Annotated in this window: 108 protein-coding genes (1 of these 108 running past the window's edge); 54 read left to right on the top strand and 54 right to left on the bottom strand. The window is 58.3% G+C overall.

The window, feature by feature from the left end; all coding sequences use genetic code 11:
• Nucleotides 1–688: 688 nt before the first annotated feature.
• The 7 genes from COL8621_RS00005 to COL8621_RS19060 all read left to right on the top strand — a co-directional run bounded on the left by COL8621_RS00005 (nt 689) and on the right by COL8621_RS19060 (nt 8,720).
• Nucleotides 689–1,156 carry a MarR family winged helix-turn-helix transcriptional regulator gene (locus COL8621_RS00005; protein WP_093965013.1) on the top strand — a complete coding sequence of 156 codons (468 nt, stop codon included), beginning with the start codon at nt 689–691 and terminating at the stop codon, nt 1,154–1,156.
• 28 nt (nt 1,157–1,184) lie between these two features.
• Nucleotides 1,185–2,996, top strand: a complete 1,812-nt coding sequence (locus tag COL8621_RS00010) for a feruloyl-CoA synthase (RefSeq protein ID WP_093965016.1) — start codon at nt 1,185–1,187, stop codon at nt 2,994–2,996.
• A 12-nt stretch (nt 2,997–3,008) separates the two neighbouring features.
• Complete coding sequence (locus COL8621_RS00015; RefSeq protein WP_093965018.1) at nt 3,009–3,881, top strand: amidohydrolase family protein; 873 nt, start codon at nt 3,009–3,011, stop codon at nt 3,879–3,881.
• A gap of 10 nt (nt 3,882–3,891) precedes the next feature.
• Nucleotides 3,892–5,493, top strand: coding sequence for an acyl-CoA dehydrogenase family protein (locus COL8621_RS00020; protein WP_093965021.1), 1,602 nt, complete (start codon nt 3,892–3,894; stop codon nt 5,491–5,493).
• An 81-nt stretch (nt 5,494–5,574) separates the two neighbouring features.
• Complete coding sequence (locus tag COL8621_RS00025) at nt 5,575–6,705, top strand: capsular polysaccharide export protein, LipB/KpsS family (RefSeq protein WP_093966826.1); 1,131 nt, start codon at nt 5,575–5,577, stop codon at nt 6,703–6,705.
• 70 nt (nt 6,706–6,775) lie between these two features.
• A complete protein-coding gene (locus tag COL8621_RS00030; protein ID WP_093965023.1) occupies nt 6,776–7,798 on the top strand; it encodes an aspartate-semialdehyde dehydrogenase in 1,023 nt (340 codons plus the stop codon).
• Nucleotides 7,799–8,558: 760 nt separating this feature from the next.
• A complete protein-coding gene (locus COL8621_RS19060; RefSeq protein ID WP_176438406.1) occupies nt 8,559–8,720 on the top strand; it encodes a hypothetical protein in 162 nt (53 codons plus the stop codon).
• A gap of 243 nt (nt 8,721–8,963) precedes the next feature.
• Here the strand turns inward: COL8621_RS19060 and COL8621_RS00035 are convergent, their stop codons facing one another.
• A complete protein-coding gene (locus tag COL8621_RS00035; protein WP_093965026.1) occupies nt 8,964–9,635 on the bottom strand; it encodes a carbonic anhydrase in 672 nt (223 codons plus the stop codon).
• A 131-nt stretch (nt 9,636–9,766) separates the two neighbouring features.
• Here COL8621_RS00035 and COL8621_RS00040 point away from each other — a divergent pair, with 131 nt between their 5' ends.
• The 3 genes from COL8621_RS00040 to COL8621_RS00050 all read left to right on the top strand — a co-directional run bounded on the left by COL8621_RS00040 (nt 9,767) and on the right by COL8621_RS00050 (nt 12,423).
• Nucleotides 9,767–10,147, top strand: a complete 381-nt coding sequence (locus COL8621_RS00040; RefSeq protein WP_093965028.1) for a hypothetical protein — start codon at nt 9,767–9,769, stop codon at nt 10,145–10,147.
• A 63-nt stretch (nt 10,148–10,210) separates the two neighbouring features.
• Complete coding sequence (locus COL8621_RS00045) at nt 10,211–11,596, top strand: leucyl aminopeptidase family protein (protein WP_093965031.1); 1,386 nt, start codon at nt 10,211–10,213, stop codon at nt 11,594–11,596.
• On the top strand, nt 11,596–12,423 hold the full coding sequence (locus COL8621_RS00050) for a C40 family peptidase (RefSeq protein ID WP_093965033.1): 828 nt from the start codon (nt 11,596–11,598) through the stop codon (nt 12,421–12,423). The genes COL8621_RS00045 and COL8621_RS00050 overlap by 1 nt, the downstream gene beginning before the upstream one ends.
• Here the strand turns inward: COL8621_RS00050 and COL8621_RS00055 are convergent.
• The gene (locus COL8621_RS00055; RefSeq protein ID WP_093965035.1) at nt 12,420–12,764 is read right to left on the bottom strand and encodes a DUF2794 domain-containing protein; all 345 of its coding nucleotides are present in this window, start codon (nt 12,762–12,764) and stop codon (nt 12,420–12,422) included. The two genes, COL8621_RS00050 and COL8621_RS00055, sit on opposite strands and share 4 nt — an antisense overlap.
• Before the next feature lie 370 nt (nt 12,765–13,134).
• Here COL8621_RS00055 and COL8621_RS00060 point away from each other — a divergent pair, with 370 nt between their 5' ends.
• Nucleotides 13,135–13,578: a c-type cytochrome gene (locus COL8621_RS00060; protein ID WP_176438408.1), complete on the top strand. Its 444-nt coding sequence runs from the start codon at nt 13,135–13,137 to the stop codon at nt 13,576–13,578.
• A gap of 37 nt (nt 13,579–13,615) precedes the next feature.
• On the opposite strand, the gene COL8621_RS00065 is transcribed toward COL8621_RS00060, so the two are convergent.
• Complete coding sequence (locus tag COL8621_RS00065) at nt 13,616–14,233, bottom strand: TetR/AcrR family transcriptional regulator (protein ID WP_093965040.1); 618 nt, start codon at nt 14,231–14,233, stop codon at nt 13,616–13,618.
• Nucleotides 14,234–14,678: 445 nt separating this feature from the next.
• Here COL8621_RS00065 and mbfA point away from each other — a divergent pair, with 445 nt between their 5' ends.
• The 8 genes from mbfA to COL8621_RS00105 are packed head-to-tail and all read left to right on the top strand — an operon-like array spanning nt 14,679 to nt 21,172.
• Complete coding sequence (mbfA, locus tag COL8621_RS00070; RefSeq protein WP_093965043.1) at nt 14,679–15,656, top strand: iron exporter MbfA; 978 nt, start codon at nt 14,679–14,681, stop codon at nt 15,654–15,656.
• 45 nt (nt 15,657–15,701) lie between these two features.
• On the top strand, nt 15,702–16,631 hold the full coding sequence (locus COL8621_RS00075) for an AEC family transporter (RefSeq protein ID WP_093965045.1): 930 nt from the start codon (nt 15,702–15,704) through the stop codon (nt 16,629–16,631).
• A gap of 56 nt (nt 16,632–16,687) precedes the next feature.
• A complete protein-coding gene (gene fghA, locus COL8621_RS00080) occupies nt 16,688–17,521 on the top strand; it encodes an S-formylglutathione hydrolase (protein ID WP_093965048.1) in 834 nt (277 codons plus the stop codon).
• Between the two features lie 42 nt (nt 17,522–17,563).
• On the top strand, nt 17,564–18,241 hold the full coding sequence (locus COL8621_RS00085) for a class I SAM-dependent methyltransferase (RefSeq protein ID WP_093965050.1): 678 nt from the start codon (nt 17,564–17,566) through the stop codon (nt 18,239–18,241).
• Nucleotides 18,242–18,256: 15 nt separating this feature from the next.
• A complete protein-coding gene (locus COL8621_RS00090; protein ID WP_093965052.1) occupies nt 18,257–18,712 on the top strand; it encodes a YaiI/YqxD family protein in 456 nt (151 codons plus the stop codon).
• Nucleotides 18,709–19,332 carry an HAD family hydrolase gene (locus COL8621_RS00095; RefSeq protein WP_093965054.1) on the top strand — a complete coding sequence of 208 codons (624 nt, stop codon included), beginning with the start codon at nt 18,709–18,711 and terminating at the stop codon, nt 19,330–19,332. The genes COL8621_RS00090 and COL8621_RS00095 overlap by 4 nt, the downstream gene beginning before the upstream one ends.
• Complete coding sequence (locus COL8621_RS00100; protein WP_235823647.1) at nt 19,329–20,249, top strand: ornithine cyclodeaminase family protein; 921 nt, start codon at nt 19,329–19,331, stop codon at nt 20,247–20,249. Before COL8621_RS00095 ends, COL8621_RS00100 begins: the two co-directional genes overlap by 4 nt.
• A complete protein-coding gene (locus COL8621_RS00105) occupies nt 20,246–21,172 on the top strand; it encodes an alpha/beta fold hydrolase (RefSeq protein WP_093966828.1) in 927 nt (308 codons plus the stop codon). Before COL8621_RS00100 ends, COL8621_RS00105 begins: the two co-directional genes overlap by 4 nt.
• Here COL8621_RS00105 and COL8621_RS00110 read toward each other — a convergent pair.
• Nucleotides 21,169–22,413, bottom strand: coding sequence for an MFS transporter (locus COL8621_RS00110; RefSeq protein WP_093965056.1), 1,245 nt, complete (start codon nt 22,411–22,413; stop codon nt 21,169–21,171). The genes COL8621_RS00105 and COL8621_RS00110 overlap by 4 nt on opposite strands.
• A gap of 116 nt (nt 22,414–22,529) precedes the next feature.
• Between COL8621_RS00110 and zapE the strand changes: the two genes are divergently transcribed.
• Nucleotides 22,530–23,603 (top strand): cell division protein ZapE, encoded by a 1,074-nt coding sequence (gene zapE / locus COL8621_RS00115; RefSeq protein WP_093966829.1) that lies wholly within the window; start codon nt 22,530–22,532, stop codon nt 23,601–23,603.
• A 615-nt stretch (nt 23,604–24,218) separates the two neighbouring features.
• Here the strand turns inward: zapE and COL8621_RS00120 are convergent.
• Nucleotides 24,219–24,821: a response regulator transcription factor gene (locus COL8621_RS00120; RefSeq protein WP_093965058.1), complete on the bottom strand. Its 603-nt coding sequence runs from the start codon at nt 24,819–24,821 to the stop codon at nt 24,219–24,221.
• Between the two features lie 382 nt (nt 24,822–25,203).
• Here COL8621_RS00120 and COL8621_RS00125 point away from each other — a divergent pair, with 382 nt between their 5' ends.
• Together COL8621_RS00125 and COL8621_RS00130 are read left to right on the top strand one after the other, a co-directional pair.
• Nucleotides 25,204–25,665, top strand: coding sequence for a putative pterin-binding protein (locus tag COL8621_RS00125; RefSeq protein WP_235823648.1), 462 nt, complete (start codon nt 25,204–25,206; stop codon nt 25,663–25,665).
• A gap of 104 nt (nt 25,666–25,769) precedes the next feature.
• On the top strand, nt 25,770–28,304 hold the full coding sequence (locus COL8621_RS00130) for a hybrid sensor histidine kinase/response regulator (RefSeq protein WP_093965062.1): 2,535 nt from the start codon (nt 25,770–25,772) through the stop codon (nt 28,302–28,304).
• A gap of 5 nt (nt 28,305–28,309) precedes the next feature.
• On the opposite strand, the gene hypE is transcribed toward COL8621_RS00130, so the two are convergent.
• The 20 genes from hypE to COL8621_RS00230 all read right to left on the bottom strand — a co-directional run bounded on the left by hypE (nt 28,310) and on the right by COL8621_RS00230 (nt 47,663).
• Nucleotides 28,310–29,353, bottom strand: coding sequence for a hydrogenase expression/formation protein HypE (gene hypE, locus COL8621_RS00135; RefSeq protein ID WP_093965065.1), 1,044 nt, complete (start codon nt 29,351–29,353; stop codon nt 28,310–28,312).
• Nucleotides 29,350–30,495 (bottom strand): hydrogenase formation protein HypD, encoded by a 1,146-nt coding sequence (gene hypD, locus COL8621_RS00140; RefSeq protein WP_093965068.1) that lies wholly within the window; start codon nt 30,493–30,495, stop codon nt 29,350–29,352. Before hypD ends, hypE begins: the two co-directional genes overlap by 4 nt.
• Nucleotides 30,492–30,782 carry a HypC/HybG/HupF family hydrogenase formation chaperone gene (locus tag COL8621_RS00145; RefSeq protein WP_093965070.1) on the bottom strand — a complete coding sequence of 97 codons (291 nt, stop codon included), beginning with the start codon at nt 30,780–30,782 and terminating at the stop codon, nt 30,492–30,494. Before COL8621_RS00145 ends, hypD begins: the two co-directional genes overlap by 4 nt.
• A 2-nt stretch (nt 30,783–30,784) precedes the next feature.
• A complete protein-coding gene (locus COL8621_RS00150) occupies nt 30,785–32,269 on the bottom strand; it encodes a sigma-54-dependent transcriptional regulator (RefSeq protein ID WP_093965073.1) in 1,485 nt (494 codons plus the stop codon).
• A gap of 2 nt (nt 32,270–32,271) precedes the next feature.
• Nucleotides 32,272–33,087, bottom strand: a complete 816-nt coding sequence (gene hypB, locus COL8621_RS00155; RefSeq protein ID WP_093965076.1) for a hydrogenase nickel incorporation protein HypB — start codon at nt 33,085–33,087, stop codon at nt 32,272–32,274.
• The gene (hypA, locus tag COL8621_RS00160; RefSeq protein WP_093965078.1) at nt 33,087–33,428 is read right to left on the bottom strand and encodes a hydrogenase maturation nickel metallochaperone HypA; all 342 of its coding nucleotides are present in this window, start codon (nt 33,426–33,428) and stop codon (nt 33,087–33,089) included. Before hypA ends, hypB begins: the two co-directional genes overlap by 1 nt.
• Entirely contained in the window at nt 33,421–34,326 is a 906-nt protein-coding gene (locus COL8621_RS00165; RefSeq protein ID WP_235823649.1) for a hydrogenase expression/formation protein HupK, read from the bottom strand. Before COL8621_RS00165 ends, hypA begins: the two co-directional genes overlap by 8 nt.
• A 3-nt stretch (nt 34,327–34,329) precedes the next feature.
• The gene (locus COL8621_RS00170) at nt 34,330–35,136 is read right to left on the bottom strand and encodes a [NiFe]-hydrogenase assembly chaperone HybE (RefSeq protein WP_093965081.1); all 807 of its coding nucleotides are present in this window, start codon (nt 35,134–35,136) and stop codon (nt 34,330–34,332) included.
• On the bottom strand, nt 35,133–35,972 hold the full coding sequence (locus COL8621_RS00175) for a hydrogenase expression/formation protein (protein WP_093965084.1): 840 nt from the start codon (nt 35,970–35,972) through the stop codon (nt 35,133–35,135). Before COL8621_RS00175 ends, COL8621_RS00170 begins: the two co-directional genes overlap by 4 nt.
• Nucleotides 35,973–35,983: 11 nt before the next feature.
• Nucleotides 35,984–36,361 (bottom strand): thioredoxin domain-containing protein, encoded by a 378-nt coding sequence (locus COL8621_RS00180; RefSeq protein ID WP_093965085.1) that lies wholly within the window; start codon nt 36,359–36,361, stop codon nt 35,984–35,986.
• Between the two features lie 12 nt (nt 36,362–36,373).
• Nucleotides 36,374–36,694: a HypC/HybG/HupF family hydrogenase formation chaperone gene (locus COL8621_RS00185; RefSeq protein WP_093965086.1), complete on the bottom strand. Its 321-nt coding sequence runs from the start codon at nt 36,692–36,694 to the stop codon at nt 36,374–36,376.
• 4 nt (nt 36,695–36,698) lie between these two features.
• On the bottom strand, nt 36,699–37,307 hold the full coding sequence (locus COL8621_RS00190) for a HyaD/HybD family hydrogenase maturation endopeptidase (protein ID WP_093965089.1): 609 nt from the start codon (nt 37,305–37,307) through the stop codon (nt 36,699–36,701).
• Nucleotides 37,308–37,588: 281 nt separating this feature from the next.
• Complete coding sequence (gene cybH, locus COL8621_RS00195; RefSeq protein WP_093965091.1) at nt 37,589–38,335, bottom strand: Ni/Fe-hydrogenase, b-type cytochrome subunit; 747 nt, start codon at nt 38,333–38,335, stop codon at nt 37,589–37,591.
• A 12-nt stretch (nt 38,336–38,347) separates the two neighbouring features.
• Nucleotides 38,348–38,554 (bottom strand): hypothetical protein, encoded by a 207-nt coding sequence (locus COL8621_RS00200; protein WP_093965094.1) that lies wholly within the window; start codon nt 38,552–38,554, stop codon nt 38,348–38,350.
• 13 nt (nt 38,555–38,567) lie between these two features.
• Nucleotides 38,568–40,358, bottom strand: a complete 1,791-nt coding sequence (locus COL8621_RS00205; RefSeq protein WP_093965096.1) for a nickel-dependent hydrogenase large subunit — start codon at nt 40,356–40,358, stop codon at nt 38,568–38,570.
• Nucleotides 40,359–40,361: 3 nt separating this feature from the next.
• A complete protein-coding gene (locus tag COL8621_RS00210) occupies nt 40,362–41,450 on the bottom strand; it encodes a hydrogenase small subunit (protein WP_093965099.1) in 1,089 nt (362 codons plus the stop codon).
• Between the two features lie 207 nt (nt 41,451–41,657).
• Nucleotides 41,658–43,907, bottom strand: a complete 2,250-nt coding sequence (gene hypF, locus COL8621_RS00215) for a carbamoyltransferase HypF (RefSeq protein ID WP_093965102.1) — start codon at nt 43,905–43,907, stop codon at nt 41,658–41,660.
• A complete protein-coding gene (locus COL8621_RS00220; RefSeq protein WP_093965105.1) occupies nt 43,907–45,340 on the bottom strand; it encodes a nickel-dependent hydrogenase large subunit in 1,434 nt (477 codons plus the stop codon). The genes hypF and COL8621_RS00220 overlap by 1 nt, the downstream gene beginning before the upstream one ends.
• Complete coding sequence (locus tag COL8621_RS00225) at nt 45,337–46,332, bottom strand: NADH-quinone oxidoreductase subunit B family protein (protein WP_093965107.1); 996 nt, start codon at nt 46,330–46,332, stop codon at nt 45,337–45,339. Before COL8621_RS00225 ends, COL8621_RS00220 begins: the two co-directional genes overlap by 4 nt.
• A complete protein-coding gene (locus tag COL8621_RS00230; RefSeq protein WP_235823651.1) occupies nt 46,329–47,663 on the bottom strand; it encodes a sensor histidine kinase in 1,335 nt (444 codons plus the stop codon). The genes COL8621_RS00225 and COL8621_RS00230 overlap by 4 nt, the downstream gene beginning before the upstream one ends.
• A gap of 215 nt (nt 47,664–47,878) precedes the next feature.
• Here COL8621_RS00230 and COL8621_RS00235 point away from each other — a divergent pair, with 215 nt between their 5' ends.
• The 14 genes from COL8621_RS00235 to COL8621_RS00300 all read left to right on the top strand — a co-directional run bounded on the left by COL8621_RS00235 (nt 47,879) and on the right by COL8621_RS00300 (nt 69,064).
• Nucleotides 47,879–48,463, top strand: coding sequence for an ANTAR domain-containing response regulator (locus COL8621_RS00235; protein WP_093966831.1), 585 nt, complete (start codon nt 47,879–47,881; stop codon nt 48,461–48,463).
• On the top strand, nt 48,460–49,638 hold the full coding sequence (locus tag COL8621_RS00240; protein ID WP_093965112.1) for an ABC transporter substrate-binding protein: 1,179 nt from the start codon (nt 48,460–48,462) through the stop codon (nt 49,636–49,638). Before COL8621_RS00235 ends, COL8621_RS00240 begins: the two co-directional genes overlap by 4 nt.
• Before the next feature lie 259 nt (nt 49,639–49,897).
• Nucleotides 49,898–51,265, top strand: coding sequence for a CmpA/NrtA family ABC transporter substrate-binding protein (locus COL8621_RS00245; protein ID WP_093965115.1), 1,368 nt, complete (start codon nt 49,898–49,900; stop codon nt 51,263–51,265).
• A gap of 78 nt (nt 51,266–51,343) precedes the next feature.
• On the top strand, nt 51,344–52,426 hold the full coding sequence (locus tag COL8621_RS00250) for an ABC transporter permease (protein WP_093965118.1): 1,083 nt from the start codon (nt 51,344–51,346) through the stop codon (nt 52,424–52,426).
• A gap of 5 nt (nt 52,427–52,431) precedes the next feature.
• Nucleotides 52,432–54,123 carry an ABC transporter ATP-binding protein gene (locus COL8621_RS00255; protein WP_093966832.1) on the top strand — a complete coding sequence of 564 codons (1,692 nt, stop codon included), beginning with the start codon at nt 52,432–52,434 and terminating at the stop codon, nt 54,121–54,123.
• A 5-nt stretch (nt 54,124–54,128) separates the two neighbouring features.
• The gene (locus tag COL8621_RS00260) at nt 54,129–54,581 is read left to right on the top strand and encodes a globin family protein (protein WP_093965120.1); all 453 of its coding nucleotides are present in this window, start codon (nt 54,129–54,131) and stop codon (nt 54,579–54,581) included.
• 5 nt (nt 54,582–54,586) lie between these two features.
• Complete coding sequence (gene nirB / locus COL8621_RS00265) at nt 54,587–57,028, top strand: nitrite reductase large subunit NirB (protein ID WP_093966833.1); 2,442 nt, start codon at nt 54,587–54,589, stop codon at nt 57,026–57,028.
• The gene (gene nirD, locus COL8621_RS00270; protein ID WP_093965123.1) at nt 57,025–57,357 is read left to right on the top strand and encodes a nitrite reductase small subunit NirD; all 333 of its coding nucleotides are present in this window, start codon (nt 57,025–57,027) and stop codon (nt 57,355–57,357) included. The genes nirB and nirD overlap by 4 nt, the downstream gene beginning before the upstream one ends.
• Nucleotides 57,357–60,035: a nitrate reductase gene (locus COL8621_RS00275; protein ID WP_093965126.1), complete on the top strand. Its 2,679-nt coding sequence runs from the start codon at nt 57,357–57,359 to the stop codon at nt 60,033–60,035. Before nirD ends, COL8621_RS00275 begins: the two co-directional genes overlap by 1 nt.
• Nucleotides 60,032–61,012: a glycosyl transferase family protein gene (locus COL8621_RS00280; protein ID WP_093965128.1), complete on the top strand. Its 981-nt coding sequence runs from the start codon at nt 60,032–60,034 to the stop codon at nt 61,010–61,012. The genes COL8621_RS00275 and COL8621_RS00280 overlap by 4 nt, the downstream gene beginning before the upstream one ends.
• Nucleotides 61,013–61,027: 15 nt before the next feature.
• Complete coding sequence (gene cysG, locus COL8621_RS00285; protein ID WP_093965130.1) at nt 61,028–62,437, top strand: siroheme synthase CysG; 1,410 nt, start codon at nt 61,028–61,030, stop codon at nt 62,435–62,437.
• A gap of 196 nt (nt 62,438–62,633) precedes the next feature.
• Nucleotides 62,634–64,412, top strand: a complete 1,779-nt coding sequence (locus COL8621_RS00290; RefSeq protein WP_235823652.1) for an autotransporter assembly complex protein TamA — start codon at nt 62,634–62,636, stop codon at nt 64,410–64,412.
• Nucleotides 64,412–68,671 (top strand): translocation/assembly module TamB domain-containing protein, encoded by a 4,260-nt coding sequence (locus COL8621_RS00295; RefSeq protein WP_093965134.1) that lies wholly within the window; start codon nt 64,412–64,414, stop codon nt 68,669–68,671. The genes COL8621_RS00290 and COL8621_RS00295 overlap by 1 nt, the downstream gene beginning before the upstream one ends.
• A gap of 177 nt (nt 68,672–68,848) precedes the next feature.
• Nucleotides 68,849–69,064 (top strand): hypothetical protein, encoded by a 216-nt coding sequence (locus COL8621_RS00300; RefSeq protein WP_093965137.1) that lies wholly within the window; start codon nt 68,849–68,851, stop codon nt 69,062–69,064.
• Between the two features lie 36 nt (nt 69,065–69,100).
• Here the strand turns inward: COL8621_RS00300 and COL8621_RS00305 are convergent, their stop codons facing one another.
• The 4 genes from COL8621_RS00305 to COL8621_RS00320 form a co-directional block, all read right to left on the bottom strand.
• A complete protein-coding gene (locus COL8621_RS00305; protein WP_093966834.1) occupies nt 69,101–70,339 on the bottom strand; it encodes a bifunctional folylpolyglutamate synthase/dihydrofolate synthase in 1,239 nt (412 codons plus the stop codon).
• 32 nt (nt 70,340–70,371) lie between these two features.
• Nucleotides 70,372–71,319, bottom strand: coding sequence for an acetyl-CoA carboxylase, carboxyltransferase subunit beta (gene accD, locus COL8621_RS00310; protein WP_093965139.1), 948 nt, complete (start codon nt 71,317–71,319; stop codon nt 70,372–70,374).
• A gap of 65 nt (nt 71,320–71,384) precedes the next feature.
• Nucleotides 71,385–72,266 carry a CPBP family intramembrane glutamic endopeptidase gene (locus COL8621_RS00315; protein ID WP_093965142.1) on the bottom strand — a complete coding sequence of 294 codons (882 nt, stop codon included), beginning with the start codon at nt 72,264–72,266 and terminating at the stop codon, nt 71,385–71,387.
• A gap of 66 nt (nt 72,267–72,332) precedes the next feature.
• A complete protein-coding gene (locus COL8621_RS00320; protein ID WP_235823653.1) occupies nt 72,333–73,217 on the bottom strand; it encodes a CPBP family intramembrane glutamic endopeptidase in 885 nt (294 codons plus the stop codon).
• Nucleotides 73,218–73,331: 114 nt separating this feature from the next.
• Between COL8621_RS00320 and ilvD the strand changes: the two genes are divergently transcribed.
• The 6 genes from ilvD (at nt 73,332) to COL8621_RS00350 (ending at nt 80,171) form a co-directional block, all read left to right on the top strand.
• Nucleotides 73,332–75,065 carry a dihydroxy-acid dehydratase gene (gene ilvD / locus COL8621_RS00325; RefSeq protein WP_093966836.1) on the top strand — a complete coding sequence of 578 codons (1,734 nt, stop codon included), beginning with the start codon at nt 73,332–73,334 and terminating at the stop codon, nt 75,063–75,065.
• Nucleotides 75,046–75,705, top strand: coding sequence for a hypothetical protein (locus tag COL8621_RS00330; protein ID WP_093965144.1), 660 nt, complete (start codon nt 75,046–75,048; stop codon nt 75,703–75,705). The genes ilvD and COL8621_RS00330 overlap by 20 nt, the downstream gene beginning before the upstream one ends.
• A 99-nt stretch (nt 75,706–75,804) precedes the next feature.
• Nucleotides 75,805–76,578: a DUF6478 family protein gene (locus tag COL8621_RS00335; RefSeq protein ID WP_176438409.1), complete on the top strand. Its 774-nt coding sequence runs from the start codon at nt 75,805–75,807 to the stop codon at nt 76,576–76,578.
• 12 nt (nt 76,579–76,590) lie between these two features.
• The gene (locus tag COL8621_RS00340) at nt 76,591–76,965 is read left to right on the top strand and encodes a hypothetical protein (protein ID WP_093965146.1); all 375 of its coding nucleotides are present in this window, start codon (nt 76,591–76,593) and stop codon (nt 76,963–76,965) included.
• Between the two features lie 97 nt (nt 76,966–77,062).
• Nucleotides 77,063–79,087 carry an NADPH-dependent 2,4-dienoyl-CoA reductase gene (locus tag COL8621_RS00345; protein ID WP_093965148.1) on the top strand — a complete coding sequence of 675 codons (2,025 nt, stop codon included), beginning with the start codon at nt 77,063–77,065 and terminating at the stop codon, nt 79,085–79,087.
• A gap of 178 nt (nt 79,088–79,265) precedes the next feature.
• A complete protein-coding gene (locus COL8621_RS00350) occupies nt 79,266–80,171 on the top strand; it encodes a LysR family transcriptional regulator (RefSeq protein ID WP_093965151.1) in 906 nt (301 codons plus the stop codon).
• A 39-nt stretch (nt 80,172–80,210) separates the two neighbouring features.
• Here the strand turns inward: COL8621_RS00350 and COL8621_RS00355 are convergent, their stop codons facing one another.
• From COL8621_RS00355 to COL8621_RS00370, 4 genes are read right to left on the bottom strand one after another with little or no spacing between them, the layout of a single operon-like run.
• On the bottom strand, nt 80,211–81,167 hold the full coding sequence (locus COL8621_RS00355) for an OmpA family protein (protein ID WP_235823655.1): 957 nt from the start codon (nt 81,165–81,167) through the stop codon (nt 80,211–80,213).
• Nucleotides 81,164–81,736, bottom strand: a complete 573-nt coding sequence (locus COL8621_RS00360) for a peroxidase-related enzyme (protein ID WP_093965153.1) — start codon at nt 81,734–81,736, stop codon at nt 81,164–81,166. The genes COL8621_RS00355 and COL8621_RS00360 overlap by 4 nt, the downstream gene beginning before the upstream one ends.
• On the bottom strand, nt 81,736–82,473 hold the full coding sequence (locus COL8621_RS00365; protein ID WP_235823659.1) for a GNAT family N-acetyltransferase: 738 nt from the start codon (nt 82,471–82,473) through the stop codon (nt 81,736–81,738). Before COL8621_RS00365 ends, COL8621_RS00360 begins: the two co-directional genes overlap by 1 nt.
• Nucleotides 82,470–83,201 carry a competence/damage-inducible protein A gene (locus COL8621_RS00370; RefSeq protein WP_093965156.1) on the bottom strand — a complete coding sequence of 244 codons (732 nt, stop codon included), beginning with the start codon at nt 83,199–83,201 and terminating at the stop codon, nt 82,470–82,472. Before COL8621_RS00370 ends, COL8621_RS00365 begins: the two co-directional genes overlap by 4 nt.
• A 46-nt stretch (nt 83,202–83,247) precedes the next feature.
• On the opposite strand from COL8621_RS00370, the gene sfsA reads away from it, so the two are divergent.
• Together sfsA and map are read left to right on the top strand one after the other, a co-directional pair.
• Nucleotides 83,248–83,952 (top strand): DNA/RNA nuclease SfsA, encoded by a 705-nt coding sequence (gene sfsA, locus COL8621_RS00375; RefSeq protein ID WP_093965159.1) that lies wholly within the window; start codon nt 83,248–83,250, stop codon nt 83,950–83,952.
• A gap of 87 nt (nt 83,953–84,039) precedes the next feature.
• A complete protein-coding gene (gene map, locus COL8621_RS00380) occupies nt 84,040–84,828 on the top strand; it encodes a type I methionyl aminopeptidase (RefSeq protein ID WP_093966840.1) in 789 nt (262 codons plus the stop codon).
• A gap of 4 nt (nt 84,829–84,832) precedes the next feature.
• Here map and COL8621_RS00385 read toward each other — a convergent pair whose 3' ends face one another.
• The 4 genes from COL8621_RS00385 to COL8621_RS00400 form a co-directional block, all read right to left on the bottom strand.
• Nucleotides 84,833–87,112 (bottom strand): DUF1963 domain-containing protein, encoded by a 2,280-nt coding sequence (locus COL8621_RS00385; RefSeq protein WP_093965162.1) that lies wholly within the window; start codon nt 87,110–87,112, stop codon nt 84,833–84,835.
• Nucleotides 87,113–87,280: 168 nt separating this feature from the next.
• Nucleotides 87,281–87,925 carry an HAD family hydrolase gene (locus COL8621_RS00390; RefSeq protein ID WP_093965164.1) on the bottom strand — a complete coding sequence of 215 codons (645 nt, stop codon included), beginning with the start codon at nt 87,923–87,925 and terminating at the stop codon, nt 87,281–87,283.
• Nucleotides 87,922–88,488 carry a 16S rRNA (guanine(966)-N(2))-methyltransferase RsmD gene (rsmD, locus tag COL8621_RS00395; RefSeq protein ID WP_093965166.1) on the bottom strand — a complete coding sequence of 189 codons (567 nt, stop codon included), beginning with the start codon at nt 88,486–88,488 and terminating at the stop codon, nt 87,922–87,924. The genes COL8621_RS00390 and rsmD overlap by 4 nt, the downstream gene beginning before the upstream one ends.
• Nucleotides 88,485–89,690 (bottom strand): NAD(P)/FAD-dependent oxidoreductase, encoded by a 1,206-nt coding sequence (locus COL8621_RS00400; protein ID WP_093965169.1) that lies wholly within the window; start codon nt 89,688–89,690, stop codon nt 88,485–88,487. Before COL8621_RS00400 ends, rsmD begins: the two co-directional genes overlap by 4 nt.
• Nucleotides 89,691–89,777: 87 nt before the next feature.
• Here COL8621_RS00400 and COL8621_RS00405 point away from each other — a divergent pair, with 87 nt between their 5' ends.
• Together COL8621_RS00405 and COL8621_RS00410 are read left to right on the top strand one after the other, a co-directional pair.
• Nucleotides 89,778–90,266 carry a peroxiredoxin gene (locus COL8621_RS00405; protein ID WP_093965171.1) on the top strand — a complete coding sequence of 163 codons (489 nt, stop codon included), beginning with the start codon at nt 89,778–89,780 and terminating at the stop codon, nt 90,264–90,266.
• Nucleotides 90,267–90,482: 216 nt separating this feature from the next.
• Complete coding sequence (locus COL8621_RS00410; RefSeq protein WP_235823661.1) at nt 90,483–91,352, top strand: delta-class carbonic anhydrase; 870 nt, start codon at nt 90,483–90,485, stop codon at nt 91,350–91,352.
• Nucleotides 91,353–91,412: 60 nt separating this feature from the next.
• Here COL8621_RS00410 and COL8621_RS00415 read toward each other — a convergent pair whose 3' ends face one another.
• From COL8621_RS00415 to COL8621_RS00445, 7 genes are all read right to left on the bottom strand, one after another.
• Complete coding sequence (locus COL8621_RS00415; protein ID WP_093965173.1) at nt 91,413–92,267, bottom strand: mechanosensitive ion channel family protein; 855 nt, start codon at nt 92,265–92,267, stop codon at nt 91,413–91,415.
• On the bottom strand, nt 92,267–92,563 hold the full coding sequence (locus COL8621_RS00420) for a 4a-hydroxytetrahydrobiopterin dehydratase (RefSeq protein ID WP_093965176.1): 297 nt from the start codon (nt 92,561–92,563) through the stop codon (nt 92,267–92,269). Before COL8621_RS00420 ends, COL8621_RS00415 begins: the two co-directional genes overlap by 1 nt.
• Nucleotides 92,560–93,744: a GNAT family N-acetyltransferase gene (locus tag COL8621_RS00425; RefSeq protein ID WP_093966842.1), complete on the bottom strand. Its 1,185-nt coding sequence runs from the start codon at nt 93,742–93,744 to the stop codon at nt 92,560–92,562. The genes COL8621_RS00420 and COL8621_RS00425 overlap by 4 nt, the downstream gene beginning before the upstream one ends.
• 50 nt (nt 93,745–93,794) lie before the next feature.
• Nucleotides 93,795–94,559, bottom strand: a complete 765-nt coding sequence (locus COL8621_RS00430) for a glycerophosphodiester phosphodiesterase family protein (protein ID WP_093965178.1) — start codon at nt 94,557–94,559, stop codon at nt 93,795–93,797.
• Nucleotides 94,556–95,020, bottom strand: a complete 465-nt coding sequence (locus COL8621_RS00435; RefSeq protein WP_093965181.1) for a RidA family protein — start codon at nt 95,018–95,020, stop codon at nt 94,556–94,558. The genes COL8621_RS00430 and COL8621_RS00435 overlap by 4 nt, the downstream gene beginning before the upstream one ends.
• 65 nt (nt 95,021–95,085) lie before the next feature.
• Nucleotides 95,086–96,393 carry an HlyD family type I secretion periplasmic adaptor subunit gene (locus COL8621_RS00440; RefSeq protein ID WP_093965182.1) on the bottom strand — a complete coding sequence of 436 codons (1,308 nt, stop codon included), beginning with the start codon at nt 96,391–96,393 and terminating at the stop codon, nt 95,086–95,088.
• Nucleotides 96,390–98,126 carry a type I secretion system permease/ATPase gene (locus tag COL8621_RS00445; protein WP_093965185.1) on the bottom strand — a complete coding sequence of 579 codons (1,737 nt, stop codon included), beginning with the start codon at nt 98,124–98,126 and terminating at the stop codon, nt 96,390–96,392. Before COL8621_RS00445 ends, COL8621_RS00440 begins: the two co-directional genes overlap by 4 nt.
• Nucleotides 98,127–98,388: 262 nt before the next feature.
• Between COL8621_RS00445 and COL8621_RS00450 the strand changes: the two genes are divergently transcribed.
• Together COL8621_RS00450 and COL8621_RS00455 are read left to right on the top strand one after the other, a co-directional pair.
• Nucleotides 98,389–99,045, top strand: coding sequence for an MlaA family lipoprotein (locus COL8621_RS00450; RefSeq protein WP_235823663.1), 657 nt, complete (start codon nt 98,389–98,391; stop codon nt 99,043–99,045).
• A 1-nt stretch (nt 99,046) separates the two neighbouring features.
• Nucleotides 99,047–99,640 (top strand): MlaC/ttg2D family ABC transporter substrate-binding protein, encoded by a 594-nt coding sequence (locus tag COL8621_RS00455; RefSeq protein WP_235823665.1) that lies wholly within the window; start codon nt 99,047–99,049, stop codon nt 99,638–99,640.
• A 44-nt stretch (nt 99,641–99,684) separates the two neighbouring features.
• Here COL8621_RS00455 and COL8621_RS00460 read toward each other — a convergent pair whose 3' ends face one another.
• Nucleotides 99,685–101,634 carry a transglycosylase domain-containing protein gene (locus tag COL8621_RS00460; RefSeq protein WP_235823780.1) on the bottom strand — a complete coding sequence of 650 codons (1,950 nt, stop codon included), beginning with the start codon at nt 101,632–101,634 and terminating at the stop codon, nt 99,685–99,687.
• Here COL8621_RS00460 and COL8621_RS19260 point away from each other — a divergent pair.
• The 3 genes from COL8621_RS19260 to COL8621_RS00470 all read left to right on the top strand — a co-directional run bounded on the left by COL8621_RS19260 (nt 101,627) and on the right by COL8621_RS00470 (nt 103,832).
• The gene (locus COL8621_RS19260; protein WP_235823667.1) at nt 101,627–101,878 is read left to right on the top strand and encodes a hypothetical protein; all 252 of its coding nucleotides are present in this window, start codon (nt 101,627–101,629) and stop codon (nt 101,876–101,878) included. The two genes, COL8621_RS00460 and COL8621_RS19260, sit on opposite strands and share 8 nt — an antisense overlap.
• A 243-nt stretch (nt 101,879–102,121) precedes the next feature.
• A complete protein-coding gene (locus COL8621_RS00465; protein WP_093965194.1) occupies nt 102,122–102,460 on the top strand; it encodes a P-II family nitrogen regulator in 339 nt (112 codons plus the stop codon).
• 37 nt (nt 102,461–102,497) lie between these two features.
• Nucleotides 102,498–103,832, top strand: coding sequence for an ammonium transporter AmtB (locus COL8621_RS00470; RefSeq protein ID WP_093965197.1), 1,335 nt, complete (start codon nt 102,498–102,500; stop codon nt 103,830–103,832).
• An 86-nt stretch (nt 103,833–103,918) separates the two neighbouring features.
• Here COL8621_RS00470 and COL8621_RS00475 read toward each other — a convergent pair whose 3' ends face one another.
• The 6 genes from COL8621_RS00475 to dapA all read right to left on the bottom strand — a co-directional run bounded on the left by COL8621_RS00475 (nt 103,919) and on the right by dapA (nt 108,378).
• Nucleotides 103,919–105,103, bottom strand: coding sequence for an amino acid aminotransferase (locus COL8621_RS00475; protein WP_093965199.1), 1,185 nt, complete (start codon nt 105,101–105,103; stop codon nt 103,919–103,921).
• 5 nt (nt 105,104–105,108) lie between these two features.
• Nucleotides 105,109–105,960, bottom strand: a complete 852-nt coding sequence (sseA, locus tag COL8621_RS00480) for a 3-mercaptopyruvate sulfurtransferase (RefSeq protein ID WP_093965202.1) — start codon at nt 105,958–105,960, stop codon at nt 105,109–105,111.
• A gap of 98 nt (nt 105,961–106,058) precedes the next feature.
• A complete protein-coding gene (locus COL8621_RS00485) occupies nt 106,059–106,352 on the bottom strand; it encodes a hypothetical protein (RefSeq protein ID WP_093965205.1) in 294 nt (97 codons plus the stop codon).
• A gap of 128 nt (nt 106,353–106,480) precedes the next feature.
• Nucleotides 106,481–106,957, bottom strand: coding sequence for an SsrA-binding protein SmpB (gene smpB, locus COL8621_RS00490; protein ID WP_093965207.1), 477 nt, complete (start codon nt 106,955–106,957; stop codon nt 106,481–106,483).
• Between the two features lie 44 nt (nt 106,958–107,001).
• Nucleotides 107,002–107,496 carry an SAM-dependent methyltransferase gene (locus COL8621_RS00495; protein ID WP_093965210.1) on the bottom strand — a complete coding sequence of 165 codons (495 nt, stop codon included), beginning with the start codon at nt 107,494–107,496 and terminating at the stop codon, nt 107,002–107,004.
• 6 nt (nt 107,497–107,502) lie between these two features.
• The gene (gene dapA / locus COL8621_RS00500) at nt 107,503–108,378 is read right to left on the bottom strand and encodes a 4-hydroxy-tetrahydrodipicolinate synthase (RefSeq protein ID WP_093965212.1); all 876 of its coding nucleotides are present in this window, start codon (nt 108,376–108,378) and stop codon (nt 107,503–107,505) included.
• 158 nt (nt 108,379–108,536) lie between these two features.
• Here dapA and COL8621_RS00505 point away from each other — a divergent pair, with 158 nt between their 5' ends.
• Nucleotides 108,537–110,468 carry a lytic transglycosylase domain-containing protein gene (locus tag COL8621_RS00505; protein ID WP_093965214.1) on the top strand — a complete coding sequence of 644 codons (1,932 nt, stop codon included), beginning with the start codon at nt 108,537–108,539 and terminating at the stop codon, nt 110,466–110,468.
• Nucleotides 110,469–110,471: 3 nt separating this feature from the next.
• Here the strand turns inward: COL8621_RS00505 and COL8621_RS00510 are convergent, their stop codons facing one another.
• Together COL8621_RS00510 and mnmC2 are read right to left on the bottom strand one after the other, a co-directional pair.
• The gene (locus tag COL8621_RS00510; RefSeq protein ID WP_093965217.1) at nt 110,472–111,338 is read right to left on the bottom strand and encodes a DMT family transporter; all 867 of its coding nucleotides are present in this window, start codon (nt 111,336–111,338) and stop codon (nt 110,472–110,474) included.
• Entirely contained in the window at nt 111,335–112,009 is a 675-nt protein-coding gene (gene mnmC2 / locus COL8621_RS00515; protein WP_093965220.1) for a tRNA (5-methylaminomethyl-2-thiouridine)(34)-methyltransferase MnmC2, read from the bottom strand. The genes COL8621_RS00510 and mnmC2 overlap by 4 nt, the downstream gene beginning before the upstream one ends.
• Nucleotides 112,010–112,063: 54 nt before the next feature.
• Here mnmC2 and COL8621_RS00520 point away from each other — a divergent pair, with 54 nt between their 5' ends.
• Complete coding sequence (locus COL8621_RS00520; RefSeq protein ID WP_093965222.1) at nt 112,064–113,107, top strand: NAD(P)/FAD-dependent oxidoreductase; 1,044 nt, start codon at nt 112,064–112,066, stop codon at nt 113,105–113,107.
• Nucleotides 113,108–113,124: 17 nt separating this feature from the next.
• Here COL8621_RS00520 and COL8621_RS00525 read toward each other — a convergent pair whose 3' ends face one another.
• The gene (locus COL8621_RS00525; protein ID WP_093965225.1) at nt 113,125–113,928 is read right to left on the bottom strand and encodes an HTD2 family dehydratase; all 804 of its coding nucleotides are present in this window, start codon (nt 113,926–113,928) and stop codon (nt 113,125–113,127) included.
• Nucleotides 113,929–113,965: 37 nt separating this feature from the next.
• Between COL8621_RS00525 and COL8621_RS00530 the strand changes: the two genes are divergently transcribed.
• On the top strand, nt 113,966–114,149 hold the 5' portion of the coding sequence (locus tag COL8621_RS00530) for a VOC family protein (RefSeq protein ID WP_093965227.1). The gene runs 215 nt beyond the window's last position; the window shows 184 of its 399 coding nt (coding positions 1–184); the start codon lies at nt 113,966–113,968; the stop codon falls past the right edge of the window.

Raw genomic sequence — 114,149 nt, forward strand, 5'->3', positions numbered from 1 at the left:
TCCATACGTTACTACTTTGAGCAAATTCCCAAAACACTTTGACTGAAGTAAGGCGTCGACGGGACTTTTTGAGGTTAAAACATAGATATCTTCCCGATGAGCGGAAAATTCGCCCCGGACAAAGACTCTTTAGCGAATAGACGCTCTATTTCAACTTTTTCAGCGCAAAACACGCGCCCGTCCACAATCATATCGAAGCATTACCGCAAAAATAGCACCCAATATCAATCGAGTAAACCCAGAGTTGTGGCTGGCGCGTAAAAAAGAAACCACAACCAACGCCTTAACCCCAACAGCACAAACAGCGCACCAAAAAGGCTAACCCACTGTTCCAGAGTCGCTTCTAAAAAAACCGCGCACTCCACGCCCACAGCAAAAAACGCAAAACCCTAAGAATCACGACCCACCAAAACCCAAAAACAACCAACAAACAAAATCACCCAATGGTTGAAAGAAAAAAGGCCGACGCGCGCCAGTCTTTCAGCGTCGCCTTTCTCTCAGGTCGACAGTCACGCCTTCAAAGCAAACAACGATCCGCGCTCCGCATTTTGTCATCCTATGGGAGGGCGAAGCCGGGCGCATGTGGGCGGTGAATTTCCAAATTGACAATAGGTTCGCTTATTTAATAGTTCTGTAACATAACAGTTCGCAGAAGGTGTGAATTCGAGAGGCTAGCAGGAGGACTTTGATGGCAATTTCAGCGTCAAAACCAGCGACCGCACCGCAGATCGACGACACGACCCTTCGTGGCTTCATCGGTTACACGATGAAGCGCGCGTATATGGTTGTGCGCAATGATATGCACCGGGTTCTGGCCGAACATGACTTACGGGTCACAACCTTTTCCGCGCTTTGCATCATCGCCGAGAATAGCGACCTGACGCAGACCCAGCTTGCCGGTGCCCTGAAAATAGAACGTTCCAGCGTTGTGGTTGTCGTGGATGAGCTGGAAGGGCGGGAGTTGATTTCGCGCAATCGCGTGGAAGGTGACCGGCGGACTTATGCGCTGCGGATTACGCTGAAGGGTCGCCGCCTTTTTGAGCGCATCGTCGAAGAGGCAAAACAGCACGAAAATGCTCTGCTGTCGGATCTATCTGACGCAGAACGTGAAACGCTTTTTGGTTTGCTCAAGCGGGTTGAAAACAGCGCGTCATAGGTGGCGAATTTTGGGGGGAGACCAAAGAATGAACCAGATAGATGCCAGCGGCATAGAGCTGCTGCCACATGACGTGCATCAGGAAAGCCGCCCGGATGGGTCAATTCTGCTTCGGTCTACGCATTCTCTTGGGGCGGTCGCGCCGAACACTGGCGCATGGTTGCACCGGTGGGCGAAAGAGGCGCCGGGGCGCGTTGCCATCGCAGAACGTGCGGGTGCGGGCTGGCGGGAACATACCTATAACGAATTGCTAAACATGGTGCGCAACGTTGCTGGCGCGCTTTTGGCGCGGGGCTTGGGCGCGGATAGCCCAATCGTGGTCATGTCCGGCAACGGGGTTGATCATGCGATCCTATCGCTTGCCGCGCAATATGTTGGTGTACCCATCGTCCCCCTTGCAGAGCAGTATTCGCTGATTCCCGAAGCCCACGGGCGGCTGATCTATGTGCTTGAAAAGGTGAAGCCCGCGATGGCGTTTGTTTCGGACGCGGCGCAGTATGCCTCTGCGCTGTCACTGCCACAGCTTGAAGGGGTGGAACTGGTCGCGGTCAAAACAGATGGCGCGCCTGTGCCAGTGACCGCATTTGCCGATTTGCTGGGCCACGGACAGGGGGGTGTCGACGACGCCCACGCCAAAGTCGGGCCAGATACGCTGGCTAAGATTTTGTTCACTTCGGGGTCGTCCTCGGACCCAAAGGGGGTTCTGACGACGCACCGCATGATGTGTGCCAACCAAACGCAGATCTCTGACGCGCTGCGGTTCTTGAAGGCGCGGCCACCCCGTATTCTGGACTGGCTGCCATGGAACCATGTGTTCGGCGGAAGCCACAACTTCAACATGATGCTCGCCAATGGCGGCAGCCTTTATATCGACAACGGAAAGCCCACCAAAGCTGGCTTCGAAGACACCCTTCGCAACATCAAAGAGCATCCGGGAACCTTGGCGTTCAACGTGCCCGTGGGCTATGCGATGCTTGTCAACGCGATGGAGCGTGACCCGGCCCTGCGACGCGCCTATTTCAAAGAACTTGACCTTATCTTTTACGCGGGCGCGTCCCTGCCGCAGGATGTGTGGGAAAGTCTGGAACGTTTCGCGATGGAAGAACGGGGCAGCCTGCCTCTGATGGCGTCCAGCTGGGGCATGACCGAAACCGCGCCCGCCACGATTATGGTCCATGAACCTATCGGGCGGTCAGGTGTGATCGGTGTTCCGTTGCCGGGGGCAGAGGTCAAGCTGTTGCCCGATGATGAAATGCGCTGTGAATTGCGGGTCAAAGGGCCGAACATCATGCGCGGCTATTTCAACGATCCGGCGAAAACCGCCGAAGCGTTTGATGACGAGGGGTTCCTGGTAACCGGCGATGCCGTGCGCTTTGTCGACGATGCGGATCCATCGCGCGGGTTGGTGTTTGACGGGCGTGTCTCTGAAGATTTCAAGTTGTTGACCGGAACATGGGTGCAGGCAGGCGTCTTGCGTCTGGATGCGCTTAAGGCGCTTGCCGGTTTGGTGCAGGACGTTGTGATCTGCGGCCATGATCGTGATCAGATTGGCCTGTTCATCTTTCCGCTTCCGGGGGCGGTGTCTGACACCTCTGCCGGGGCGGTCATTGATCCGGCGCTTAGCGCCCAGATCGAAGAGCGCCTGCGCGACATGGCCAAAACCGCAACCGGGTCTGCCAAGCGCATTAACCGCGCAATTATCCTGTCAGAGCCGCCGCAGTTGAAGGACCACGAGATCACCGACAAGGGCAGCCTGAACATCCGCAAAATCCTGACACGCCGCGCCGATCTGTTGGAACGGCTTTATGACAACGAAGACCCGGCCCTGATCCGGGTTTGATGGAGGTACGACATGGTAGATTTTTCCAAAGTACGCGCGATTGATTTCCACACCCACGCAGAAGAGCCGTGTGGCTGCCATGCCGATGATGGCTATGACGATCTGCAAAGCACGATGGCCAAGTATTTCGGCGCGCCGTGGTCCCATCCGCCAACGATTCCGGAAACCGCTGCGCATTACCGGGAAAAGAACATCGCCGCCGTGATCTTTCCCGTCGATGCCGAGCGTGAAACCGGTTATCGCCGCTATAAGAACGAAGAAGTCGCCGAACTGTGTGCCGAAAACTCTGACATTCTGATCCCCTTTGCCTCCATCGATCCGCATAAGGGTAAGATGGGCGCACGCGAGGCACGGAACCTTGTCGAAAACTACGGCGTTCAGGGGTTCAAATTTCACCCAACGATGCAAGGTTTTTACCCTAATGACCGGGCCGCTTATACTTTGTACGAGGCGATAGCCGAAACGGGCAAACCGGCGCTGTTTCACACAGGGCAAACTGGCGTGGGCAGCGGCATGCCGGGCGGCAATGGGATGCGGCTTAAATATTCCAACCCGATGTATATCGACGATGTGGCGGTGGATTTCCCGGATATGCCGATCATCCTCGCCCACCCATCCTTCCCGTGGCAGGAAGAGGCGCTTTCCGTCGCGCAGCACAAGCCCAACGTTTACATCGACCTGTCGGGCTGGTCGCCGAAGTACTTCCCACCAATTCTGGTGAAATACGCAAACACCCTGCTGAAGAAAAAGATGCTGTTCGGGTCCGATTGGCCGATGATCGCACCGGAAAAATGGCTGGACGCGTTCGATCAAGCCGATTTCCGCGACGAGGTGCGCCCGCTGATCCTCAAGGAAAACGCGATGCGGTTGTTGCAGTCTATCTAAGGGGGCCGCGATGACGCAGTTCAACGCACCGGTGAAAGATATCCTATTTTCACTGGAACATGTCGCGTGCGCTGGTGACCTTCCCGATTGGGACGGGGAACTGGCGGGCGAGATCGTGCAGCATTTTACCAGTTTCGCAGAAGCTGAAATCGCGCCCACAGACGCCGCAGGCGACGCACAGGGATGCCGCATTGAAAATGGGCGGGTCCGCATGCCCGATGGCTTTGGCGCGGCCTATCGCCAGTTGGCTGATCAAGGCTGGCAGGGTCTATGCGCGCCTGAGGAACACGGCGGCCAAGGCATGAACAGCGCCGTCGGCGCCGCAGTAAGCGAGGTGTTTTCGGGCGCGAACCATTCGCTGCAGATGGTCACCGGCCTTGTGCCCGGCGCGGTCCGCACGTTGTTGGATTTCGGCGATGCGGCGCAGCAGGCGCATTATATCCCACTGCTGACAAGTGGCGCGTGGCTGTCCACCATGTGCCTAACGGAATCGGGTGCCGGGTCTGACCTGTCGGCGATCCGCACTAGGGCGGTGGATGGCCCTGACGGCTGGCGCGTCGAGGGGGAAAAGATATTTATCTCTGGCGGGGATCAGGATCTGAGCGACGGTATCCTGCACCTTGTTCTTGCACGGACGGGCGATGCCGGTTCCGGCGTCAGGGGGTTAAGCCTGTTCCTGTGCCCGTCCCAGTCCGAGGGCGGGGATCGCAACGCCATTACCGTTGAACGTATCGAAGAAAAGATGGGGCTCCATGCGTCGCCCACCTGTCAAGTCGTGTTCAGCAACGCCAAGGCAGAGCTGTTGGGCGAACTGGGCTGCGGGCTGAAGGCGATGTTCACAATGATGAACCATGCCCGGCTTGATGTGGCTTTGCAGGGGGTCGCGCACGCGGCGCGCGCGACCGAAATTTCGCGCAGCTACGCGGCTGAGCGGGTACAGGGCCGGGGCGCCGATGGGGCGTCGGTAACGATCGACAAACACCCCGCCGTTGCGAGGATGATTGACGAGCAGGACGCCTTGACGCTGGGCGCGCGTGCGCTGTGCCATATTGCCCTCGTGGCGCTTGAAAAAGGTGACGATGTTGCGCTGGTCGATTTCCTGACGCCTATCTGCAAAGCCTTTGCCACGGATGCGGGCATTCGCGCGGCGGATTCCGCAATTCAGGTGTTGGGCGGTTATGGCTATCTGACCGAATACTGTGCGGACCAAAACTATCGCGATGCGCGGATCACAGCGATCTATGAAGGCACAAACGAAATTCACGCTATCACGCTGGCATCGCGGCTGTTGCGGCACAATGGCGGCGCTGCGGCTGACGCGTTTGAACGTTTCGTGGAAACCGAAGCCGCGCAGGGCGACGCTGCTTTGACTGCATGTTTGCCAAATTGGAAACGCGCGCGGGAAGTGGTTGTGGCGTCAGAGGCTCCGGCGGCGTTAGCTGATGACTTTATGAAGCTTACCAGCCAGGTCGCCTATCTGACCGCGTGGTCGCGCATCGGGCGGGCGGCTGAAAAGTCGGATGACCCGCAGCGCCTGAAACAGTTGCATAAGCATGTGAGCCGCCAAAGTTCTGCGATGGTGCACTACCACTTTGAACTGATCGCTGGCTGATCTGTTGGTGATGTGCTTTGAAACCCGTGCGCGCCGCCGTTAGGGTGGCGCGGGTTGGACACATCGATTTCGGATTTTGCCATGATTGCCTACGTCGCCGGATGGACGCGAAAGAAAGACAGCGTGTTCAAAGCGCTGGCCGCTGCGGTGGGTGGGGCCGTGCGCCTGCCGTTTATCGGTCTGTCGTTCCGCCCTTTTCCGGAAAGCAAAGAGCGGGCCGAAGCCGCGCTTGCCGTGGCCAAACGCAAACCGAAAAGTGCGCTTGGCGGCGCTGCGAAATACCGGTTGATCTGGGCGCAGTATAACTGGGCGCGACGCTATTTCACCAAGCACCCCAAGCGGGTCGCAGTGTGTTGGAACGGTATAACCGGATCGCGCCGGGCGTTCATGGATGGCGCGAAAGACGCGGGCGCGAAAAGGCTGTTTGTTGAACTGGCCCCTTTTCCGGGGCGCGTGACCATCGACCCCGCCGGCGTCAACGCCTTGAACAGCGTGCCGCGCGCCCCTGAATTCTTTTTGAAATGGTCCGCGGGCAATCCAGATCGGACAGGCGAAGGTTGGCGGGCGCTTGGGGCAAACCTGACTGCACGTGCCTCGCGCCGTGCAGATGTGGGGCAGGGCGATGGCGCAACCTTGTCGGATGCTGGTCAATTCCTGTTCTGCCCGCTTCAGGTGCCCAACGACAGTCAGATCACCCTTTTCGCCGATTGGGTCGAAACTGTTGACGGTATGTTGGCCGCGCTGGCCGATGCCGCCGACGCCCTGCCTGAGGGTTGGCATATTCGCGTGAAAGAACACCCCTCGGCCAAAAGTTCGCTGGCAGAGCCGTTGGCTGCGGCAGTCGAACGCGCGAAGGGCCGCATTGTGATCGATAACCAAACCGACACGTTCGCGCAGGTCGCCGCGTCGGGTGGGGTGATCACCATCAACTCTTCTGTCGGGTTGCAGGCGTTCTTTTACGACAAGCCGGTCATTACTTTGGGCAAGGCGTTTTTCGCCATTCCCGGTCTGGTGACAACCGCCGCCGGGCTTTCAGAGCTTCGCGATGTTTTGTCAGGCGCGAACACGCTTGGCTTTGATGCGCCGTTGCGGGCGGCCTTCATGAACTACCTTGATCAGGAATATTACCAGATTGCGGAACCCGGGCCCGATGGCAGCGTCACGCTTGACCCAAAAGCCATAAAGCACAAGTTGATTGCCGCAGAAGGGTGAGACCCCTTTCGCCCGTTTCCCCTTTAGGTTAAAGCTCCGCGCCGAGTCATAAGACCTTAGGAGAGCCAACATGGGCTACAAAATCGCCGTTGTCGGCGCCACGGGTAACGTGGGCCGCGAAATGCTGAACATTCTGGCTGAGCGCCAGTTCCCAGTTGATGAGATCGTTGCACTTGCATCGCGTCGCTCGCTGGGCACCGAAATCAGCTTTGGCGATACCACCCTTAAGACCCAGGATCTGGAGCAGTTCGACTTCGCCGGTTGGGATATGGCGCTGTTTGCCATCGGTTCCGATGCCACGAAGACCTATGCACCCAAAGCTGCCGCTGCGGGCTGTGTGGTGATCGATAACTCTTCGCTCTACCGCTATGATCCGCTGGTGCCGTTGATCGTGCCAGAGGTGAACCCTGACGCGATCATGGATTATTCCAAGAAAAACATCATCGCGAACCCCAACTGCTCGACCGCGCAGATGGTTGTTGCGCTGAAGCCGTTGCATGACCGCGCAAAGATCAAGCGGGTTGTTGTCAGCACCTATCAGTCCGTGTCCGGTTCGGGCAAAGACGCGATTGACGAACTGTGGAACCAGACCAAGGGCATGTATGTACCGGGCCAAGAGGTTGAGCCGTCTGTTTACCCCAAGCAGATCGCGTTTAACGTGATTCCACACATCGACGTTTTCTTGGACGATGGTTCGACCAAAGAAGAATGGAAGATGGTCGCGGAAACCAAAAAGATCGTCGACCCGTCGATCAAAGTCACGGCGACCTGTGTGCGCGTGCCGGTTTTTGTCGGCCACTCGGAAGCGATCAACATCGAGTTCGAAGAGTTCCTGGACGAAGACGAAGCTCGTGACATCCTGCGCGAGGCACCGGGCATCATGGTTGTCGATAAGCGCGAAGACGGTGGTTACATCACCCCGATTGAATCGGTCGGTGAGTTCGCGACTTACATCAGCCGCATCCGTCAGGATTCGACAATCGACAACGGCATCAATCTGTGGTGCGTGTCCGACAACCTGCGCAAAGGCGCCGCGTTGAACGCCGTGCAAATCGCAGAGCTGCTGGGCCAGCGTGTGCTGAAAAAAGGCTAATCGCCTGAAACGCTCCTGCCCCATGCATTGGGGCAGGGGCATTGCCTGAATGTTGACTGCTCATTCAGGGATTCGCGGGCCGCGATGTTAATTCGGCCGCCGCATCGCAGTTTTTCGGGGTGGGGAAATGAACGCCTACCGCGCCGCATCTTCAAGAAAATTTCTTTAATTTGAAATAGATGGTCCTTAACCGACCAATTTTTCAGCGTTTGCAGGGGCGGCGGCGATAAAATCTGTGAAAACTGTTGCAACTATAACGTGTGCGGTGCGATAGTTAGCAGACGCTTCTTTGGTAACGATTAGAATCTGTTGAACTTTTGTTGGGTTGGCGATGCAACTTTCAAGCATGCCGCCTGAACGCAGGAAAACCAGATGCCGACTAAGAACTCTAGCCCGCTCACACGTTCTGAATTGTCCGATATATTTGCGAGTGATCTTGGCTATGCCGTGGATAGCGCCAAGCAGAACTCCCGGCAACGCGGCCCTTTTGCCTTGGCGCGCGCGCTTTTTTTCGGTTCTTGCTCCGCGCATGCGGCAGGTGGCGGGGCTAAGCGCGGGCGCGTTTCAAACAAGCACGGTTAAGATTCGGTCAACTTGTCGGTGCTACTGAAGAGGCCTGAATACCGGTTTCAAAGCAGCCATAGTTCTTATTTTCAGTGAATATTGATAAATACTATCGTTAAAAGTGTGTGATTAGTAATAATTCCTCTTCCAGTTGATAAAAAAGTATGTAGGCTGGTTACAAATAGGAGGACTAGCCATGACACTCACAGGATCTCAGCTAATCGAAAAAGCCCGCTCTCGCCGCCGCATGGCGCTTGCGACAAGGGCGAACATGAACGTTGTTGAACGTATCGAAGTTCACCTTGGCGAAAGCAATGGCGGCCCATTCTTCATCACTCGCGACAACGTCCGCTGCTAAACCCAAACAGGCAGCAGTGATCCGATGGCGGCGAAAGTGTGCCGTAAAGGCACACGTCACCGCGCCCGGGTCGGCCGACAAAGTTGTCTAGCCGCGTGTTCAACCGGTCGGTCTAACTTTGATATGTGCGGAGCAAACGCGCAGGCGCTTCATGATCGCAAGCTGGTTCAATTGCAGTGTGCATACTTGAACCAGCTGCAAGCGGCCCAAGCCGCGCAAGCGCGCGACTGGGCAAGTCTTTCATCAAACTGGGACGAATTTGTCTTCTTTGGGATCGAAGAATTCCAAGTCCCCGGCGCCAATATCAAGCCACGCGCCATGCAGTGACAGCGTCTCGTCTGCGACTGCCTTTTGGACGAACGGGAACGACATCAGGTTCGTCATCGACACCAACACCGCTTCTTTTTCCAGCGACTGAAGGCGTTCTTGTTCGTCTTCGATTCCCGATAGCTTCTCATAGCTAGGGCGCAGGATATCCATCCAGCGACCGACGAAGCTGGTCTTTTCTTCCAATTCTGGCGCGGTTCCGGCGCACATATCGTGGCAACCTTTAACGCCGCCGCAACTGGAATGACCAAGCACCACCAGATTCGCGACCTTAAGCGACGTCACCGCATATTCCACTGCTGCGGATGTACCGTGGTGGTCACTGTCGGGCGCGTAAGGGGGCACCAGATTCGCGATGTTCCGGTGAATAAAGAATTCGCCCTGATCTGCTCCGAAGATGGATGTGACATGCACGCGGCTGTCACAGCATGAAATCACCATCGCCCGGGGGCGCTGCCCTTCGTCGGCAAGGCGGCGATACCACACTTTGTTTTCAGAATAGGTTGTCGCCTTCCACCCCTGGTAACGCTGGACCAGAAAGGCGGGAAGCGGGCGAAGGAAATCATTGGAAGGTGTATCTTTGCTCATGAATCAAATCTCTAGAACGCATTTGCAAGAAATTCGAGAGATTTCTTCCTGCTATCGCAACCATTTCTTGAGGCTACCGCGCGACCTTGTCCCCGCTGTGGTGGCAAAAGTAGCGGTGCGGAGGGTGCCTGATGACTGTGATAACGAAACTTTGGCAGGACGAGGCGTTGCGGATGGACCCGGAACGCTTGGCGGCAATATATGTTGATATGGGCGAAGCGCGGGCGCAGGTCGCCGTTTCCCGTGCGATGGAAGATTTGGCGATAACCCTGGAACGCATAAAGGGGCTCGCACGCGTAGGCCGATTGGCCGATCTGGCAGAAAAGGCCCTGCGCGTCCGCGATATCGCCGAACCACTGGGCCTTTCTAGCCTGTCGAAAGCGGCCGCCAATCTGGCAGAAGTCGGCGGCACCAAGAATCCGGTCGCTTTGGCGGCAACGTTGGCGCGATTGGAACGGGTTGCCAACCGTTCCCTTAAGATGGTGTGGGACCTGCAGGATCTTTCGGGCTGAACCTTCTTGCAGGCAGGGGCAATACGTCTAGTCTTGCGCTGTTGATCCCTGCCGGAGAGTTTGATGCGACTGACCTTTGCCCCAAAAGATGCGACGACCATACCGGTTCATGTGGTCGAGGAATCGGCCTGTGCCGCGTGGCTTGAAACTTGCACGCCGGAACATGCGGCTTGGCTTGCAGCCACCGGATTTGGCGGTCGCTTGGGCGAGGTCCAGTTGTTGCCGGGCGCGAAGGGTGCCTTGGCTGGTGCCGTTGTGGGTTACGGAAACGCGTCAGCACGCGCGCGTGGCCGTTTTCATCTGGCAAAGGCGGCTGAAAGTTTGCCTGCGGGTAACTACCACCTTGAAACCTCGCTAGAGGGCGATGCCTTGGCTGAGGAACTGCTTGGCTGGCTGCTGTCGGGTTATCGGTTTGACCGATACAAGGCCCAAAAGGCGCAGGGCGCGCTGCTTAAGGCGCCGGAAGGTGTCGATGCTGCCCGGCTGGAAGCAATCGCCAATGGCGAGGCGTTGACCCGCGATCTGATCAACACGCCGGCCGCAGACATGGGGCCAGAGGCGCTGGAAGATGCGATGTTCCGTCTGGCCGCGGAACACGGGGCCACCATCGACGCGGTGCGTGGCGATGATTTGTTGTCGCAAAACTTCCCCATGATCCACGCGGTTGGCCGCGCGGCGGCGCAGGCGCCACGGTTGCTGGACATGCGCTGGGGCAGCGCCGGGCCGCGCCTCACGCTGGTGGGTAAGGGGGTTTGCTTTGACACGGGCGGGCTGAACCTGAAACCGGGCGCATCGATGGGCTTGATGAAAAAAGATATGGGCGGCGCGGCAACCGTGCTGGGCCTTGCGCATATGATCATGGCTTTGGGCGTTCCGTTGCAGTTGCGCGTGCTTGTGCCAGCTGTCGAAAACTCAGTTTCGGGCGGGGCGTTCCGGCCGCAGGATATCCTGACCTCCCGCAAGGGGCTTACGGTTGAGATTAACAACACGGATGCCGAAGGGCGTTTGGTGCTGGCCGATGCGCTGACCTTAGCGGATGAAGAGGAAAGTGACTGCATCATCTCGATGGCGACGCTGACGGGCGCTGCGCGGGTGGCGGTCGGGCCGGACATCGCGCCGTTTTATACCGGGTCCGAAACGGCGGCTGGCGCACTTGCCGCTGCAGCCGTCAAAGTGGGCGACCCGGTGTGGCGCATGCCGTTTCACGAACCCTATGAAAAGATGATCGAACCCGGAATCGCCGATCTGGATAACGCCCCGGCGGGCGGCTTTGCGGGGTCGATCACGGCTGCGCTGTTCCTGCGCCGTTTCGTGGATTCAGCACCGACCTATCTGCATTTCGACATCTATGGCTGGCAACCCACCGCAGCCCCGGCCCGGCCGAAAGGCGGCGCAGGACAGGGCGCGCGCGCGTTGCTAGACGCTTTGCCAGCAATGTTGGGCCTGTGATGGACAAGCGCCTGACGCCTGCTAACGCACGGGTTGCGGCGTTGTCCTTGCAGGGCAAGGTCGATGCCGAAACCTTCACCGCGGGCGAAAGGCGGCAAATCGGCATGTCCATCGCCAACCTGTGGGCCACGCCCGAAAGGCAAAAGCGCGAGCGTCAGCTTTTATACGGCGAGCATGTCACCGTGTTCGAAGAATTGAACGGCGTCGCCTTTGTTCAGGCCGCACGGGACGGTTATGTTGGCTATGTTGATGCGATTACCCTGACTGATGCCGCCGACATGACCCACCGAGTCGCGGTACCTGCGACGCATCTGTATCGCCGTCCTGACATGAAGCAGATCGAACATTCTTGGCTGTCATTCGGCGCGCGTGTTCGGATCGTTTCGGCGGACGGGGCGTTTTTCGAAACGGATCAGGGGTTGTTTATTCCCAAACCGCATGTGCGCCCGATCAATGCGCCATTTGCAGATACCGTCACCGTTGCGCAGATGCATTTTGGCGTGCCCTACCTTTGGGGCGGCAACAGCGCCCAAGGGATTGATTGTTCGGGATTGGTGCAGGCGTCTCTGCTTGCCGGGAACATCCCTTGCCCAGGTGACAGTGACCTGCAAGAGAAGGCGTTGGGCAGCCCGCTTGAACCGGGCACACCGGCAGAACGCGGGGATCTTTTCTTTTGGAAAGGTCATGTTGCGCTGGCGGTGGATGGTGACACGCTGATTCACGCCAATGCGTATCATATGGCTGTGGCCTATGAACCGATTGCAGGGGCTGTGGCGCGGATCGAAGAACAGGGCGGCGGCCCCGTCACGGCGCACAAACGGCTTTAATCAACCGACCGGATAAGCTTTTTCTCAAGAACGCGCAGCACGGTCTTCAGGTCGTGCCCGCGTTTCAGAATTTGGCCATCCATACCGATAACCGCGTACAGCCCCTGTTTCTGACGCAGCTTGGGCCGCTTTTCGATGCGATAAAGTGGGTTTTCAGCCGTGCGCCGAAATACGGAAAAGACGGCAACCTCGCGCAATGCGGAAATGCCATAGTCGCGCCATTCGCCCGCGGCGACCATCCGGCCATAGAGCGATAGGATTACGCCCAACTCCTTTCGGTCAAAGCTGACCTGCTCTGGAATACGGGGGGCGGGAAAGGGCGTCGGTGATTGGATCGTCATTCTGAAAAACTGGACCTGATCGCGCAGCAAATCAAGCTTTGCCCTGATTTTGCCCGTAAAAGACCCGCTCTTTCCCCCGAATCGAACCTTTGATTGCCTGTATTGAGTGCAAAAAAGGTTTCATAGCAAAGATCGCTAACCCCGGTGTCGCAGATTATCAGCCCCCACCCAGCCTGCGACGCCGGGGCCTCCCCCCCACCTCAAATTTCTAAACAGGTTCATTCCTCCGGTTCATCGGCGGATTTATGTTCATATTTTGTTCTGAGATGGCGAAACTTTGCCAATTGGGCCGCGTGAGCGCCGCGAGGGGACTCGAAACCCGATGCGCGCATCATCTAATATAAGCAATGTCCAACGACGGAGAGAAAGAATGAACCCCCTTGGAAAGATGGCTGCTCTTGCGCTGATCCTTGGTGTAAGCGCGGCGGTCGCGCACAGTAAGGTCCAGAACGAAGCGGTTAAGGCGCGCATGGAGTCGATGTCTGCCATTGGCAGCAGCATGAAGGCGCTTGGGAAGATGGCTAAGGGGGAGGCCAATTTCGATGCCGGTCGGGCCGAATTGGCTGTCGCCACGATCGTCGAACAAGCCGAGGCTGTTCCGGCCTTGTTCAAAGCACCGGAAACCGACCCAGAGACAGAGGCCAAACCCGAAATCTGGTCCAACTGGGATGATTTCGTCGCTAAGTCGGAAGCGCTGGTTGGGGTCGCACAGTCTGTCGACACAAACTCGCTTACAGGTGTGCAGGCGGGTTTGGGCAAAATCGGTGGCACGTGTAAGGCCTGCCATTCCGATTACCGCATCTCTAAAAAGTAACGATTTGCGTCCGTGAAGGCAGAAACCTGCGCGCGGCTTATGCGCCGTAGCGCGCCATGAACATATCGACCGCGCCGCGAATGACGCGGTTCTTTTCATCTTCGCTAAATTCAAGCTTCACGCCGAAGATCACCTTCGGGAACAGGTCGACCTTGCATAGTTCAACGAACTGGTGCGCGGCGAAGGGGATATCTTCGATCACCAGATCACCGCGATCGACGGCTTTGGTCAGATAGTCGGCGACTTTTCTACAGGCGTTTTCTGGCCCGGATTCATAGAACAGCTGACCAAGTTCGGGAAACCGATCAGATTCTGCGACCGACACGCGGAAGACGCTTTTGCCGAAATCGGACAAAAAGAATTTCACCAGATGTTCGGCTGCCATTTGCAGAACGACGGGCACCGGTGCCTCGAAATCAATAAGGCTTAGCGCGGCTTCTGACTGCTGTTCACACCCTGCCTTGACGACTTCCATGAACAGAAGGCGCTTGTCGGGGAAATAGCTGTAAAGCGTAGCTTTAGAGACACAAGCAGCGCGTGCAATGTCATCGACGCTGGCACCTTCGAAACCGTCTTGCATGAATACAAGCCGGGCGCCCTCAAGCACCTGATCGAATTTTCGCCCCTTTTTGATTCCGTCGGTGACGGCGTTCATTGCGCGCCCTTTCTTTTTCTCAATCTTAAACCATTCAGTTCAGTTCGAGCAAGGCGCAGTTGGAGCAACCGCATTGAGGGCACCGTGTATCGGCCTATTGGGCTGTGCAAACGATGTCCTTTGCGTCAGCTGGGTTAAAACAAGCTTGCCCCGATACAGTTGGCTCTGGCTGGGGGAAAGTCAGGGTTGGCAGGTCAAAAGAGTAACCACCGGCCATTGCGGGGGCTGCTATAACAGCGAAAGCTGCGGCGAGAAGAGCGTTACGAGTTTTCATTGGTCCATTCCGTTTCTGAACTACTTGGTTCAGTTTTTAAATAAACCGTTCAGTTTAGTTTGCAAGCATAAACTGAACCGTACAGTTCACAAAATGGTGCGACATATTTACGGTGTTGAATGTGGGTGCTGCAGGCTTAACTTAGAATTATTCTAAACTGAGGGGCAGAATATGATTCCCGGATTTTCACAACGGCGTCGGTTTTCCGACCTAAGCGAACAGGAAGTGCTGGCTCTTTCGATCTCTTCTGAAGAAGACGACGCGCGCATTTACCGATCCTACGCTGAACAACTGCGGGCCGAGTTTCCGGACAGCGCCAAGGTGTTCGATGGCATGGCAGCCGAAGAAGACGAACACCGGCGCCGACTGATAGAGCTGCACGAGGCGCGGTTCGGCCCCGTTATTCCGCTTATCCGTCGCGAACATGTTTCGGGTTTTTACGCCCGGCGTCCGATTTGGTTGGTGCAAAACCTTGGGCTTGAACGCATTCGCGAAGAGGCCGAAGTGATGGAGCGTGACGCACAACGCTTTTACGAACTTGCCGCTGCGAACAGTAGCGATGCGGCAACGCGTAAGTTGTTGGGGGATCTTGCCGCAGCCGAGGCTGGCCATTCCGAAACCGCCGACACGCTGATCGATACGCATCTTCATGGCGAAGCCCGCGATCGGGAAGAACTGACCGCCCACCGCAAATTTGTGCTGACCTGGGTTCAACCGGGGCTGGCGGGGTTGATGGACGGTTCTGTTTCGACCCTTGCGCCGATCTTTGCCACGGCCTTCGCGACACAAGATACTTGGACGACATTCCTTGTCGGCCTTGCCGCGTCCATCGGTGCGGGTATCTCTATGGGCTTTACCGAAGCGGCGTCGGATGACGGTGAAATTTCGGGGCGCGGTTCCCCGCTGAAACGTGGCGTCGCGTCGGGTGTGATGACCACCATCGGCGGGTTGGGGCACGCACTTCCCTATCTGATTCCGCATTTCTGGACAGCAACCGTGATCGCCATGGTCGTGGTGTTCGTCGAACTGTGGGCAATTGCGTGGATCCAAAAGAAATACATGAACACGCCGTTCCTGCGCGCCGCATTCCAAGTGGTGCTGGGCGGCGCGCTGGTGTTCGCGGCAGGGGTATTAATCGGGAGCGGTTAGCGGCCGGGCATTCCCCTAGCGTGCTTGTCATGCTAGGCGGTTTTCATGCTGGCTGTTCTGTTTCAGACCCTTCCCTTCTTTGCGCTGATCGGCCTTGGTTACTGGGCTGGTCGCACACGCTTTTTCACGGAAGAGGCGACAGCCTATCTTACCAAGTTCGTCTTCTATTTCGCGCTGTCCGCAATGCTGTTCCGGTTCTCGGCGAACTTGTCGTTTGCAGAGGTGATGGATTGGCGCTTTGTCGGGGCCTACCTGCTTGGCACCAGCGTGGTCTACATCATCGCCACAACCGTTGCCCTGCTGCGTCGCCGGGGCGTTGAAGAAGCCGCCGTAGAGGCGCAGTGCGCTGTGATCGGCAACGTTGGCTTTCTTGGTGTTCCGATGCTGGTGCTGCTTTTGGGCGAGGCCGCGATTGGCCCGGTGATGCTGGTTCTTGCGGTGGACTTGATCGTGTTTGGCAGCTTGATTGTGATCCTGATCACAGGCTCACGCGATGGGCGGATGAGCATGGGTATTTTCCGCACCGTGGGCGCTGGGCTGATCCGCAACCCGATGATCGTGTCCATTTCCCTTGGGCTTGCATGGTCAGCCGCCGAGTTGCCCATTCCCGAGCCGATGAACCAATTCCTCAGCCTTCTTGGTGCCGCTGCAACACCGGGTGCGTTATTCGCGATTGGCGCATCTCTGGCGTCCAAATCAGCAGAGCGGTTGGCCGTTTCAGGATGGCTTTCATTCGCCAAGCTCATTCTGCACCCCGGCGCGGTTGCCATTTCGGCGTTTATTCTGTTCCCGGTGGAGCCTTACGCCGCCGGCGTGATGATTGCGGCGGCGGCGTTGCCGGTGGCGGGGAATGTTTACATCTTGGCCCAACACTACGGCGTTGCGCCGCACCGGGTGTCGGCCTCGATCCTGATCTCTACCGCGCTTAGTATCTTCACGCTTTCGGCTGTCATCGCTTGGGTTTCCAATGTCTGACTCTTGCCCGAAAGCGTGGGCCGCGTTACGCCAAGGTAAGCCATGGAGGGCAAAACATGTTTGAGACTGTTTCGGAAAATCGGTGCTTTGGCGGCGTTCAAGGCGTTTACACGCATGATTCAGACGCATGTGCCTGTGATATGACCTTTGGTTTGTTCCTGCCCGAAGAGGCCGAAGATGGCCCCGTTCCGGTGTTGTGGTACCTATCGGGCCTGACATGCACCCATGAAAACGCGATGACAAAGGCGGGCGCGCAGCTTTGGGCGGCGGAACACGGTATCGCTGTGGTCTTTCCAGACACCTCGCCTCGCGGCGAAGGCGTGGCCAATGACGACGCGTATGACCTTGGCCAAGGCGCGGGTTTCTATGTGAACGCAACGCAGCAGCCTTGGGCCCCGCATTTCCAGATGTGGGATTACGTGGCGGACGAACTGCCGCGCCTGCTGCTTAACAACTTCGCCATCGATGAAGAGCGTCAGGCGATTACCGGGCATTCGATGGGTGGCCATGGCGCGCTGACTTTGGCGATGAACCTGCCGGGCCGCTTTGCGTCTGTTTCCGCCTTTTCGCCAATTGCGAACCCGACGAAATCGGACTGGGGCCGCAAGCAACTGTCGGCCTATCTGGGTGATGATGAGGCCGCTTGGCAACGCCATGATGCATCGCTTCTGGTGAAGAATGTTGGTTTTGACGGGCCAATGCTGATCGACCAAGGCAGCAATGATCAGTTCCTTGATCTGCTGAAACCCGAAGCTCTTTCCGCCGCCATCGCCGAAGCACGTCAGCCTGCTGCTTTCCGGATGCAAAAGGGCTATGATCACAGCTACTTCTTCGTTGCGTCTTTCATGGAAGAACACATCGGCTTTCATGCGGAAGCACTGTATCGCTAACCCCGGCTTGGGTGACCTGACTTACTTAATAAAGGCTTGAACATGCACGAATACCGCAGCTTGCAGGAAATCTTCCTATCCAACGGTGGACGGGTCGTTCACAAATGGCTGCACTATTTCGACATCTACGAACGCCACTTTTCGCGGTTTGTTGGCAAGTCTCCAACGATGCTTGAAATCGGCGTGTTTCGCGGTGGTTCCCTTAAGATGTGGCAAGAGTATTTTGGGCCGGGCACGCGGATCGTGGGCTTGGATATCGACCCTAAATGCGCCCAATACGGCGAAGACGATATCGAAGTAGTCATCGGTTCGCAGGATGATCCGGCCCTTTTGGATGATGTCCTGTCGCGATACGATTTTGACATCGTTCTGGATGACGGCAGCCATCTGATGAAGCATTTGAACGCCTCTTTCGATCTGATCTATGATCGCATGTCGCCGACGGGTGTCTATATGGCCGAGGATCTTCACACCTGTTACCTGCCCCGGTTCGGCGGTGGCGCTAAGCGCGCGGGGACATTCATGGAAACCGTCAAAGACAAAATTGACGACCTACACGCGACCTATTCCTCTGGGGTCGAGGTTTCCGAATTCACCCGTTCGACCGCTTCGATCAACGTGTACGATTCAATCGTCGTTTTTGAGAAGAAGCCGCAAGGGGCGCGGTCCCACATCAAAACGGGATCGATGGAATTGCTGCCATCAGATTTTGCGCGATAACGAAAAGGCACGTCCGTGATTTATGTCGATGCAGATGCATGCCCCGTAAAGGCAGAGGTTGAACGGGTCGCCGACCGCCACAAGGTCAAGGTTTTCATGGTCGCAAACGGCGGCCTGCGTCCATCGCCTAATCCGTTGGTGGAGATGGTGTATGTCCCCGACGGGCCCGACGTTGCCGACATGTGGATCGCCGAACGCGCGACCAAAGGCGACGTGGTCATAACCGGCGACATCCCCCTTGCTGCCAAATGTGTCGAAGCAGGGTCCCGCGTTCTGCGCCACAACGGCGAGGCGTTTACGCCCGGCAATATCGGCAATCTGCTTGCCACACGTGATTTGATGGCCGACTTGCGCGCCGCGGACCCGTTCCGCCAAGGCGGCGGGCGCCCGTTTTCAAAAGCAGATCGTTCGCGGTTTCTTGACGCGTTGGAACGTGCGCTGCAAGCCGCGCGGAAAGAAGGTAACGCATGACCCCAGAAGCCGTCATATTCGACATCGGAAACGTGCTGATCGAATGGCAGCCGGAACGCTATTATGACCGCGTTGTCGGGGAAGCCCGGCGCAAGGAAATGTTCGCAGCCGTTGACCTGCATGGCATGAATGACCGCGTGGACCGGGGCGAGGATTTTACCGCGACCATCTATGAAACCGCCGAAGCCTATCCCGAATTCCGCGATGAAATTCGGATGTGGCACGATGATTGGATTGAGCTGGCCAAGCCGATTATTCCGCATTCAGTCCATCTGTTGAAAACGCTTCAGGCCAAAGGCGTGCCCGTATTTTCGCTGACAAACTTTGGTATCGGCAGCTTTGAATATGCCGTGCCGTTTTACCCGTTCCTGCGTGACTTTGACCGGTCCTATATCTCGGGCCACATGGGGGTGATCAAACCTGACACCCGCATATACGAGATGGTCGAACAAGACTGCGGCATCGCGCCAGAACGTCTTTTGTTTACCGATGATCGCATCGATAACATCAACGCCGCGAAAGCGCGCGGTTGGCAGGCGCACCTGTTTGAAGGGCCGCAGGGCTGGGCCGAGCGGTTGGTAAACGCAGGCCTGCTGACGGAGGCCGAGGCGACGCCGTGAACGTGGAATTCATCCCCTTTGATGCCTGCGATCCACTGTTGGATTGGAACGCCCTGACCGACGCCCTGACCGCCGGTCATTCCATGCCAAGGGCAGAGGTTGACGATACATTTCTTTACCGCGATCCCGATACGCTGCTTTCGCGCGCTGCGTGGATTGATGGCATGGGCGCGGCGGTTAAAACGGCCACGATTTTTCCGGGCAATCCCGCGAATGACAAACCTGCCGTCAACGGCGCGGTCAGCCTGTTTTCGGATGTGGACGGAACGCTGGAAGCGATCGTTGACTTCCATCTGGTGACCAAGTGGAAAACGGCAGGCGACAGCCTTTTGGCGGCGAAGCAACTGGCGCGCCCGGATAGTAAGGTCATTTTGATCGTGGGTGCGGGGACCGTTGGGCACTCGCTCTACAAAGCCTATTCCAGCGCGTTTCCAGATGCCGAGTTTCTGATTTGGAACCGCAGCTTGGGCAGTGCTGCGCGGATGGCAGAGGTTTATTCCAACGTCTCTATCGCGCCTGATTTGGCCTCGGCGGTGCGCAGTTCAGACATCGTGACCTCGGCTACGATGACGCAATCGCCGCTGATCAAAGGGGAATGGTTGCGTCCGGGGCAGCACATTGACCTGATCGGGGCCTATCGGTCTGACATGCGCGAAGCTGACGATGACGCGCTTAGATGTTCCCGCATTTTTGTGGACAGCCGCGCCACGACGCTGGATCATATCGGCGAGTTGAAAGAGCCCTTGGCAAATGGGGTCATCACCCGCGACGACATTGTCGCCGACTTCTATGACCTGACGAACGGTTCATTTGCGCGGCGGTCCGACGATGAAATCACACTTTTCAAAAATGGCGGTGGGGCGCATCTGGACCTGATGGTCAGCCGCTATATCCTAGAGGCATGGCGCAACCGATGATGTGGACTTCGATCATAATTCTGGGCGTTGCTCTTGCCTATGCGCTGCCCGAACTGTTGCGCAAGCCGATGAACACCAATGCGCGCCGGGCCGTAAAAGGGAAGTTCGCAAACCTACCCAGCGGCAAAACCCATTACAGTTGGGAAGGGCCTAAGAAAGGCCCGGTGGCCGTCTGTGTTCACGGGCTGACAACGGGTAGCTATGTCTGGCTGGCAGTGCAAAAAATCCTGAACATGATGGGTTATCGGGTGCTTCGCTATGACCTGTATGGCCGTGGCATGTCGGACCGGCCCGAAGGCCATCAGGACCGCGCGTTTTTCCTTAGACAACTAGAGGAGCTGTTGGCCGACCAAGGCGTCGAAGGTGACTTTAGTCTGTTCGGCTATTCCATGGGTGGCAGTATCGCGACGGCCTACGCCGCCCAAAACCCTGACCGTGTCGATCGGCTTGTGTTGCTTGCGACCGCGGGGTTGGGCCATACGCCCAGCCCGTTTTTTCGGTTCTGCACCCGCACGCCTTTCGTGGGCGACCTGTTCATGCGCTTGTTCGGTGCAATGTTTTTGCGGCGGGCGTTGCGCGCAGCGCCGGTGGGGGAAATCGACGGGATTGCGAAACGCCAAGCCGCAGAAACGCGATATCGTGGGTATCTTCCTGCGGTGCTTTCCAGCCTGCGCAATATGCTTGCCGATGACCTGTCAGCAGAGCACCGGATAATCGCTGAAAATAACATTCCGGTGTTGGCGATCTGGGGGGATGCTGATGCCGCGATCCCAATGACCGCCGTCGGGCGGTTGGCGCAAATCAACCGCGAGGCGCGCCAAGTGACCCTGCTGGGGGCCACTCACGCGCTGCCTTATTCGCATTCTGCCGACATCCACGCCGCGATGCAGGACTTCCTAAGGGAATTCGTGCGCGATTACTAAGCTGCGGCCGAGCGGACGACTGTGCGCTCTTTGATGGGAAGGTGGACGATGGCAGAGAACGCGCCAATACCAACGCCGATCCACCACACCAACGTGTAGTTGCCGTATAGGTCATACAGGCGCCCACCCAGCCAAACGCCCATGAACGAACCGACTTGGTGCGAGAAGAACACGATGCCGTAAAGCGTTCCCATGTACCGAAGCCCGTACAGATGTGCGACCAACCCAGATGTCAGCGGCACGGTGGCCAACCACAATGTGCCCATGACGACAGAAAACAGAAGCACGCTTGTGGGCGTAATCGGTAGCATGATGAACAGGCCAGCCGCGATGGTGCGGCCAAGATAGATCAGTGCCAGCAGGTACTTCTTGGAATACTTCTTCCCCAGCCAGCCGGACGCGATGGAGCCCACGATATTGGCCAACCCGATAAGCGAGATCGAAAGCGCACCAAGCGCTGAAGTGGACGAAACCCCAATCGCCGCCAACGTGCCCGAAGGGTCGATCGCCCCGCACATTTCAGTCACGAACGCAGGGAAGTGCGCGGTGATAAAGCCAAGCTGATAGCCGCAGGAAAAGAAGCCCAGAAAGATCAGCGTGAAAGACGGATCGCGAAAGGCACGCATCAGGATTTCGCCCATGCTTTCCTGCAGCTCTTCACGGGTTGCGACCTTGGGGGAGCGCATCATTGGCAGGGCAAACAGGGTCAGCAGGATCACGGCGGCGAAGATCATAAAGACTTCTTGCCAGCCCATCATGCCAAGCAGCCATTCCGCGGCCGGGGCCCCAAACACCTGCCCGGCAGACCCCGCAGCGGTCGCGATCCCCAGCGAGAGGGAGCGATTTTCATCGCTCGATGCGCGACCGACGACCGCAAGGATGACACCAAAGCCGGTTCCTGCGATTCCGAATCCAACTAATATTTCAAGAAGTTGGTGTTGTCCGGGCGTCACCGCATAGGACGAAAGCAAAAGACCCGCCGCATAGGTCAGCGCGCCTAGAAAAATGGCCCTGCGATCCCCAAAACGTTCGGCAATCGCGCCAAAGATCGGCTGCCCGATGCCCCATGCTAGGTTCTGAATCGCAATCGCAAATGAAAAGTCCGCGCGCATCCATCCGAATTCGTCCGCGATGGGAATTTGGAACACGCCAAAGCTTGCCCGAATGGCAAAGCCGATCATGATGATCAAGCAACCAGAGATCAAAACCGGGGTCAGTAGTGGCGTGCGTGTCGTATTCATTTTGCGGCTCCTGCAACCGGGCCAAGTTGCTGGAGCTTTCAGGCATGGTCAATCCAATTTAATTCATGGCGCGCATCATCTTTTCTTATGCGTCGGACAGGCCTATTGGTGGAAAAATGTATGATACTTTGCGCGAAAAATACGACCAGCTTGTAAGCAGTGGCGCGTTGCACGCCGATCCCGGCCAGATGGCGATGCTTGATCCGCTGGAAACTGTCCGCCGCGGGCTTGAATCGGCAGCTTCGGAAAAGCGCGGCTTTTCCTTTTTGCGCAAAAAGCCAACCCCGGTTCCTGGCCTCTATATCTGGGGCGGCGTTGGGCGCGGTAAATCCATGTTGATGGATTTCTTCTTTGACAATGTGGCGATTCCCGAAAAGCGGCGCGTGCATTTCCATGCGTTCATGCAAGAGGTCCACGCCGAGCTGCACAAAATGCGGAAAACCGGTGCCGACGACGCGTTGAAAAAGGTTGGCGGGGCTATCGGTGCCGAATTGCGGTTGCTGTGTTTTGACGAAATGCAGGTGACCGATATCACCGATGCGATGATCGTTGGGCGGTTGTTCGACCTGTTGTTCGATGCTGGTGTGACGGTGGTAACCACGTCAAACCGCGTGCCTGACGATTTGTACAAAGATGGGCTTCAGCGGGATCGGTTCTTGCCGTTTATTGAGGTGCTGAAGCAGAAATTAGCGGTGCATCACCTCGCCTCGCCCAATGATTACCGGCAAAACAGGCTGTCAGGTGCAGAGGTGTATTTCACACCCGCGGATGCCGCGTCTCGCGAAGCGATGGAAGAAATCTGGCGCGATTTCTCTGATGGTAAGGGTGGCCCGCTATCCCTGACGGTTCAGGGCCGCACGGTGGAAGTGCCGCAGTTCCACAACGGGGTCGCCCGCGCGACGTTTTGGGACCTTTGCGCAAAGCCGCTTGGCCCGGCGGATTATCTGGCGCTTTCCAATGCCGTGCGGGTGCTGATCCTTGAAGATATTCCGCGCCTGTCGCGTTCAAATTTCAACGAGGCAAAGCGCTTTGTTACGCTGATTGACGCGCTATACGAGGCGAAGGTGCGATTGATTTGTTCGGCGGCCGCATTGCCAGAAATGCTGTATGTCGAAGGCTCAGGCGCGTTTGAGTTCGAGCGTACAGCAAGCCGTTTGCGCGAAATGCAGGATGCCGATTGGGGCAAATAAAAAGCCCCCCGTCAGACGGGGGGCGTACTAGTTAATTTTACAGGGATGCACCCTACCGAAACGGACGGAGAAAATTTCCGTTAAGCAAGTCCCGTGTGTGGAGTGGTTGGAGTTGCTAAGACTCGCGATATCTGGGTGAGGATAGCGCAAATCGATTGCCCGCTGGCGGTAAACAGCGCGGCAATGTTCCGGCAGGGTGATCCTGAGTGACGCGATGGCATTGCGTCGGAGGTGTAGGGGACCTTTCTCTTTACGTGGAAAGCACTGGTACGATTTATTGAGTCCCGAAAGTGTGGGGTCGTAAGCCATCTCTGACCGCTCCCAACCAGAAGGTTGGTGTGGGGAAGTCGGGTTGGGAAATTGTCAGAGACAAACATCAAACTACCTTTTCACTTTCTGCATCCACTATCACCCAAACGGTTTTTGAAGTCAGCAAAACGAAGGAATAGTTCGTAAAAGCAAAGGCTTACCGATGCGGCGCGAAGGGATGTCGAAACTATACGAAATGATAGGGTTCGATGTTTCCACAAACGAAAGCCGCGCCGTTCGCCCCTGTTCAGGGGGATAGGCGCGGCTTTATAGTGTTTGGGAAAGGGTCGGCCAGTTGATGGCGCGTCAGACCAAGTTCTGGTCCCGCGCGATCATCGCTGCATGCGTGCGGTTGCGGGCCGCAAGCTTTCTGCAGAGTGTCTTTACATGAAGTTTCACAGTCACTTCCTGCAAGTCATAGTCGATTGCGATTTCTTTGTTGGATTTGCCTTCGCAAATGCCACGCAGCACTTCTGATTCACGCTTGGTAAGTTGCGTGCGTCCGGGCGCGCTCTCCTGTTGCATGAAGTTGACGGGAGCGTAGATCTCTCCCTCTGCCATGAAGCGCGCGGCCGTCACCATTGATCGTGAGCCAAGCGTTTTGGGGACAAAGCCAGCAGCGCCCGCTTTGATTGCGGCTTCTGCGACGTCACGGGATGCAGTTCCCGACAATAGGGCGACAGGGCGCTTTTCGTTGGCTTCCATCATGCGGCTTAGCCCGTCTAGGCCATTCATTCCCGGCATGTTGTAATCAAGAAGGACCAAATCAAAGCTGCCGGTTGATTGTGTTTGTTCTATCGCTTCGTCCAGCGTTGCGGCTGTCAATACTTCGACGACCCCTTCGTTGGTTAAAAATGCGGCGATTGTCTCGCGGACCAGATCATGGTCGTCGGCTACTAGAATACGCATGCTATCACTACTTCCGGATGTACTAATTCAACCATAGTCTGGCTTTGATTGTTTGTGAATGTGTTCTGCGCAATTCTTATCAAACCTTTAATTTCAGGTGGCATCGCTACCCTCTCGTAAACTCTTCTTTTGAGGCGGGTTCCGCCCTAAAATCTGAGTATATTATTACCAAAGCACTACTTGTACTCTGGCGAAGGTATCGAAGGGGCGTTCTTCAGAGACATCAACATATCCAAAAGGATAGCCATGTATCCGTCTGCTTTGATGAACCAGCCCCATAAGTATGGCACAAGTCTCTGGCGGGGCAATAGCGGCCCCAATGATGGAGTGACAAGAAATGGCGATACATGCACGGGTAATGTTTTTTGCGGCAGGACTGCTTATGGCAGTCATCTTGATGGTGGATCGGACTTATGCCGAAACAACTCAGGACACTGACAAGGAAATAATCCTTACTGTCTCAGGCGACGTTGAAGGCCATTTGTTCGATTTGGCTGACCTAGAAGCGATGGCGCAGACTACAATCTCTACCAGCACGATCTGGACCGAAGGCGTACAAGAATTTCAGGGCGTCTTGCTTAAAACGTTTTTGGATTCTCTCGAAGTTACCGAAGGCACGCTTAAGGTGACTGCGATTAACGATTATGCGGTCGAAGTTCCGGTTTCTGACGCTGTCGAAAACGGTCCAATCATTGCTTACATGCACAACGGAAACTATATGCCGGTTCGTGACAAAGGCCCGCTTTGGCTGGTTTATCCCTACGACGCCGATCCCGGCTACCGCGCGGAAATGATTTATGCCCGCAGCATTTGGCAGCTCGATCGGATTGAAATTCAACGTTAGGCTGACTGTGCTAACGATATAACCTCTGTGGCGGACTTCTTTTGCTGGATCCCAAACGCCCACAAATCAATGCGATTTCGCACCTATTGAAGTACAGCGTTGTCATGCTTGCGTTTGCAATGTGTGCGACCACAATCTTTGTGCTCAGCGTAGAGGTGCGAAATAACATTGATGCGTTGGCTGTCGCGAACTCCGACAATATCCAGTGGAACCTGTCCCAGATGGAGGTGGAATTGTATGCCCTGGACGCGGCTGTTTTAAGGGCGGATGCGGAGGCGAGTTCTGACCTTCGTTCCATTCGTAAACGGTTTGATGTTTTTTACAGCCGCGTCGATATCCTGCGAACAAGTCCGCTTTATAAGCGCTTACGTGGGGAGCCTTTGGTGCATGATGCGCTTGAAAGGGTCGGTGACTTTTTCGATCGCAACATCGTTCTGATTGATGGGCCCGACGGCCTTCTTTCCGCTTCGTTGCCAGGCATGACGCAAGAAATCGGTGCCCTGCACGAACCAGTGCGCGCAATCTCCCTCCGCGGGGTCGAGGTTTTCGCGACAGGTGCCGATCTTCAACGGGTGGATGTGGTGAAAACTTTGCGCCACGTCGCCGCGATCACCATTGGCCTTGTTGTGGCCTTGTCGATTCTGATCCTTTTCCTGCTTCGGGTGAATCGCATCAGCCAAGAGCGCGCGACCGAAAACCAAATGACAACGTCCCGCCTAGAGGCGGTTGTTTCTACGTCACTTGATGGGATTGTTGTGATCAATCGCATGGGCCGCGTGCTGGAATTCAACGGGGCGGCAGAGCGTATCTTTGGTTACACAGCGGACGAAGCTGTGGGTGCCAACCTGTCAGAACTGATTGTTCCTGAATCAATGCGCGCTGGCCATGAAAGCGGGATGCAGCGATACCGCGAGACGGGCGAAAAACGCGTCGTCGGCCAAGGTCTTATCCAACTGGATGCGCAGCGCAAAGATGGAACCCTGTTCCCGTCCGAGTTTTCAATCTCGACAGCGCAAAGCAGTTCGGGCGAAATTTTTGTGTCGTTCCTGCGCGATATTTCCGACCGGATTACTGCTGAACAAGAGCTGATGGAGGCGCGCGATAACGCACTGGCCGGTGAAAAAGCCAAGGCAGAACTGTTGGCCGTGATGAGCCATGAAATGCGCACGCCGCTGAATGGTTTGTTGGGAACGATGGAACTGCTTGAAGGGACCGAATTGACGACGCGCCAGCAAGAGTATCTGGAAATCATGGGTACGTCGGGCAAGCTGTTGCTGCACCATGTAAACGACGTTCTTGATATTTCGCGTTTGGATGCGGGCAAGGTCGAAATCCAGCAGGTGCCGTTCGATATGGACAGCTTGCTAGAGGAGATCGTCAACGGGCAGCTTAGTCTTGCTAAGGCGGCGGGAAATACGCTTGAGGCGCAGAACCACTCTGAAAACCTGCACATGGCCATCGGCGATCCGCGTCGGTTGCGCCAGATTCTGTTGAACCTTGTTGGTAACGCGGTGAAGTTCACCCGGAACGGGTCGATCACGATCGAAGTAGAACAACTGCATGACGATGACGTGGTCGAATTCCGCGTGCAGGACACCGGAATTGGCATTGCTGACGAAGATCTAAGCCGGGTTTTCGACGACTTCGTAACACTGGACACGTCTTACGTGCGCGAAACTGGCGGAACGGGGCTTGGCCTTGGCATTTCCCGGCGCATGGCTGCGGCGATGGGCGGCGAAATGGGCGTCGTCAGTGAACTGGGCGAAGGAAGCCTGTTCTGGCTTCGGTTGCCGCTTTCCGTTCCAACCTCGCGGTACGAACGTTCCATGCTCGATAATGTTCCTGATGGGCATGACTCACCCAAAACTAAGACCGCGCGGCCCCTAAGCGTGCTGGTTGTTGAAGACAACCGGATCAACCGAATGGTTGTCCGCGAGATGCTTGAAAAGCAGGGGCACACCGTTTCCGAAGCCCATGATGGCGACGAAGGTGTCGGCGCGGCCATGACCAAGCGGTTCGATCTGATCCTGATGGATATCAGCATGCCGCGGATGGATGGCGTAGAGGCCACCCGCCGCATCCGGAGCAGTGAGGCCTTGTCAAAGGATGTTCCTATCGTTGCGCTTACGGCTCATGCGCTGCCTGATGACATCGCCCGTTTCACCGCAGCCGGTATGGACGATTCGCTTGTGAAACCGATTTCGCAGGGAACGCTTCGGCGTACGATAGACCGGGTCTGTGATAACTATATGGACGCCGGCAACAGCAACTATGAACCATCAGGAGGTGGCATGTCAGGCGGCTTGGATATGGGGCTGTTTCAAGCCCTGCGTAACGACATCGGGCAGGACACGATGGAGACGCTGGTAAAGGCGTTTATTAGCGAAACGGATGATGCAATCGTCAGACTGACCGGTCCTTGGGCTGGTGATGCCGACGACGCAGAACTTATCGCCGCGATCCATAAAACAGCCGGGTCTGCGGCGGTTTTCGGTGCCGTTGATTTAAGTCGCAAACTGCGAGATTTGGAAACCCAAGGCAAAGCTGACGAAAGCGTACAGATGCGTGCCGAACTGGGCGAACTGGCCGGGATTTGGGATGCCGCAAAAAGTGCAGTTATGAACGCAAGCGCGCAGTAATATCGCTAGCAAATTCGCGGCAGCTGCTCTCCGACAAGCATGTCAACCACGCGCGACCCGCCAAAGAGTGTGCGCATCGTCACCAGCCCCGCACGACCTTTACCGACCGTTCCGATGGCAACCGCATCGCGCCCCGCGTCTGTCGCGCGCATAGCGGCGATTGCGGCATCGGCCTGATCCGGCGGAGCGAATAGAACTAGCGTGCCTTCGTTGGCCAAATACAGCGGGTCCAACCCCAAAATTTCGCACATTCCGCGTACTTCTGGGCGCAGGGGAAGGGCGGTTTCGTCAATTTCAATCGCGACCCCAGCCGCGTCTGCGATTTCGTTCAGGGCCGACGCAACGCCGCCGCGTGTGGCATCCCGCGCGGCGCGAATACCGGGGGCGGCCTTAAGCGCCGCTTCGATCAAATGACCCAGCCCCTGACAGTCTGACTGAATATCCGCAGATAGGGCCATATCACCCCGCGCCGCCAAAATGGCCGCGCCGTGATCGCCCAGCACACCGTTCACGATGGCCACATCTCCGGGTCTAACCTGATCCGCCGCCAAATGCCGACCGGCGGGTATGACGCCAACACCCGACGTCGTGACAAACACCTTATCGGCCGACCCTTTGCCAACCACCTTGGTGTCACCGGTTACGATTTGAACGCCTGCCTTGTCTGCCTCGACCTTCATCGAGGCGACGATGCGGCGCAGCAGGGCAACCTCGCACCCTTCTTCGATGATGAACGACGCGGAAAGCCACAGAGGCCGGGCACCGCCGACCACCAGATCGTTCACCGTGCCGCAAACAGCGATCTTGCCGATATCGCCGCCGGGAAATTCCACCGGGGTGACGACAAAGCTGTCGGTGGTAAAGGCAAGCTGCGCACCGGGTTCTGTGATTGCGGGATGGGTCAGGCGGGCCTGATCTTCGTCGCCGGGTGGGGCGAAGACATCGGTGAACACCTCGGTGATCAGGTCGCGCATTGCCTTGCCGCCGCCGCCGTGAGCCAGTGTGACGCGTTCGTCGCGAAGGCGCGTGATGGGTTTGGCCATGTTCATTCTGCGGGCTCCGGGCTGCGTGCGCCGCCGTACTGGTAATACGCGGCACAGGCCCCTTCGGAACTGACCATCAGCGCACCCAACGGCATTTCGGGTGTGCAGCCCGTGCCGAACTGCGGACAGGCGACGGGTTTGATACGCCCAGTCATAACCTGCCCACAGGCGCAGCCATCGGGTTCCTGCACGCTGCGGATTTGCCCGCCGCCATACCCGATCCCGAACTTTTCTTCGGCGTCGAAGGCGGCGTATTTCGGGCGAATGCGCAGGCCACTTGCGTCGATCTCTCCCAGACCGCGCCATTCGAAACTTGGGCGGGCCTCGTACACCTCATCGATTGCGGCGATTGATACAGGGTTGCCGTTGTCGGGCACGATGCGGGCGTATTGGTTTTCGACCTCGGCGCGGCCATCGCGGATTTGTTCCAGCACCATCAGGACGGATTGCAATAGGTCCAACGGTTCAAACCCGGCCACGACGATGGGTTTGCCATAGTCGCGCGCGATGAAGTCATAGGGGTGAATGCCGATCACCATACTCACGTGGCCCGGCCCGACGAACCCGTCCAGCACCATATGCGGATCATCCAGCAGTGCCTTGATGGGCGGGGGCACGGTGATGTGGTTGCAGAAGACGGTGAAGTTGGTCAGCCCCTCGGCCGCGGCCTGTTGGATCGACAAAGCGGTCGACGGCGTGGTGGTTTCAAAGCCAAGGCCGAAGAACACCACCTCGCGATCCGGGTTACGGCGGGCCAGTTCCAGCGCGTCCAATGGGGAATAGACCATCCGAATATCCGCGCCATCCGCCTTTGCCTGCATCAGGGATTTTCGCGTGCCGGGAACCCGCATCGCATCGCCGAAGGTGGTGAAAATCACTTCGGGGCGTTCGGCAAGTTCGACGCATTCGTCAACGCGGCTCATCGGCAGGACGCAGACCGGGCAACCGGGGCCGTGGATGAATTCGATGCCTTCCGGTGTCAGCTTGTCCAGACCGTAGCGAAAGATTGCATGGGTGTGCCCGCCGCAGATTTCCATGATGTGTACGGGTTTTTCACGGGTCGCGCCGATTTCATTGGTAACCTGCGCGATGGCGGCCAATACGCCCTTGGCCGCCTTGGGGTCGCGGAACTCTTCTACGTATTTCATGCCCGTCCCTCCAATGCGGCGTCGCCAGCGGCCATGGCTTCCAGCGTTTCCTGCGCTTCGCCCAAGCCCCGCAGCGCTTCCAGCGTTTTGGCGGCTTCGTCTTCGTCAATGCGGCTCATCGCGAAACCGACGTGGATCAACGCCCATTCCCCGATCAGGCTTTCCAAGGGGCCATCGGCGATGCAGGCGATGTTCACCTCGCGCCGCACGCCCGACACATCAGCCATCGCCATCAGGCGGGCCGGGTCGGTGATTTCGACGATCTGGCCGGGGATACCAAGGCACATGGCTATTCCTCCTCGTTGGAATTGGCTGATTTTCGGGGTGGCGTAACGCCATAGCGTTCAAGCTTGGCCCGCAGGCCAACGCGGCTTAGGCCCAGTTCGGCGGCGGCGCGGCTTTTGTTCCATTTCATGCGGGTCAGTGTTTCGCGCAGGATGCGCATCTCCATCAGCTCGACCCGGTCTTTCAACGTGCCTTCGCTGGCGATGGCATCATCGGCGGATCGGTCGGCACCGGCGTCGGACGGAATGGCCTGAAGGATGTGGCGGGAAATCAGGTCGGGCCCCAGTACGCGATCTTGGGCAAAGATCAGCATCCTAGTCACTTCGTTCTCTAGCTCGCGCAGGTTGCCGGGCCAATCGTACCCTTCCAGAAACTCCAGTGCGGGGTCGTCAATGCCGTGCACCGGCTTCCCATGGGCCGAGGCCGCATCGAACAGCATATGCTGCGCAATCACCGCGATGTCGCCGGGCCGTGCGCGCAGAGGCGGCACGGTAATCTCCGCGACAGAGAAGGCGAAATAAAGGTCACTGCGAAAGCGCCCCTCGGCTACTTCGGTGCGCAGGTCGCGGTGGCTGCCCGTCAGCAACCGAACCGAGGAGTTAAGCGTTTCATGCCCGCCCACCGTTTGATACGCGCCTTCGCGCACCAGCCGCAGCAGGGCGATCTGCATGCGGGGTGACAAGCTGTCGACGCCGTTCAAGAATAGGGTGCCGCGATCTGCCTTTTGCACCAGCCCGATCTTGTTAGTCGCAACGCCGGGCAAAACCCCACGTTTGGCACCGAACAGTTCCACCTCAAGCAATGTCTCGGGCAGGCCGACACAGTTGATTTCGTAAAACGGCCTATCAGAGCGAAGCGAGGTGTAATGCATCGCCCGCGCCATCGCGGTTTTGCCTGTGCCCGCTTCGCCCACCAACAAGGTCGGCACATCGAAGCTGGCGTATTGGCGGGCGGTTTCAACGACGGCGTTCAGCGGTGAATTCGGCGCCCGCAGGACGTTTTCAAAACCCAACCCTTCGCGCAATGCACGGCGGCGTTTTTCGACCTTGGATTCGACCGTGTCGCCCAGGTATCGCATTTCTAGCGACATCCGTTCGTGATCGCGCGACAGCTGGAACAAACGCACCGCATTTCGTGCGGCAAGCAACAGCTGATCAGGGTGCCATGGCTTGGTTAGGAACTGATAGATTCCGGCGTCATTGATCGCGGCGACCATGTCATTGGCTTCGGTATAACCGGTAATGATGATGCGCACGATGTCGGGCCAGCGTTCGCGCACATCGGTCAGGAAGGTGACGCCAGTTTTGCCGGGCATGCGTTGATCGCAAAAGATGACCTGAACATAGTTGTCGTCTAACAACGCCCACGCTTCGTCGGCGTTGCTAGCGGTTAGGCAGTCAAAGTCATCTTCCAGCGCCATCCGCATAGAGGACAGCGAATGCTCTTCATCATCGACCAAAAGGATCGTGGGAAGGGTGGGGGAGGTCATGGTTACTCTGCCGCTTTCACACCGGGTTTCGCGGAAAGGTTTTGGCGCAGCCAGCCGACCCATGCGCCCATCCCTTCGCCGGTGCGGGCGGAAACGCGCAGAACCTCGATGCCGGGGTTCACGCGGCGCAGGTTTTGTTCGTAAAGGTCCAGATCGACATCGCAGTGGGGGGCCAGATCAACCTTGTTCAACAGCGCGATACGGCTGGCAGTGAACATGTCGGGGTACTTTAGCGGTTTATCTTCGCCCTCGGTCACTGAAAGGATCGCGACTTTGCAGTCTTCGCCCAGATCGAACGACGCTGGGCAGACAAGGTTGCCGACGTTTTCGATGAACAACAGGCTGTTTTGCGCAATGCCCAGATGTTCCATCGCGTGGCCAACCATGTGGCCATCAAGGTGGCATCCCTTTCCGGTGTTCACCTGCACCGCCTTGGCCCCCGTGGCACGGATGCGGTCGGCGTCGTTGCTGGTTTGCTGATCCCCTTCGATCACGGCAAGGGGGGTGTCGCCAAGCGCCTCGATCGTTTTGCACAACAGGGTGGTTTTTCCCGAACCGGGCGACGACACAAGGTTCAGCGCAAAAGCGTTCAGCCCGGCCAAGGTGGCGCGGTTGGCATCGGCATAACGATCATTCTTGGCCAGAATACCGGTTTCGATTTCGATCAGCCGCTCTTGGGTCATCCCCGGCACTTCGACGCCGGCGGGGCCATGGCCAAAGTGAATATCGCCATGATGGTGATGATGGTGGTGGTGGCCTTGCGCCCCGTGTCCGTGATCTTCCAGTTTTGCGTCACCGCATCCACAAACCGTGCACATTACGCCACCTCCATATCTTTGATCCGCATTTCATCGCCGCCTTGGGGCATCAGCTTGCCACCCCCGCAGTCGGGGCAGGGGGACAGTCGGTCGTCGATCTCTACCTCTTTCATACAGTCGTAGCACATCGCCCGACCGGGAAGGTCGATCATCTCTAACTCTGCGCCCTCGGCGGGGCTGCCGCGCATGACCACGTCAAATGCGAAGGCCAGCGCCTTTTTCTCGACCCCGGCGAAACGCCCGATTTCGACCCTAAGTCGGCTGACGCGCGCGAAATCATGCGTGCGGGCCTGATCTTCGATTACTGTCCTGATGCCTTCGCAAAGCGACATTTCATGCATTCGCAACCTCCCGCAGCTCTACGGGGCTGCACGGGTCAAGGATATCGAGCATCAGCGGGGCAAGGCCATGGTTTTCTGGTCGCAAGGATGACAGCGATTGCGCAAGGATGCCGTGCGGGGCCAGTAGGTGATCGGTTGGCGTTATCCGGCGAAACGCGGTGACATTCCCGCCCGAGGTCGCGGCCGAGACCGCATAGGCCCCGCGCGCGGCTGTAACAATGGCGCGGCCCTGCGATGGGCGGACAGCGGGGGGAAGGGACCCGCCGATACACGCCGCAATATCATAGAGCCGCGCCGTCGCGCGCCAAAGTGGCCCACGCCCCAGCGTGTCCTCTATGGCTTGCATAACGGGATGTTCGCGATGGCGCGCCGCGACGGAATTTTCACAGGCATCTTTGCGAAATGCCGTGTCGTCGGTGACAGGGGGCAAAATATTCGTCGCAGCCTCATGCGGTGCAAAGGCAGATCGGATGTGGCGCAGGGCGCTTGCCGCGGGAGTGTCGCCCCGTAGAAAGGCGGCGAAATCGTGGGACGTTTCCGGTGGGGTGTCGGCGCCAAATACAGCGTGGGCCAGGTCGTTTCCGCCTTCTGCCCACCCCTGAGGAAGGGCGCGCGCTGTGCCGCCAAAGAAGCTTGGCCAGGTGATATAGAGCCGCATTAGATGGTCGCGCAGGATCTCTATGCGCAAATCCGACAACAGCCGCAGGTCAAAGGGTCGACCGAACGCCATATGGACCGCCATGGATTGAGCGCTTTGGCACAGGTTAAAGACCAGCGGCAAAACCTCTATCGCTTTCTCCACCGGTTCACCGATCAACGCATCACCAATCGGCAATGCAGCCCCCACCACCGGAACAAGGCCGGTTGGGTTTGGGGTATGTGGTGGCCGGTCCAGCATGGTTCAGGCCTGTTCCTCGTCCGGTTGGGCAAGGCCGCCGGTGATGACGGCGCGCCGCGTTGGGGTTGGGTCGATTGCCTGGTCGTCTCGCGCTGCCTCGGCTTCGGCAATGGCCTCCAGCTCTGCCTCGCGCGTGGCGCGGATGTCGGCTGATCGGTCCGTTTCAGCCACGTTTCCTTCGTCGAACAGGGCGGCCATCACCGCGCGGGCGACATCGGTTGCCTGCATCTGAGTTTTGAATTCTCCCATAGGCGAAAACAACGAACACGCCTTATAGCCGCCCACCATTTCGCGGGTGTTGTGGATGAATTCATAGGTGCCCGACGGGAAAGTCAGGTCTTCTTTTGCACCGGCGCGCAGGTCTGACCAATCTTCGCCCTTTGCTGGCAGCATGATCAGGTTCATGAACCAAGGAGAGATCAGCACACCCAAGGGGCGCCCTTCGTGCATTTGAAATCCAACAGCTTCGACGTGCAGCATTTTGTTGACCAACGGCACATCACGCATCTTGGCGTGCCAGACCTCGTGAAAGTCGGTGACAAGCTTTGCGGTGCGTTCGTCAATATCGGCGGCCTCTTGGGTGGCGTCGCTGCCGGGGTCGTCTTGTACCAGAAATTGTTCTTTCGGGGCATCGCAGTTGGGGCACGACCAGTCGTCGGGCAGGGCAAAGAACGGGGTGCCGGGGGGTACCTGCCGGTAATCATCGCCATCGGCGGGGTCATAGGGCGTCCAGCAGATTTTGCATTCCATGATCGCGGCCGCGCTGATCTTATCGGTCGCGCCCAGATAGCTGCCTTCGAAGGTGGTCATCGGATCGCCTCCAACACTTCGCGCAGGCGTTCGCCGCTGTCGCTCAGGTCTTCGGTCGCTGCGATGGCGACTTCGGGCATGTCCGTCACTTCGAACGTGTCCAAGATCAGAGTATCCATCGAGTTAAAGAACTGCACCCGCCAGACATGCGGCGTTGCCGTCGCCTGAACGCGGCAGTTGCCATAGCCGCGCGACAGGATGGTCACCGAACCCACCCCCATCACGCTATCCATCCAGACCAAGTCTTCTTCGGTATGGGGAAGGAGGGTCAGGTTCACCACATGCGGCTCTTTTCCGGGGTGGTGCGCGGCAGATTTATCAAACAGCTCGGCGACCAGCGCGGGTGCGTTCACGACGCCGGGCTGGCGAGGTGCCGTTTCGCCCAATGCGGGCGTTTTGGGGTGAAACGCCACGGTCCGTGATTGGGTCGGCACCGGTGCGACCTCTAGCAGGTCGACGCCCGCGCCTTTTAAAACCCAAACGCCGGCAAACACGCTTTCCTGTGCGGCGATGGCCGGGATCGACAGAATTTTTACCGCGACTTCCCCTTCGCCCATGGTTTCGGCAATCAACGCGCGGTTCGCTTGGTCAAGCGTGGCAAGGTCGAAGGACGCGACCGTACCGGTCTTGGCGGCCTCGTCACAGGCATCGGCGACGTCAGCCAGCAGGGTCAGCGCGGGCGTCAGCGGCTCCAGATCATCGACATAGGGCGTGTGGGCCGAATAGGTGCGCATGTCTCGCGGCAATGGCATGTATTCCAGCTCTTTGCCGTCTTCGTCTGTGGGTTGCGATCCGGGGCCGTATCCGGTGGGCGGAAGGTGAAAATTGCTGGCCATGGAAGCCTCCGTTAAGCGACTGCTGGTGTGGCAAGGATTTGCATGATGCGGGCCATGTATTCATCCCAATCACGCACTTTGGGGATCGCGCCGATCTGGGAGCCCTCGCGATAGAAAATCAGGCTGGGTGTTTTCCAGACGCCAGCGGATTCGCGCAACGCGGCCTCGGCGCTGTCTTGCACCACGGCACAGTCGAACTGGCCCTGAAACGTCATCTTCAGCTCGGGCAGGATGACGGCCACATCGTTGGTTTCCAGGTTCCGCTTTGCGTCACCGGGGACGAAAAGCACGTGAACGCCGGGGCGGTTGATGAATTCGGCGATGTCGCTGGCGTTGCCAAGACTGGGCCAGCCCATTTCGGATGACAGTCGTTCAATCAGATAGGACATGTGGGTTCCCCTTCACGCCGTTGTTTTGCCTTGGTCCGCTGCCGCCTGAAGGTGCGGCGGAAGCTGTGGACCTGTTTCTTCTAGGTCGGCGAAGGCCGCGCCCAAATCGCCCCCCGCCATAAGCGCGCGCAGACCATCCAGCGCGGCCGCGATTTTTGCCGCTTGATCCGCTGAAATCACCTCTCGGGCGCTGCCGAGGAACGTTAGAATCCAATCCCCGACTTGGGCGTCTGGTGTCAGCGACAAGTCGATCAACGTGGTTTCCTGCCCGTCCAACGCATGGGCCGCGATCCCGTTGATCGCCGTGATTTGCATCGGGATGCCTACGCACATCTGGCTAAACCTCGGTCGGGAAAAAGCGGTCATCGCCGGTGCGACAAGCCTGTTCTTCAGAGGGGCGACCGTTTTCATAAGCGTCACGCATGATGGAGGCATCGGCCAGATCAGCGGCGGCGGCTTTGCCGGGGCGGGCGGTGATGCCCCAATCGGCAAGGCGTTTCAGCGCGATTTCGATAGCGGGGTCAATTTGTGCCGCAACAGCATCGCGCAGCCCTCCGCCATAATCCTCAAGTTCGACCGGCTGGCAGCCGATCAACAGCAGGGTGGGCGGGCATTGTTCCATCAGTTGCGCGGTGGCGATGACATCCTGAAACCCGGTCTGGTGCAGGCTCATCTTCTTCGCGCCCATAAAGGCGGGCACCTCATCCCCTTCGACGACCTTCATTGTGCCGGGGGCAAGGCCGTAATCGACCGCGTCGAAGACAACCAGAATTTCAGCGTCTTCTAGGAAGGGGAGCAGGTACAGCCCCTGCGTGCCGCCATCCAGCAGCTTTACATTGTCGTCAAATGCCCAAGTTTCAGCCAGCCGTTCGATACAGCGCACGCCAAAGCCTTCGTCAGCCCACAGCACATTTCCAATGCCAAGGATCAGCGTATTCGGTGCCATGTTCCCCCCTCTGTTCGATGCCATTTCCCACCGGAACCCTCCCTTCCGATGTGGCAGTAAACTGACAATAAGCCTTTTGTGGTCGCCGATAAGCATTCTTCCAAAAACTTGGAAGTCTTAGTTAAGTATCTTATAATAAAGACTAATAATTAGATTTTGCGAAACCTTTGCCTTGAGCGATGGAAGCATATTGTCCGAATTTGTCGACAACTGATAAGCAAGCTTTCACAAGAAAAAGGCGGACAATGATGCCCGCCTTTCCACCTGCGATTTGACCCGCCTCAGTCTGGGTCGTCGTCCTTGAACGTCCGGTAGCCCGAGATCATGGTCGAAACGATGGACTGTCGGCTCATGATGTCTTCGCGAATGGCCACATAGATGTGGATGATCATGAAGATGATGATCCACCACATGCCAAGATGATGAATGGTGTGCAGCATCATTGAATTGCCACCGACGGCCGGGATGACCCATCCGAACATCAGATCCGCCCAACTGCCTTGGCCCAAACCTTCGCTGTAAAGCGCAAGGCCCGTCACGATCATGAACGCCACGCCAAGCGTGATGAAGCAGAACATAGCAAGCTGAGCCAGCGGGTTGTGACCCACGTATTTCTTGGGCTGCTTTTCAAGGAACAGATACCAGCGGACCTCGAAAAACACTTCTTTCCACCACTCGACCTTGAAGATCGGCAGATAGAACATCTGCCGTGCGTGGTGGTTGCCGAAGATGGCCCAATAAGCGCGGCCCAAAAAGCCCACGGTCATGATCAGCCCTGCCGCAAAATGTGCAAAGCGGATATAGCCGAACACAAATTGATAGTTGGCCTCGGCGATCTGCATTGACGGTGGCGGAGAGCCGATGAAATAGCCGGTGATACACAGCACGATGATGGCCGCGGCGTTAATCCAGTGCCAGATGCGGACCGGCGCCTCGTAGACATAAACGCTGGTCTGGCGCGAGGCCGTAGCGATGTCATGTTCATCGGCATGGGCGCCGGACAATGGGGATGGCGTGGTGTCAGTCATCACACCCTCCCATCATTCAAGCCGCAGGATGCGGCGAAGCATGGCGCGGGGGCGGCGATACACGATCACGGCCCCCAAAGCAGCGACAAGGGCAACCACGGCGATGTGGTCGGCTTGGCCCAGCCAATGCGCCTGACCCTGCAGCGCGGCGGCGTCGTGGCCCGGGTGGGCCACCGCCGCGCCTGCGGTCATTGCGTATACGATCAGTGTCTTTTTCATGGTGTGTCCTCCCTCAACGCACTTTGACTTGGGTCAGTTCGTCACCATCCGGCGACATCACGTGGGTAGAGCACGCAAGGCACGGGTCAAAACTGTGCAGGGTGCGCAGAATTTCCACCGGCTCGTCTGGGCGCTCCATCGGGGTGTTCATCAGGCTGGCTTCGAACGCGCCAATATTGCCTTTGGTGTCGCGCGGGCTGCCATTCCAAGTGGTGGGAACAACGCATTGATAGTTTTCGATGCGCCCGTCTTTGATCTTGATCCAGTGCCCCAGCGCACCACGCGGCGCTTCGGTCATGCCGACGCCCTTTGCCTCTTTCGGCCAGGTCTTGGGATCCCACTTTTCGACGTTTGCCGTGGTGCTGTCGCCGTTCTTGATGTTGGTGACCAGCTTGTCGAAGAAATACCGCTGAAGGCGGCCGCAATATTCGCTTTCCAGCGCGCGTGCAGCCGTTCGGCCAAGGGTCGAGAATAGCGCATCCACCGGAAGATCCATCGTGCGCAACAGGCGGTTCACCTGATCGCTGATCTCTTCGTGGCCTTTGGAATACCCGACGATGTAACGGGCCAGCGGGCCGGTTTCCATCGCGTGCCCACGCCAGCGCGGGGCTTTGATCCACGAATATTTCGCGGCCTCGTCCAGCTCCAGAATATTAGTGCGGGTGCCTTTGGCGTTGGGGCCGAGTTCGTAGTTCGGTTCGGTGATGCCATCCCACGGATGCAGGCCCTTGCCGGGTTCGCCGTAAGTGTACCACGAGTGGTCAACGAATTCCTGAACCTGTTCTGGATCGCGCGGGTCAACTTCGTGTACTTCGTCGAGGTTGCCGTTGATGATCGCGCCGCGCGGCAGATGCAGCTGTTCGGGCGAGAAATCGTTCGGGTTCTCTGGGATGTCGCCATAGGCAAGGCACGCTTTGGACGACAGGCCACCACCGTAAAGCCAGTTCTTATAGAACCCACCGATGGCCACGACGTCCGGCAGGTACACGTTCTTATTGAACTCGTGGCACTTGTCGATGATGGAGCTGACAAGGTTCAGCCGCTCCATGTTGATTGCGCCGACGGAACCGACGCCATCCATGTTGATGGGGCAGGGAACGCCACCAACCAGCCAGTTCGGATGCGGGTTCTTACCGCCAAAGATCGTGTGAACTTTCACGATCTCTTTTTGCAGGTCCAGCGCTTCCAGATAATGGGTCGTGGCCATCAAATCCGCCTCGGGCGGCAGTTTATAGGCGGGGTTGTCCCAGTATCCGTTTTTGAACAGGCCCAGTTGACCGGATTCGACAAATTTCTTTAGCCGGTTTTGCACATCGCGGAAATATCCGGGCGATGACATCGGATGGCTGGGCGATACGGATTGTTGCAGTTCGCTTGTCGCCTTTGGGTCCGCCTTCAGCGCGTTGATCGGGTTCACCCAATCCAGCGCGTGCAGGTGATAGAAATGCACAACGTGGTCGTGGATTTCCAAGTTCAGCTGCATGATGTTGCGGATGGAGTTCGCGTTGTCCGGGATCATGATCCCCAGCGCATCCTCAACCGCACGAACAGAGGTCAGCGCGTGCGTTCCCGTGCAAACACCACAAATCCGTTCGGTAAAGGCCCAAGCGTCGCGTGGGTCGCGACCCTTCAGGATCACCTCTAGCCCGCGCCACATGGTGCCGGTGGACACAGCGTTGCGGATGACGCCCTGTTCATCCACGTTCACTTCGCAACGCATGTGCCCTTCGATCCGGGTGACCGGGTCAACGACGATACGGCGGCCGGTATTGTCGAGGTCAAAGCCGTTTGGCGTTAACGTCATGGCTTATGCCTCCTCTTTCTTGGATTGGGTTTTCTTCTGGGCCGATTTCAGCGCGCTGATGGCCGCATGGGCGGCAACGCCTGCGCCAACGACACCGGCGGCACCAAGGCCAACCTTGTCAGCGTTCGCTTCAACACCGAACTGAGTCAGGTCGGTCACGCGGTCATAAAAGCTGCCTTGATCCCAGAACCCATCTTCGGAACAGCCGATACAGCCGTGGCCCGATTGAATGGGAAAACTGACGCCTTCGTTCCAACGCACGGTCGAACAGGCGTTGTATGTGGTCGGGCCCTTGCAGCCCATTTTGTATAGGCAGTAACCCTTTTTCGCGTTCTCATCGTCCCATTCTTCGACGAACTGGCCAGCGTCGAAATGCGGGCGGCGATAGCATTTGTCGTGGATGCGCTGGCTGTAAAACATTTGCGGACGACCTTGGCGGTCAAGCTCGGGCATTTTGTCGAAGGTCAGCATATAGGTGATGACGCCGGTCATAACTTCGGCGATCGGCGGGCAGCCGGGCACCTTGATGATCGGTTTGTCGGTGATGACTTTGTGCACCGGCGTGGCGCGGGTTGGGTTCGGCTTGGCGGCCTGCACACAGCCATAAGACGCGCAGGCACCCCAGCTGATCACCGCCTTGGCGTGCTTTGCCGCGTGGTGCAGCTGATCGACGAACGGCTTGCCGCCAACGATGCAATACATGCCGTCTTCGTTCAGGGGCGGGTTCCCCTCAACCGCGAGGATGTAGTTGCCTTTGTATTTCTCAATCGTTTCTTCCAGCGCGGCTTCGGCCTGATGGCCAGCGGCAGCCATCAGCGTGTCGTCGTAATCAAGGCTGATCATCGACAGAACCACGTCTTTCGCCAGCGGGTGTGCCGACCGGATGAAGCTTTCGGAACAACAGGTGCATTCCAGCCCGTGAACCCAGATCACGGGTGTACGCGGCTTCGTTTCCATGGCGTGCGCGATTTTCGGTACAAAACTGGGGCCAAGGCCCAATGCAGCAGCGGTAAGTGAGCAATATTTCATGAAGCTGCGGCGGGTGATCCCTTGCCGACGCATGACTTCATAAAAGGTTTCGATGTTTTCCAATGCGTTCCCTCCCTTATCTGGTCCGAATCCGGGCGGAATCGGGGCCTCAGTTAAGGTGTGCCGTTGTATGCGGCGCGGCGGAAAGGGAATGTACGGATGAAGCTGAGATCGTGATAATCGCAATTAAAACAGATGTTTGAGCCTGAATTTCACGCGTTTCGTGTGGCGGCAGACGGTGAGGTTCTTATCGGGTTTGAGCGCGGATGGTCATTTGCTTTCCGATTGGCTCAGCGCTTGTGCAGCCGCGACCAATGCCTGACCAAGGGCAAGCCCGCCGTCGTTGGCGGGGGTCTTTTGGTGGATCATGACCGGCACGTCGCCCAGCATGTTGACGGTCAGATCAAGCAAAAGCGCGTTCTGAAAACACCCCCCTGACAGAACCACGGCCTGCGCTGTACCATTGTTGACCAGCCCCAGCGCCTGATCGGCGAAAGCGCGCGCCAGACTGGCGTGAAACCATGCGGCCAACAGGCCCGGCTCTTTGCCCGCGTCCAGTTCATCGAACAGCTGGCGGAACAACGGTGCAGGGTCGATGACCCCGTCGTGAATGCCAAACCCAAAGCCGGGGTGGGATAGGTTGCGCAGCGATTGCGCCTCTAACCACATCGCGGCCTCGCCTTCGAAGGATAGCGCACCATCGAACCCCAGCGCGGCGGCGATGGCATCAAACAACCGACCGGCCGAAGATGACAGCGGCGCGTTCAGACCGGCGGCTGCGGCTTGGCGCATCATTGCCAGCGGTTTGTCTGGGAATAGTTGGTCAGCAAGGTCTCCCATCCCTGCGGCATCAAGCTGTGCCAGCAGGTTCCGCCACGGCTCTTTCTGGGCCATGTCGCCGCCAATGAGCGGGACAGGTTTCAGCCAAGCCGCCCGTTCGACCCCAAGGTAGTCGCCCAGCAAAACCTCGCCACCCCAAACGGTTCCATCGGGGCCAAGGCCCAGCCCGTCCAGCACGATGCCAGCGACCTTGCCGCCATCCAACGGCCAACCGTTTTCGCCAAGGCAGGCGGCCATATGGGCGTGGTGGTGCTGCACCTGAACCAGTGGCAACCCTTTGCTGGCGGCATGCCGCGAGGCGCGGAAATCGGGGTGAAGGTCACAGGCTGCCAACGCAGGCTGGTGATCAAACAGCGCGGCATAATCGGTGTCGGCCTTCAGGAACTCCTCTGATGTCAGGGCATCGTCCAGATCACCAAGATGATGAGACAACAGCGCCTCGTTGTTTTTCAGCAGACAGATGGCGGATTTCATTTGACCGCCATAGGCAACCACCTGCGGCGTATCCTCAAAACCGGGTGGCAGTGGCAGGGTGCCGGGCACGCGGCCCCGCGCCCGGCGCAGTACCATGGGCCCGTGCGGCGTGACGCGTTCCACGCTGTCGTCCAGCCGCCGTTCGATATCGCGGTCATGCATCACGAACGCATCGGCGAAATCGCCCAGCTTTTCGCGCGCCTCTTTGTTTCCGATGACCTGTGGTTCCCCTGACAAGTTGCCCGAGGTCATGACCAACGGCCCGCCAAACGCATCCATCAACAGGTGGTGCATCGGGGTGTAAGGCAGCATCCAGCCAAGGGTGGATTGCCCCGGTGCGACCTCTTCGGGCAATGCGATGCCTGACTTGTTCAACAACACAATTGGGGCGGCTGGATCGCGCAACAGCTTGGCCTCTGCCTTGGAGGGGGCCGCGTATTGGCGGATCATGTTCAGCGTGCCCATCACCGCAAAGGGTTTGGCTGGGCGACGTTTGCGGTGGCGCAACAGCGTTAGCGCGGCTGGGTCCAGCGCATTGCATGCCAGATGAAACCCGCCCAGACCTTTGATCGCTAGGATCTGCCCTTGGGCAAGGCGCGCCACGGCTGCTTCAATGGCATCAGGGGCAGTTTCCCCACCCCCATCCTCTAGCCATAATCGCGGGCCGCAATTGGGGCAAGCAACGGGTTGTGCGTGAAACCGGCGGTCCGCCGGGTTTGCGTATTCAGAGGCACAGGCCGGGCACATCGGGAATGCCGCCATCGACGTCTGCGCCCGATCATAGGGCAAGCCGCGCAGAATGGTGAAACGGGGTCCACAATGTGTGCAGTTGGCAAAGGCATAACCGTGCCGCCGGTCAGCAGCATCGCGGATTTCAGTGGCGCAGGCATCACAGGTCGCCGCATCGGGCGTTACGCGTGTTTCGGCGCCTTTGCCCGCGCTTTGTAGAATCGTGAACCCGACAGGTGGCGTGGAGAATTCATGCGGCTCACTTTCCACCCCTGTCACTTCTGCAAGCGAAGGCGCGTCAGTGCGAAGCGCGGTTTCGAAGGCCTCTAACGCATCGCCGGTCGCAAGGATCAGAACGCCCTGTGGGTCGTTCAAAACCTGACCCTTGATGCCAAGCCGATTGGCCAACTGCCACACGAACGGCCGAAAGCCGACCCCCTGCACCTGACCACGCACGCGAATCCGACGGGCGGGCATCAGTGCACCGTGCAGACCATACAGGGGTCAAAACTGCGCACGATGTGCTGCACTGCGATTGGGGTGTCTTCGCCGGGCAGAACGGGCGCACCCTCTAGCGCGGCTTCGACGGGGCCGGGGATGCCGTGGGCGTCACGCGGGCTAAAGTTCCATGTGGTTGGCGCGATGATTTGATAGCCAGCGATACGGCCATCTTCGATCTTGATCCAATGGCCCAACGCGCCGCGGGCGGCTTCGACCAACCCTTCGCCGATGCCGTTCGTGGGGATCGTAACCGTATCCATAAAGCGGGCGTCGGGGTTTAGGGCCGCGGCCCACTGTTCAAGTTGGATTTGGGTCAGGGCAAGCTCCAGCAGCCGCCCGGCAACACGGGCAAGCACCCCGTTGCCTTGTTTGGCCAACGCGATGGCAAGCGGGTGCCCATCAACGACCTGCCGCGCAAACGCGCCGGTTTCGATGGTCTGGCCCGCCAACCGGGGCGCTTTGCACCAGCTATAGGCGGGGTCGTTCATTTCCTCATCCGGCAGGGTCTGGCCTTTGGCGGGGTGTGCCGCGCTGCCCAGCATCCAAGCGTGCGAAAGGTCTTCGGCAATTGCGTTGGTGTCTAGCGGCTGACGCGCGCCGTTGATCCACAGACCTTGCGCGAAGGCTGGCCCCGCTTGGGATGGGTAAGCCCCGAACGAAAGGTAACGACCGGACCCTGTGCCCATTGTGGCAAGGTCCAGATCGGCGGCGACTTCCATGAACAACCCGGCGTCGCCGCTTGACCATTCTGCCAACGCCGATGGGCTTTGCAGTGCGACAAAGTCCTCTAGCTTGGCATCGAAAAGCACATCTTCCAGATAGCGACGGAAGGCGCGCAGGGTGACCTCGATCCTGATCTTTTCGGTTTCGGTCGGGGCGCGGGTGACGCCGCCGGGCTGAATGGCCAAGGTGTGAGGCCACTTGCCGCCCAAAAGGCCGACAATGTGCAACAGCTTAGCGCGTGCTTCGACCGATTGGCGAATGGCGGAGCCTTCGATCGCGGTGAACCGGCGGATCGCGCGGCTGTGCCAGCTGCGCCCCTCGTAAACTGGGCGGGCGAAATCGGGCATGAAGAACAGGTTGAAATGCGTCAGGTGGTCCGAGATGTTTTCGACGCCGTGCAAGATGGCCGTGGCGATTTCCCCCTGCGGCGTGGGTTTCGCCCCAGCCGCATCAGCCAGCGCGCGCGCGGCTGCGGCTGATTGGCTGATCGAACAGATACCGCAAATACGCGGCGTGATCGTCAGCGCATCGCGCGGGTCTTTGCCCAGCAGCATCTGTTCGAACCCACGGTACAGCGGCGAATTGACATGGGCAGAGGTCACCGCCCCATCAGCCACGTCCAGTTTGATTTCAAGATCGCCCTCGACCCGGTTAAACGGGCCGACAATCAGTTTGCCTTCGGTCATTCTTTCTTACGCCTCAGGCTTGGGGGCACGCGGATGCGGTCTGATACGGCGTTGGTGCCGATCCGTTCCGGTGTGGCCGCCTTTGACAGGGATGCAAGTGCCATAAACCACGCCTTTGGCATGTCAGACGGCAAACCAACTGGAATACCCGCGAATTTCGGGGTTTCGGTAAAGGCGTGTTTTGGTTCTTCGAATTCGGGGGCGGTGCAGTTGATGCAGGGGTATCCGGCACGGGTGCAGCTGCCGCCGCCGTTCCACGGGCGAATGTTGCAATCCCCCACGGCCTGGGTGCCAACGCAGCCCAAGTTTTCCATCATACAGCCCATTTCCGACAGGTTTCGCGCGCTGGCTTTATATTCGTAAAACTCGTTCTTCGGGCAGGCGTGGTGGACCAGATGATCGGCGTAAAACCGGGGGCGGGCAAAGCCATCTATGTCATCGGCCTCCAACTTTCCGCGCGACAGCATCATCAGGGTTTCGGTGACCCAGTTCGGGTGCGTGGGGCAGCCAGCGACATTGATAACGGGCAGGCCCGATTTCGCGCGGAAGGTCGCATCCAGAATCCCGCCAGCGTGCTGACCATCGAATTGAACGCCCACGGCATCGGACGGGTTGCCGCCCGCCGTGGTGACACCGCCGTAGGCGGCGCAGGTGCCAACAGCCACGACGTTATCGGCCAGCGCGGAAAGATCACGCACCCATTCCAGCATGGCGCGGCCCGTGCCCGCCATCATCTGATAACGGCCGGTGCCCCGCGGGCCGGTGGCGATGGCACCTTCGATGCATAGGATATCAAGATGCTCTTCGCCGTTTAGAATGCGGTTCAGGATCGCGCGCACTTCTGCCCCGGTTGCTTGGCTTAGCGAAGGATGCCAGAGGAAATTCAGCCCCTCGCCCGCGAAAAGGTCCATCAGGTTCGGATCTTCGGCACACAGCAGCGACATGGTGCAACCGCCACAGCCCGAAGCCTGCAGCCAAAGGACATTTTTCATGGCGTGGTCCCTTCCAGCGGAAGCTCTAGCCGAAAACAGGCACCGGGGCCGCTGTGTTCACACAGGCGCAGATGACCGCCGTGTTCATGCGCAATCTTGTGAGAGATCGACAGGCCAAGCCCCGTGCCCTTCCCGACATCTTTGGTGGTGAAGAACGGGTCGAAAATGGCGCTGCGTATGGCCTCGGGCACGCCTTCGCCGTTGTCAGAAACCTGCAGGACGGCAATATCGCCCTCTGTGAATAGCTCCACCTTCACGCTCGGTTCGGCTTTCGCGGCAACGGCATCCAGCGCGTTTTGCACAAGGTTCATCACCACCTGCTGAATATGGCCCGGGCGGCCATGGGCCCACAGCTCGTCTGGGCCTTCGACGGGGATGTCAGTGTCACATTTGCTGCCGCGCTTTACCCAACTGGCGGCGACGCGGGCCGTTTCGGCCAGATTAAAGCGCGCGGCCTCTCCGGTGCCTTCTGCCGACAGGCGGCGCAAATCTTCGACAATGTCGCGCACACGTTCCGCCCCGTCGCGCGCGCCATCAATGGCGGCCCTAAGGTTGCGCAGCTCGCGATCTAGTTTCAGGTCGTGGCGCAGGTTTATCAGTTCGTCCCGCGTTGCGCCTGCCTGTACCCTTTCAAAATAGCTTTCGAACCGGTCAGCATATTTTTCCAGCGCGTGCGCGTTGGCGTACACAAAGCTGATCGGGTTGTTCAGCTCATGCGCGACACCCGCCAGCAGCCGACCAAGCGACGCCAGCTTTTCGTTGCGAACAACTTGTGCCTGCGCTTGTTTCAGGGCGACGTGGCTTGCCTCTAGTTCGGTATAGGCGCGGCGCAGTTCGCCCAGTGGGCGCCCGGTTAGAACGGCCCCAATGCTTTTGCCGCGCTGATCCAGCCGGGGTGTGATGCTGACATCAAACGGCGCGCTTCCTTCAACGGTCGCGATCGTCAGTTCCAGCGATGTCTTCGCGCGATTGGACAGAACGTAAGAGATGGCGTTGGAAAGGCGTTCGGCCTCGTCGCTTTCGACGGCTTCCAACACGGTTGCGCCGATGATCTGATCCTTGGGGCGGCCCAGCATCGTTTCGACGGATGCGCTTGCCTCTTCAATTGTGCCGGATCGGTCGACCACGACCAGAATATCGGAAATGGAGGCAAGGACAGACCCCAGAAACTGCCGCAAGGCGCGCAGTTCTTCGTTCTGCTTTTCCAGACGCTCTTGGTAATCGACAAGTTCGGCATAGGTGCGATCAACGGCTTGCAACACGTCCAACCAAACCGCGTTGTCGATCGCGGTTGGGTCAATGTCAGACGGTAAGGCTTGTTTGAAATCCACGCTAACGCTCCTTGCCATGACGATAGCCGCATGGCGTCGGCGGCGAAAGCTGCATTGTTTGGGCCATATTGTTGCAGTTGCAGCATCCATTGCGCCCGAAGTGCGGGCAGTACTGGGGTGAATGCCTAAAATATGTGCAGATGTTCAATTTGCCTCATGCCACCGTCGAATGGGTGCATTTACAAACCGGCTTGCCGCTGCGATTTCTGCGCGGGATGTCAAACCGCCTTTCCATAGTTGTTGTCGAAAAAGACCGTGATCGCGCCATGCTGATCATGGAAAGCCTGCGTGACGCGGGGGATCACGACGTATTCGTCATTTCCGAAGAAACCGGATTGGCGCGTCGCATTTCCGAACGGAACCCAGACGTAGTCTTGGTGGATGTCTCTAGCCCATCGCGGGATATGTTGGAGGAGTTGACGCTGGCCTCCAGCCCGATGGACCGGCCCGTTGCGATGTTCGTGGACAAAAGCGATGACGGTTTGACCAAGGCCGCGATTGAGGCGGGCGTGTCTGCCTATGTGGTGGATGGGCTGCGCTCTGACAGGATCAAGCCGATTTTGGACGCGGCGATCACGCGCTTTCATATGTTCCAACGGATGCGGACAGAGTTAGAGGCGACCAAACGCGCGCTTGAAGAACGTAAAATCATCGACAGGGCCAAGGGGCTGTTGATGAAAGCCCGCGGTATTGGCGAGGATGAGGCATACGCCCTTCTGCGCAAAACGGCGATGGACCAAGGGCGAAAAGTGGTCGATGTCGCCGAAGCGTTGGTCACTGCGGTGGGGTTGCTTTCATGAGCGGCGTGACTGTCACAGCGGGTTTTCTTGCGCTGGTGGACAGCGCGCCGTTAGTCATCGCCCGCGAACTTGGATTTGCCGAAGAAGAAGGGATCACCCTTGATCTGCGGCGCGCGCCGTCATGGTCGACCCTGCGCGATATGCTTGCATTGGGCCAGATAGAGGCCGCGCACATGCTGGCCCCGCTTCCCATCGCGATGGCGCTGGGCCTTGGCGGCATGACCACGCGCATTGATGCGATTAGCGTTTTATCCGTAAATGGCCAAGTAATCGGCGTTTCACGCGAACTGGCTGCCAAGATGCGTGCCGACGGGTTTCCGTTTGATTTCACTGATGCGACCTTGGCTGGCAAAGCTCTGATCGCGGCATCTGACGGTGCTTTGCGGGTGGGCGTACCGTTCCCGTTTTCGACGCATGCAGAGCTTCTTTACTATTGGCTCAGCGCGCTGGGCCTGCCAGCGCCGCAGGGGGTAGAGATCAAGACCGTTCCGCCTGCGTTGATGGCTGAAGCCATGGCAAACGGCGAAATTGATGCGTTCTGCGTGGGCGAGCCGTGGGGCTCTATCGCGGTGGAAAATGGCGTGGGCGAGCTGTTGTTGCCGGGCTGCGCGATTTGGGGCTTTGCGCCAGAAAAGGTCTTGGCCGTGCGCCATGATTGGGCCGAGGCCGAGGCCGACATCACCGGCCGCCTGTTGCGCGCCGTCTGGCGGGCGGGGCGCTGGTTGGGGGATCGGAGCAATCTGACAACGGCATCAGAAATATTGGCGCGGCCCGAATACGTGAATGTCCCGGCCGAGGTTGTGGACCGCGCGTTGACGGGGCGTTTGGTAATTTCGCAAAGTGGCGAACAACGGAACGTGCCGGAGTTTCTGGAATTCCATGCCGGTGCGGCTAACTTCCCGTGGAAATCACAAGCCGCGTGGATTGGTGCGCAATTGGCGGCCCGAACAGGGCTGGATCGGGCAAGTGCGGCCGCCACGGCCAAAGGCGTTTTCCGCACAGATCTGTATCGCCGGCATCTACGTGCGACGGGCGCCGATTTGCCCGGTGCGTCGGAAAAGTTGGAAGGTGCCGTGCAGCAAAAATCACCGGCTGCATCAGAATCGGGAAAACTGTTTTTGATGCGGGACGCGTTCTTTGATGGCCGCATTTTTGACCCGGATGCGACGAATTGATTAAAAATTAGGCAGACGCCCCGTCGCCCGCCGCGTTGCAGCGAAAAATGACCGGATATCTGGGTTTCGCAGTTGTTCATCCCGTCGGATTAGGGCGTTTTATAGGGGCAAGAGGCGACGATGTCTCTTTCACCGAATTACCCCAAAGACGTGGGTTCCTGAGCAAAGCCGCTCGACTCTCTGCGATTATCGCAGGGTGAGTCAGCGGCTTTTTTGTTTTTCGCCCCGTTCCTCCCCGGGGCCTGACAGAGGAAGAAATATGAAACGCATCGCAACCATTCTAGCGGCTACGACGGCCCTTGCTGGGGCTGCATTCGCAGAGCCACTTGAGTTGGAAAAAGATGAACTGAAATTCGGATTTATTAAGTTGACCGACATGGCCCCATTGGCCGTGGCATACGAAAACGGATACTTTCTTGACGAAGGTCTTTTTGTAACGCTTGAAGCGCAAGCTAACTGGAAAGTTCTTTTGGACGGCGTGATCGACGGCCAATTGGACGGCGCGCACATGCTGGCCGGTCAGCCGTTGGCGGCGACAATCGGTTTCGGCACCGAAGCACACATCATCACCCCCTTTTCCATGGATTTGAACGGCAACGGCATTACCGTTTCCAACGAAATCTGGGAAAAGATGAAACCACACGTTCCGTTGATGGACGATGGCCGCCCGCAGCACCCGATTTCCGCATCCGCGTTGAAACCAGTTGTTGAGGAATACACAGCCGCCGGTAAGCCATTCAACATGGGCATGGTGTTCCCGGTTTCCACTCACAACTATGAACTGCGTTACTGGTTGGCCGCTGGCGGGCTGGAGCCTGGTTATTACAGCGACCAGAACATCACCGGCCAGATCGGCGCCGATGTTCTGCTGTCTGTGACGCCTCCGCCGCAGATGCCTGCGACGATGGAAGCTGGCACAATCTATGGCTACTGCGTGGGTGAGCCTTGGAACCAACAGGCCGTGTTCAAAGGTATCGGCGTTCCGGTTATCACCGATTACGAGCTGTGGAAGAACAACCCTGAGAAGGTCTTCGGTATCAATGCCGAGTTCGCCGAACAGTACCCGAACACGACACTGGCCGTGACCAAGGCGCTGATCCGCGCGGCGATCTGGCTGGATGAAAACGACAACGCCAACCGTGAAGAAGCTGTAGAGATCCTCTCGCGTGCTGAATACGTGGGTGCGGATGCCGAAGTTATCGCCAACTCGATGACTGGTACGTTCGAATACGAAAAGGGCGACAAGCGCGAAGTTCCCGATTTCAACGTGTTCTTCCGTTATAACGCGACCTACCCATTCTATTCGGATGCTGTCTGGTACCTGACCCAGATGCGCCGTTGGGGCCAGATTGGCGAAGCCAAGCCTGACAGCTGGTACGACGAAGTCGCCAAGTCCGTTTACAAGCCAGAAATCTATCTGAACGCGGCCAAGCTGTTGGTCGAAGAAGGACTGGCGAACGAGGCTGACTTCCCTTGGGATAGCGACGGTTACAAGGCGCCAACCCCACCTGAGGATGTGATCGACGGCATCGCATACGACGGCAAAACACCTAACGCATACCTCGACAGTCTGCCGATCGGCCTTAAGGGCGATCAGAAAGTCGTAGGCAACGAAGTTCAGGGCTAACGCTCTAACACTCGGGGTGCCGGATGCTTCCACCGGCGCCCCGTTCCACACACTAGCTATCTTACCCGGAGAGTTCCGATGACCGCTATCGACCCAACCATCGCCCAAAACGAGCGGCGTGAGGAACGCCGCGCCAGACTTTTCACGCGCATCAACAAGGCCGACGCTTGGTTCCAAGTGCTTGGCCTAAGCTGGATGACGCCCGTTCTGAAAGCCGTTGCTGGCGATAACCCCAAGGCGCAGATGAAAGACATCTGGCGCCTGTTGGGTGTGCCGCTGCTGTCGATCGCAGCGTTCCTTTTGCTGTGGTCCACGCTGGCCCCGACGGTTCAAACATCGCTGGGTGCTGTGCCCGGCCCCGCACAGGTTTGGGAAGAAGCCGTAAACCTGCACGAAGATGCGATGCGCAAATCCGCCAAAGAGGCGCAGTTCTATGAACGCCTTGAGGCGCGCAACGAAAAACTGATTGCTGCTGGCAAAGCCGATCAGGTTAAAGATATCGCATACACAGGCGCGCCCAGCTACTACGCGCAAATCTGGACATCCATCAAAACGGTGTTCTTCGGCTTCTTCTTGGCCACGATCGTTGCTGTTCCACTTGGCATTGCGTCGGGTCTGTCGCCCACGGCAAGCGCCGCGTTGAACCCGATTATCCAGATATTTAAGCCCGTTTCGCCGCTGGCGTGGTTGCCCATCGTGACGATGGTTGTTTCCGCAGTGTACGTGACGAACGACGGCATGTTCTCCAAATCCTTCCTGAACTCGGCCATCACGGTGACGTTGTGTTCGCTTTGGGCAACGCTGATCAACACCGCGCTGGGCGTTGCATCCATCGACAAGGATCTGGTGAACGTTTCCAAGGTTCTGAAGATGAACACATGGACGAAGATCACCAAGCTGGTGCTGCCTTCGGCGCTTCCGCTGATCTTTACCGGCCTGCGCCTGTCGCTTGGTGTTGGCTGGATGGTTCTGATCGCAGCCGAAATGCTGGCCCAGAACCCCGGCCTTGGCAAATTCGTCTGGGATGAATTCCAGAACGGTTCCTCCAGCTCGTTGGCCAAGATCATGGTGGCGGTGTTCACCATCGGGATCATCGGCTTCCTGCTGGACCGTCTGATGTACGCCATCCAGTCCCTCTTCACCTTCTCGAATAACCGGTGATCGACATGGCAGTACTTGAATTCAAAGACGTCAGTATGAGCTTCGGCGAGGGGACATCCCAGTCCCACGTTCTGAAGAACATCAACCTAGAAGTTCAGGAGGGCGAGTTCCTTGTCCTTCTGGGGTTCTCAGGGTCGGGCAAGACGACGCTGATCAACCTGATGGCGGGTCTGGAACAACCGACCAAGGGCGCGGTTACCTTTAAGGGCAAGCCGATCACCGGCCCCGGCCCTGAACGCGGCGTAATCTTTCAGAACTATTCGTTGATGCCTTGGTTGACGGTAAGCGGCAACGTCGCGCTGGCCGTCGATACGATCTTTCCTAATATGCCCAAGGCGGAAAAGGCAGAAAAGGTCGCGCATTACATTAAGATGGTTGGCCTGTCGCACGCGGCTTCGCGCCGCCCTGCCGAACTGTCGGGCGGGATGCGCCAGCGTGTGAACGTGGCCCGCGCCCTTGCGATGGACCCCGAGATGCTGCTGCTGGACGAGCCGCTTTCGGCGCTGGACGCGCTGACCCGCGCGAACCTAGCGGATGAGATTGAGCACATCTGGGAAGCTGACAAGAAGACCTGCGTTCTGATCACCAATGACGTGGACGAAGCCATCCTGCTGGCTGACCGCATCATCCCGCTCAACCCGGACGGAACGCTGGGTGATGAGTTCAAGGTTACAATCCCGCGCCCACGTGAACGTGGCGAAATGAACCATCATGAGGGTTTCAAAACCCTGCGCGCCGATGTCACCAACTATCTGATGGATGTGGGTATTCAGGCCAAGGTTGAGGGCACCAAAACCCTGCCAAGCGTGACTGCGATCCACAACGTGCCCAAGGCGCAGGCTGATGCGCAGGCCGGGGCCAGCACGCGGACGGACCGGTATCTGGAATTCTCACAGCTGCACAAAATCTATCCTACGCCTAAGGGTCCGCTGACCGTGGTGGAAGATTTTGACCTGAAGCTGAACAAGGGCGAATTCATCTCTCTCATCGGGCATTCGGGCTGCGGTAAGTCGACGGTGCTGACGATGGCGGCGGGTCTGAACCCGATTTCCAAAGGGGTTATCAACCTAGATGGTCGTGGCGTTATCGGGGCTGACCCTGAACGCGCTGTGGTGTTCCAATCGCCCAACCTGTTCCCTTGGCTCAGCGCGAAGGAAAACGTGGCGATCGGGGTCGACAAGGTTTACCCGCGCGCCAGCCAAGCCGAACGCCAAGATGTGGTTGAGTATTACCTAGAACGTGTGGGCCTTGCCGACAGCATGGATAAGGCTGCCAGTTCGATGTCGAACGGCATGCGTCAGCGTGTTGGCATCGCGCGGGCCTTTGCCCTGTCGCCCAAGTTGCTGCTTTTGGATGAACCCTTCGGCATGTTGGACAGCCTGACCCGGTGGGAACTTCAAGAAGTGCTGATGGAGGTCTGGGACCGGACCAAAGTTACCGCCATCTGCGTGACCCACGACGTCGACGAAGCGATCCTTCTGGCCGACCGCGTGGTCATGATGACCAACGGGCCACAGGCCACCATCGGCAAGATCGTCGATGTGGACCTGCCACGCCCACGCACGCGCAAAGCGCTGTTGGAACACCCTGACTATTACACCTACCGCCAAGAGGTGCTCGATTTCCTTGAGGAATACGAGCATGGCGCAAAGCCAAAACCGAAGGCGGCACCGTCAAAAGCCATAGCAGCGGAGTAACGGAAATGGACGCCACTCAGATCGATATGATCCAGGGCAGCTTCAAAAAGGTAGTCCCGATATCGGATGCTGCCGCCGATATCTTCTATTCCCGGCTGTTCGAAGTCGCGCCCGAAGTGAAGCCGATGTTCAAAGGCGAACTCAAAGAGCAGGGCAAAAAGCTGATGACCACGCTGGGCGCGGTTGTGAACGGGCTGAAAAATCTGGACGCGATTGTTCCGGTTGCCCAGCAGCTTGCTGTCAAACACGTCGATTACGGCGTGCAACCCGACCACTATCCAGTGGTTGGGGAGACATTGATTTATACCTTGGAAAAGGGCCTGGGCGAGGATTTCACGCCCGAGCTTCGGAACGCATGGGTTGCGGCCTATGGCACGCTGTCGTCAGTGATGATCGACGCCGCCTATCCGACCACATCGGTGGTCACACCGGACCCCTCTCAAAAGAAAGTATGGTGAAAGACATGGGCTTGAAACTCGTAGTCATTGGGGCCGGCATGGCCTCGGGGCGGGCGCTGGAGCAGTTGTTTGAAACAGCGCCAGACGCCTATGACGTTACCCTTTTCAACGCAGAACCGCGCGGCAACTATAACCGCCTGATGCTGTCCCCGGTTCTATCCGGTGAAAAGACGTACGAAGAAATCGTTACCCATGACGATGCTTGGTACGAAGAAAACAATGTGACCTGCCGGTTCGGCGAAAAGGTTCTGAAGATCGACCGCGCGCGTAAGGTGGTGGTCGGTGAAAACGGCGAGGTTCCATATGACAAGCTGGTGCTTGGCATGGGGTCGAACCCGTTCATGATCCCGCTGCCCGGCCATGATCTGGAAGGCGTTATCGCCTATCGCGATCTGGAAGATACCAACCGCATGATTGATCTGGGTGCCAAGCCCGGCGCCAAGGCGGTTGTCATCGGCGGCGGCCTGCTGGGGCTAGAGGCGGCAGCCGGCCTAAAGATGCGCGGTGTGGACGTGACCGTGGTTCATATTATGGGCCACCTAATGGAACGTCAGTTGGACGAGGCCGCCGGTTACCTGCTGCGCAAGGCGCTGGTGGATCGGGGCATTACCGTTATGTGCAGCGCGAATTCGAAAGAGATCGTGGGCGAAGACGGGCACGTTAAGGCGCTGAAGCTGGACGATGGCACCGAACTGCCGTGTGATCTGTTGGTGATGGCTGTGGGTATTCGCCCGTCCATCGCATTGGGTCAGGATGCCGGTCTGGCCGTCGGGCGCGGTATCCACGTGGATGATCAGATGGTCACGTCTGATGCTGACATTCTGGCGTTGGGCGAATGCGTTGAACACGATGGTGCCGTGTTTGGCCTTGTTGCTCCGCTTTATGATCAGGCGAAGGTGATTGCCAAGACGCTTGCCGGGGAAGAGGCCAAGTTCGTCAACAAAGAGGTTTCGACCAAGCTGAAGGTTACAGGCTGTGATCTGTTCAGCGCGGGCGATTTTGCCGATGGTGACGACCGTGAAGACATCGTGTTCCGCGACCCGTCGCGCGGCGTCTACAAACGGCTTGTGCTGAAAGACAACGTCGTTATTGGCGCGGTGATGTACGGCGACACGGCCGACGGCAACTGGTTCTATAACCTGATCAAAGACGGCGAAGACGTTTCCGAAATGCGCGAAACGCTGATCTTTGGGCCAGCTTTCCAAGGGGGTGCCGCCGCGGACCCGTTGGCAGCCGTTGCAGCCTTACCGGCTGACGCAGAAATCTGTGGCTGCAATGGCGTATGTAAAGGTCAGATCGTAAGTGCAATCGAAGGCGGGGCAACCACGCTGGACGATGTTCGCGCTCAAACAAAGGCAAGCGGATCGTGCGGTACATGTACCGGTTTGGTGGAACAGGTTCTGGCGGTCACGCTGGGCGATGATTTCGTTCTGCCGACGTCAAAATCAGTCTGTGGCTGTACCGATCTGACGCACGAAGACGTGCGCCGCCTGATCAAAAGCCAAGAGCTGAAATCGCAACCCGCCGTTTGGCAGGAACTTGGCTGGAACACGCCCAACGGCTGTCACGTCTGCCGCCCTGCGATTAACTTTTATCTGCTGGCCGATTGGCCGTTGGAATACAAAGACGACCCTCAGTCGCGCTTTGTGAACGAACGCAACCACGCGAACATTCAGAAAGACGGCACATTTTCGGTCGTGCCGCGTATGTGGGGCGGGATCACCACCCCGGACGAGCTGCGCGCGATTGCTGATGCCGCGGACAAGTACAACGTGCCGACCGTAAAGGTGACTGGTGGCCAGCGGATCGACCTTTTAGGCGTGAAGAAAGAGGATCTGCCATCCATGTGGTATGACCTTAATCAGGCTGGAATGGTCTCTGGTCATGCCTATTCCAAAGGTTTGCGGACGGTCAAAACCTGTGTCGGCACAGATCACTGCCGCTTTGGTACACAGGACAGCACAGGGCTTGGCATCAAGCTTGAAAAAATGCTGTGGGGATCGTGGACCCCGCACAAGGTGAAGCTGGCCGTTTCGGGGTGCCCGCGCAACTGTGCCGAAGCGACCTGTAAGGATGTTGGCATCATTTGCGTCGACTCTGGTTACGAGGTGTCCGTGGCTGGGGCTGCTGGCATGGACGTCAAAGAAACCGAGCTGTTGGCAAAGGTCGCGACCGAAGAAGAGGCGATCGAACTGACCGCCGCCTTTATCCAAATCTACCGCGAAAACGCGAAATATCTGGACCGTGGATACAAATGGGTGGCCAAGGTTGGGCTTGACTGGGTCAAGGAACAGGTTGTCGACGACCTAGAGCAGCGCAAAGCCTTGTTCGAGCGGTTTGAACTGTCCCAATCCATCTATCGCAACGACCCTTGGGCCGAACATGTCAGCGAAAAGGCTGACAGTTACCAACCCCTTGCCAATCTTACACTGGAGGCCGCGGAATGAGCTGGATCGATGTTGGGTCTATTGACCAAATCCCGGTACGCGGAGCGCGTATTCTGAAAACCGCCGTGGGCTGCGTTGCCTTGTTCCGCACCAGCGAGGCAGAGGTCTTTGCGACCTCTGACCGGTGTCCGCACAAGGGTGGCCCGCTGTCTGATGGGATCGTGCACGGCAAAAGCGTGACCTGCCCGCTGCATAACTGGGTGTTCAGCCTTGAAACCGGCGAAGCGCAGGGGGCCGACGAAGGACAGATCGCAACCTATCCAGTCCGCGTCGAGAATGGGCGCATTATCATCGACGGGACACAGCTGGCCAAACGGACGGCCGCTTAATGGACGGCGCGGATACCCCTGTCACGGCCCCGCTGGCCCCCGTCGCGCAGTCAAATGACTGCACATTCCGCACAACATGCCCATACTGCGGCGTTGGGTGCGGGGTTCTGGCGACGCCAGACGGGCAGGGCGGCATCACCGTTAAGGGCGATCCGGCGCATCCGGCGAACAAAGGGCGGCTGTGTTCCAAGGGGTCGTCCCTTGCGGAAACGGTTGGATTGGACGGGCGTTTGTTGCACCCGGTGATCGATGGTGCCCGTTCCACGTGGGACGAAGCGCTTGACCTGACCGCACAGAAGTTCCGCGAAACCATTGCCGAACACGGGCCAGACAGCGTGGCATTCTATGTCTCGGGCCAGTTGCTGACCGAAGATTACTATGTCGCGAACAAGCTGATGAAGGGTTTCATCGGCTCGGCCAATATCGACACCAACTCGCGCCTTTGCATGGCCTCAACCGTCGCGGGGCACCGCCGTGCGTTTGGAACCGATACCGTGCCGGGCATGTACGAGGATTTGGAACAGGCCGATCTGATCGTTTTGGTTGGGTCAAACCTCGCTTGGTGTCACCCCGTTTTGTACCAGCGGGTCGTTGCGGCCAAGCAGGACCGCCCCGGCATGAAGGTCATCAATATCGACCCGCGCCGCACCGCGACCTCTGATCTGGCTGACCTGCATTTGATGTTGGAGCCGGGCAGCGATGTGGCTCTATTCAACCGGCTTTTGGTCGAAATCGTCGATCGCGGGTTGGTGGACGAAGCGTTTGTTTCCGACAGCGTCGATGGCTTTGATAAGGCCGTAGAGGCCGCGCGGGCGGACGATGCCGCCGTCACCGGGCTAAGCGACGAAGACCTGACCGCCTTCCTTGAAATGTGGACCGGCACCGAAAAGGTTGTGACCGTGTTCAGCCAAGGCGTGAACCAATCCACCAGCGGCAGTGACAAGGTGAATTCGATCCTGAACTGCCATTTGGCGACGGGTCGTATCGGTAAACCCGGCCTTGGCCCGTTCAGCGTCACCGGCCAGCCCAACGCCATGGGCGGGCGCGAGGTTGGCGGGTTGGCCAATATGCTGGCCTGCCATCTGGATATCGAAAACGCCGAACACCGCGCCGCTGTGCGCAAATTCTGGGATGCCCCTGCGATGCCAGAGGCCGCCGGTGCCAAGGCGGTGGACATGTTCCAGCGTGTCGCCGACGGCAAGATCAAGGCGCTGTGGGTGATCTGTACTAACCCAGCGGTTTCGATGCCCGATGCAGATGCCGTGCGCGATGCGATTGCTGGGTGCGATTTTGTTGTCGTGTCTGACATGTTTGCCACGACCGATACCGCAAAGCTGGCCGATGTTCTGTTGCCTGCCACGGGGTGGGGCGAAAAGGACGGAACAGTCACGAATTCCGAACGCTGCATCAGCCGCCAGCGCGGGTTGCTGCCCGCCCCGGGCGAGGCGCGGCATGATTGGGATATTCTGTCTGACGTGGGTCGCCGTATGGGGTGGACCAAAGAGTTCGACTATCAAACCCCGGCCGAGGTGTTTCGCGAATATGCCGCCCTTTCGGGTGTCGCCGCTGGCTTTGGCCGTGACTTCGACATTTCGGCGCTTAGTGACTTGGAAGACGCCGATTACGACGGGTTAGAGCCTGTTCGCTGGCCCATCAACGCCGTGCGCACGGGTGGTCGGTTCTTTGGCGACGGCAAATTTTTCACCGATACGGGCAAGGCAAAGATGTTGCCGCTGACGCACCGCGCGCCTGCGGCCAAAACGGGGCCGAAGTATCCGTTCCGGTTCAACACGGGCCGTATTCGTGACCAATGGCACACGATGACCCGCACGGCGCTTTCCGGCCGTCTTAGTCAGCATTTGGCGGAACCGTTTTTGGAAATCCACCCAGAGGATGCTGCCGAACTTGGCCTGAAACCCGCTGACTTAGTAACGGTTGAAAGCCCGCAGGGGCGTGCGTTGCTGAGGGCGCTTCCGACGGATCGCGTGGGCCGCAAACAGGTGTTCGCGCCGATGCACTGGACCTCGGAATATGCCTCTGCGGCGCGGATCGACGCATTGGTCCGGGCAGAGGTTGACCCTGTGTCGGGGCAGCCCGAAAGCAAGGCCTCGGTCGTCAAAGTCACGCGGTTTAACGCGGCGTGGTACGGGTTCGCCGTGTCATCGCGCGCGTTGAATGCGAAGACGTCTTATTGGGCCAGCGCACGCGCCGGGAATGGCTGGCGCGCGGAACTGGCCGACATGGCCACCCCCAAGGATTGGGAGGCCTACGCCCGAGAGCTGTTCAACGCACCCGATGCCGCCGCTGTAACGGTTTTCGATCACGCCAAAGGCACCGCGCGTATCGCGCTGACCGAAGAGGGCAGGCTTGTCGGCGCATTGTTCGCTGGAAAAGAACCTGTTGCCGTGTCGCGCAACCATTTGGTTGGGCTGATCGGGGGCGAGGCGGCGATTGCGTTGGCCGGGCGTCCGGGGGCCGATATGCCTGATCCGGGGGCGACGTTGTGCTCTTGCTTCAACATCGGCGTGAACACTATTCTGACTGCGATAGAAACCGATGGGTTGATGAGCGTCGAAGCCATCGGCGCAGCTTTGGGTGCGGGAACCAACTGTGGTTCTTGCCGACCTGAAATTGCGGCCCTGTTGGAAAGTGTTCGCACGAAGGAGGCCGCCGAGTGACCTTAGCGCCATATGTTCGCATTCTGGGCCGTGGCCCGGGCCGATCCCGATCTTTAACGCGGGAGGAGGCACGCGAAGCCATGGCGCTGATCATGTCGAACGAGGCAGAGCCAGAGGCGATTGGCGCCCTGCTGATGCTGCTTCGTTTCCGCGGGGAAATCGCCGACGAAGTTGCCGGTTTCGTCGAGGCCGTGCGCGGCGCACTGCCCGATTGGGAGGGCCCCCGCCCAGCGTTGGATTGGCCAAGCTATGCAGCCGGGCGTACACGCGGGCTTCCGTGGTTTTTGCTGTCGGCCAAGCTTGTGTCGACCGCCGGTGTGCCGGTGTTGCTGCATGGTTGGAACAGTCACCAAAACCCCATCGCTTCGGTGCGGGCGTCGCTGCCCGAAGTTGGCATCAAGGCTGCAACATCCACCAAAGACGCGGCCCATTTGCTAGAGCAGGACGGCATCGCCTATCTGCCGCTTGAAACCTATTCGCCGCGTCTGTTGGAACTGTTGACGTTGCGCGATGTGCTTGGCCTGCGTTCCGCCGTGAACACAGTGCTGCGGGTGTTGAACCCGGCGCGGGCCGATGCGTCGGTTCAGGGCGTTTTTCACCCGCCTTATCGCGCGCTTCAGGCGGATGCCGGGGGGCTGTTGGGCCAGCGTAATCTGACAATCCTGAAAGGCGGCGGTGGAGAGTTTGAGCGCCACCCCAGCAAGGCGCTGGAACTGTTCGGGCTGCGCGACGGTCAGGAATGGCACGACACCGCGACGATCCTGATCGACGAAACCATGCGCTTGGCCGAGGCCAGCGAAACACCTTCCGACCTTGCCGATCTTTGGGCGGGTAAAATTGACCTGCCCGTTGCCGAAGCGATTGTTATTGGCACTGCGGCACTGGCGCTTGAAACTTGTGGCAAAGCTGCAGCCGGTGCCGGATTGGACCTTGCGAAATCACTGTGGCAGAGCCGTCTTTCGGCACAGGCCGCCTAAGCGAAAGAAAAGCCGATGCAAAGCTTTCCCATGTTCCTAAAGATGTCTGGTCGCCGTGTGGTGATTGCGGGCGGTGGCGAACAGGCGGCGCAAAAAGCACGGCTGATGCTAAAGACGGATGCTCAGATCACGTTCTTGGCGCCAGAACTGGATGATGAGCTGGCCGCGTTGGTCAGTGGCGGCCGCGCGCAACATGATTCAGGGCCGATTACCGCGCAAAGCTTTGCCGATAGCGCGCTGGTGTTTATCGGCACAGGTTGTCCGGGCGTTGATGCAAGCCTGCATGCCGTCGCCAAGGCGGCAGGTGCGACGGTCAACGTAGTGGACCAGCCCGACCTTTGCGATGCCACGACCCCATCGCTGGTTGACCGTGATCCAGTTGTCGTGGCCATCGGCACCGAAGGAACCGCACCGGTTCTGGCCCGCCGGATTAAGACAGATGTGGAACAAATGCTTGACCCGCGTATCGGTGCCTTTGCGGCGCTGGCTGGGCGGCTGCGCGGTGCCGTTGCTGCACGCGTCCCGAAAGAGGATCGTCGTGCGTTCTGGCGGTGGGCGTTTAATGGCACCCCTTGGCAGACCCATAAACGTGGCGGTGAACGTGACGCGGCAGAGCTGTTGAAATCTGCCATTGCCGAAGGTGGGCGCAAAGAAGACCGTCAGGTGGGCCAAATCGCCCTTGTCGGCGCTGGCCCCGGCGCGCGCGATTTGCTGACCCTTCGCGCGGTAGAGCGGCTGCAAGAGGCAGATGTTATTTTCTATGACCGTCTGGTTGATCCTGATGTGTTGGAACTGGCCCGCCGGGACGCAGAGCGCGTGTTCGTCGGTAAGGTGGTCGGAGCTTCGGCTTGGCCACAGGAACGGATCAACGCGCTGATCGTCGCCGAAGCGGGCAAAGGGCGGCGTGTGGTTCGGTTGAAATCGGGCGATCCGGCGATTTTTGGTCGCGCCACCGAAGAAATGGATGCCGCCCGCGAAGCTGGAATTCCCGTCGAAATCGTTCCGGGTATCACCGCCGCCAGCGCCACCGCTGCTGCGCTTGGCCGGTCACTGACCGAACGGGGCGTATCGGACACATTGGTCTTTGCCACGGGCACCTGCCGCGACGATGACCCGGTTCCCAACTGGGGAAAACTGGCGCAACCCGGCACGACGCTGGCGCTTTATATGGCGATGCACCGGGCTGAGGATGTTCAGAAAAGCCTGTTGGACGCCGGGCTGTCTCCGGAATGTTTGGTCGATGTGGTCGGTTCGGTTTCGACCGCAGATCAGACGCGTTGTTCCTCCCGGTTGGGCGGTATCGCGTCGGCGATCCGCGAAAGCGGCGTTTCAAGTCCGGCGATTGTTCTGATCACGAACCCCAAAGACCAAGGAAATGTGATGCGGGCTGGCGTGCCTTCAAATGTCCAAATGTTGAACGGCTAAGCCCAATAGCCGGGTTTAACTGACTGCGCCGTAACGCTACATTCCGTGCGAAATATCATGGTCAATGGCGTCTTTGGCAATGCGCGGCTTTCGGCGCATGGCCCTATACGGTTTCGTCATTTCCTTTGATCGTGATTGCGGCGATGATAGGCGTCATTCGTAGAGGGTTGGATCGGTTGGGGATATGCACGCAAGAATGATCAAGGCGGCGGGCCTTGCCTTATCGCTGCTGTGGGCGGGGGCTGTTAATGCCACCGAAGTGCGGCTGTCTGCCCCGACTGCTGGCGATGATTTACAAGATGATCTTCGCGCGGCCTCGCTTGCCATTGCCGCGAACGAGGAAAAGGCGACCAAGCCGCAAGATCTGCTGGCGGCGGCGCGTGCGGATTATGCGCAACTGATCGGCGTTCTATACGCGATGGGGTATTATAGCCCTGTTATCAATATTCTGGTCGACGGGCGCGAGGCGGCGTCGATACCGCCGTTTGCAACCCCGAAAACCATCGATAAAATTCGCCTGAAGGTCACGCCGGGGCCAAAGTTCAAGTTCTCGCAGGCGCGGGTTGCGCCCTTGGCCAACAGCACCGTTCTGCCGGAAGGGTTTGCAGTTGGAGAGCCTGCGAAAAGCACGCTTATTCAAGAAGCCGCGCAAGCGGGTGTTTCCGGGTATCGGGATGTTGGCTTTGCCAAGGCACGTATCGCCGGGCAGAACATCACCGCCGATCATCGCGCGCGGACGTTGGCAGCGGATATTCAGCTTGATCCCGGCCGGCGGCTGCAATTTGGCGATTTGATCATCACTTCGGAAAGCCGGGTTCGCGAAAAGCGTATCCGCGAGATCGCGGGCCTGCCCAGCGGAGAGACCTTTTCCCCCGAAGAGCTTGAAGATGCCGCAAGCCGCCTGCGCCGCAGCGGCGCGTTCCGCTCTGTTGCGTTGTTGGAGGCTGAAACTCCGAACGCAGACGACACGCTTGATATCGAAGCCGCGCTGGTTGACGAAAAGAAACGCCGGTTTGGCTTCGGGGCAGAGGTATCGTCGCTTGAAGGGCTGGGTGTGTCTGCCTATTGGATGCACCGCAACCTGCTTGGCGGTGCTGAACGGTTGCGGATCGAAGGCGAGGTAAAGGGCATCGCCGGGGATTCCGGCGGGGTGGATTATCGCCTTGGCGCGACCATCACGCGGCCTGCAACGTTCGACGAAGACACCCGCCTGCTGGTGCTGGGAGAGCTGGAAGAGCTTGACGAACCCGATTTCTTTGAACGCAAAGCCACAGTCGGTGCGAGCCTATTTCGCCAGTTTTCCGATGTTCTAGAGGTTGGGGCAGGTGTCCGGTTTCGGTATTCCGAAGTGCGCGACGATCTTGGCGAACGTACCTTCACGCACCTGACAATTCCGGTAACGGCCGCATGGGATCGGCGTAACAACCCGTTGAACCCGGTGGGTGGCTTTTACCTGCAAGCAACGGGCGAGCCCTTTGTTGGCGTTTCTGGCAGCCAGTCGGGCGCGCGGGTTTATGCGGATGCGCGGGCCTACGAAGGGTTGGGCGCTGACGACCGGTTTGTGGTCGCGGGGCGCCTTCAGTTCGGGTCGGTGATCGGCGCAGAAATCGTCGATGTGCCGCCAGACATGCTATTCTTTTCGGGTGGGGGCGGCACCGTGCGCGGGCAGCCGTACCAATCGCTTAACGTTGACCTTCCCAGCGGGGACAGCACCGGCGGGCGCGCGTTTCTTGGTGCGTCGGCAGAGGTGCGCGTGGGCGTAACCGATAGCATTTCTGTGGTTGGCTTCGCCGATGCGGGCTTTATCGGAGCTGACAGTTGGCCGGGGGATAATGGCGCTTGGCATTCGGGTGCGGGTTTGGGGCTGCGGTATGAAACCGGCATCGGCCCAATCCGGCTTGATGTCGCAACGCCCATCGGTGGGGCCACCGGCGACGGCATTCATATTTACGTTGGCATAGGGCAGGCGTTCTGATGCGTTTTGTTTTCGCACTCCTTTTCCTTGTTTTGTCGGCCATACCCACGTTTGCCCAAGACGATGCAGCGGGTGATCGCGGTGTGTTGCAGGCCTTTCTAGAGGACAACCTGTCGGGTGCCGGACGCACGATCCGCATCGTAGGGTTTGAAGGTGCGCTGTCCGCCCGTGCAACGGTCGAGGAGCTGACGATCGCCGATGATGACGGCGTTTGGCTGACCCTGCGCGGTGTCGTTTTGGATTGGTCGCGCGCCGCCCTGTTGCGGGGCCGGTTAGAGGTGACGGAACTTTCCGCCGATGAAATCATCATTCCACGCGCCCCAAAAAGCGAGAGCGTGACAGCCGAGGATGCAGAGGCGACCCCCTTCCAACTGCCTGATTTGCCGGTGTCGGTGAACATCGAAACGATCAAGGCTGCCAAGGTTGATGTCGGGGCCGCCCTATTTGGTGAAGCCGCGGTATTCGCGTTGGAAGGCAGCGTGAACCTTGCCGGTGGGGAAGGGCACGCCAAGCTGGATGTCGTGCGCACAGATGGCGAAGCAGGCACTTTCGCGCTGGATGCGTCATACGCCAATGAAACGGATGTACTGAAGCTTGATCTGGGCCTGTCAGAGGGGCCAGGCGGGTTCATCAGTACGCTTATCTCGTTGCCCGGTAGCCCCGCGATAGAGCTAAGCGTGAAGGGTGACGCCCCACTTTCCGATTTCACGGCCGATATCGTGCTGTCGTCTGATGGCGAAGAACGCCTCGCCGGGCAGATCAGCCAAACTGCCACAGAAAACGGTGAAGGGGCCGCGCCCGACCGACAGTTCAGCGGTGACTTGGGCGGCGATATCGCCCCGCTTTTTGCCCCGGCGTTGCAGCCCTTCTTTGGCCCGAAGATGCGCTTGAAATTTACTGGCGAACGCAGCGCCGATGGTCGTTTGGATCTGGAAGAGTTCAGTCTTTCCGCAGCCGCTTTGGCATTGGAAGGCAGCTTGGTCGTGGCGGCGGATGGCTTGCCAGAACGGTTTGACCTTGAAGGCACCATTGCGGGCGATGGGGACGTTGTATTGCCGCTGTCTGGGCCGGAAACTATTGTTAGATCCGCCCAGATTACCGCCCGCTTCGACGCAAACGAGGGCGAGGCATGGGCCGCCAGCGCGGTTGTCGAAGGGTTCGGGCGCGATGGGCTTACGCTTTCAAACGCAACGCTGTCGGGCACCGGGACAATCCGTCGAAGCCTTCCACGCCAAGTCACCGCTGCCGTGCAGATCGTGGCGGATGGCATCGCGCATCAAGATACGGCACTGGCGACCGCGTTGGGGGATGCATTGCGCGGCACCGCAGCGCTGAATTGGACCGAAGGGGAGCCGTTGAACCTGACCGGGTTTGATCTTTCCGGCGCGGGGCTAAGCCTGACCGCGCGCGGCGAAGTTGATGGATATGGCGGCGGATACCCGGTGAATGGCAACTTGCGTTTGGTCAGCGATGACATCGCGCGCTTTTCTGGATTGGCCGGGCGCCCGATCAGCGGCACGGCTGAAATGGCGCTGGTGGGCGAAGGTACCTTGTTGGGTGGCGCGTTTGATATCGCGCTGGATGCAACGACCACTGATCTGACCGTGGGCGTGGAACAGGTTGACCCGTTGCTTGCGGGCGAAAGCCAACTGGCCCTGCTGGCACAGCGGGACGAGACCGGAACAGAGCTTAAGAAATTCACGATCGCGAACGATGCGCTGAACGCGGATGCCAACGGCACGCTGAACGGTTTGGCGGGCGCGCTTTTTGTGCAGGCTAGTCTGAACGAGATTGCGCCACTTGCGCCGGGTCTTTCGGGGCCTGCGCGGATGAATACCAATGTGAAGTGGCAAAAGGATCAACCCCTGTCGCTTGAACGGCTGTTTGTCGAAGGGGCGGGTGCCACGGCAATCGGCAGCGGCACCGTTGATCTGGCCGACGAACGTCTGCCAGCGGTTGGCGATCTTAAGCTGACGGTTGTCGACCTTGCACCATTCTCTGAATTAGCGCGGCGGCCACTTGGCGGATCGGTGCGGGCCGATGTGTCAGGGCGCGGCGCGATTAAGGGCGATGCGTTCGACGTGACAGCACGTGCCACCACAACCGATCTGGTGACGGGAATTGAACAGGCGGATGCGCTTCTTGGCGGCGCGACAAACGTCACCCTGATCGCGCAGCGTGATGGTGGTGTTACCGTGCTGGAACAGTTCACCGCCAGCAGCAACGCCTTCAACGCGACCGCACAGGGCACCCTTACAAACGATGATGGTGGCGTGCAGATCAGTGCGCAATTGGTTGACCTTGCACCGGTGGCGCCCGGTTTGGCTGGCCCGGCGTCACTGGACACGATGCTGAATTGGACAAAAGACTCCCCGCTGCGCATCGATGACCTGATCCTGAAGGGGGCCGGTGCGTTGGTTTCAGGCGGCGGCTCGCTTGATCTGAATGATGAAGATCTTCCAGCGGCTGGCTCGGTTGAGGTTTCTGTCGAAAACCTTGCTGTGTTTTCCCGCCTTGCCGGGCGTTCTCTGCGCGGCAGCCTGCAGGCGTCAGCGACTGGCAGCGCGAAAATCAAAGGCGATGATTTTGACCTTCAGCTGGATGCGACCGGGCGTAACTTGGCGGCGGGGCTGGGCGATCTGGATCAGTTGATTGGCGGGCAAAGCGGGCTGTCATTGCAAGCGTCACGGGCGGATGGGCGCATCACGGTTTCTGCCTTGTCGCTTGAAACCGGGCAGATCACGGCGCAAGTCTCGGGCGGTGTGGGCGACAGTGAAACATTGAACTTCAACGCACGGCTGGCGAACTTGGGCCTGTTGGTGCCCGAATTTCCCGGCCCCGTGACCGCAAGCGGCACAGCCACAGCTGTCGGAAGCGATTGGCAACTGGCGCTGAACGCGACAGGGCCGGGCGGAACGACAGCACGCGTTGCTGGCCGTGTCGCGGGGGACGGCAAGACGATGAACCTTTCCACGGACGGCACCGCGCCGTTGGGTCTTGCCAACAGCTTTATCGCGCCGCGTTCGGTCCAAGGAACGGTTGGCTATGACCTGCGTATTAACGGAAAGCCGGGGCTTGATGCGCTTTCTGGCACCATCGCGACCAGCGGTGCACGCTTTTCTGCGCCGACATTGGGTGTGGCGATCCGCGATCTGAATGCCGACATTGGGTTGGCTGGGGGCCGGGCATCGGTGCAGGTGCGTGGCGATGTGGTCGGCGGTGGGCGTGTTGTTGTGACCGGGCCGGTTTCACTGACCGCGCCCTTTGACAGTGACCTTGAAATCCGCCTGAACAACGTTTCGCTTAGTGACCCAGAACTGTACCAAAGTTCCGTTCGGGGTGACCTTCGTCTAAGTGGCCCGCTGGCCTCTGGTGGTCAAATCCGCGGAACGCTTGAACTGGGCGAAACAGAGGTGCAGGTGCCATCAACCATCGGCGGTGTGTCTGGCGCTATTCCCGACGGGCTTGTGCACGTAAATGACAAGGCCGCAGCCAAAGCAACGCGCGACCGGGCTGGGCTTTCGCCGACTGCTGGCACCGAAAGCGAAGCTGGCGCAAGTGGCGGGCTGGGTTTGAATGTGACGGTCAAAGCGCCTTCTCAGATTTTTGTACGTGGTCGCGGGTTGGATGCCGAACTTGGCGGGCAACTACGGGTCACGGGCACAACCAGTGACGTTATCCCGATCGGCCGGTTCGACCTTGTCCGTGGCCGGCTTGATATATTGGGCAAACGGCTGGACCTGACCGAAGGCCAGATCCGCCTGCAGGGCGCGTTCGATCCTTATATCCGGTTGGTTGCTGAAACGCAGGCGGACGATGTGACCATCCAAATCGTCACCGAAGGGCCCGTCAGCGAACCCGAGGTTAGCTTCCTATCGCAGCCAGAGCTGCCCCAGGATGAGGTCTTGGCGCGGTTGTTGTTCGGGCAGGGCATTGATAATCTGTCGCCACTTCAAGCGGCCCAACTGGCATCTGCGGTCGCAACGCTTGCCGGGCGTGGCGGCGGTGGGATTGTGTCCAAGCTAAGGGAAAGCTTTGGTTTGGACGATCTGGATGTGACCTCTGACGCCGAGGGGACGACGGCTGTTCGTGCGGGCAAATATATATCAGACAATATCTACACCGACGTCACCGTGGATTCAGAAGGCAAGAGCGAGATTAACTTGAACCTTGATGTGTCATCCTCGTTCACCGTTAAGGGCGGCCTTGGCAGTGATGGCGACACAAGCGTCGGCGTTTTCTGGGAAAGAGACTATTAAAAAGCGTAAACTTTTCGGTGATTTGCAGTCCGAATGGTTGTTTTTAACCTCTTATGAGTGAACGTTAACATCTTAAGTATATCCAAAGATTTTCGCCACATTCCCGCCACATTTGGCCTCCTTTTATGAAATGTAACCGGCGCTCAACGGCCGGAGTTTCAAAATCTGGAGTGGCAAATGATTGTTGGATTCATTGTTCTTGGGGCGCTGATTGGAACCGGGTCTGCCGTGTTTTCACTGATCGCGGGCTATTCAGTATTATTCGCCGTAGGTGTCTATGCACTTAGCGGTTTTTCGACCCTTGTCGTCGCGGGGGCTGGTACTGCGCTGGCGGCCTGCTGTACGGGGCCATTCGCGACCCCGTTGTTCAACGTCTTTGGGCGGAACAAATAGAAGCACCCAGTTGGTTATCGCCAGCGGTTGCTAACCCTAACCGTTTTCCCGCAAAACTTCGCCAGCCAGATAAAGTGACCCGCAAATCAAGATCCGGGCATTGGGCGCGGCTTTTGTGATGTCTTGAACGGCGTCGCCAAGCGATGCCGCAATCGACGAAGGGATGCCAACCGAGGTTCCCGCATCGGCTGTTTCGTCAGCTGAAAGCGTCGCCGCAGAACCCGGTATGGAAACCGCATGAAGGCTTTGCGCCTGTGCCGCCAAAGGGCGCAGGTATCCGGTGACGTCCTTGGTGTTCAACATCCCACAGATCAGGTGCAATGGGCGATCTGGCAGGCGTGAAAGTGCCTCGATCAGCGCGTCGCCTGCGGCAGGGTTATGACCGCCATCTAACCACAGTTCGGCGCGGTCGGCGGCCTTGACCAGCGGCCCTTTGGTCAGCCGCTGCATGCGCGCGGGCCACGTGGCGTTGGTCACAGCGGCTTCGCAGGCCTCTTCGTCCATTCCAAGGGCGCGCAGGGCAGCGATGGCCATACCGGCGTTATCAACCTGATGCGCACCGATTAGGTTTGGCAAAGGCAGGTCAAGCAAACCGGTTTCATCTTGATAGACAAGCCGCCCGCGTTCTTCCCACACCTGCCAATGTTGCCCATGCGCCAAAAGCGGAACGCCAAGGCGTGCGGCGCGTGCTTCGATCACGTCAAGGGCGGTTTCCTGTTGCCGGCCGACGACGCAGGGCACACCGCGTTTTAGGATGCCCGCCTTTTCGCCAGCAATTTCTTCCAGCGTATCGCCAAGGTATTGTTGATGATCGATGGAAACAGGCGTGATGATTGTCAGCGCGGGCGTGTCGATCACGTTTGTCGCGTCCAACCGGCCGCCAAGGCCGACCTCTAACAGGGTGAAGTCAGCAGGGGTGCGGGCGAAGGCCAACAGGGCCGCGACCGTGGTGATTTCGAAATAGGTGATGCCTTCGCCGTTGTTGGCGCGCACACATTCATCAAGGATTTCGCTTAGCGCGTCTTCTTCGATCAACTCTCCGGCCAGGCGTATACGTTCGTGGAACCGTACCAGATGCGGCGAGGTATAGGCGTGAACGCGTTTGCCCGCCCCCTCTAGCCCGGCGCGGATCATGGCTTGGGTCGACCCTTTGCCGTTGGTGCCCGCGATGTGGACAACTGGGGGCAATGCCCGTTCGGGATGGTCCAATGCGGCCAACAGACGCCAAACACGATCAAGTGTCAGGTCAATAATCTTGGGGTGAAGGGACATCATCCGGTCAAGGATGATGTCGCTGCCTGTGGGGTTCACGCCTTAGGTGCGTCTGCTTCGCCAGTTTCTGCTGGCGCGGCTTCAGCTTCTTCTGCTTCCGGCTCGGGCGCAGGAAGGTTACCACGCACGGCTGGTGTCAGGTTCATAAGCATCCGAACGATCGTGATCAGTTCGTCCCGCATTTCGGTGCGCATGGTCACGCGGTCCAGCATGCCGTGGTCCAACAGATATTCAGAACGCTGGAACCCTTCGGGCAGCTTTTCACGGATGGTCTGTTCGATAACGCGCGGCCCGGCAAAGCAGATCAGGGCGTTCGGCTCTGCGATGTGAACGTCGCCCAGCATCGCATAAGACGCGGTAACGCCGCCCGATGTTGGGTTGGTTAGAACCACGATGTAAGGCAGGCCCGCTTCTTTCAGCATTTCGACAGCAACCGTCGTGCGCGGCATTTGCATCAGCGACAGAATGCCTTCCTGCATGCGCGCGCCACCAGCGGCGGAAAACAGGATCAGAGGGCGGCCAAGTTCAACCGCACGTTCAGCGGCGGCAATGATGGCGTTGCCAACATACATGCCCATGGAACCACCCATGAAGCTGAAGTCTTGCCCGGCAGCGACGATGGGCGTGCCGCCCATTTCGCCTTCGGCGACCAGCATCGCTTCGGGTTCGCCGGTTTTCTTTTGCGCGGCTTTCATGCGGTCAGGGTATTTTTTCTGATCGCGGAAATGCAGGGGGTCGGCGATGGGCTTAGGTACTTCGATCTCTGTGAAGATACCGCCGTCGAATAATGCGTCGAACCGTTCACGCGGGGTGATTGGCATGTGATGGTCGCACGTGGTGCAGACGTTCAGATTGTCGCTTAGTTCGCGGTGGAACAGCATCGTCCCGCATTCGTCGCACTTGGTCCAGAGGTTCTCTGGCACCTCGCGACGGGAAAAAAGCGAGTTGATTTTGGGGCGGACGTAATTCGAAATCCAGTTCATACGGACATGCCTATCGCTACGAGATGTGCCCGAAATAAGCCGGGGCGCGGTGAATTGCAATCTGACTATCGGGCAACGATGTAACGCAGCAAGCGCCAGACAGTGAAAAGTAGAATAAGATCAAGCCCAAGGCCAAGGGGAAGATTGGTCTTATCAGCCACATCATAGGGCGTGACGAACAGCGAAAGGCCGTTGATTGTACCCCCGACAGACACGAACAGCATGGCGAACACGTTGTTGATAAAATGCAGGCCCATGGCGCTGCCCAGGCTGCCGGTTCTTTCGGTCAGATCGGCAGCAATCAGCGCAAAGCCAAGTACGGCGGCCAAGATCATCCAGATATTGGACCCGGCAGCGGGGTTCCAGTGAAGCGATGTGAAAAGCAGCGCGGGAAGCCCCATCCAAACCCACCGCGCAACGAACCGCGCGGCAAGTTGTTGTTGCAAATAGCCGCGAAAGATCAGTTCTTCGGATGTGGTTTGTATGAACACAAGCGGCAAGGCGAGTGGCAGATAGCCAAGCCACGTGTCGAAGGCCAAGTTTTGTTCCGGGGGCGAAAGCCAGAAACTTAGCGCTGTCAGGCCACCATAAAGCGGCAAAAGCACCACAACCGTCAGGAAAAATCCGCGCAGCGTTTCGTCGGCTGGCCCGAACAAGGTGCCGGGCCCGCGCAAGTGACACGCGCCCACGGCGATGATGGGGCCAAGGCCCATGCCTATGAAGCTGAGCAGAAGGAAGAAGGTCGGCCCTGCCTCGGTCGGGGCTTTTAGTTTCAGCAGCCACGCAAAATATTCCAAGGGCCCGACAATCGGATAAAGCGCGACAAGCATGATGGCGAACACGCCGATATAAATAAACAATATCAGCAACATGCCCAACAGGATGCGCCAAATTTCTGGGTAAAGCCGGGCCGGGCCGATATAGGCCGCGAATTCGGGCGCGCGCATGTTGTGAATTCCTGATTGCCTGCTCAATTTGAACGAAGCTAACGCGCCATTGTCAAAGCTGCAATCTTACACCCGCAGTGCAACCCGTGCTGCAAGCCAGCTTACGAACAGAACCCCCAGATCAACCGCGAAAAGTGGCTGAAGCGCCGTAGAATCCGCTTCGTATGGGTAAAGGTAAAGCGCAAGCCCGGACATCGGCCCCGAAAGCGAAACAAACAGAATGGCCGCGGCGTTGTTAACGAAATGAAGCGCGATCGCCGGCCCCAAGTTGCCACTCCGTGCGGTCAGATCGGCGGCGATTAGCCCGAACAAAGCCGCCCATATCGTGACAAAGACCGCGTTTTCCCCCGCAGCGTCCGGCGCATAGTGCCCAGCGCCAAAGATAAGCGCAGGCAAAAGCATCCAGATAACCGGAGAGCGAAACCGCGCGGCAAGTTGTTGTTGCAGGTAGCCTCTGAACAACAGCTCTTCGGCAGAGACTTGGATGAACAAGACCAGAATTGAGATCGGCAAAAGCAGAGCCCATTTGGCGAAGGCCAGATTGGGCATCAGTTCGATGTCATTGGGCAAGGCGAACGCGATTACCACAGAAAGGATGGCCAATGCCTTCAGCGTTGCGAAGAAGTCCTGCACTGCTTGTCCCGGCGCGCCGATTAGTGAAAGAAACGGGCGGTGGTGGATGCGCGTTACAACAATGGCGATGCCCACGATAAGAAACCCGAACGACCCCAGCATAAGCAACGTGTCGCGCGCGGTCAGGGTGGATATGAAGACGTCATTGAACAACTGGCGCGCGGTGAATTGGCCCGCCAAATTTGCGACGATGCTGTAGCAGCCGAAGATCAGCATCAGCTGAATCAGGTTGATCGCCAGAAAGCCGACGATCAGTCGCCAAATCTCTGGTCGGTTGCGCGCAGGGGCGGCAAAGCTTTCGTGGGGGGCGTATCGCATTATCGAATTCATCCTTCTGCGCGACCCTAAACCGGGCACCCCATGGCATCAATCAAGCTTGTGAAATAACGCTTCGGCGGCTATTCCCCATCCAGGCCAGATCGGATGGAACCCATGAACAGTCGCCGCTTTGACAAGACCAAACTGCCCAGCCGCCATGTGACCGAAGGGCCCGAACGCGCCCCGCATCGGTCGTATCTGTATGCGATGGGCCTTTCCGAGGAAGAAATTCACCAGCCTTTGGTTGGCGTCGCCACCTGCTGGAACGAAGCCGCACCTTGTAACATCGCGCTGAACCGTCAGGCGCAGGCGGTTAAGATGGGCGTGAAAGCTGCCGAAGGTACGCCGCGCGAATTCACCACGATCACCGTGACCGATGGTATCGCGATGGGCCACGAAGGCATGCGGTCGTCGCTGGCATCGCGCGAGGCGATTGCCGACACGGTTGAACTGACCATGCGCGGCCACTGTTATGACGCCATTGTTGGCCTTGCCGGATGTGACAAGTCCTTGCCGGGGATGATGATGGCGATGGTGCGTTTGAACGTGCCGTCCGTCTTTATCTATGGCGGTTCGATCCTTCCGGGTCGCCTGAACGGCAAAGACGTGGTTGTTCAGGACGTGTTCGAGGCGGTTGGCAAACACCAAGCTGGCGAAATGTCCGATGCCGAGCTGGAAATTCTGGAACGTGTTGCCTGCCCGTCCGCTGGTGCGTGTGGCGGCCAGTACACTGCAAACACCATGGCCTGTGTGTCCGAAGCGATCGGCCTTGCGCTGATGAATTCGTCAGGTGCCCCTGCGCCTTATGAATCCCGCGACCAGTATGGCGAAGCGTCCGGCGCTGCGGTGATGAACCTGCTGGAAAAGAACATCCGCGCACGTGACATCGTAACCAAAGAGTCGCTGATCAACGCGGCGCGTGTTGTGGCTTGTACGGGTGGTTCCACCAACGCTGGCCTGCATCTTCCTGCCATCGCGCACGAAGCTGGCATTGATTTCGATCTGTTCGACGTCTGCGACATCTTCCGCGACACGCCTTACTTTGTGAACCTGAAGCCGGGCGGCGAATATGTTGCCAAGGATCTGTTCGATGCTGGCGGCGTTCCGGTTGTTCTGCGCGAGCTTAAGAAAGCTGGCCTTATCTACGAAGATTGCATCACCGCATCCGGCAAAACGATTGGTGAAGAGCTGGACCAAATCACGCGCGAAGTGGACGGTAAGGTCATTCATTCGGTCGCGACGCCGATTTCGAAAACTGGTGGGGTTGTTGGCCTGAAGGGCAACATCGCACCAGAAGGCGCAATCGTTAAAGTCGCGGGTATGAGCGACGAAGACCAAGTGTTCACCGGCCCCGCAAACGTGTTTGAATGCGAAGAAGAAGCCTTCGAAGCCGTGCAGAAACGTGAATACAGCGAAGGCGAGGTTATCGTCATCCGCAACGAAGGCCCCGCCGGCGGCCCCGGTATGCGTGAAATGCTGGCGACCACCGCTGCGCTTTCCGGGCAGGGCATGGGTAAGAAGGTTGCGTTGATCACCGACGGCCGTTTTTCGGGCGCGACGCGTGGTTTCTGTGTGGGTCACGTTGGCCCCGAAGCGGCTGATTGCGGCCCGATTGCATTGCTTAAGAATGGCGACATGATCACGATCAACGCCCTGACAGGCGAGATCAGCGTTGACCTGACCGACGAAGAGTTTGAGGCCCGCAAGGCCGATTGGAAAGGCCCGCGCAAAACCGACTATGCATCTGGCGCACTGTGGAAATACGCACAGCTTGTCGGATCGACCCGGTTGGGCGCAGTTACACACCCCGGCGCAAATGAAGAGACGCATGTTTACATGGATCTTTAATATCAAACGGGCGTTTGCAGGGCTGGCCCTGCTGGCGCTTGTTTCAGGTTGCACAGAGATGCTTCCAGACGACCAAGCGGTGACGCGCGCGGCGCCAGAACTGATGTCGGTGGCTGGGAACAGCGTCGTTGTCGGTGGGCCCAAAGGTTATTGTGTTGACCGCAATGTGTCGCGCGATAGTGACGAAAACGCGTTTGTCCTTTTGGCAAGCTGCGCAGCGATTACCGGGGATGACGCCGCCGAGCGCCCGCGCGTTCCAACGGTTCTTGCCGTCAGCGTGTTCGAGCAGTCCGATGATGGCGTGGCCGTAAAGGATCAGGCCGACCGGCTGGCGGGCTTCTTTGAGTCCATCGAAGGGCGCGCGGCGCTTGCCCGTGATGGTCGTGCCGAAAGCGTCGAAGTCGTGGATACGTTTCTGCGCAGAGGCACATTTGTGATCCATGCACGCGATAGCAGTGAGGATACTGACAGCGGGCTTGGAAAAGAGCACTGGCGCGCGATTTTCGATGTGAACGGCCACATCGTTTCAGCATCGGTCTTGGCGTTGCGTGATCGCCCGATCAGCGGCGATACGGGCGCGATCATTTTGGAGTATCTGGTCTCGCGCATCAAAGCAGAGAGCGCCGCGAACAGCGGTTAGCCGGGGCGAACACGTCCTTTTGGCCAAGTTGGCCTCGCTCTGCTTGTTCTTATACGGGTTCACCGGTTATCAAAGCCGGATGTGGGGCAGGGCACGATTATGGCAGGTAAGCTGGACAGTTTGATGGAACGAATGGGCGGGCAGCGTGCTTTGCGGCGCTGGTCCCGTGCGGCGGAAAAGGCGGGGGCCCAAGATCTGTCGGCGTTGCGTGAACAACGCACGCATGCGCGGTTGGTGCGTCGCCAGCTTAACAAGGTATTACACATTGCCGACGAACGCCTGACGCTTCCTGCCGTCGGTTCCAAGGCGATCCAGATGCCGATGGGGTCTGACTGGGGCTATCGGCCCGACGTCTGGCGCGGGGCGCTGTTTCCTGCTGGTCATGCGCCCGTTCCCAGCAAAGCAAAGTTAAGCGATGAGGCAACCGTTCATCACGATTGTAACGTGTGTGAGATTGCCGTTCGCCAAGTCCGAAATACCCGCGCCGAGGATTTGGCCCCCTTCGGCTTGCAACTGGATGTGTTCCGTTTCGAAGGAACGTTTCTGTCACTTGCGATTGACCTTCCCAAAGAGGCATCCGAGGGCCTTCAACGGCGTCATATCGTTCGGTTGGAAGCCATCGTCGAACTGGAACATTCGTTGGAAATTTTCGCACGGCTGAATGTCAAGCACGGCCCAAACACAGAACAGATCGTGCGCGAGATGCCGTTGGGCGATGTTAAGGCCGTGGTGGAATTTGACCTCGCCTACAGCGAAGTGAATGAAAAGCGGGTTGAGAGTATGTGGCTGGATCTCATCTTGAAGGGCCCACAGATGAACCAGATTACCCTGCGGGACGTGTCGCTAAGCCGCCGCCCTCGTGCAGAGTTATAACGGAGCGTAGCGATGACAGGCATGGTGCTTACGAAACGACGTATATTCGCTGGCGTGTGGGAAGGGCTTTTGACAGGCGCGCCTGATGATGCGCCAAACCTACAGGCGCGTTATTTGGACACCCTGTTGGACGGGGTTCAGGTGACTGCGATTCCTGACGCGGCAGGGGAATATACTGTAAGCGTGCCTATTCCCTCGGCTCTTCTGGGGGATGGTGTGCAGACGATTATCATCCTGAATGGTGCCACCGGTGAAACGTTGGATAGCTTTTCGATCGTAACGGGCGAACCTTTGGAAGACGATATTCGCGCCGAGGTGGATTTGCTTAGGGCGGAACTGGACATGTTGAAGAAATCCTTCCGTCGGCATTGTGTCGAAACCTCCTAACGTGACGATAGCGGCTTTGGGGGCAGGCATGTGACGCGGCGTTGCGCGTGACAAGTCGCGCCGCGCTTTCCATCCTGCGGCCGACAGGGAGGATACCATGACCAATTACCCGCACTTGCTGGCCCCGCTTGATCTGGGCTTTACCACGCTCAAGAACAGGGTCCTGATGGGATCAATGCACACTGGGCTGGAAGAGCGCGGTGATTGGAACCGCGTCGCTGAATTCTACGCCACACGCGCGCGTGGCGATGTGGGTTTGATGGTGACCGGTGGCATGGCGCCCAACCCCGAAGGCGGCGTTTTTCCCGGTGCGGCGGGCCTGTTTTCTGACGACGATATTGCCAATCACCGTATTGTCACCGACCGGGTGCACGAAGCGGGCGGCAAGATCGCGATGCAGATCCTTCATGCGGGGCGTTATGCCTATGGCCCGGAATGTGTTGCGCCGTCGCCGGTAAAATCCCCCATCTCGCCGTTTCCACCCAAAGAGCTGGACGAGGCCGGGATCGAGAAACAGATCGCCGACATGGCCACCGCCGCCGCCCGCGCCCGCGAAGCCGGTTATGACGGCGTAGAGGTCATGGGGTCCGAAGGTTACTTCCTGAACCAGTTCCTTGTGACCCACACGAACAAACGCACCGACCGCTGGGGCGGGTCGTATGAAAACCGGATGCGTCTGCCGTTAGAGGTGGTGCGCCGCGTTCGTGCCGCCGTTGGCGATGACTTCATCGTTATCTATCGTTTGTCGATGATCGACCTTGTGCCCAATGGCTCCACCTTCGAAGAGGTGGTTCAACTGGCCAAAGAGGTTGAAAAGGCCGGTGCGACGATCATCAACACCGGGATCGGCTGGCACGAGGCGCGCGTTCCCACGATCGCTACGTCTGTACCGCGCCGCGCATTTTCTTGGGTAACGAAAAAGCTGATGGGTGAAGTGAACATTCCCGTCATCACGTCAAACCGCATCAACACACCCGAAGTGGCAGAGGCCGTGTTGGCCGACGGATGCGCCAATATGGTGTCGATGGCCCGCCCGTTTCTGGCCGACCCCGACTTTGTCGCGAAGGCCGCCACCGGGCGTTCCGCCGAGATCGCACCGTGCATCGCCTGTAACCAAGCCTGCCTTGATCACACATTCAGCGGCAAAATCAGCAGCTGCCTTGTGAACCCGCGCGCGTGTTTCGAAACAGAGGTGCCTATTGAACCTGCCGAGGCTGCGATTTCTATCGCCGTGGTGGGTGCTGGCCCTGCGGGGCTTTCCACGGCGATCACGGCTGCGCAACGGGGCCACAAGGTCACCCTATTTGACAAGGCCGAGGCGATTGGTGGCCAGTTGAACATGGCGCGTCAGGTTCCGGGCAAAGAAGAATTCCACGGTCTGGTCGACTGGTACGCAACGATGGTGTCGCGCGCGGGTGTTGAATTGCGTCTGGGCCAAGAAGTCTCTGCCGACGACCTGAAAGGTTTTGACGAGGTAGTGGTCGCAACCGGTGTTCTGCCACGTGATCCTCAGATCGACGGGCAAGATCAGCCGCACGTTCTAAACTATATTGATGTGCTGCGGGGCAAAGCCAAGGTCGGTGAACGTGTCGCCGTCATCGGGGCCGGTGGTATCGGTTTCGATATGGCGGAATATCTGGTGACCGACGAAAGCCCGACCGAAGACCTGCCAGCATGGCTGGCCGAATGGGGCGTGTCTGACCCTGCGGTTCACCGCGGTGGGCTTAACCCCGAGGGCCCGAAACCCGACGCCGCTGTACGCGAAGTAACGGTGTTGCAGCGTAAGGCCGAAAAGCCCGGCAAACGTTTGGGTAAGACCACCGGCTGGATTCACCGCGCGACCCTTCAGGCCAAAGGTGTGAAGATGATCCCAGGCGTGAACTACGAACGGATCACCCCAGAAGGCTTGGAGGTTTCGTTTGGTGAAGCGCGCGAAAACCCTCAACTGATCGAAGCTGACACAATCGTACTGTGCGCTGGTCAGGTATCGGACCGTTCGCTTGCGGATGACTTGGAAAAAGCTGGAATCACCCCGCATGTCATTGGCGGTGCCGATGTTGCGTCGGAATTGGACGCAAAAAGGGCAATTGATCAGGGCACAAGGTTGGCCGCGTCGCTGTGATGTTGCCTGATTTACGGTAAGTTGCTGAAAAATAATAAAGATCGTCCCGTATCGCCCGTTTCGTTATGTGGGACGATCTTCGGAATACCCCAGTATTGTCGGCACTGTACCCCATTCTCGCCTGAATTGACCCCGATAAGCACAACATACGGCATTACGTGCGTGTGAAGGGTTTGAAATGGATCGACTGACGGAAATGGAAGCGTTCGCCACTGTGGTGGATCAGGGTGGTTTTACAGATGCAGCCAGAAAGATGGGCATCTCGAAATCTGCTGTTTCCAAACATGTCTCGTCGCTTGAGGCGCGGTTGGGCGCGCGGTTGCTGAACCGCACCACCCGGCGTGTTAGCCCAACGGAAATCGGTCTGGCCTATTACGACCGCGCGCGCCGCGTGCTGAACGATGCAGGCGAGGCGGACGCGTTGGTCACGTCTATGCAATCGGCACCATCTGGTCTGCTGCGTATTTCGGTTGCCACCGATTTTGGTGTGAACCACTTGTCGCCGATCCTTGGCGACTTCCTTCAGGAATTTCCCGATATCACCGTCAACATGGTGTTGAACAACCGCTATGTAGAGCTGATTTCGGAAGGCTTTGATATGGCGATCCGTATCGGCGAACTGGAAGACAGCACGCTGCGTGCCCGCAAATTGACGGATACGACAAAGCGGATGATCGCGTCGCCATCGTATTTCCAGCAATTTGGTCGTCCGCAAAAGATCGACGACCTTAACGAACACAAATTGCTGCACTATTCCAATCAGTCGAACGGAAATGTGTGGAAGATTACTGCGCCGTCTGGCGAAAAACGTCAGGTGCGTACGGCGGGTTGGCTGACTGTGAACGATGGCCAATCTTTGCTGAACGCAGCCATTTCGGGCCTTGGCATCGCTTATTTGCCAAGTTTCTTGTATAAGGACGCAGTTGAGGCGGGCCTAGTGGAAGAGGCTATTCCAAACCTTCCGGTGGAAAATCTTGGCATCTATGCCGTGTATCCACCCGGTCGGTTTACCCAGCCGAAAGTACGGGCATTCATAGATTTTCTGGTGGAGAGCTTCTCCAATAAGGGGCCAGAAATTTGGTAAGGCAGAGCAGCGAGAACCAAAAAGACTAGAAGGTGCAAACTACTGGGTCGAGGTGAGTATCACTTCGACCCTTCTGTTTTTTGTCCGCCCGTCATCGGTCAGGTTGCTGGCCAACGGTGAAAGGAAGCCGACCCCCTGCGCCTTCACTTGCCGTGATGGCACGCCAAATTCTTTCAGCAACCGATCCATCACTGAACGCGCGCGTTTGCGCGACAGCGCGATGTTGCCATCCAGCCCGCCTTCGGAATCTGTGTGGCCAACCAGAACGATTTTTCTGTCCGGGTTCGCCAAAAGGTAGGCCGCCAGTTCGCTGAGAGAGGGGAAATCGCCTTCGCCCAAACGCGACGATCCTGTGGGGAACAGCAAATCGTCCAGCACGACATGGCCGGCATCTTCAAGCGTCGCTGCAAGAGGGCCAGTGCGCTTTGCCACAGTCGGCGCGGACAGCGGCATAGGCGTTTTGGTGGAGGCGGAAATCAACTTTTCAGCAGATCCCAACCGGGCACCAATGCGCATCACCTGAATAAAGCTTTTCAAGCTGGATCGGCTGACCAACAGGCTGATGTATTCGGGCTGTGTGTCACCCATGCGTTGGGCTGACAGAAACCGGTAATCGCCCAGATCCACATGCATCGCCGGTTCTGGCAACACGTCGGTGGCATAGCGAAAGTCAAAGCCGCCGCAGATGTTGGCGTCACATTCAAACAGGATGTCAAAGCCCTGTTCGATCAGCTGTTCGCGCAAAGGCGCAAGCATTTGCAGGGTCGTGATACCTTCGGCGCGCACTTGCCACGCCTGTTGAACGACCTCACCTTCGGCCCATATGGCTTGGATTTCTTCACCGTCCCAAGGACCAATCGGCAGACGATAACTGGCAAGTTGTTCCACCCGTTCAGCCGTGCGCGCAGCCCCGCCCGGAAAGTCGAGCAATTGCGCCGAGGCACCAAAAGGTGTCAGCACAAAAGCCGAGGCCAGTATGACGGGACGCATCTTCATCTGGATTGGCTATGATACTCTTCGTTGGGGCGCATATCGACGGCCGAGGCGACGCGGTTGGTCATATTGAAGAACGCCGCAACCGATGCGATGTCCCAGATATCACGGTCCGAAAAGCCGACCTCGCGCAGTGTCGCGCGATCAGTTTCTTCGATTTTACTGGACGATTCGGTTAATTTTGCGGCGAAGTCCAACATCGCGCGTTGGCGCGGGTCCAACGGGGCCACGCGATAGTTCATTACCATCGCTTCGCCCAGTTTGGGGTCACCGGAAAGCTGACGAACGGCGGCGCCATGCGCGACTTGGCAGTACCAGCACCGATTGATCGACGACACGACGACGGCAATCATCTCGCGCTCCAGCTTGCTCAGCGCGCTGTCGCCCAGCATCAGGTCGTTGTACATCGCGGTGAAGGTATCAAGCTTGGTGATGTCGAAGGCATAGGCCTTAAGCACGTTTGGCACCATGCCAAGCTTTTCAACGCAGATGTCGAAATACTTCTGCGTTCCATCTGGAAGAGGCTCGACCATAGGCAGGTCAAGTGCTGTCGGTTTTTCGGTGTCCTGCATCAACTGCTCCGGCTCGTTTCAGCCGATCTTATTCTGTAATGATAGTTTTCCACAACTTTCATACCCAACGAAGCATAAAGGGCACGGGCTGGCGCGTTCGCCTCGGTCACCAGCACGACAAGCGTGTCTGCACCATGATCCTGTGCCCAAAACGCGGTCTCACGCATCATGTTGATGGCGGTTCCTTGCCGACGCTGGGTGTCGGTCACCTCAATCGCGTGAATCATCGCGGTTTTTTCGTGGATGGCGGCAAAGGCTGTGCCTGCTGCGCGGTCATTCACGCGGCCTAAAATGCCTGTTTTAGGGCCTTTTACACGCGCCATAACGGCCAAACGCGCGGGGCCGATTCCACCTTCGGCCCACAGTTCTTCCATGATTTTCAGGGGCTCCCATATGGTGAAGGCAGATATGGGCGGGGGGCGCTGTGTGGCGATTTCGCTGATGGGAATCGCATAGACCGCCACGGGGTCGATAACCTCATAGCCAGCGTTTTCCAGCAGTTGATCCAGCGCATCTTCGCCGTTGCGAACCATGAACAGCGGCGTCTGGCCAAGTGCCTCCATCGCGGTTTCAGCTTGGCCAAGATCGGCAGGCTGAACAGCCGCTTCGGCCGTTGCGGCGGAAACGCGTTTGCCGCCACCTTGGCCATCGCGGATCATCCACGGGCCGATGCGCTGCGTAGAGGCGGGGGGCCAGGTTGCCTCTGCCACTTTGTAAATATCGGGCGTGCGGATCACTTCGTCGCCTCGGGGAACAGCGCGGCAAGCTTGGACATTGCATGGTCAATCATCGCCGCGTCACTGCCGCGGATGACGATGTTCACGCCATAAGCCCCATCGCGTTGAAACGGATAGGAGCCGACCGAAAGGTCCGGAAATTCGTCGGCCAGCGCGGAAAGCTGTTCGGCGATCTCTCCCTCTCCACGGTCGATCCTAAGGGTCTGGCTAAGCAGCGGCGCACCGCCCGTCAGCGTTGGCAGAACCGATGCCACCATCGCCTGAAAGATATTGGGAACTCCGGCCATCACATGGACGTTTTCGAGCGTAAAACCGGGCGCCTTAGAGATTGGGTTGTCAATCAGCGTGGCCCCGTCGGGAATGCGCGCCATGCGAAGCCGGGCGTCGTTCAGTTCGGCACCGGTGGCGGCGTAATGGGCGGCCAGAATGGCGCGGGCGTCGTCGCGAATGGTGATGGGCACATCAAAGGCGGCGGCGATGGATTCTGCGGTGATGTCGTCATGCGTGGGGCCGATGCCGCCCGAAGTAACGACCGTGTCATAGCTGGCGCGCAGCGCGTTCACGGCGTCGATGATCATATCCCGGTCATCCGACACCACACGAACCTCTTTCAGGGCGATACCGTGCTTTGTCAGCGCGCCCGCCAGAAAGTGCATGTTGGAATCGCGCGTCCGGCCCGACAGGATTTCATCCCCGATCACAAGCATTGCGGCGGTTGGGTTGGTCATGGCCCACTCCTTGTTTCTGGCGTTACCTTGGGTATAGGTGGCGAATATGCGCTTTCAAACCCCTCTTGTGCCCGCCCGGCTGATACGCCGCTACAAACGCTTTCTGGCCGATGTCACGTTGGACACCGGGCAAGAGGTTACAGCCCATTGCCCCAACCCCGGGTCCATGATGGGGTTGGCTGAACCCGGCATGAAAATCTGGTTAGAGCCCAACGACGACCCGCGCAAAAAGCTGAAATACGGCTGGCGGCTGGTTGATCATGAAAACGGGCACTTCACGGGGGTTGATACCTCTGTTCCCAACCGTGCGCTGAAGGCCGCGCTTGAGGCGCGTGAGGTGGCGGAGCTTGCGCGCTATGGCACTGTCCGCCCCGAGGTCAAATACGGCGAACGCAGCCGCATTGATTTCCTGCTAAGCGAACCGGACCTGCCGGATATGTATGTTGAGGTGAAAAGCGTGACCCTGTGCCGTGGAGGCGAATTGGCCGAATTTCCCGACAGTGTAACGGCGCGTGGAAGCAAACATTTGGCCGAATTATCAAATATGGTGGCCGACGGACACCGCGCGGTGATGCTTTATCTTGTACAGCGCACAGATTGCCGGATGTTCAGTTTGGCCGCAGATATCGACCCTAAATATGCGCAAGCTTTTGATATGGCCCGCGATGCCGGGGTCGAGGTATTGTGTTATGACACCCGGATTTCACCACAGGGCGTAAACCTTGGTGGGCCAATAAAGGTCAACCAATAGCGCGCCTCTGGCGTTTGGTGGGAAACGGCACTATTTAGTTTGCCAAAGTCGAAGGAGTTACCATTGGACGAAGGCGCCAAAGGCCGCATGACGCGGGACGGTATCAGAATTTACGAACCTGCGGATTTCGCGGGGATGCATGCGGCCGGGAAACTGGCCGCTGAAATTCTGGATGAGATCGCGGAATTTGTTGTCGTCGGTCAGACGACAGGCGAACTGGATCGTATCATCACCGAAAAGGTGACGGCGGCTGGCGCGACCTCGGCCACGATTGGCTATAAGGGGTATCAGCATGCCTCGTGTATTTCGGTCAATCACGTGGTGTGTCACGGCATCCCCGGCGACAAGCGGCTGAAGGATGGCGACATCCTGAATATCGACGTCACAGTGATTGTCGATGGATGGTTCGGTGACACAAGCCGCATGTATGTGGCTGGCAAGCTGTCGCGCAAAGCAGAGCGTTTGATCGACGTGACTCATGACGCCCTGATGCGCGGGATCGAAACGGTTAAGCCGGGCAATACCTTCGGCGATATCGGCCACGCGATCCAAAGCTTCGTCGAAGGCCACCGGATGAGCGTTGTTCGCGACTTCTGTGGTCATGGGCTTGGCCGCGTGTTCCACGCGCCGCCCAATGTGCTGCACTATGGCCGCGCTGGGACTGGCCCGGTGTTGGAAGAAGGCATGTTCTTTACCATCGAGCCGATGGTGAACCTTGGTCGCCCAGAAACCAAAGTGCTGGCCGATGACTGGACCGCCGTAACGCGCGACAAATCCTTGTCTGCGCAGTTCGAGCATTCGGTCGGTGTGACCGCCACAGGGTTTGAGATTTTCACCTCATCCCCTGCGGGTAAGTTCCACCCCACTTGGGGCTGACGCGCTAAAAGCCCGCCGTTGCCCCATACGCCCGGTCAAAGCGGAGTTCTTTCAGGTCTTCGGGCATGATCCAGAACTCTGCCATACCGAGGTCGCAGAACATAAAGCCCATGCCATAGTCGCTGTCCAAGGTTAGCAATTTGATGCCGCCTTGTTCAGTGCTGTTGGTTTTCGACTGTGTCGCACCAAGCAGAATATGTTCTGACTGATTGGGGCTTGGGGCCAGCGTGCCTGCATAGCAGGAAAAGACTTCTGGGCCCAAACAGTCGCGAATTGATTTGTCTGTCACCGCTTTCTGCGCAGACTGAAGCAAGGTCGTGCCGATCGCGCGTTCGGCCATGATGTGGAAGCCTAGCTTGCCATGACGCGCTTGGGTTTGAAGCCAGTCAATCACCGCCTTGCGCATTTCCGGTTCTAGCGGCGTCTTGTCAGGGGTGTCGGCGATGTCGCTGCAAAACTTGTTAATTTCCTCAAGCAGGTCGTTCAGGTCGCGCGATGTTGCGTCATTACGCGCCTGCTCTTCCTCGTTCTTGGGGGCGCGCAGTTTCATGGTTTCTTGCCGCTGCGCCACTTCTTGCGCCAGTGCCAGCCCGATGCCTTTGATCACCGCACCGCAATAGGGAAAGCGCGGACCACGAGAGGACGGATCAAACGAGACCGTTTTCAGCGGTTTCCCGGCATCGTCCGTTGCCAAGTGGTGGACATTTTCGGTGGGTCTTTCATCAACACTGAACAGGCGTGTTTGCGTGTTGTTTTGTTGCTCGGGAAGAAGCCCGGAAAGCTGGTTGTTAAGCGCCTGTTGGGCATGTGAGGCCAGATCGGGGTTGGATCGTTCCTGATCTGGGGACATGCTGAAAGTATTCACCGGATGATAGGTGACGGGCCATTTGGCGTATTCTTTCACGCCCTTCCTCGCAAAGTACCCGGACGGCTCGCCGTAGGCATGGTTAATTTCGGGAAGCAAATCGGGCAGTTCGGCTTCTTGGTTTGTTACCTGATCGGCGGGCACATAAACGACGCGGGTTGCGGCCGGTGCGTCGGGCGTATCTTCCCACACCATTTCCTCGTCCAGATCTGCAAAGAACATAAGTTGCCCTTCAGCGGGCAGCACGGAGGTTGCCTCTGACTTTGGAAGGTCGCTGCAGTCAATCTGCGCAAGGAAATGCATTGGCAGGCCAGTTTCGCCATGCAACGGCCACGCGATAGAGGATGGCAGGCAAGGGCGGCCACCAAGATAGCTGTGCCCGGTTGCTTCCTGACCAATGGGCCACAGTCGCCGCAGATAGATACCGGGAACGCTCTGTGCGTCCAAAAGCGCTGCGATTTCGCCGGAGGGCTGATCGGCTTCTTGGGCTTCGGTGCAAGGCGCTGGACCCTCTTCGGTAAGTTCAACCAACTGACGCGCACGCCGCAGGATGTCGGCAAATTTACGATGGCTGCGCCGCTTGCGCTCATAGTCACGATCAGAACCTTCGATGGCGACGCCAAGGGCGATCAGGCGCCGCTGATAGCCAAGCGGCAAGAACCGTACATTCACCGGACGCTCTGCCATATCCACGGCATTGAACATGCTTGTGGCGACGGCCCACAAATAGGCCTTTGGTTTCGCCGGTTTCCCCCCGTGCGTGCGAGGTTCTTCCGAATAATATAGATACCAGTGCGCACCCGGATCGGACTTGCCGATTTGGGCCAATTCTTCGACGTGGCGAATTTTCTTTTGCCAAAGAACATCAGAGACCAAACGGTTCCAGCTTCGTGCCATCCGCGCCAAAATGCCTGGATTAGTGCCGGCATTCAGGGTCCGTGCGTTTACGGCGAAGGCCAGATTCAAAAACTGCAGCTGCTTTTCTTCCGGCACGCGCTCGGCGCTTACGGCAAGCTTTTGCAACAGCCGTTTGGGCGACAGTGGATATTGGAAGACTGGCGGCGACGTTCGATTGGTCGCTCGAAGCGACTTGAACATTGTTTCAAGTCTTTTTGCTTCTTCGGGATCACTGGCATCGAACGTCAAGTTGAAGTGTTCGGCGATTTTATCAGCCAGCACTTCGACCTTCTTATGATGCCGTGGGTTGCCAGAATACCAACGGAACTTAAGCAAAAGCCTAGTCGCCTTTGACCCAAATCGCCGAAGCATTGCCTCCCGGATGCTAAGCCCGACAAGGATCGCAATTAGGATGATAAGGACCGGAAGCAAGACGATTGAAAGGGTGCTGCCCTTTAGAAACGGAACAAAGGGGAAGATCGCAAACGGTAACGCAATATAAACAAAAACTCGAAAAAGCATGGGGCGGCCCTTTGAACGCAATTTACTATGTTATCGCTCACGCAATCATGGCGTGCATAAGCAGTCAATAACATATCAAGAGACGCCACATTCTTTTGGCGCGTGTTGCCGTAGTGCTTTGATCATAAAGTAAAAAAATCAGAATGTGTTAGCTGTCTTAGCGTGGGCTCAAACGCCTAGCTTTGCCAACAGATCCGCCATCGAAGCAACGGGTTCCGCCCCTTCGTCAGCCAGACGATCGGGGGCGGTGCGTTCGGCAAATCCAAAGCAGCGCATCCCGGCCCGTCGCGCCGCGATACACCCGGCGGGGCTGTCATCGACCACAGCACAATCCGTTGCCGCAACCCCCAATGCCTTGGCCGCGATCAGAAATAGCTGAGGGTCGGGTTTGGCTGTTTCGTAGGTATGCGCTGAAAAAATACGCCCCCCGAACCGCTGTTTCAGCCCGGTTTGACCAAGCGTGATGTCCATCTTTTCTTCACTGCCGTTCGATCCGACCGCGTAGGGAATATTCGCCGCATCCAACCTGTCCAGAACCGTATCAATGCCCTGCACTTTGGGCGTGCCTTGGCGAAGGCTGGCGTAGATTTCTGAATAGATCTCGTCGATCCAGTTGTCGGGCAGGTCCGCGCCCATTTCGCGCGCGCGATCCCCGACAGAACGCATTGCGCCACCGATGAACAGGTGCTCACACTCGTCCTGCGTCAATGGAAGGCCGTGCCGCTTTAGGTTTTCGACCAGGATGACATTGCTTTGCGGTTCGCTATCGACCAGCACGCCGTCGCAGTCGAAAATCACAGCTTTTGGGGTCATGTTGTGCCTGCCTGCAGGATAGAGATGTGGGTATCGCCGTATTTACGTTGGTCCAAAAGGGTGAAACCAGCGGGAGCGTCTTGTGGCGTGCTTTCCTCCCAAACGATCAGGGCGTCGTCGGCCAACCAGCCACCAGTTTCGGCAGCGGTCAGCGCCTTTGCGCCCAGCCCTTTGCCATAGGGGGGGTCCAAAAAGACAAGGTCGTAGGGCGTATCTGTATTCTCACCCAGCCGTGTCGCATCGCGCCGGTTTAGTGTGGTCACGCCTTCGGCACGGCATTTGCGGATGTTTTCCTGAATCAACGCGCGCGCCTTGTTGCCGTCATCGACAAACGTAACATGCGTCGCGCCGCGCGATAGCGCCTCTAACCCCAGCGCCCCGGTGCCCGCGAACAGATCCAGCACCCGCGCGTCGGCCACCGGATTGCCGTAGCCACCGTTCAAAAGCAGGTTAAACAGGCTTTCGCGCACACGGTCGGTCGTGGGGCGCAGATGCGCACCGGCATCCCCTTTGCCCACGGATGCAAGCGTTAGCCCGCGATGCTTTCCGGCAATGATCCTCACGCTTTTAGCAGGGGTTTAAGTTCGGTCGCCGGATCAGCGATCAGGTCAGGGGATGGTGATTTTCCCATTTCCAAAAGGCGCTTGCCGATCATATAGGCGCGTGGGTCGTTCATCGCATCGACCGCCAACAGCGTTTCACCCGCATAGTACCAGTGCGATTGGCCATCACCGTCATTGCGCACGACAACGCGGTCGTATCCGGTGTTCAACCCGGCGATTTGCAGCTTCACGTCATATTGGTCGGACCAGAACCAAGGGTAAGGGGCATAGGCTTTTTCAGCCCCCAACATGTTTGCGGCCACAAGTTCGGCCTGATCAATGGCGTTCTGCACGCTTTCCAGCCGCATGCGATTGCCTTTGTATGGGAACGAGGCGCAATCCCCCGCGGACCAAATTACCGGGTCAGACGTGCGGCCAAATTCGTCAACCGCGATCCCGTTATCGATGGTTACGCCCGCGGCCTCGGCCAGCTCTGTGGCGGGCGTGATGCCAACGCCGACGATGACGAAATCCACATCCAGTACCGTGCCATCGCTAAGCTCTGCCCCGGTAACGTGCCCTTCGCCCAACAGGCGCGTCAGCCCAACACCTTCGCGCATGTCGACGCCATGGCCTTTGTGAAGGTCGCGGAAAAAGTCGGAGGTTTCAGGGGCGGCGACGCGTTGCAGAATACGGTCGGCCATTTCCACCAAGGTAACGTTCAGCCCGCGCGATGCGGCGACAGCGGCCGCCTCTAGCCCGATGTACCCACCGCCGATGATCAAAACACGCGCGCCTTCGACACAGGCGGGGGCCATTTCATCCACATCAGCCAAGGTGCGCACCACGTGCACGCCTTCAAGCGTGCCGCCGATGGAACCGGGCAGGCGGCGCGGGACGGATCCGGTGGTCAGGGCCAGCTGGTCATAGGCAATAGCCTTGCCGCCAGCGACGACCACTTTGTCTGCGCGATCAATCGAAACGGCTGTGTCGCTTAACAACAGATCGATTCCGTTGTCCTGATAAAAACTCTCCGGCCGCAGATAGAGCCGTTCGACCTCCATCTCGCCCAGCAAATATTTCTTGGAAAGGGGCGGGCGTTGATAGGGGGGCACGCCTTCTTCGCCGATCAGGGTGATTTTACCAGTGAAATCCAGCGCTCTAAGCTTCGCAACCAATGCACTTCCGGCCTGTCCTGCACCGATCACAACAATATGAGACATATTAAATGTCCTTTTCTTTCTGGCCCCTGTTCGCAGGGAACCTATAACTTCAGTTAAGCCCATAGCAATCCGTGAGGAGGATGCAAAATGACGATTTCCGTTGGTGATAAGCTGCCAGAGGCGACTTTCGTGAAAATTGGGGCCGCTGGCCCCGAAGCGGTTTCCCTTGGTGACAAGCTGTCCGGCCGCAAAGTGGTGATCTTTGCTGTGCCCGGCGCGTTCACCCCGACCTGCCATTCCGCGCACATGCCCAGCTTTATCCGCACGCGCGCCGCGTTTGCCGACAAGGGCATCGATGAGGTGATCTGCGTTTCCGTCAACGACCCGTTCGTGCTGCAAGCATGGGACGAGGCGACCGGTGCAACCGCTGGCGGCGTGACCGTTCTGGGCGACGCAGGCAGCGAGTTCACCAAAGCCATCGGCATGGATTTTACCGCACCCCCTGCTGGCCTCATGGCCCGTTCCAAACGCTATGCGATGTATGTCGAAGACGGTGTCGTGAAGGTGCTGAACGAAGAAGCCAGCCCCGGCGAATGCGAGATTTCAGCAGGCGAGTCCCTGTTGGACGCAATCTAAATCGATCCGGGGCGCCTTAGGGCGCCCCAATCTTTTCGGATGGATGCTTGGATCAACGCACTCACGAAGGCGATACCGCTGACGCGAGGTGAGGCAAAACTTTGTCAATAATGTGTCAAAAATAGTTGCATTGTGGATGCTGCTTTTGCCATGGTGTGTTCGATATCAAAGCAGCCTCCGGTTGCACAGCCAAACTAACTTCTCGTAGGAGTAACTGTGAATACAATATCTTATGCAATATGCGCCGCGGCCATCGCGGCGGGTGGTTATGCGGCCTACGACTATTTTGTCGCCGGTTCACATGACAACGTTTCGGATACGGTTATTGCTGAACAGCGTGCAGCGCTTGCAGCGTCAACCGCTGGTGCTGGGTTCGGGCCTCAATCTCCTCGCGATATCGATGCGATTGAAGGTGTGAACGCTGTCACGTTCGACATTTCGCCCACGCGGACGACGATGAATCTTTGCAATATTCATTTCCATGAAAATGCCGAACACAAGGGCGGCGAATTTACGACCTATGCCGGTAATGGCGACGGTCACGGATACGGCACCGGTTTTAAATACGACGGCGAACTGGCCGAGGCAGAGCTGGCCCCAGTTGGTACGACAATTGGCGCAAGCGATCACGGCGATTTGGTGCCCGGCGACACAATCGAAATTCATTTCGTGCATTCATCGGCGGCGGTCAGCCCTGGCCCAACCCTTGGCGCGTGCGTCAGCGATGATGGCACCACCCCACAACTGCGCGTGGACACGGTCGTTGCCGTGTTGGTCAACGAAACCAGCGCGGCGAATTTCTTAGAGATGGCAAAGATTGAGCAGGTCGGTGATCTGTATCAGGTGACACAGCTTCCAACCGATCTTGGAACGCCTGTGGTCTATGCCGGTTCTACGACCGGTCCGGGCTATAACGAAGAAGGGTCGCCTTATAAGGTGACGTGGAGCGTAAGCCCGAAGGTCATAAAGCTCGACATCAACTCGCTTGCGACTTGGCTTTCAGACAACCCGTTCGACGAGGATCACGCCCACGGTGTGCGGAACCTTGTGTTGAACAAAGACCTGCTGTCCCCGATCACGAACTAAGGGGTCGGCGAATATTGTGCTGCCACCGCGGGGTGGCAGCACGTTACGCTTTGGGCGTGCCTAAGCTTCGGCACCTTGTTGCATGACCATCGTGCGGGTGGGGAATGGGATGTCGATACCGCCTTCATCCAACGCCTCTTTCACCTTGCGCTTCATGTCGGCCTGATAGGCGAAATAATCACCTGAATTCACCCAGACGCGCGCCAGAAAATCAACCGAGCTGGCGTTCAGGTTATTGACCTGCACAAACGGTGCGGGTTCTGGTCGGCTGCGTGGATCGGCCATGATCGTATCGCGAATGATCTTTTCCGCATCCGCAAGGTTCGCGCCATAACCCACGCCAAATATCCATTCCGCACGGCGGGTGTCATAGACCGAATAGTTGGTGATCGTGTTTCCCCAAACTTGGGCGTTGGGGATGATGATCTGCACGTTCCCGGTCGACGCCAGTTCGATAAAGTTCAGGGTGATGTCTTTGACCGTGCCGCTTTGGCCGTTCACCTCTACGAAATCGCCGGTTTTGATGGGGCGAAAGAAGATAATCATCACGCCCGCCGCCACGTTCGAAAGCGTACCCTGAAGCGCCAGACCAATGGCTAGACCCGCAGCACCGATAACAGCGACCAATGAAGTGGTCTGAATGCCGAAGGTGTTCAGGACGATCAGAACCGTGAAGCCCAACACCGCGTATCGCGTGATGTTGCCCAGAAAGTTGAACAGGGTTTCATCCAGCCGCGCGTGTTTTTCACCAAGTGCGCGGATGCGCCCGCTGGCCCATCGCGACAGCATCATGCCGGCAAACAGGATCAGGATCGCAGCAATAACGTTGCCAGTGATCGAGGCCAGAAATTCCAGCGTCAGCACATCGCCCAGCGTTTTGCCGTCGATGATTTCGGTCGTAAGTAGCTTTTCCATCAGTCTGCCAGTTGGTCCATTTTTCTTGCGAGTTTCACGTCAAGGTCGCTAAGCCCGCCCGCATCATGTGTCGTCAGCGTGACTTCAACGGTTTTATAGACGTTTGCCCATTCTGGGTGGTGGTTCCATTTTTCGGCCCAAATGGCAACGCGTGTCATCCAGCCGAACGCATCAATGAAATTGGCGAAGGCGAAGGTTTTGGCGATGGCGTCGCGCCCTTCGGCCATGTTCCACCCGTTTTCCAGCAAAGGGGCTAGGGCGGCATCGCGGGCGGTTCCGGTCAGTTTTTCGGTCATTCGTCCTCCGACGTGGTTTTTTTGAACGGGCCATAGCTGGTTAAGATTTCAATCTCTTCGTCCACGGCTTCGCGTTCCGCGTTTAGATATTCGCCAATTGCGCGGGCAAAGCCCTGATCGGCGACCCAATGCAGCGAATGGGTTGTTACCGGCAGATACCCACGCGCCAGTTTGTGTTCACCCTGTGCGCCAGCTTCGACCCGGCCAAGCCCGTGGGCAATCGCATAGTCGATCGCCTGATAATAGCACGCTTCGAAATGCAGGCAGGGGTGGTCTTCGATTGCGCCCCAGTAACGCCCAAAAAGCACGTCCCTGCCAACAAAGTTCAACGCACCGGCCACGTATTGCCCATCCCTTTCCGCCATAATCAGCATCATGTCATCGCGCATGGTTTCCTGCGCTATGTCGAAGAACGCACGAGTCAGGTAAGGGGTTCCCCATTTTCTTGCGCCGGTGTCCTGATAAAAGCGCCAGAAGGCATCCCAATGTTCTGGCTCAATCTGATCGCCGGTCAGCGCGTGGATGCGCCCGCCAAAGGCTTGGGCCGTGGCGCGCTCTTTTCGGATGTTCTTTCGCTTGCGCGAAGAGAGTGTGGCCAGAAAATCGTCAAACGTGGTGTAGCCGTTGTTCACCCAGTGGAACTGTTGCGTGATGCGGTGCATCAGGCCCATCTGTTCACCGGCGATGGCCTCTTCTTCGGTGCAAAACGTGATGTGGACGGATGAGATGCTGTTTTCAGCGGCCAGTTGCACGGCCCCCTGAACCAACGCAGCCTGCGCCATTTCCTGAAATTCAGGGCGCACCAGAAACCGCCGCCCGGTGGCGGGGGTGAAGGGCACGGCAATCTGGAATTTCGGGAAATACCGCCCGCCTGCACGTTCATAGGCCTGCGCCCAGTTGTGGTCGAAAATATATTCGCCCTGACTGTGGCTTTTCACATAAAGCGGCGCGGTGCCGATCAGCCCGCCCCCGGCTCGTGCGGCCAAATACCGTGGCTGCCAGCCGGTTCCCTGACCGACAGAGCCGCTTTCTTCCAGCGCGGACAGAAAGCGATGCGTGGTAAACGGATCAACGGGTCGCCCACCATCAGCGGTTTCAGGGCTGGCGCAGGCATCCCATTCCTCTGCCGAGATGTCGGAGAGGCTGTTGAAGATACTGATTTCGATCTGAGTGTCTGACATCGGGCCCCGGCGCTGACTTTCTTTAATACTTGTGCCGCGCTGCGGCGTGGTCAAGGTAGGGCGGCTTTGTATCCTTCGAAGGTAATGTTGTCGGCCACCTGACGGGCCGTGGCCTCGTCCGAGGTTGAGCGGATCGTCCAGCACAAGACCTTGGCGCCTGCTGATTTCAGTTCTGCCACGCGCGGGTCTTTCAGGTCTTGCCAGCCGTGGCTGATGAAGCTGGCCCCGACATCGCGGTAATCCGGTATCGTGCGCAGCTTTGCGCGTGTCGGTTCGGGCAACAGCGGCCAATCCTCGGCGTGATAGCCGCAGGTGGTGATCCCGCGCGGACGGTTGGGCGCGGATTTTGCCAAAGCGAACACTGAATGTGGGTTGAACGACATCAACGCAACATCGCCCTGATAGGCTTTCAGGTCATCGGCAACCGCGTCTTCAAGCGCGCCAACGTTTGGGCCCATCACCCCGTCCTGATCCTTAATCTCAATCAACAGTGGCACATGCCCGGCAACTTCGGCCAGAACGGCGGCCAATGTCGGCACTGCTTCGTTACCACCCAGTAACCCAATCTGGGCAAGCTCAGCGGCGCTGCGCTGGCGAATGGGGCCTTTGTGCGCGGTCAAACGCCCAAGGTCATAATCATGAAAGACCATCGCCACACCGTCGGCCGAGGGCTGAACATCAATTTCGATGCCATAGCCCGCAGCCACCGCCGCGCGAATAGCAGCGATGGAGTTTTCGGGCCGCCCCTGCGCCTTGTCATGAAAGGCGCGGTGGGCCAGCGGGGTGGTTAAAAGGGCGTTGGGCAGCGCGGTCATTTGAGTTCGAAAATGCCTTCGATCTCAACCGCGACGCCAAAGGGCAACGAAGCCGCGCTGACCGCCGAACGGGAATGGCGCCCGATGTCGCCCAACGCTTCGACCAGAAAATCAGACGCACCGTTCACCACCTTAGGCTGGTCGCCAAATGCGGGGGTGGAATTCACAAAACCGGTCAGCTTTACCACGCGCGCCAAGCGGTCCAAGTCGCCATCACAGGCGGCTTTGACTTGGGCCAACAGGCCGATCGCACAGGTCTTGGCGGCGTTTGCGCCGGCCTCTGCGGCCATGTCTTCGCCAAGCTTGCCTGTGATAAAGCCGTTTTCATCCATCGAAACCTGGCCAGACACGTACACCAAGTTGCCGGAAATCACGTAAGGTACGTAATTCGCGGCAGGTGCGGGCGCTTGGGGAAGGGTCACGCCAAGTTCGGCCAGACGGGCCTCAATCTTATTGCTCATCCAATTGCTCCTTCTAAGGTTTGCGCTGACGCTAACGGCAGGCGACGGCGCAAGAAACCTTAAAGTTAGCTTTCGCGGAAGGCGCGGTTGAAATAATCGGCAAGCGGTTTGATCAGATAAGCCAGCGGTGAGCGGTCGGATGTGCGAATGAACGCTTCGACGGGCATGCCGGGCACGATCTTCAACTCTCCCAGCTTTTCCACTTCACCTTCGCCAAGCACGATTTCGGCCCGGTAAAAGCTGGCCTGCGTGCGTTCATCCACAAACGCATCAGCGGAGACTTTGGTAACAAAGCCTTCAAGTTCCGGGGTGGTGCGGCTGTCAAACGTCGCAAATCGCACGATCACGGGTTGGGTGACGAACACCTCGTCCACGTGGATCGGATCAACGCGCGCAGCGATCACCAAGGGGCGATCTTGGGGTACGATATAAAGAACCGGTTCCGCCGCCTGAATGACCGAGCGTTGGGCGAATACCGTCAGGTCATAGACTATGCCAGGAACGGGTGATCGGATTTCCAGCCGGTTCAGTTGTTCGCGCAGCGATTGGCGGCGTTCGATCAGCTCCAGCTCGCGGTATTGTAGATCGCGCAGTTGGCTGATCGCCTCTTCGCGCCGCGTGGTGCCCAGTTTCAGGATTTCGATATCGATCTCGGTTATTTGCCCTTTGGCTTGGGCAACGCTGGCCGCCAATTCACCAACTTCGCCCAACAGGCGGGCGTCTTCGCGTTGCAGCGACAACACCCGCGAGGCTTGCGCCAGCCCCTTGTCCAACAAGCTTTGCTGATCGACCAATTCCTGACCGATCAAATCCAGCTGCGATTGCAGCGCAACCTGCTGTGCCTGAATGCCGATCACCTGATCAGCAATCTGGGCGCGGCGTTTTTCAAGTTGTTCGGTCTCTTTCAGAAGGCTTTCTTCGCGGGCTTTGAAAAGCCGGGTCTGGCCGTCGGTCAGTTCTGCGACCTTTGGGCGCTCAGCAGCGACGGCGGTAAGTTCATCGTTGAACGTCACGGTGGGCTTGCCATCACGTTCCGCCGTCAGACGGCCACGGCGGGCCATGACTTCGAACAGTTGGCTTTCAACAATCGCGAATTCCGACGCAAGAAGGGATGAATCCAGTTCGATCAGAACCTCACCGGCTTCGACAAACTGGCCTTCTTCCACGTCGATCTTGGCGACAACGCCGCCGTCGGGGTGCTGAACGACCTGCCGGTTTTGATCAACTTCGATCTGGCCACCGGCGACGATTGCGCCAGAAATGTTGGCCATTACCGCCCAAGTGCCGAAACCACCCAGCAGCAACAACAGCGCGATGAAGCCAAGGGTCAGCGGCGCGCGCGCAGACCATTTGCGGGGGGGCGTCTGGGTCATGTCACGCCTCCGCTGCCGGTAGAGCGTTTAATCTCGCCATAGTTTTTAACCATTGATTTTAGCACCTCGTCGCGCGGGCCAAAGGCTTTGCGTGCGCCAGCTTCCAACACCAGAAGCATTTCACATTCTTGGATGGCGGCAGGGCGGTGCGCCATGATCAAAATTGACCCACCCTCTGCCTTCATCTGGCGGATGGCCGCGTTCAGGGCCTCGGACCCTTCGCTATCAAGGTTGGAATTCGGTTCGTCCAACACCAGAAGCACGGGGTTGCCGTACATCGCACGGGCCAAACCGATACGTTGCATTTGCCCGCCCGAAAGCCGCCCCCCAGCCGAGGAAACGCGTGTGTCATACCCGTCGGGAAGGCGGACGATCATATCATGCGCTGCGGCCTTTTTGGCGGCGGCGACAACCATGTCTGGGTCTGGGTTCAAGGCCAGCTTGGCGATGTTTTCGGCAATGGTGCCATCAAACAGCGTAACCCGCTGCGGCAGATAACCGATGTGGCTGCCCAAGACATCTGGGTCGTATTGATCAAGCGATGCACCATCCAACCGGATGCGCCCACCAGCAGGGCGCCACACACCCGTCAGGGCCCGCGCCAACGTTGACTTACCTGACCCAGATTGCCCGATCACCCCAAGCGCCTGGCCGGGTTCCAGTTTGAACGCCACCATGCGCAATGCGGCCTGCTGTTCGCCGGGGGGTACGACGGTTAGCTGTTGCACCTCTAACAGGGCTTTGGGGCGTGGCAGGGGGGTGCGTTCAGGGTCTTCTGGGATATCGGCCAAAAGCTCTCCGAGTTCGTTCCAGCCCTTCGCGGCCGCCTGAAGCAGGGACCATTGGCCAATGACCTGTTCAACCGGTGCCAGTGCGCGCCCCATCAGGATAGAGGCGGCAATCATCCCGCCAGCGGTCATCTCTCCGTGCAGAACAAGATAAGCACCAAGCCCAAGCATGGCCGATTGCAGAAACATGCGCAGGGTCTTGGTTGTGGTGGTAAAACCGCCTGCGCGGTCATTGGCTGTCAGTTGAAGCTCTTGCGCCTTAACGCGCGCGATCTCCCACCGCTCAAAGGCGGCGCCTTGCATGCCAAGGCTGCGCACGGCTTCGGCCTCGGCGCGAAGTTGCGTGGCCAGATGATCCGCCTGATTGGACGAAAGCGCAGCTTCCAAAGCAGGGGCGCGGGTGCGCCAGCGGTTCAGAATAGCAACTGCAATCAGAATGAAGCCACCCGTCAACGCCAAGACACCTAGCCATTTCTGAAAGATAAAGATCCCAAGCAGAAAGATCGGTGTCCAAGGGATGTCAAAAAACGCCATCAGCGCGGGCGAGGACATGAACCGTTGCACGGCTTCTAGGTCGCGCAACCCGGATGCGGGCGGTTCGTTCCCTTTGGCAACGGCCGCTTTGCGTAAGACCGCGGAAAAGACCCGTGCGTCCAGCAACGACTGAAAGCGCGCGGCTGCGCGCGCCATCACACGGCTGCGCGCGTGATCCAGCAGGCCCATCATCAGGAACAGGAAGGCCACAAGGACCGCAAGCGCCAACAGCGTTTCTTCGGACCGGCTGCTTAGAACGCGGTCATAGACCTGAAGCATAAACAGCGGGCCGGTCAGCATCAGCAGGTTTACGAAAATACTGAACAGAAGCACGGCGCCGAACAGCCCCGCGCTTGCACGGCGCGCGTTCCGCAGCTCTGTTAGGCCCTTTTCAAGCTCTGACTGTCGCATGGGTGCTTGTGTTCCTGTCTTGTCCACACCTGCGGTGCGGAGACTCGCCTATGTCACCTCTTGGCCACAGCATTGTGTTGCATCGCCAAGCGCTCTGGGTTTCTTTTCACTCGTCACTATGTTGCGCAAGACTATGAACCTGAAGTTGAGAAATCCATTGTCAGTTTGGCGACTTTTTAGAAGTGATGTTTTTAGGCCCGGTGTCGCAATCCTTGCCGTATCGGTATTGGGTGCATGTAGTACGCCCGAAAATGCCGGTGACGTGCGCGACCCGTTTGAGGCACAGAACCGTGACGTTCACGAAATCAACCGTGACCTAGACAAGAACATTGTCCGCCCGGTTTCACAAGCTTACGGAACCGTGGTTCCTGAGCCCGTACGGCGCAGCGTTGGCAACTTTTCGTCCAACTTGGATCTGCCGGGCTTTGTGCTGAATGACCTGCTGCAGCTTAGACTGGACGATGCCGTCAACAACGCGGGCCGCTTCCTGTTCAATTCGACGATCGGTCTGGCGGGTCTGTTCGATCCGGCCAGCACAATCGGAATGTACGAACGCGATACCGATTTCGGTGAAACGCTGCACAAATGGGGCGTGGGTGAAGGCGCGTATGTAGAACTGCCACTGCTTGGCCCATCAACAGAAAGAGACACTGTCGGTAAGGTGGTTGATTACCTTTCCAACCCAACCCGCGCTTTCGTTCCCGTCGATGTTCGCAATGTGGATACGGTCGCGGGCGTCGCTGATCTTTTGGGTGATCGATATAAATTCTCGGATTCGGTTGATTCAATCCTATATGAAAGCGCAGATAGCTATGCGCAGGCGCGGCTTTTGTATCTGCAAAACCGCCGCTATGAGCTTGGCGGAGTAACCGGTGAACCCGAATACCTTGATGTTTACGAGGATCCCTATGCACAATGATATGACACGACGCACAGCCCTTGCGGGTCTTTTGGCCGTTCCCACGGCCATGGCCTTTCCAAGTGGCGCGCTGGCCCTGAACACGGCGCAGGCCAAATCTTTGATTGATAGTGTCGTTACGGAAATCAACGCGATCATCAACTCGGGCAAATCCGAAACCCAGATGTATGCGGCCTTTGAAAAGATTTTCGCACGCTACGCTGATGTCCCGATCATCGCGCGTTCAGCGCTGGGCGTTGCTGCACGTTCGGCAAGCGCGGCGCAAATGAACACGTTCACCACTGTGTTCCGCGGATACATTTCGCGCAAATACGGCAAACGCTTCCGCGAATTCATCGGTGGCCGTCTGGAAGTTAACGACGCCCGTCAGGTGAAAAGCTTTTACGAGGTGAAAACAACCGCCTTCCTAAAAGGTGAATCGCCGTTCGAGGTGGTGTTCCTTGTCTCTGACAAAAGCGGCAAGAACCTGTTCTTCAACCTGTTCATCGAAGGGGTGAACATGCTTGCATCGGAACGCACGGAAATCGGCGCAATGCTTGATCGTCGTGGTGGTAATATCGACAAGCTGATCGCTGACCTGAAGACCGCCGGTTAAGCCCACACTATTCTGAAACGGGGCCCGTACCGCCGGTGCGGGCCCTAGTTGTTTCCAAGGATAGACTTCAGCACCTCAAGCAAAACACGTTCTGCCGGGTCGTCCTGCTTTTTCTTCTTTTTCTTTTTCTGCTTTTGAGGCTGTGCCTGCGCCTGAGGGGCGGGTTTAGGATCAATCGGAATGATCATCGGCAATTGCCGCGCCGGTAGCCCGTCGTGAACCCGAAGCATCGTTTCACGCCAGATGTCAGCAGGAAGCCCACCACCCGTGACCCCGGTCAGCGGCGTGTTGTCATCATACCCCATCCAAACGCCAGCCACGTAATCGGCGGTGAAGCCGATAAACCACGCATCGCGCGCGGCCTGTGTTGTGCCGGTTTTACCCGCCGCTTCGCGGTTAGGAAGCTTCGCGCGTTTTCCGGTGCCGCCGTCGATGACTTCGTTCATCATATAGATGAGGCTATAGGCGGCGTTTTCTGAAATGACGCGTTCGCCCATGCCGCCTTCTTGATTGATCAGCGGTTCTTCTTCGCCCTGAAGGCGCAGTTCGATCAGGCCGTAGGGTTTCACGCTGCGCCCGCCGTTCAGGATGCCAGCGTATGCGCCGGTCATTTCCAACAACGTCGATTCTGACGTTCCAAGGGCAATCGCGGGGCCAACGGCCATATCGCTTTTGATACCGAAATCTTCGGCGACCTTCAGCACGTTATCGCGGCCCACGGATTCAGACACGCGGATCGCAGGAATATTCAGCGAATGTTTCAGCGCCTCTGTCAGCGTCACACGGCCCTTGAAATCCTTGGTGTAGTTCTTGGGCGTGTAGGGCCCGGAACCCGGCACGTTAAGCGTTATCGGTTCATCCACCACCGTTGCGTTCGGGGTAAAGCCAAGGTCCATCGCGGCGGCATAGACGAAGGGCTTGAACGCCGACCCCGTCTGACGCAACGCCATCGTCGCGCGGTTGAACGCGCCGGACACTTTGGTTTTGCGCCCGCCAACCATGGCGCGCACGGCCCCGTCAGCCGACATCACCACAATGGCGGCCTGCGCTTTCGACCCTTCGCGGACCTTGTTGTCGAACACCCACTTCAAGGCATCCTCGGCCGCTGTCTGCAGGCGTGGATCAAACGTAGACCGAATAATCACGTCTTCGGTGGTTTCGCTGGTCAGGAAGTTTGGCCCTGCCTCCATCACCCAATCGGCGAAATAACCGCCTGCGCGTGCTGCGGCCGCGTCGGACAGTGCGGCAGGGTTCGCGCGGGCATTATCTGCCTGTGATTTAGTCAGATAACCCTGATCTTCCATCAAACCGACAATCACATTTGCCCGGTTTTGCGCCCGTTCAAGGTTGTTCGTCGGCGCATAGGTCGATGGCGCTTTCAGCAAACCGGCCAACATCGCGGCCTCTGCGGCGTTCACTTCGTTGGCGGATTTTCCGAAATAGCGTTCGCTTGCCGCCTCAAACCCGCGCGCGCCCGCGCCAAGGTAGGCGCGGTTCAGGTAAATGGTCAGAACCTCGTTCTTGGAATACCGCGCTTCCATCGCCATGGCATAGACGGCTTCTTTGATCTTGCGCCACATGGTCGTGCGGCGGCAGTCCGTTTCATAGGCGTTTTCGTCTTTCCATTTCGTCGCATCAAACGGCACGCCAAGGCACAACAGCTTGGCCGTTTGCTGGGTGATCGTGGACCCGCCGTGACCAGAAAGCGGGCCACGCCCTTCGCGCAGGTTGATGCGCACAGCGCTGGCAACGCCACGCGGGCTGACGCCGAAATGTTTGTAAAAGCGTTTGTCTTCGGTCGCGATCACAGCATTTTTAAGTGCTGGGGCAACGGTTTCCGCAGTGATCTGCCCGCCGAACTGATCGCCGCGCCATGCGAATACCTTGCCGTCACGGTCCAACAGGGTGACAGACCCGCGCGTGCGGGCATCCAGCATTTCGGTCACTGGCGGCAGGGAGGCATAGAAATAGAACACGGCCAAGCCGATGATCATCGCAACCACGGCCGTTACCCGCCAAGTGATGCGCCAGATCAGGCCCAACACCCAGCCGATTATCTTCCGGAAAAACGCCACAATAGGGTTCCGGTTTGTCTTGGCTGCCTTCGGCTTCGTTTTCCGGCGGGCGCTCTTTGGCGCGGGTTTTTTAGCCGGTTTTTTCTTCGTAGGATTTCGCCGCTCGGCCACCAATGGTGGTTTCTTTCCGCCCGTCGCGCCCATACTCACCCCGAATTACTAACTGCTCTCAAATCCAGAATATCGGACCTGACTCAGAATGTGGAGCGCCAACCCCGCAGTTAAAGAGGGTTTCTATTGCGCCTACATTTTAATCAAACGCATTGATTTGTGCAAAAATTGTGCAGCATGCCATGTTTTATGTCACCTAAGAGTTGTGGCCTTTCTTGAGTCAGCGGCCCGAACACGCCCTTGTGACCGACGTGAATATCCCCGCAGGGAATCTGCACAACGGAAGGGTAACGACGTGAAATTGATCATTGCAGCAATCAAGCCGTTCAAGCTGGAGGAGGTAAGGGAAGCCCTCACCGCCATCGGTGTGCGTGGCATGATGGTGACAGAGATTAAGGGCTTCGGCTCGCAGTCCGGTCACACAGAAATTTACCGTGGCGCTGAGTACGCCGTGAATTTTGTTCCTAAGGTCAAGCTGGAGATCGTGGTCTCCGCAGCTATGGCCGATCAGGTGGTGGAAACCATCGCAACCACCGCCAAGACCGACAAGATCGGCGACGGCAAGATCTTCGTCCTTGATGTGAACCAAGCTGTTCGCGTGCGGACGGGCGAAACGAATGATGACGCGCTCTGAGTGAGCAGCGACGATCCTCTAGAAAGGATAAGGACAGATGAACTTTAACAAACTTCTTCCCATCGCGGCCGCTGCTGTCGTGATGCCCTCGTTGGGCCTAGCCCAAGAGGCAGAGGTGCCGGCGGCGGTTCCGACCGATGTTGTATTCATTCTGAACTCGGTACTGTTCCTTGTGGGCGGTTTCCTGGTGTTCTGGATGGCGGCTGGCTTTGCCATGCTCGAAGCAGGCTTAGTACGCGGCAAAAACGTAACCATGCAGTTGATGAAGAACGTGGCGCTGTTTTCGCTGGCGTCGATCTTCTATTACCTGATCGGCTATAACCTGATGTACCCACTGGGTGACTGGGCGATTGAAGGCGTATTCTCTGCGCTGTTCCCAGCAGTGGGCGTTCTGGAAGCTGTTGGCGTTGGCGCTGACGCGGTTGACGACTATGGCTATGCTGCAACCGGCTCCGACTTCTTCTTCCAGCTGATGTTCTGTGCGGCGACGGCATCGATCGTTTCGGGTGCTTTGGCTGAACGTATCAAGCTGTGGCCCTTCCTGATCTTCACGATCATCCTGACCTCCATCATCTACCCGCTGCAGGCGTCGTGGAAATGGGGCGGCGGCTTCTTGGACGAGATGGGCTTCTTGGACTTCGCTGGTTCGACTGTTGTACACTCTGTCGGTGGTTGGGCTGCTTTGGTTGGCGCGCTTATCCTTGGCCCACGTATCGGCAAGTACAAAGACGGCCGTGTAACACCATTCCCCGGTTCTAACCTGACGCTTGCTACGCTGGGTACATTCATCCTGTGGATGGGTTGGTTCGGCTTTAACGGTGGTTCGCAGTTGGCCATGGGTTCGATCGGTGACGTTGCTGACGTTTCGCGCATCTTCTCCAACACGAACGCGGCTGCGGCTGGTGGTGCGATTACTGCGCTGCTGCTGACACAGCTTCTGTACAAAAAGCCTGACCTTACGATGGTACTGAACGGCGCACTTGCTGGTCTGGTTTCCATCACGGCCGAGCCGCTGACACCTTCGCTGGGTGCTGCGACGCTGATCGGTGCTGTTGGTGGCGTAATCGTAGTCTTTGCAGTTCCATTCCTGGACAAGCTGAAGATCGACGACGTTGTTGGTGCGATCCCGGTTCACCTGTTTGCCGGTATCTGGGGCACCATCGCGGTTGTGTTCACCAACTCTGACGCATCCCTGATGACGCAGCTTTATTCCATCGTTGTGGTCGGCATCTTCGTCTGTGTCACATCGGCAATCGTTTGGTTCATCCTGAAAGCGACCATGGGCATCCGTGTAAGCGAAGAGGACGAGATCAACGGTCTGGATATGGCTGAACTGGGTATGGAAGCTTATCCTGAGTTCTCTAAAGGCTAACACCCCTTCCTGTTAGTCAGAGAAAACTGCCCGGGCGTTCGCGCCCGGGCTTTTTTGTGCCGAAATGTTCGAAGTGAAGAAGGCCGTTAGATACCGGTTTGCGCAATTGCGGCAGCAACCAGCGGCACGGTGTCCGTGCTTAGGCCAGCGATGTTCATACGACTGTCGCCAACCATGTAAATCCCGTGATCTTCCCGCAACGCCACCACTTGTTCCGGTGTCGCCCCAAGGCGCGAGAACATGCCGCGATGCTGTGCCAGAAAGCCGAACCTGTCAGACCCCGTCAGGCGGCGCAGTTCGTCGGCCAGTTGGGTGCGTAGCGACAGCATAGAGGTGCGGATACCTTCAAGCTCGGCCTCCCAATCGGCGCGCAGGGCTGGATCGTTCAGTACATTCGTAACCAAGCGCGCACCATGATCTGGCGGGAAGGAGTAGTTCAGGCGGTTAAGTGCGGTCAGGTTTGCCTGTGTGACGTTCCGCGTTGGGCCATCTGCGGCAATGGCCAACAGAACCCCGGCGCGTTCGCGGTAAACGCCGAAGTTTTTCGAACAACTTGCGGCGATCAGAACCTCGGGGCATTGCGCGGCGATCAGGCGGGTGCCTGCGGCGTCTTCGGTCAGGCCATCGCCGAACCCTTGGTACGCGATGTCGATCAGTGGGATAAGGCCGCGTTCCGTCAGCAGGGCGGCGACCTGTTGCCACTCAGGCAATGTTAGGTTCGCGCCCGTCGGGTTGTGGCAACAGCCGTGCAACAACACGATGTCGCCCGCTTGCGCCGTCTGCAGATCGGCCATCATCGCGCCGAAATCAACCGCGCGCGCATCCGCATCGAAATAGCGGTATTCGGCGAACCGAAGGCCAGTGCGCTTGATGATCGGCGGGTGGTTCGGCCATGTGGGGTTAGAGGCCCACACAGTCGCGTTTGGCGCGGCGTCCTTCACCAGCTCAAGCGCGATATGAAGCGCACCAGTGCCGCCAACGGTGGCCGCAGCGGCGATACGGGTGCTTTCAACGCTGTCTGCAAGCACAAGGTCCGCCATCGCGTTGTGGAAGCCTGCATCGCCCGCAAGTGCCGTGTAACTTTTGGAGGTCTCACTATCCCACAAAGCGCGTTCGGCGGCCTTGATGGCGCGCATCACGGGTGTTTCACCCGCCGCGTTGCGATAGACGCCGACGCCAAGGTCAACTTTGTCGGGGCGAGGGTCGGCCTTGAACCGGCCCATCAGCTCTATGATTGCGTCTTCGGGTTGTGGCTTTAGCTGACCCAGCACGGGCTTTATCCTTTTGCGACCTTCAGGTCGTCATACATGCCCCATTCGGACCACGACCCATCATAAAGCGCGTGTTGACGATGGCCGATCCGTTCTAGCGCAAGGTTGATGATTGCCGCCGTAACGCCTGATCCGCAGGTGGTGATCGCCGGCTTAGACAGATCAACGCCTGCGCCTTCCAGCACGGATTTCAGATCAGCGGGGTCTTTCATCGTGCCATCTGCGGCAAATAGCGTGGGGAAGGGCACGTTCTTGGAATTTGGGATGTGACCCGAACGCAGACCGGGGCGGGGCTCTTCGACCTCTCCGCGGAACCGGTCGCCTGCGCGGGCATCAATGATTTCGTAATCACCAAGTTTCGATGCCGCGGCAACCTGTGTCACGTCTTTGATCAGATGTGCCTGACGATGCACCGTCATGTGGCGATCTTTGACAACGGGGGGCAGATCCTCAACCGGGTGCCCTTCGGCTTGCCACTTGGGCAGCCCGCCATCCAGCACGGCGATGTCGGTCTTGCCCATCAGGCGAAACAGCCACCACACCCGTGCAGCGGAAAACATGCCCATGCCGTCATAAACAACAACCTGATGACCGTCGCCCACGCCCATGGCGCGCATGCGGCTCATGAATTTTTCAACGGGTGGGGCGGTGTGAGGCAACGAAGAGCGGTGGTCGCTGATTTCATCAATATCGAAGAAACGCGCGCCGGGAATATGTGCGGCTTCGTATTCGGCCTTCGCATCACGGTTCATGTCGGGCATGTACCAAGACGCATCGAAAAGCCGCAGATCAGGGTCGTTCAGATGCGCAGCCAGCCATTCGGTGGATACGAGGGTTTGGGGGTCATTTGCAGACATCGTCGCCTCCGGGATGCGCGTTCATCGCCACTGATTAAAGCGGCAACCGCGCTGAGGCAAGTCCGGGCGCCCCAACAAAAGGGCACCCGGTCGGAACGTTACTTGGCCATCATGTTCTTCACGATGCCAACAGCCGCCATTACGACGCCGCCGCCAACGCCACCGGATGCCAACTGGCCAACGATCGCACCAATGTCCAATCCGCCAGCCGCGCCTGCAGCTTCTGCAACGCCGCCTGCACCCAGCATGCCAAGCAGCTGACCGCCAATACCACCGCCGACGATACCAGCGATAGAGTTGCCAACTGTGCCAAGGCTAAGGTTCTTCATCAGGCCGCCAGCAACGTTACCGCCGACAGCACCAGAAAGTAGGCTGATGATAAGTTGTTCCATGATAATCTGTCCCTTCCAGCGGGCCAGGACTGTTAAACCAGGTTTAATGCCACCGGAGCCTGACCCCACCTCCGGCCCGCTCATCTTGCCATAAAAATACCCACAACCCCTAAGGGAAGTTTTTCGGCCTATTCCCCGTGGCGTAGAAGGCGAGCTTTTTGGCGCTGCCAATCGCGCTTGGCTTCGGTCGCGCGTTTGTCCTGGTTCTTTTTACCCTTGGCGATGCCGATCTTCAGCTTGGCCATGCCGCGATGGTTGAAATACATCACCAGCGGAACAAGGGTCATGCCTTTACGCTGGGTGTCTGCCCATAGCCGGGCAAGCTCTTTCTTCGAGACAAGAAGCTTGCGCTTGCGGCGTTCTTCATGGCCCCAAGTTTTCGCTTTGTCGTAGGGCGGGATATAGCTGTTGATCAGCCACAGTTCACCGTCTTCGACATTGGCATAGCTTTCGGCGATGTTGGCCTGACCTTCGCGCAGGCTTTTCACCTCGGACCCTTCAAGCATGATTCCGCATTCGAGGTCTTCCTCGATTGCATAATCGTACCTTGCCCGCCGGTTTTCGGCGATGACATTGTAATTCGGGTCTGATTTTTTATTTGCCATGGTTGCACGGATATAGGGTATCCGAAGGCCGGGGAAAAGATGTCTTAGGTCAGTTCGCCCGGCGGCACATCCACGCGCGACAGCCACGGCTTGATATCCAGCAGCGGTGTGTGGTCCAGCACGTCAATCGCATCGATGCCAATCACTCCGGTTTCGTGATCAATTTCGGTGATGCGAACAGTCGACATCGAAATATTATTCGGACGCACCGGGGATCTAAGCGCAAAGGTACCCCGCAGCCCATCGGCGTGGCGCGGCGCCTGTCGGATCAGGTCGCGCCGGGCGCGATCCATCCAGAACAAAAGGATGATGGGTTGACCCACTTCTAGCCCCAACAGGGCCGGGGCGTATTCGGGCCGCAACTCTACACGCGCCGGTTTTCCGGTTTCGCGGGCTTGGCCGATGTTCTTGGGGCAATCGTCCGGCCCCCACGGGGACCGGATTTCACCGATGAATTCCAGCGTCGGGCCGCCGCGCGTTCCGGGTTCGAAATCAAGCATGATTTCGCCGGGGCGGGGCGGTTTCCGATCTGTTGGCATGGCGCGTTAGTTCACCAATCCCGCGTGGCGCATCGCAGCGTCAATGCGGTTACGGGTGGCTTCAGACACGAGCGTCAGTGGCGAGCGCACCTCTTCCAGGCATTTGCCAAGGCGTGACAGCGCGTATTTCGCGCCCGCAACGCCGGGTTCCATGAAGATGGCGATGTGCAGCGGCATCAGGCGGTCCTGATATTCCAGTGCTTTTCTGTAATCACCAGCAAGCGTCGCATTCTGGAATTCGGCGCAAAGCTTGGGCGCAACATTGGCCGTGACCGAAATGCAGCCGGTGCCGCCATGCGCGTTAAAGCCAAGCGCGGTCGCGTCTTCGCCCGAAAGCTGGATGAAATCCGTGCCACAGGTGATGCGCTGCTGCGGTACGCGCGACAGATCGCCGGTGGCGTCTTTCACACCGATGATACGCGGCAGCTTTGCCAGTTCGCCCATGGTTTCAGGGGCCATATCAACGACCGAACGGCCGGGGATGTTGTAGATGATGATCGGCAGTTCACAGCAATCATGCGCCGCCGTGAAATGTGCGATCAGCCCCGCCTGCGTCGGTTTGTTGTAATAAGGTGTTACGATCAGCCCGGCATCCGCGCCCACCTTTTCGGCGTGCTGCATCAGGCGCACGGTTTCGGCGGTGTTGTTCGACCCGGCGCCAGCGATAACCGGAATGCGGCCAGCGGCGGCTTTCACCACCTCTTCCACAACCATTTCGTGTTCAGCATGGCTGAGCGTGGGGCTTTCGCCGGTGGTGCCGACGGGCACAATGCCGTGGCTGCCTTCGGCGACATGCCATTCGACCAGCGCCTTCAGCGCATCGCGATCCACTGCGCCGTCTTTAAACGGCGTCACCAGGGCTGGAATGGACCCTTTGATCATGACACGCTTCCTCCTGTGATTCATGGCTTGGGGTGAGTCGCCCCATATGCAAACGCCGCGGAACCTATCTTGCCCGGCAGCAGTTGCCAAGTTTGTGTATTGCAGCCTGATAGGGCGAAGTGAGAGTTTTGGCAAATGATCCATGCAGACAGGACGCTATGCGCAGCTTTTTTCTGACAGTTCTAACATTTGTGTTGTTGGCGCACCCGATTGCGGCGCGCGCTGAACCAGCGCTTTCTTTGGTAATGAAAGCGGTTCGTGCCGACGAATGGGAGGCCGCGCGCACCATCGCCCGGCCCGAAGGCCGCGTTGTGCAAGACATCGTCGAGTGGCGATACCTGCGTGCTGGCGAAGGAGAGTTTGACCAATATGTCGATTTCCTAAAGCGCAATCCAGACTGGCCCGGGCTTGATCGTATGCGCGCGCGGGGCGAAGTTGATATTCCAGCGAGCGCTAAGCCAGATGCCGTTTTGGACTATTTCGCCGATTATGCGCCGGCCACTGGTATCGGTGGGTTGCGGCTGGCCAATGCCTATAAGGCGCTGGGCCGCAACGGTGATGCCGAGGCGCAGGCCGTTCTGACATGGCGCAGCATGCTGTTGACCCCGGCCGTGCACGCCGCGTTCTTGAATGAATTCGGTGACATGCTTGAGCCTCATCATCTGGCCCGGCTGGATGCCATGCTGTGGCAGGGCGAGGCCGCATCGGCCCAGTTAATGCTGCCACTTGTTCCCGAAGAATGGGGCCCCCTTTCTTCTGCGCGGATCGCGCTGCGCCGCCAAAGCGCAGGGGTTGATCAGATGATAGAGGCGATTCCGGCCAACCTAACCAACGACGCCGGGCTGGCGTATGAGCGGTTCGTTTGGCGCGCGCGCAAAGGGCGCGACGAAGATGCCATGGCGCTGTTGGATGAACGCAGCATTTCATCCGCCGCATTGGGCCAGCCCACGCGCTGGGCCAGCCGCCGCAGAACGCTGGCCCGCCAAGCCATGCGCGCAGGCGACGCAGAACTGGCCTATCGGTTGGCCGCCAATCATTTTCTGTCCGAAGGGTCCGATTTTGCCGATCTGGAATGGCTGGCGGGTTTTATCGCGCTGCGGATGCTGAAAGAACCAGAGGTCGCCCTATCCCATTTCCGGCGTTTCGAAGCAGCGGTGGAAACCCCCATCAGCTTGGGCCGCGCTGGGTATTGGGAAGGCCGTGCCTTGGAAGAGTTGGGCCGTACCGAAGACGCACAAGCGGCGTTTGCCAAGGGCGGACAGCATCAGACCGGTTTTTACGGCCAACTTGCGGCTGAACGCGCGGGCATGGCGATGGATGCCGGATTGATCGGCGCGGAAACCTATCCCGATTGGACGACGGCGCCGTTTGCCGGATCAAGCGCGCTGAAAGCAGCACTGCTGTTTGTTCAAGCCGGAGAGCGTAACTTGGCAGAGCTGTTTCTGACCCACCTTGCGGAAACTGCCGGTGCCCACGGTCAGGCGCAGCTTGCCGGTTTGGCGCTATCCCTCAACGAAGAACATATCGCGCTGCGTATCGCGAAAGTGGCCGCCGGGCAGGGCAACGTGATGCCGCGCGCCTATTTCCCTGTCACCAACTTGGGCGACGCGGAACACCCTGTGCCCACCGAACTGGTGCTTTCCATTGCGCGCCGTGAAAGCGAATTTGACCCCGTGGTGGTCAGCGGCGCAGGCGCGCGGGGCCTGATGCAGTTGATGCCGGGCACCGCACAAGAGGTGGCCGGGAAACTGGACGTTGCTTATTCCAGTACCGCGCTGTTAACCGACCCGTCCTATAACGCCCGTCTTGGCGCGGCTTATCTGGCCGGGCTGATCGAAGAGTTTGGGGATAACTACGTACTTGTTTCGGCCGGATACAACGCGGGACCCAGTCGGCCACGGCGCTGGATCGGCGAACGCGGCGATCCGCGATCTGCTGGCGTGGACGTGATCGATTGGATCGAGATGATACCGTTCCGTGAAACCCGCAACTATGTGATGCGCGTCACGGAATCGGTGCCCATCTATCGTGCGCGCTTGACTGGCAAAACGACGCCGTGGCGATTGTCGAAGGAACTGCAGACGCAGTAAAATCTAACGCGTCTGCCGTTCCCGCCACAGGGTGAACAACCCCGCGCCAATAACGACGGCAGCGCCGATGGCGACGTTCGTCTTCAGCGTTTCGCCAAAAACCGTCAGGCCAAGGGTCGATGCAAAGACCAACTGAAGATAGGCAAAGGGTTGCACGGCGCTGGCCTCGGCGACTTCGTAGCATCTGATCAGCAAATAGTGCCCCAACGCCCCGGTAACACACAGCAGCGCCATCCAGGCCCAATCTGGCGCGCGCATAGGTTCCCAGAACCACAGGCCAACAGCGGTCATTGCGATGGCGCCCATCGTGCCGGTCCAGAAAAAGCTGGTGGCGGCGCTGTCTTCGCGCGCGACATATCGGGTCAGCAGGCCATACAGCGCGAACATCAGGGCGGCTGCCAACGGGATCAGCGCGGCGGGCGAAAACACCCGAAACCCCGGTTGCAGGATGATCAGCACCCCGACAAACCCAATGGCAATCGCCACCCAGCGCCGCCAGCCTACCTTTTCCCCAAGGATCGGCCCAGAGAGCGAGGCGATAAGCAACGGGTAGCTGGCGAAAATGGCGTGGCTTTCAACCAGCCCCAGCATGACAAACCCGGCCACCATCACGCAAATCTCGGCCGCTAACAGTAGCCCGCGGAACCCTTGCAAAATCGGCTGGCTGGTGGCCGCGGCCGCGCGTACGCCGCCGGCTTTTCGCGCACCGATGAAGATAACGAAGGCGGCAAAGAACCAGTATCGGATCATCACCACCATCAACACGTTATAGTGCCCCGCCAAATGGCGCGAGATGCCGTCTTGAACCGCGAAGACCAAGGTCGTGGCGATCATCAGCATGATGCCAAGCCGGGTGTTCTGTTCCGTCATCTGGCCAGCTTTCCGACGGTCATGTGCCGCTTGCGCCCAAAGCCTGGGCAGCGTTCAACATCGAAACCCGCATCGCTTAGCGCACGGCGCACAAATCCGGCGGCGGTATAGGTGGCAATGGTGCCCTCTGGTGCCGTATGCGCGCCGACCTGCGCCATCAGGGCGTCATCCCAAAGCTCGGGGTTTTTGGCTGGGGAAAAACCGTCCAGAAACCAAGCGTCGGCTTTGCTGTGCCAATTGGTAAGCGTTTCGCGGGCGTCGCCGATGATGACCTCGGCCACCATTTCGGGCGTTTCGAACCTGCGATCACCCGCCGCCCATGCGGCCAGAAATGGTTCGGCCACGTCCTTTGCTTCGGGAAAGGCGGTCAGGGCGCGGGCGATGTCATCGGAAGCCATGGGGAACGCTTCGAAGCTGGTAAAGTGGAACCTTCCCGACGCGCCGCTTTCGCGCCATGCGATCAAGGAGGCCAGCATGTTCAGGCCCGTTCCAAACCCCAGCTCGGCGATGTGAAACCCATCGCGAAACCGTTCGGGCAGGGAATTCCCAGCCAAAAACACGTGCCGCGTTTCCGCCAGCCCGTTTTCGAGCGAGAAATATGGATCATCGAAGCGGAGGGAAACCGGCGTGCCGCCATCTTTCCACTCCAGCTCTGCCTGCTGGTCTGTCATCTTGGGATGCCTTACACGAAGCCAATGGCGCGAGAATGCGGAAGGGCGCGGGGAATGGCAACGGTTGATCTTACAGTAATGGGTGCCGGTGCGTTTGGCCTGTCTGTTGCGTTCGTCTGCGCGGCGCGAGGGGCAAAGGTGCGCGTGATCGAAAAGCGGCGCGTCGGGGCCGGATCAAGCGGTGGCATCGTCGGTGCGCTTGCCCCGCATGCGCCCGAGCGGTGGAACGACAAAAAAGCCTTTCAGTTCGAAAGCCTTGTGATGGCAGAACAGTTCTGGGCGAATGTTGAGCGGGTTTCGGGCCTGTCCTCGGGTTATGGCCGAACCGGGCGCTTGCAGCCGATCATCAACGAACGCGGGCTTGCCCTTGCCCACGAACGGGCCGCGCAAGCTGCAGAGTTGTGGCAGGGCAAAGCACAGTGGCGCGTTCTGCCCTATACCGATTTCGCTGATTGGGCACCGCCCAGCCCGACAGGATACGTTATTCACGATACGCTGACGGCGCGCCTTCACCCCGCACAGTCCTGTGCTGCGTTGGCGGGTGCGTTGACCGCGCTGGGCGGCGAGGTGGTGACGGGCGATGCAAAGCCCGAGGGAGCGGTTTTGTGGGCCACCGGCTATGAAGGGTTGATGGCGCTTTCCGCCCAGTTGGATCAATTCGTTGGTCACGGCGAAAAGGGGCAGGCGTTGCTGCTGAAATACGCGGCGCCCGACATGCCGCAGCTTTTCGCGGATACGGTGCATTTTGTGCCTCATGCGGATGGAACGCTTGCCATCGGCTCCACCACCGAGCGGGATTTTGACGCGCCCGACACCACCGATGCCCAGCTTGACGGGCTTTTGGAGCGCGCGCTGGCCGCGGTGCCGCAACTTGCCGGGGCCGAGGTGCTGCAACGTTGGGCCGGGGTGCGCCCCCGCGCGAAAAGCCGTGCGCCGATGTTGGGTGAATATCCGGGCAAGCCGGGGCATTTCATTGCCAACGGCGGCTTCAAAATCGGGTTTGGCGTGGCCCCGAAAGTGGCGGAATTGATGGCTGACCTGATATTGAACGGCAAAGATTCTATCCCACCCGCATTTCGGGTTGAGGCGAACCTTTGAAAGCTGCGCAGTGACGCCTAGCCTGCTTCGGCCACCAGACATTGCCGCCCGTCCGGCCCGCGCACCCACAACACGGTGCCATTGCGGCAAAGCGTGGCCTGTTCGTAATCCAGCAAGGGCGCGGTTGCCCGGAAGCTGAAACTGTTCAGCGCACCAAGTTCCCGTTCCGCTTTCAGCATCAATAGCTGGGCCAAAAGCGGCCCATGCACCACCAACCCGCCGTAACCTTCAACCTTGCCGCAATAGTCGCGGTCGTAATGGATGCGGTGCCCGTTGAACGTAAGCGCCGAATAGCGAAACAGCAGCGTTGGCGAAAAATCGGCCACGTCCTGTGTTTCGGCTTCATCGGCGGCTTGGGGCGCTATGGGTGGCGTTGCGCCGGGGGCTGGGTCTTCGCGATAGACTAGATCCTGATGTTCAGTCACGCACAGAGTGTCGCGTTGGCGAATTTCGTGGCGCAGGGTGACAAAGGCCAATGGCCCCGTGCGGCCCAGCTTTTCCGAAACGCTTTCAACTATCGTTGTTTTTTCGGCGGGTTCGCCCAAGGTGACAGGGGCGTTGAATGACAGACGGCCACCGGCCCACATGCGCCGGGGTAAACCAAGATCGGGGATGAAATCGCCGATTTTCGGGTGCCCATCCCGGCCCAATTCACCGGGGGCGCGTGCATCCCAGAAATAGATCTGGTGAAAGAACGGGGCCAGCTTATCGCCAGCGCCAGGAGTGGCACCGGGCAGGTCCAACGTCGCATGAAGCGCTGCCGCGCGTGCCGGGTCCAGGGGGTCAATCAAGGTTTGTGTTCGTCCGACGGCTTGATGCATGGTGTGAAAACTAGTCATCTCGTCGACAGGAGGCAACATGCCGCCAACGCTCACGTCTCTCGATCATCTGGTGCTAACAGTGGCCGATATCGGCCATGCGGTCGCCTTTTACGAAACCGTTCTGGGCATGGAAAAGCAAGAGTTTCACCCCGCAGACGGGTCAACCCGCACGGCACTGAAGTTCGGAACACAGAAGATCAACCTGCATCCCGCCGGGCGCG

This window comes from Actibacterium lipolyticum (assembly GCF_900184935.1).
Taxonomy (GTDB): Bacteria; Pseudomonadota; Alphaproteobacteria; order Rhodobacterales; family Rhodobacteraceae; genus Actibacterium_A; species Actibacterium_A lipolyticum.

Bases quoted from the DNA above. Each gene is read 5' to 3' on its own strand.
- COL8621_RS00005 (WP_093965013.1), top strand. From the start codon at position 689: ATGGCAATTTCAGCGTCAAAACCAGCGACCGCACCGCAGATCGACGAC.
- COL8621_RS00010 (WP_093965016.1), top strand. From the start codon at position 1,185: ATGAACCAGATAGATGCCAGCGGCATAGAGCTGCTGCCACATGACGTG.
- COL8621_RS00015 (WP_093965018.1), top strand. From the start codon at position 3,009: ATGGTAGATTTTTCCAAAGTACGCGCGATTGATTTCCACACCCACGCA.
- COL8621_RS00020 (WP_093965021.1), top strand. From the start codon at position 3,892: ATGACGCAGTTCAACGCACCGGTGAAAGATATCCTATTTTCACTGGAA.
- COL8621_RS00025 (WP_093966826.1), top strand. From the start codon at position 5,575: ATGATTGCCTACGTCGCCGGATGGACGCGAAAGAAAGACAGCGTGTTC.
- COL8621_RS00030 (WP_093965023.1), top strand. From the start codon at position 6,776: ATGGGCTACAAAATCGCCGTTGTCGGCGCCACGGGTAACGTGGGCCGC.
- COL8621_RS19060 (WP_176438406.1), top strand. From the start codon at position 8,559: ATGACACTCACAGGATCTCAGCTAATCGAAAAAGCCCGCTCTCGCCGC.
- COL8621_RS00035 (WP_093965026.1), bottom strand. From the start codon at position 9,635: ATGAGCAAAGATACACCTTCCAATGATTTCCTTCGCCCGCTTCCCGCC.
- COL8621_RS00040 (WP_093965028.1), top strand. From the start codon at position 9,767: ATGACTGTGATAACGAAACTTTGGCAGGACGAGGCGTTGCGGATGGAC.
- COL8621_RS00045 (WP_093965031.1), top strand. From the start codon at position 10,211: ATGCGACTGACCTTTGCCCCAAAAGATGCGACGACCATACCGGTTCAT.
- COL8621_RS00050 (WP_093965033.1), top strand. From the start codon at position 11,596: ATGGACAAGCGCCTGACGCCTGCTAACGCACGGGTTGCGGCGTTGTCC.
- COL8621_RS00055 (WP_093965035.1), bottom strand. From the start codon at position 12,764: ATGACGATCCAATCACCGACGCCCTTTCCCGCCCCCCGTATTCCAGAG.
- COL8621_RS00060 (WP_176438408.1), top strand. From the start codon at position 13,135: ATGAACCCCCTTGGAAAGATGGCTGCTCTTGCGCTGATCCTTGGTGTA.
- COL8621_RS00065 (WP_093965040.1), bottom strand. From the start codon at position 14,233: ATGAACGCCGTCACCGACGGAATCAAAAAGGGGCGAAAATTCGATCAG.
- mbfA (WP_093965043.1), top strand. From the start codon at position 14,679: ATGATTCCCGGATTTTCACAACGGCGTCGGTTTTCCGACCTAAGCGAA.
- COL8621_RS00075 (WP_093965045.1), top strand. From the start codon at position 15,702: ATGCTGGCTGTTCTGTTTCAGACCCTTCCCTTCTTTGCGCTGATCGGC.
- fghA (WP_093965048.1), top strand. From the start codon at position 16,688: ATGTTTGAGACTGTTTCGGAAAATCGGTGCTTTGGCGGCGTTCAAGGC.
- COL8621_RS00085 (WP_093965050.1), top strand. From the start codon at position 17,564: ATGCACGAATACCGCAGCTTGCAGGAAATCTTCCTATCCAACGGTGGA.
- COL8621_RS00095 (WP_093965054.1), top strand. From the start codon at position 18,709: ATGACCCCAGAAGCCGTCATATTCGACATCGGAAACGTGCTGATCGAA.
- COL8621_RS00105 (WP_093966828.1), top strand. From the start codon at position 20,246: ATGATGTGGACTTCGATCATAATTCTGGGCGTTGCTCTTGCCTATGCG.
- COL8621_RS00110 (WP_093965056.1), bottom strand. From the start codon at position 22,413: ATGAATACGACACGCACGCCACTACTGACCCCGGTTTTGATCTCTGGT.
- zapE (WP_093966829.1), top strand. From the start codon at position 22,530: ATGTATGATACTTTGCGCGAAAAATACGACCAGCTTGTAAGCAGTGGC.
- COL8621_RS00120 (WP_093965058.1), bottom strand. From the start codon at position 24,821: ATGCGTATTCTAGTAGCCGACGACCATGATCTGGTCCGCGAGACAATC.
- COL8621_RS00125 (WP_235823648.1), top strand. From the start codon at position 25,204: ATGGCAGTCATCTTGATGGTGGATCGGACTTATGCCGAAACAACTCAG.
- COL8621_RS00130 (WP_093965062.1), top strand. From the start codon at position 25,770: ATGCTTGCGTTTGCAATGTGTGCGACCACAATCTTTGTGCTCAGCGTA.
- hypE (WP_093965065.1), bottom strand. From the start codon at position 29,353: ATGAACATGGCCAAACCCATCACGCGCCTTCGCGACGAACGCGTCACA.
- hypD (WP_093965068.1), bottom strand. From the start codon at position 30,495: ATGAAATACGTAGAAGAGTTCCGCGACCCCAAGGCGGCCAAGGGCGTA.
- COL8621_RS00145 (WP_093965070.1), bottom strand. From the start codon at position 30,782: ATGTGCCTTGGTATCCCCGGCCAGATCGTCGAAATCACCGACCCGGCC.
- COL8621_RS00150 (WP_093965073.1), bottom strand. From the start codon at position 32,269: ATGACCTCCCCCACCCTTCCCACGATCCTTTTGGTCGATGATGAAGAG.
- hypB (WP_093965076.1), bottom strand. From the start codon at position 33,087: ATGTGCACGGTTTGTGGATGCGGTGACGCAAAACTGGAAGATCACGGA.
- hypA (WP_093965078.1), bottom strand. From the start codon at position 33,428: ATGCATGAAATGTCGCTTTGCGAAGGCATCAGGACAGTAATCGAAGAT.
- COL8621_RS00165 (WP_235823649.1), bottom strand. From the start codon at position 34,326: ATGCTGGACCGGCCACCACATACCCCAAACCCAACCGGCCTTGTTCCG.
- COL8621_RS00170 (WP_093965081.1), bottom strand. From the start codon at position 35,136: ATGACCACCTTCGAAGGCAGCTATCTGGGCGCGACCGATAAGATCAGC.
- COL8621_RS00175 (WP_093965084.1), bottom strand. From the start codon at position 35,972: ATGGCCAGCAATTTTCACCTTCCGCCCACCGGATACGGCCCCGGATCG.
- COL8621_RS00180 (WP_093965085.1), bottom strand. From the start codon at position 36,361: ATGTCCTATCTGATTGAACGACTGTCATCCGAAATGGGCTGGCCCAGT.
- COL8621_RS00185 (WP_093965086.1), bottom strand. From the start codon at position 36,694: ATGTGCGTAGGCATCCCGATGCAAATCACGGCGATCAACGGGATCGCG.
- COL8621_RS00190 (WP_093965089.1), bottom strand. From the start codon at position 37,307: ATGGCACCGAATACGCTGATCCTTGGCATTGGAAATGTGCTGTGGGCT.
- cybH (WP_093965091.1), bottom strand. From the start codon at position 38,335: ATGACTGACACCACGCCATCCCCATTGTCCGGCGCCCATGCCGATGAA.
- COL8621_RS00200 (WP_093965094.1), bottom strand. From the start codon at position 38,554: ATGAAAAAGACACTGATCGTATACGCAATGACCGCAGGCGCGGCGGTG.
- COL8621_RS00205 (WP_093965096.1), bottom strand. From the start codon at position 40,358: ATGACGTTAACGCCAAACGGCTTTGACCTCGACAATACCGGCCGCCGT.
- hypF (WP_093965102.1), bottom strand. From the start codon at position 43,907: ATGCCCGCCCGTCGGATTCGCGTGCGTGGTCAGGTGCAGGGGGTCGGC.
- COL8621_RS00220 (WP_093965105.1), bottom strand. From the start codon at position 45,340: ATGACCGAAGGCAAACTGATTGTCGGCCCGTTTAACCGGGTCGAGGGC.
- COL8621_RS00225 (WP_093965107.1), bottom strand. From the start codon at position 46,332: ATGAAAAATGTCCTTTGGCTGCAGGCTTCGGGCTGTGGCGGTTGCACC.
- COL8621_RS00235 (WP_093966831.1), top strand. From the start codon at position 47,879: ATGTCAAACCGCCTTTCCATAGTTGTTGTCGAAAAAGACCGTGATCGC.
- COL8621_RS00240 (WP_093965112.1), top strand. From the start codon at position 48,460: ATGAGCGGCGTGACTGTCACAGCGGGTTTTCTTGCGCTGGTGGACAGC.
- COL8621_RS00245 (WP_093965115.1), top strand. From the start codon at position 49,898: ATGAAACGCATCGCAACCATTCTAGCGGCTACGACGGCCCTTGCTGGG.
- COL8621_RS00250 (WP_093965118.1), top strand. From the start codon at position 51,344: ATGACCGCTATCGACCCAACCATCGCCCAAAACGAGCGGCGTGAGGAA.
- COL8621_RS00255 (WP_093966832.1), top strand. From the start codon at position 52,432: ATGGCAGTACTTGAATTCAAAGACGTCAGTATGAGCTTCGGCGAGGGG.
- COL8621_RS00260 (WP_093965120.1), top strand. From the start codon at position 54,129: ATGGACGCCACTCAGATCGATATGATCCAGGGCAGCTTCAAAAAGGTA.
- nirB (WP_093966833.1), top strand. From the start codon at position 54,587: ATGGGCTTGAAACTCGTAGTCATTGGGGCCGGCATGGCCTCGGGGCGG.
- nirD (WP_093965123.1), top strand. From the start codon at position 57,025: ATGAGCTGGATCGATGTTGGGTCTATTGACCAAATCCCGGTACGCGGA.
- COL8621_RS00275 (WP_093965126.1), top strand. From the start codon at position 57,357: ATGGACGGCGCGGATACCCCTGTCACGGCCCCGCTGGCCCCCGTCGCG.
- cysG (WP_093965130.1), top strand. From the start codon at position 61,028: ATGCAAAGCTTTCCCATGTTCCTAAAGATGTCTGGTCGCCGTGTGGTG.
- COL8621_RS00290 (WP_235823652.1), top strand. From the start codon at position 62,634: ATGATCAAGGCGGCGGGCCTTGCCTTATCGCTGCTGTGGGCGGGGGCT.
- COL8621_RS00295 (WP_093965134.1), top strand. From the start codon at position 64,412: ATGCGTTTTGTTTTCGCACTCCTTTTCCTTGTTTTGTCGGCCATACCC.
- COL8621_RS00300 (WP_093965137.1), top strand. From the start codon at position 68,849: ATGATTGTTGGATTCATTGTTCTTGGGGCGCTGATTGGAACCGGGTCT.
- COL8621_RS00305 (WP_093966834.1), bottom strand. From the start codon at position 70,339: ATGATGTCCCTTCACCCCAAGATTATTGACCTGACACTTGATCGTGTT.
- accD (WP_093965139.1), bottom strand. From the start codon at position 71,319: ATGAACTGGATTTCGAATTACGTCCGCCCCAAAATCAACTCGCTTTTT.
- COL8621_RS00315 (WP_093965142.1), bottom strand. From the start codon at position 72,266: ATGCGCGCGCCCGAATTCGCGGCCTATATCGGCCCGGCCCGGCTTTAC.
- COL8621_RS00320 (WP_235823653.1), bottom strand. From the start codon at position 73,217: ATGCGATACGCCCCCCACGAAAGCTTTGCCGCCCCTGCGCGCAACCGA.
- ilvD (WP_093966836.1), top strand. From the start codon at position 73,332: ATGAACAGTCGCCGCTTTGACAAGACCAAACTGCCCAGCCGCCATGTG.
- COL8621_RS00330 (WP_093965144.1), top strand. From the start codon at position 75,046: ATGTTTACATGGATCTTTAATATCAAACGGGCGTTTGCAGGGCTGGCC.
- COL8621_RS00335 (WP_176438409.1), top strand. From the start codon at position 75,805: ATGGCAGGTAAGCTGGACAGTTTGATGGAACGAATGGGCGGGCAGCGT.
- COL8621_RS00340 (WP_093965146.1), top strand. From the start codon at position 76,591: ATGACAGGCATGGTGCTTACGAAACGACGTATATTCGCTGGCGTGTGG.
- COL8621_RS00345 (WP_093965148.1), top strand. From the start codon at position 77,063: ATGACCAATTACCCGCACTTGCTGGCCCCGCTTGATCTGGGCTTTACC.
- COL8621_RS00350 (WP_093965151.1), top strand. From the start codon at position 79,266: ATGGATCGACTGACGGAAATGGAAGCGTTCGCCACTGTGGTGGATCAG.
- COL8621_RS00355 (WP_235823655.1), bottom strand. From the start codon at position 81,167: ATGAAGATGCGTCCCGTCATACTGGCCTCGGCTTTTGTGCTGACACCT.
- COL8621_RS00360 (WP_093965153.1), bottom strand. From the start codon at position 81,736: ATGCAGGACACCGAAAAACCGACAGCACTTGACCTGCCTATGGTCGAG.
- COL8621_RS00370 (WP_093965156.1), bottom strand. From the start codon at position 83,201: ATGACCAACCCAACCGCCGCAATGCTTGTGATCGGGGATGAAATCCTG.
- sfsA (WP_093965159.1), top strand. From the start codon at position 83,248: ATGCGCTTTCAAACCCCTCTTGTGCCCGCCCGGCTGATACGCCGCTAC.
- map (WP_093966840.1), top strand. From the start codon at position 84,040: ATGACGCGGGACGGTATCAGAATTTACGAACCTGCGGATTTCGCGGGG.
- COL8621_RS00385 (WP_093965162.1), bottom strand. From the start codon at position 87,112: ATGCTTTTTCGAGTTTTTGTTTATATTGCGTTACCGTTTGCGATCTTC.
- COL8621_RS00390 (WP_093965164.1), bottom strand. From the start codon at position 87,925: ATGACCCCAAAAGCTGTGATTTTCGACTGCGACGGCGTGCTGGTCGAT.
- COL8621_RS00400 (WP_093965169.1), bottom strand. From the start codon at position 89,690: ATGTCTCATATTGTTGTGATCGGTGCAGGACAGGCCGGAAGTGCATTG.
- COL8621_RS00405 (WP_093965171.1), top strand. From the start codon at position 89,778: ATGACGATTTCCGTTGGTGATAAGCTGCCAGAGGCGACTTTCGTGAAA.
- COL8621_RS00415 (WP_093965173.1), bottom strand. From the start codon at position 92,267: ATGGAAAAGCTACTTACGACCGAAATCATCGACGGCAAAACGCTGGGC.
- COL8621_RS00420 (WP_093965176.1), bottom strand. From the start codon at position 92,563: ATGACCGAAAAACTGACCGGAACCGCCCGCGATGCCGCCCTAGCCCCT.
- COL8621_RS00425 (WP_093966842.1), bottom strand. From the start codon at position 93,744: ATGTCAGACACTCAGATCGAAATCAGTATCTTCAACAGCCTCTCCGAC.
- COL8621_RS00430 (WP_093965178.1), bottom strand. From the start codon at position 94,559: ATGACCGCGCTGCCCAACGCCCTTTTAACCACCCCGCTGGCCCACCGC.
- COL8621_RS00435 (WP_093965181.1), bottom strand. From the start codon at position 95,020: ATGAGCAATAAGATTGAGGCCCGTCTGGCCGAACTTGGCGTGACCCTT.
- COL8621_RS00440 (WP_093965182.1), bottom strand. From the start codon at position 96,393: ATGACCCAGACGCCCCCCCGCAAATGGTCTGCGCGCGCGCCGCTGACC.
- COL8621_RS00445 (WP_093965185.1), bottom strand. From the start codon at position 98,126: ATGCGACAGTCAGAGCTTGAAAAGGGCCTAACAGAGCTGCGGAACGCG.
- COL8621_RS00455 (WP_235823665.1), top strand. From the start codon at position 99,047: ATGACACGACGCACAGCCCTTGCGGGTCTTTTGGCCGTTCCCACGGCC.
- COL8621_RS19260 (WP_235823667.1), top strand. From the start codon at position 101,627: ATGATCATCGCAACCACGGCCGTTACCCGCCAAGTGATGCGCCAGATC.
- COL8621_RS00460 (WP_235823780.1), bottom strand. From the start codon at position 101,634: ATGATCATCGGCTTGGCCGTGTTCTATTTCTATGCCTCCCTGCCGCCA.
- COL8621_RS00470 (WP_093965197.1), top strand. From the start codon at position 102,498: ATGAACTTTAACAAACTTCTTCCCATCGCGGCCGCTGCTGTCGTGATG.
- sseA (WP_093965202.1), bottom strand. From the start codon at position 105,960: ATGTCTGCAAATGACCCCCAAACCCTCGTATCCACCGAATGGCTGGCT.
- COL8621_RS00485 (WP_093965205.1), bottom strand. From the start codon at position 106,352: ATGGAACAACTTATCATCAGCCTACTTTCTGGTGCTGTCGGCGGTAAC.
- smpB (WP_093965207.1), bottom strand. From the start codon at position 106,957: ATGGCAAATAAAAAATCAGACCCGAATTACAATGTCATCGCCGAAAAC.
- COL8621_RS00495 (WP_093965210.1), bottom strand. From the start codon at position 107,496: ATGCCAACAGATCGGAAACCGCCCCGCCCCGGCGAAATCATGCTTGAT.
- dapA (WP_093965212.1), bottom strand. From the start codon at position 108,378: ATGATCAAAGGGTCCATTCCAGCCCTGGTGACGCCGTTTAAAGACGGC.
- COL8621_RS00505 (WP_093965214.1), top strand. From the start codon at position 108,537: ATGCGCAGCTTTTTTCTGACAGTTCTAACATTTGTGTTGTTGGCGCAC.
- COL8621_RS00510 (WP_093965217.1), bottom strand. From the start codon at position 111,338: ATGACGGAACAGAACACCCGGCTTGGCATCATGCTGATGATCGCCACG.
- mnmC2 (WP_093965220.1), bottom strand. From the start codon at position 112,009: ATGACAGACCAGCAGGCAGAGCTGGAGTGGAAAGATGGCGGCACGCCG.
- COL8621_RS00520 (WP_093965222.1), top strand. From the start codon at position 112,064: ATGGCAACGGTTGATCTTACAGTAATGGGTGCCGGTGCGTTTGGCCTG.
- COL8621_RS00525 (WP_093965225.1), bottom strand. From the start codon at position 113,928: ATGCATCAAGCCGTCGGACGAACACAAACCTTGATTGACCCCCTGGAC.